Below are 115,343 nucleotides of genomic sequence, written 5' to 3' on the forward strand. Positions count from 1 at the left end.
TCCTGCATCGTTTGCGTCATCGGCGGCTCCTTTCGTACGTCATTTTCCTGGAGAGCCTTTGCGAGGGCCGACTGTGACGAAAAATCGAACCTCGGACATATCGTACCCGCACGGAGCCCGCGCTACAGTCCACGATGTGCACGCATCACCTTCGGAAGACATCGTCCACGACTGGAACGACACGGATCCCGAGCCGGCCCCCGCGCAGTCGATCGAGCTGAACGACGAAACCCTTCGCGACGGCATCCAGTCCCCGTCCGCGACCGATCCCTCGCTGGAGGACAAGATCGAGCTGCTCGAGCTGATGGAATCGCTCGGGATCCGGTCGGTCAATCTCGGCCTGCCCGCCTCCGGTCCGCGGGCCTTCGAGAACGTGGTGGCGCTCGCGCGCTGGATCCGCGATCGCGGTTCGAGGCTTTTGCCGAACGCGGCCGCGCGCACCGTGATCGCGGACGTTCGGCCCATCGTGGAGGCCGTGCAGAAGACGGGGCAGAACATCGAGGTGCACACGTTCATCGGCTCGTCGCCCGTGCGCCTCTGGGCGGAAAATTGGGAGCTCGAGTCGATGGTGGCCATGGCGACGCAATCGATCGACTTTGCCATCGCGGAGGGGCTCGAGGTGGCGTTCGTCACCGAGGATACGGTGCGCTCACCGCCGCGCAACCTGGAGCGCCTCTTTCGCGCGGCCATCGATCATGGCGCGACCCGCTTGGTCCTCTGCGACACCGTTGGACACGCCACACCGGCGGGGACGAGGGCGCTGGTGCGCTGGACCAAGCAGCTGGTCGCGCAGACGGGGCACGACGTGAAGTTGGATTGGCACGGCCACAACGATCGCGGGCTGGCCATCATGAACGCGTTCGCGGCCATGGAGGCGGGCGCGGACCGCATTCATGGCTGTGCGCTGGGCTTGGGCGAGCGCGTGGGCAATACGCCGATGGATTTGCTTTTGCTCAATTTGAAGCTAATGGGCTGGATTTCGCACGATCTATCGAAGCTGGTGGCGTACGTCCGCAAAGCTTCGGAGGCGTGCAAATTCCCGATCCCCGTCAATTATCCGCTCTCCGGCGAAGACGCATTTCGAACCACCACCGGCGTGCACGCCGCCGCGATCATCAAGGCCAAGAAGCGCGGCGGCGATTGGCTGGCGGAGCGCGTCTACTCCGGTGTTCCGGCGGGCGATTTCGGCAAGGAGCAGACGATTGAAATCGGCCCCATGAGCGGGATGAACAATGTCCGCTATTGGCTCGATCGGCGCGGCGTTCCCTACGATGATTCGCTCTGCGCGGCCATTCTTGCGCGCGCAAAGACGTTCGCGCGGACGCTCACCGACGAAGACGTCTTCGCCATCGTGCACGAGTCGCGGCAAGGCTCTTCGTGACCGCCGGTTCGCTCCTTGCCGGAGATTTCGTGATCGGAGTGGTTCATGACCTAGCTAGATCCTGGCGCCTTTGGTCGTCCAATCGTATCCCTCGAAATACTTTGCGGCGAAATCCAAGAAGGCGCGCACTTTGGGCGGCGCGTGCGTACGGTGCACCGTCACGGCGTAGATGCCAATGGCGGCGCGGCGTGTTCCCTCCAGCACCAGGCGCAGCTCGCCCGCGGCCACCTCGCGCGCGACCATGAAGAGCGGGAGCACCACGAGGCCTGCGCCGGCGAGCGCCGCTTCGCGCAGCACGGTGCCGTTGGTGGCCACGAAGCGGCCGCGGGTCGGGATGGCGAGGGGGCCTTGGGGACCGCGAAAGCGCCACTCATCGGCGCGGGCCACGAGGCCGTAGTGAAGGCACTCGTGGCTCGCCAGATCCTGCGGGGTGCTGGGCTCTCCGTGGGCGCGCAGGTAGGCCGGTGAGGCGCAGACGACCAGGCGATCGCTCGCCAGCTTGCGCGCGACGAGGGTGGAGTTGGCGAGGCGCCCGATGCGGATCACGATGTCGAAGCCGCCCTCCACCATGTCGACGATGCGGTCCTCCGTGGAGAGGTGCACCTCGAGCCCCGGGTGCTTGGCCAAAAACTCCGCCAAGGTGCGGGCCAGGTACATTTGCGCGAAGGTGACCGGGGCGTTCACGCGCAGGGTGCCGCGCACGTCGCCCTTGGCACCCCCGGCGACCTCCTCCGCGGCCGCCGCGGCGGCCACCAGCGCCGCGCATTGTTCGTATACGCGCAACCCCTCTTCGGTCACGGCGATGGCGCGCGTGGAGCGCTGGAGCAGGCGCACGCCCAAGAGCTCCTCGAGCTGGGCGATGCGGCGGCTGACGGCCGATTTGGCGATGCCCGCCTCGCGCGCGGCAGCCGAAAACGAGCGCAAATGCACGACGCGCGCGAACAAGGCGAGGGACGGATAGTCATGCAGGCCGATCACGATTGTTCTCCTGGGGAGAACAGCATGGTGCCAAGCCGGCGTCTCCCGCAAGCCGTAAAGCGGGTGCATGTTCCTGCTCACGAGGTTCTCGACCATGAACACGACATCGACTTCGAACGATCGCTCCTCTTCCCGTAGCTCCTTTGGCTCCACGCAATCCGTTGGCTCCGCGAACGCCGCCGGTCCGGCGATGACCGCCGGCTCGACGAGCGCCGCCGGCTCGATCGACACCGCCCGCCCCGCTCGCTCCGTTTTGCGTGCCGTGCTCGTAGGCGGCGCCGCGGCGGCCGTCCTCGATGCGGCGGACGCCATCGTTGCGTTCAAGGCCGTTCTCGGGTTCGACCCGGTCTCGATTTACCAATTCGTCGCCAGCGGCATGCTGGGGCCGAGCGCCTTCGAGGGCGGGATCGCCACCGCGCTGCTCGGGGTCTTCTTTCACACGTCGATCGCGTTCTCTGCCGCGCTCGTCTACGTCTTGGCCAGCACGCGCCTGACGTGGCTGGCGCGCGCGTACACGGTCTGGGGGCCCATTTTCGGCCTTGGGGTCTGGGCGGTCATGAACCTGATCGTGATCCCGCTCTCGAAGACGCCGCCCTCGGCCTTCTCGCTCCCGCTCTTCCTGAACGGCATCATCGGGCACGCGCTCTTCGTCGGATTGCCCATCGCCTACGCCGCGCACCGCTACCTCGCGGCGCCCGATTCGGCCGCCGCCCGCACCGCACGGAGCGCCTCGTGAACCGTACGCCGCAATCCGTCACGTCGCTCCAACCCGTCGCGCCGCCGCCCGAATCCGTCACGTCGCTCCAACCCGTCGCGCCGCCGCCCCAATCCGTCACGTCGCTCCAACCCGTCGCGCCGCCGCCCGAATCCGTCACGTCGCTCCAACCCGTCACGCCGCCGCCCCAATCCGTCGCGCAGCCGCTCCGCCCGATCGCGCATCGGCTCGTGCTGGTGAGCGAGCACCTATGCCCGTACGTGCAGCGCGTCGCCATCGTGCTCGCCGAGAAGGGCATCCCCTTCGAACGCGTCTTCGTCGACCTTTCCAACAAGCCGGCGTGGTTCACCGACATTTCTCCGCTCGGCAAAACACCGCTTCTTCGGGTGGACGATCACGTCATCTTCGAGTCGGCGGTCATCTGCGAATACGTCGAGGACATCTCCCCCGAGCACCCGCTTCACCCGCGCGATCCCCTGGCGCGAGCCAACCGCCGCGCATGGATGGCGTTCGGCTCCGAGGTGCTGAACGACATCGCAGGCCTGGAGACGACCACCGATCCGAGCGTGTTCGAGCGCAAACGAAGCGCCATTGCCACCAAGTTTCGGCGCATGGAGCGAGCGCTCGGCCCGGGGCCGTACTTCGCAGGGGACGACTTTTCGCTGGTCGACGCGGTCTTCGGCCCCGTATTTCGCTACTTCGATGTCTTCGATTCGATCGCGGACACGGGGGTGTTCCGCGAGGTGCCGCGGGTCAACGAGTGGCGCGCGGCGCTGAAGGAGCGGCCGAGCGTCCGCGCCGCGGTGGGCGCGGACTACCCGGAGCGCCTGCGGGCATTTCTGGCCCGAAAGAACGCGTACCTTCTCAGCTATTCTGCGGAAAGCCCAAGTTGACGCCGCGGAAGCGCGGATCGGGCCAGCGCGCGATGACGACCTTGTTGCGCGTGTAGAAGCGGACGCCGTCGCGGCCGTAGATGTGGAGATCGCCGAAGAGGGAGCTCTTCCAACCGCCGAACGAGTAATACGCCATGGGCACCGGGATGGGCACGTTGATACCGACCATCCCCACTTGGATATCGCTCTGGAACTTGCGCGCGACGCCGCCATCGTTGGTGAAGAGCGCCACGCCGTTGGCGAAGACGTGCTCGTGAATGAGCTTCACCGCGTCCGCATACGTGGGCACGCGCACCACGGAGAGCACCGGTCCGAAGATTTCCTCCTGGTAGATGGTCATCTCGGGGCGCACGTCATCGAAGAGGCTCGGGCCGAGGAAGAAGCCATTTTCGTGGCCTTTGACCTTCAAGGTCCGCCCGTCGTCCAAGAGCTTGGCCCCCTCGGCCACGCCTTTGGCCACATACGAGGCCACCTTCTCCATGTGCTGCTTGGTCACCAGCGGCCCCATCTCGCTCGAGGGGTCGAGGCCGGGCCCCACCTTCAAGGCGGCCATGCGCTCGCGCATCTTGGGCAAGAGCTTCTCCGCCGCATCGCCCACCGTCACCAGGACGCTGATGGCCATGCATCGCTCGCCCGCGGAGCCATACCCCGCGCTCACGGCCGCGTCGGCCGCGAGGTCCATGTCCGCGTCGGGGAGCACCACCATATGATTCTTGGCGCCGCCGAGCGCCTGCACCCTCTTGCCGTGCCGGGTGCCCGTCTCATAGATGTACTTTGCAATCGGCGTGGAGCCCACGAAGCTGATGGCGCCCACGTCGGGGTGCTCGAGCAAACGGTCCACCGCGACCTTGTCCCCATGCACGATGTTGAGGACGCCCTCGGGCAGCCCCGCCTCTTGGAGCAGGCGCGCGCAGAAGTTGGTGACCGAGGGATCCTTCTCGCTCGGCTTGAGGACGAAGGTGTTTCCGCACGCGATGGCGATGGGGTACATCCACATGGGGACCATGGCGGGGAAGTTGAACGGCGTAATGCCGGCGCACACGCCGACCGGCTGCCGCAGCGAATAGCTATCGACCTCCGTGGAGACGTTCTCGCTGAACTCCCCCTTGGAGAGCTCGGAGATACCACAGGCGAACTCGATGACCTCGAGGCCGCGCTGCACTTCACCGGCAGCATCGGAGAGCACCTTCCCGTGCTCCAACGTGAGCATGCGCGCGATCTCGTCCTTGTTGCGCTCGACCAGCTCACGATACGCAAAGAGAACGCGGGTGCGTTTGGCCAGCGAGGTCTTGCCCCACGACTCGAGCGCCTTCTTCGCCGACGCAACGGCGCGATCCACGTCCTCGCGGGTCGCATACACGACCTTCGCGGTTTTCTCCCCGGTGGCCGGATTGAAAACGTCCCCGTTGCGGTCGCCCCCGTCCACGGCCTTGTTGTCGATCCAGTGCTTGATGACGTCCATGGGCGAACGGTAGCACTTCGGGGCGATTCCACACGCCTTTCATCCCACCGCCGTTGCGGGGTGCGGAGGGCGAAGTTCGACCCAATGCGCGATCGCGCGCCGGCGGCGTTTCCATCGCGCCACGGCTGCCGGAGCCAACCGCGAGAGGTGCGCATTTCGTACGGGCTTGCCCCGGGTCGGGGGCGAGAGCCGACCCGAGGCCTGGGTGACGGCTACCGATGACAATGCGTATTCCTCGTTTGCTCCTTGGCGGCCGGCGCACCGCCTTCGCCGTCCGTATCGGACACGCGGTGATCGCGTTCATCCAAGTCGACGCTCAATCGTTCGATCCGATCCACGAGTCGGAGCGTTCGTTCATACGTGGTTTTCGAATCGTCGCGCGAGGAGAGGACGAGGAGCGCGCACGCCATCATGAACATTGGAAAAGGTACTCGGCGAGGCACGTTGCAGATTCCTTCTTGGCCACGGGCGAATGGCGTCGTTCATCGACGACCTTTTTCGTGACCTATTCCCATCGTGCCGAGACGGACGCGATCGATCACTCGACCCGAAGTTTGGCGTTCGTGGCGCGTCATGCGCAGGTCAGCCGCGCAACCAGCGCGTGCGCGCGACCTCGGCCAGGGAGGTCTTCTCGCCTTTACGGGCCATGCAAAGCTACGACCGGAAAGGCGGCTTCGAACGGAACGAGAGCCTCGTAGAAAGGATACGCTCGACAGGCCCGCTCCAGCAGCACGATCAGCTCCTGCTCGATGCGCTCCGGCGTATCCGCTCGTCGTCGATTTCGATGCGCTCCGGCGTATCCGCTCGTCGTCGATTTCGATGAGCGTTCGCATGGCATATATCGAGTGACCACCTATTTCGTAGATCGACGCATCGTCGAGCTCAGCCCGAAATCGATAGCTCGCTGATGGCCGCGGGACCATCGACGGGGAGCGCCAGTCGGAAGACCGCGCCCTGGCCGGGCGTGCCGATGTAGGAGAGCTCGCCATCGTGCTCGATGGCGATGCGTTGGGCGATGGCGAGGCCGAGGCCCGTGCCGTGGGGTTTCGTGGTGGCGTAGGGTTCGAAGAGGCGGGCGGCGATTTCGGGGGCGATGCCGGTGCCGTTGTCGGCCACGGTGAGCAGGACGCGGGCGCGGCTCACCGCGGCGCTCCCGGGCTCGGCGCTCGGGCGGCGCAGATCGCGCTGGGGCTCGAGGGTGACGGTGACCCGCGGGTCGGGGTTGTCCTTCACGGCGTCGAGTGCATTCTGCAACAAATTGGTTGCAACCTGCACGATTTGATCGCGGTCGGCCAGCACGCGCGGCGGGGTGCCGCGGACGTGGACGTCGATGGTGGCGGAGGGCGCGTTGGCCTTTTGCAAGGTGGCGACTTGCTTCACCAGCTCCACCAGATCGACCTCGGACGGCCGCGGCGGGGGGAGGCGCGCGAAGCGGGTGAACTCGGTCACGATGTTGGCGATGCGGTGGACCTCGTCGAGGACCGTGCGCGTCGCTTCGTCGAAGTATTCGTCGAAGGCCGGGTCGTCGCGCGCGCGCAGGCGGCGCAGGGTCTCGACGGCGGCGCGGATGGGGGCGAGCGGATTTTTCACCTCGTGGGCCACGCGGCGGGCGACCTCGCGCCAGGCGGCGACGCGGCTGGTGGCGGCGAGGCGCCTCCGCGTGGCTTCCAGATCTTCGAGCATGCGATCGAACGCCGCGGTGAGGTCGGCCATTTCACCGGTGCCGCGCACGGAGATGGGGCGCGCTTCGCCCGAGGCGACCTTCTGGGCCTGCGACGCGAGCTCCTCGATGGGGCGGCTCAAGCTGCGCGCGAGAAAGAACGCCAGGAGGAGCGCGCCGCTGGAGGCGAGGACCACGGCGATGGCCACCGTGTGATCGATCTGGCGTAGGTGCTCGAAGAGCTCTCCCTTGGGCTTGGCCACGGAGATCCACATGGGCGCGCCGCCGCCGCGGTCGTCCAAGGGGCACGAGGCCTCGGCCACGTCGGCAGCGTCGCCCGCGACGAGGGTGCGCGCGCGGCCCTCGCCCGACGTGGCCGTGACGTTGACGGTCTTGCCCAGGCGCTCGATCACGGGATCGATGCGGTGCATGCCGATGAGCGCCACCGTGGTCCCGCGGTGTTTTCCCTTTTTGCGGCAGCGCGACACGATGGGCGCGACGCTGGCCGAACCGTGCAGGTAGTGGGCGGGATCCCCCTTGGCCAAGGAGGTGACCTCGGCGCCCGGCATGCCGAGAAACGAGCGCGGATCGGCGCCAAGCACTTCGCCCTTGTCGGTGACGAGCAGCAGCGCGTCGAGATCGAAGGCGGCGCGCTGGCTCGGGACCAAGGTGGAGAGCGCGAGGCGATGATCGTCGAGGTTGCCGGCTTCCATGGCGGTGACGGCGCGATCCACCAGCGCGCCCTCGGCGCACTCGCCGTTGAGCAGCTTGCGCTCGTTCTCGGCCTGGCGGACCACCTCGTCGCGGATGCGGGTGCAGGCGGAGGCCACCTCGGCGTCGAAGCGCTGCGTCTCCTCGCTGCGGCGCTCCTCGCGCAGGGCCCAGCCGAGACCGACGGTCGACAAAGCCCCCACGAAGCCGAGCGCGATGCCCAGGCGCGGTGCGATCCTCATCGGCGGCTCCGTGTCGCCAGCCCCAGATCCCAGCCGGGGCCGCGCGTGGAAGATGCAAGCGCCAGATCGGCGACCCGCGATCCGAAGATGCGCACCTCGCCCAGAATGCCGACCCGCATGGTGCGCGTGAGCGTTCGCGGCGAGACATTGCCCAGCCGCGGCGGGTGGCGCACGATGTCGACGGCCGACGCCGGACGATCCGCCGCGGCCAGGCCGACGAGCGCGCCCAGGGCGCCGGGGGCCACAGGACGGGTGACGTCCACGGCCAAGGCGAACGAGCGCTGCGCGCGCCGGGTCGCGAGCTCCGCGGCGGAGATGGGGCGGACGGTGAGATCGTGCCCGGGACGCGAGAGGGTGGCGGAGACGGCGCGCGCCAGCTCCACCAGCCAGGGCGCGTCCTCGCGGACCAAAAGCTCGCTGGCCGGGCCGCCCCATCCCTCTTCACGCTCGGGAGACCATGCGGCGCCGAGGCCCAAGTACGAGAGGCGCGAGTGCGGAATGCCGTCGGCGATGCGCTGGGTGAGGCCGGGCGTGTCCCACGCGGCGCCCTCGCGCCCGGAGCGCAGGATCGCCCAGGCGACGGGGCCCAGATCGAACGACTTGGCGCCGGGCCTGGGCTCGTGGAGGCCCGAGCCGAGCCAGCCGATGTCGTCGGCGCCGCTCTCGAAGGCGCGCAAGGAGCCGGCCAGATCGGGCGCGGCGCGCACGATGATCTCGTCGAGCAGCGCGGGGCCGCGCGCGGCGCGGGGGTTGCGCAGAAGGGCGAGCGTGTCGCCGCGGCGCTCGGCGCGAAAGGGGCCGGTGCCATCGGGCCGCTCCGGGGTGAACGAGAGCGGCACGATGGCGACGAGGGGCGAGCTCAACGTCTGCGTGAGCTTGAGCGGATCTTTGGTGGCGAAGCGGACCGTCAGCTGGTCGATGCGCGTGGGGAACGGCGAGTCGGCCAGCCATCCGCCGCCGCTGTTCGAGCGGGCGCGCCGGAGCGAGTTGACCACCTCGCGCGCGTCGATGGGCTTCCCGTACGCGCTCACGATGCCGGCGCGCACGCGCACGCGCAGGCCGTCTTTGTCGGGCTCGGGATCGCCTTCGGCCAGCGATGGAACGATGTTGCCCGCTTCATCGCGGGCGTAGAGCGTGTCGAACAGCGCCTCGCCGAAGATGGCGGCGGCCACGTCGTCGACCCGGTGCGGATCCACGGTGGACACCGGCCAGGGGACGCGCAGCGCCAGCCGTCCGCCGGTGGGGAGCCTCCCGCGCGCAAAGAGCCGCCCCCCGCCCAGCATGGCCAAGGATGCGCCCGCGCCCGCCATCATCGTGCGTCGTCCGATGGCCTTCATCGGACAACCCACACCTCCGGACCGACCACCGCCACCAGCGCCGGAACGCCCCGCACCTCCGGCGGGCAGATGGCCAGCGCGCGCACGCCGCCCGGCGCGGGGATCTTTTTGCGCACGACGGGCTCACTGCCGTCGCCGGCCCAGCTGAGCACCTGCAGCGCATCGTCCGGGCCATCGCTCGAGGTGGCGATTTCGGCGCCGCCGTCCAGATCCAAGTCGCCCACCGCCAGCTGCGCGCCCACCGTCTCCACCGTTCGAATTTCGCCCGCATCGAGGCGAAGGCGCAACTTTCCACCGGGCTCGCGCGCCGCCACCATCACGTGCGGCACCCCATCGCGCGCCGTGATTTCGCCCGCGGCCACCGCATCGAAGCGCGCCGCCGGCGGCGTGGCGCGCACGGGGCGCTCTTTGCTCGAGGCGCCGCACCCGGTCACGTCGCCCTCGAAGGCGCTCGCCTCCGGGTTGATGGCGGCGCACGAGTCCAGCTCGCCCAGGGGGATGGGGATGCCCGCCAAGGTCGCGCGCACCCCCAGGCCCGCGTCGAGCGCCACCGCTTCGCGCTCGGAGGTGCCGACCAGGAGCTTCGCCGCGCTGGATCGCACGAACGCCGCACCCGCCAGGGGCTCGCGCAGCGGCACCGGGACGCGCCGCGCGAGCGCGGTCCACGGTACGGCCTTGCTCACGACGAAGCGCGCGCCGCGAAGGGTCCCCATGGCCACCCGCGCCCTCGAGACGAGCACCAGCTCCATACCACCGTCGCCATTGACGTCTCCGCACGCGGCGGCCAGCACGTCGCCCTCCTCGTGCCGCGCCTTGTGCACGCTCGCTTGCTCCAGCGCGATCGACGGCAAGAACGCCCGCACCTCGGCGTCGATCGGCACGCTGGCAAAGACGTGGGCGCGCGGCGGCGGCGCCGGAATGCGGATGCGGTCCCACCCATTGGACATCACCGGGTACAGATCCGCCGTCACCCGCAGCTCGCCGCGCGCGATCTCCACCGACAAATAAAGAAGCGCGCCGCCGCGCCCCGCCACCGCCCGCGCACCGGCCAACGCCGCCGCGCGATCGTGCGCGCGCGTCGTTCCACCGAGCTTTCCGGCGACGACCCCTGCGATGCGCACGCTGAGCTCGTCGGTGCGCGCAGGCACCGTCCCCGCCACGTCGGTCACGGGCGACGAGGCGATCACCACCGTCGCCGGGGGGATCGCCGTAAGCCCCTTGGAGAGCTCCGCCGCCACGCCTTGCAGCGCGCTCGCGGCCCGCGCCTCACCGGCGAAGAGGACGAGCGCCAGCACGAGGAGACGCATCGCGATCCCGTACACGCGCCTCAAGGCTCCCCCGCGTGCGACTCCGTTCCACCATCGCCGCCGACGACGACGGTCGCATCCCCCACCTCGGTCGGCTCCGTGCCGGCGAGAAACACTTCGTCCATCGTGTCCGTGTCGTTCTCGAAGGGGAGCTTGCCCGTTTTCTTGTTGATGCGCACACCCACCACCCCGGGGGGACGCGGGAACTCGCTCGGCGGCTTTCCCTCGTGCGCCACCTTCATGAAGGAGATCCACGCCGGGAGCGCCGTTTGCGCGCCGCTCTCGCCGCCGCCCAGCGGCTTTCCGTCGTCGTAGCCCACCCACACCACGGAGGCAATTTCGGTCGAATAGCCCGCGAACCACGTGTCCTTCGACTGGTTGCTGGTTCCGGTCTTGCCGGCGAGCGGCCTTCGCAGCTCCCGCGCGCGCGCCCCGGTGCCATGATCGATCACGCTCGTGAGCATGTTGGTCGTCACGTACGCCTCGGCGTCGTCGAGCACGCGGCGGGGCGGCGGCGGGGGCTTCAGCGCGATCTCGCGCCCGTCCGGCCCCACGATGCGCGTCACCAAGCGCGGCTCCTCGTACACGCCGCCGGCCGCGAAGGTCGCGTAGGCGCCGCAAAGCTCGATGGGCTCCACCTCGTAGCTCCCGAGCGCGAGCGACAGATCGGGCTTGAGGGTCGACTGGATCCCCAGCGCGTGCCCCCACTCGACCACGTTGGCCGGGCCCACCTGCTCGAGCACCCGCACCGCGCCCACGTTCACCGAGTTGGCGAGCACCTCGCGCAAGCGCAGCGGATCGGTCGCCGTCCACCCCTCGTAGTTCGACGGCTTGTAGGTGCCGAAGGTGCCGGGGTTCACGTCGATGAGCGTGGCCGGCGTGAAGATGCGCGAGTGGAGCGCGTACGAATAGACGATGGGCTTGAACGTCGAGCCCGGCTGCCTCCGCGCCTGCGTCGCGCGATCGAGCCCGCCGTTCGACGCCTCGTAGTTGCCCACCATGGCCAGCACGTTGCGCGTGCGCGCGTCGATGGCGACCAGCGCCCCTTCCGGGCCCGACTCGAGCCGCAGCGGCACCTTGGCCAGCGGGGTGGAGGTGGTCGTGGTCGTGATCGAGGTGCGCGCCTCCTCGGGAACGGGCGCGAGCAAGCTGACACGCAAGAGGCTCCCCGCGGGCGCGAACACGCTGGCCGCCAGCCCTTGCGGGTTGTAGCGCTCGTAGTCGGCGAGCTTCACCGAGCCGGTCACCGTCCCCACCTTGACGTCGATCGTGCCCTGCGCGTCGTCGGCGCCGGAGGCCACGCCGATGAGCACCTTGTGCTTGTCGAAGCTGGGGGTGCCCTCGAAGGGTACGTCCTTGGGCTGCGGCTTCGGCCCTTTGCCCTTCGAGGCCTGCGGCGGCACCGGCACCTTGAGCGCCCCCGTCAGCCCATGGCGCTTGTCGTACGCCAAGAGCGCATCGCGCAGCCCCTTGCGGGCCGCTACTTGCAGCTTGGGATCGATGGTCGTCTGGATGGTGTACCCACCGCGCCGCGCGCCCTCCGGATCGAGCTCGAGCAGCATGCGGCGCGCCTTCTCCACCACCTCCGGCGCGAGCTCGCTGTTGATCTCCACGCTGGCCGCCAGCTGCACCGACTCCGCGTTGGCCGCTTCGTACTGCGGATCGTTCAGAAAGCCCTTCTCGTGCATCTGGCTGAGCACGAAGGCGCGCCGGCTCAAGGACCGCTTCATGTCCTTGCGGGGTGAAAACGACTCGGGCCCCGCCACCAAGCCCGCCAGAAGCGCGCCCTCGGCGATGGTCAGATCCTTGGCGTTCTTCCCGAAGTTGTCGCGCGCAGCCTCCTGGATGCCGTAACGACCGTGGCCGAAGTAGATGTGATTCAGGTAGAGCTCGAGGATCTCGTCCTTCTCCAGCTCCTGCTCGAGCTTGCGCGCCAGAAGCGCCTCGCGGATCTTGCGCTTGTAGGACTTCTCCGAGTCGAGCAGCAGGTTCTTCACCACCTGCTGCGTGATGGTCGAGCCGCCTTGGCGCTTCTTGCCGGCCTTCAAGTTGACGGCGAACGCCCGCGCGATGCCGAAATAATTGAGCCCCTCGTGCTCGTAAAAGCCCGCGTCCTCGGCCGCCAGCACCGCCAGCTTCACGTGCGCCGGCAGTGACTTGATGGGCACCACCGTGCGCCGCTCCGTGAAAATCTCGGCCAGCAAGGTTCCGTCGCGCGCCAGCACCCGCGTCACCTGCGGCGGCCGGTAATTTCCCTTGAGATCCGCGATCGATGGAAGCTGCGCCTCGAAGTGCCGCACCACCAGGATGAGGCCTACCACCCCCGCCAAGGAGATCGCGGCCACCGCGATGCCGATCCGCTTGGCCCAACGCCCGATGCCATGCCACGCGGGTGACGCAAAAAGCCGGGCGAGACGCTCGTGCACATGACCGAACCCCTTCCCGTCCCCGCCGTCCCCGTTCCCGCCGTCACCATTTCCGCGGCCGTTTCCGCCCGAGCCTCCGGCGCCGCCCGTCCCTCCGGTTCCTCCTGCGCCACCTCGGCCCGCACCACCGCCGCCGCCCGCCGAACCAGGGCTCGATGGCCGCGACTTTCCTTCGAGGATCTCCGATGCCGTCAATCGCACGCTTCGAGGAGGAGGAACGCTGGGAACGGCCTTTGCGATTCCGCCTTCACGCGTTTCGGGCGTGCTCGGGCGCGCGGGGCGCTGAGAATTCTCGGGGGTGCCTTCGGGCGGCTTGGAGTTCGCCACGGTCAGGAGGTTATCATCGCGGCCATGAGGCCGCGTCAACGTGGAGAGGTAACTTCGTGAGCACGGGTGATCCCTTGGGGATGATCGGACAGGTCCTGCACGGGCAGTTCCGTGTCGATGACCTCGTCGAGGACGGGAAGCGGAGCTTTCTCTACCGCGGCGCGCACTTGATGCTCGAGGTCCCCATCGCGATCAAATGCATGAAGGCGCCCTCCAGCGGTTCGCATGAGCAGTTCATACGCCGGTTCCGCCATGAAAGCCGCCTTCACTACAAACTTTCGCAGGCCAGCCCCCACGTGGTCCGCGTGCTGGCGAGCGGAACGGCGGTCGCCCCCAACGGTTCGCAGCTCACGCCGTTCATGGTCCTCGAGTGGCTCGAAGGCCAAACGTTGGCCCGCGATCTCGAGCGCCGGCGCGCGGCGGGCCAACGCGGACGCACCCTGACCGAGGCCATTCGCTTGCTCGACCCTCCGGTTGAGGCGCTGGCCTTTGCCCATGCGCACGGCATCGTCCACCGGGAGGTCACCCCCGACAATCTTTTCCTGGCCAAGGTGGGCGGCGGGCAGCGCATCAAGCTGCTCGATTTGGGCGTCGCCAAAATTTTGGGCGAGCGCGCGCTCGATCTTCCGCCGCCATCGCAATCCATGGGGCTCGTCCCCATTGGCGCGCCGGCCTATGCCGCGCCGGAGCAATACAGCTCGGGGGTCGGCGCCGTGGGCCCTTGGACCGATGTGTATGCGATCGCGCTGGTGCTGCTCGAGATGCTCATGGACCGGCCGGTCATCGAAGAAGGCCCGGTGCCCATGGGCGTTCGGGTGCTGGATGTCGCGCGGCGGCCCACCCCGCGCGCCCTCGGCCTCGAGGTGAGCAACCGGGTCGAGGCCGTGCTGGCGCAAGCCGTGGCCGCGCGCCCCGAGGATCGCCCGCAGGACGCGGGAGAGCTCTGGGGCATGCTGAAAAACGCGCTCATGCGCGACCAAGATTCGCTCCAGCGCGTGTCGAAGCTCCCGGTCACCGCCGTGCCGGGCTTCGATTCGTCGGGCGCCCCCATCTCCGAGGTCACCGGCGCCGAGCTGCCCACGGCGGCACTTTTGCTGCAGCAAGAGCGCGAACGAGCCTCGCTCCCCGCCGAGCTCCGCGAGACCGTCGCCAGCCGCGATACGCTCACCACGCGAAGCGACTCCATCACCACGCCCCGCGCCGATGAAATGGCCGTTCACATGGCGCGCGCCGCGGCCGCCGCCGAGGGTCGCGATAGCCCCGAGACCTCGCGGGAGCCGCCCACCATGATGGTGGCGGCCGAGGACCTTTCGTACGACGAGCTGGGGACCAAGACCCTGGAGCGCATGTCCTTGCCGCGCGGCATGCTCGAGACCACGTTGAGCAGCGCGGTGCGGCCGCCCTTCACCGAGCCTGCGTCGCAGGGGACCCCGCCGCGCGAGCCCGAGTCGGCCGATGAAAACACGCGGATCATGGAGGCCGATGAACTGCGCGGTCTGAGCCTCTCGATGGACCCGCAGGAGCCCGTCTCGCGCCAAGCGGAGCTCTTTTTGCTCGCCGACACCAAGGTTTCGCCGCGCGGGCTGCTCGTAGACCCCGCGGCCGACGCAAAAAATCCAGACATCACGGTGCGAAACCCCGACACCACCACCAAGGCCCCCCTCTTGCCCCCGCCGCCGAAGCCCGCGGTGGTCCCCAACCTCGGGACCACATGGCCCGTGCCCAACGCGGCGACCCCCGCGGGCGCCGGATCGCACCCGCCCTTTCCCTTTCAAGCCCCGGGGCAGCCGCCCTTTCCCACGGGCGCGCCCGCGGGCCAAATGGTGCAGCAATATGTCGCACCCACCGGACCTTTCGTGCCGGCGGGTGCCGGAGCGCCGGGTCCCAACGGAACGTCCGTTCAACCGAAGAAAAAGGAGGGCGTCAGCGTGGCGCTGGTAGCGATCCTCCTCGTTTTGGGGCTACTTGTGGCGGTGGGCGCGGCGCTGTGGGTCGCGGCGCGCCTAGGGTGGATCTAAATGGGCGTTGGTCGCACGTCTCGCTTCGTTCGGTATCTCGTCGTCCTCTGCCAAGCCCTCGCCGTTCTCTGCTTCGTGGCATCCCCCGAGCAGGCCAGGGCCGCCGACCCCCCGCTCAAGGTTTACGTCAAGCCCATCGAGCCCTTCATGTTTCAAGAGGGCGGCAAATCGGTCGGCTTCAGCGTCGACCTCTGGGATCGCGTGGCCAAGGAGACGGGCATCACGTACGAGCTCCAGTGGGTGAGGAGCGTGGGCGATCAGATCGACGCGCTCAAGAACAAGCAAGCCGACGCGGCCATCGCGGCCATCAGCATCACGGCCGAGCGCGAGGCCGTCGTCGACTTCAGCCAGCCCTTCTACGAGTCGGGGCTCGGCATCCTGGTGGGGACCACGCACCAGAGCTCCGTGCGCTCCCTCGTCAAGAGCGTCTTCACCCTCGATTTTCTCAAGTTGATCGGGGCCTTGGTGGTCCTCTTGGTGGTCACCGCCCACCTTTTGTGGTTCTTCGAGCGCAATCGCAACCCCGACCAGTTCCCGCGGCCTTACCTCGCAGGCGTGTGGGAGTCGGCCTGGTGGGCCATCTCCACCATCCTCAGCGGCGGGTGCGATGCCAAGGGCCCCATCGTCATCGGCGGCCGCATCGTGGGCGCCTTTTGGATGCTCGCCAGCATCGTGCTGGTCTCGTACTTCACCGCCTCCATCACCACCGTGATGACCGTCAATCAGCTCACGAGCGACATCAACGGGCCCGGCGATCTGCCGGGCCAAATCGTGGGCACCGTCAAGGGCACCACGGGCGAGAAGTACCTCACCGCGCACCGCGTGTCCGTGCGGGCCTTCGACCGCATCGAGGAGGCCTACTTCGCGCTCGAGAAGAAGCAGATCAAGGCCGTGGTCTACGACGCGCCGGTGCTCCTCTACCACGTGAAGCAAAGCAAGAGCGACCAGCTCAAGGTCGTCGGAAGGCTCTTCGAGAAGCAAAACTACGGCATCGCGCTGCAGCAGGGCAGCAAGTACCGCAAGCCGATCAACGAGGCGCTCCTGAAGCTGCGCGAGTCGGGCTACATGGACGAGCTGAGCACCAAGTGGTTCGGCCCGTCCGAGTAGCTAGCGTGCCATCAAGAACCGCATCACCAGCACGGCCACCGCCGCGCCGACCACCAGACACCCCACGGCCACCGTTCCCAGGAGCAGGAGCGGATTGGGCCGCGGCTTCATGGCCCGGATCTGCGCCGCGTCGCTGTTGATCGAGACCACGCTGGGCGGCGAGGGCGCCGGCGGAGGTGGCGGTGGGAGCGCGCGAAGGTTGGCGCCGTTGGTGGACGCCGGCGCGGGGGTGCCATAGGCCGCCTGGGCGTGCGTGCGTCCCTCGAGCACGGCTTGCAGCGCGACGGCAAAATCGGCCGCGCTGGGGAATCGCTCCTCGGGGCGCTTGGCCAGGGCGCGATCCATCACGTGATCGAGCGCCTGCGGAAACACCCGGCCCTCGACCCGACGGCTCAGTGGGATCGGCCTGCCGCTGACGTGCAGCTGCAAGTAGTCCATGGCCCCCTTGGCCTCGAAGGGAAGCTTGCCGGTGAGCACCTCGTACAGGATCACCGCGAGCGAATAGATGTCGCTCCCCGCGGTGAGGGTTTTGCCTTGGGCCTGCTCCGGGCTCATGAACTCCGGGGTGCCGAAGACCATGCCCTCCTGGGTCAAGATGAGCGAACCGGGACGCATCTCGCGCTCGGTCACCTTGGCGAGCCCGAAGTCGAGCACCTTGGGGTAGTCCTTCATCCCGCCCTGCTGGCAGAGAAAAATGTTCTCTGGCTTCAGATCGCGATGGATGATGCCCGCCCGATGCGCCTCCTCCAGCGCGCCGCACACCTGGATGAGAATGGGCAGCGCGCGCGGCATGGCCATGGGCCCCTCGCCGCGCACGGTCTGATTCAAATTTTTGCCCTCGAGGAACTCCATCACGATGTAGAGCGAGCCATCCTCGAGCTCGCCGTAGAGGAACACCTTCACCGTGTTGGGGTGCGTGAGATGGCTCATCGCCCGCGCCTCGCGCCGGAACCGCGACGCCAGGTCCTTGCGGTTCGTGAGCTTCGGATGGAGGATCTTCACCCCAACCATCCGGTTCATCTCGGGCTGCAAGGCCTTGTAGACCGCGCCCATACCGCCCGTGCCGATCTTTTGCAGGATCTGAAACTGCCCGTTCAGGATGTCTCGGCCGATAAACGGATCCTGCGGACGCATGGGGCGGTTCACTCCGGCCTTCGGCCTACATAGGCGTTGGCTAAGGGTCTCTTTCTCGTCTCTCTCAAGGAAGCACGTTCCACTATAGAGCGCGTTTTCATCTCAATGGTAGCCTTCCGAAGCCGGACCTCATGACCATTTCCCTCGCCAGTCCGGCCCTCGCCGGTGCAGGCTTTTCGCACGGATTCTCCACACGCGAGGTGGACCTCCGATTCGATGCGCCCGAGTACTCCGCCAGTCTCATGAGATTTGGCAGAGCCGCAGGCATCGCTCCAGTTCGTATCGCGCAAGCGCGCCAAGTTCACGGCATCCAAGTGGTCGATGCAAAAACGACCTCCGCGCACTCCGATCCGAGCGATCCCGCGCCCTGGTCCGAGAGCTTGCCGGAGGCCGACGCCATCGTGGCCGAGCCCGGAACCGCAGCAGGTGTGCGGGTAGCCGACTGCGTCCCCATCCTGGTGGGCGACCCCGGGAGCGGCATCGCCGCCGCCATCCATGCCGGCTGGCGTGGAACGGTCGCCGGCGTGGTCCAAAGCGCGGTCGATCGCATGGCGAGCCTGGGCGCCGATCCCGCGCGCGCCGTGGCCGCCATCGGACCGTGCATCTGCGTCGGGTGCTTCGAGGTGGGCGACGAGGTAGCCGAGCGCATCGTGGAAACGTGCGGCGACCCTTCGGTGATCGTTCGGCGGCAGAAACCCCACGCCGATTTGCGCGCGGCCGTGCGGCTCCTGTTGGCCCGCGCCGGCATCGGCTTGGTCGAGGACGTCCCCGGCTGCACGCGGTGCGAAAAAGAGCGCTTCTTCTCGTACCGGAGGGGGCAAGAGGCCGGGCGCCAGCTCGCGGCCATCCTCGCCCCCGCCCCGCGTGTCCCGCGCGCCCCTGGTGTCCCTGATGTCTCGGGCGCCCGCTCGTGATAGGGAGCAGTACATGATGCACGGAGCGCTGGAGTCCATCACACAAGCCGTTGGCCACACCCCCATCGTCCGCCTCAATCGGGTCACGGCGGGCCTCAAGGCCGAGATTTACGTCAAGTGCGAGTTCCTCAACCCGGGCGGAAGCCACAAGGATCGCCTGGCGGCCAACCTGCTGCGCCGCGCCGAAGAGCAAGGCCTGCGCCCTGGCGGAACCATCGTGGAGGCCACCAGCGGCAACACCGGCGCCTCGCTCGCGCTTCTGGCCGCGGTGAAAGGTTACAAGTGCGTCTTCGTCATGCCGGACAAGATGAGCCAGGAGAAGATCCAGCACCTGCGGGCCTTCGGCGCGCGCGTGGTGGTGTGCCCCACGGCCGTCGACGCCGACGATCCGCGCAGCTATTACAAAGTATCGCGCCGCATCGCCGACGAAACTCCGAATAGCTTTTATGCCAATCAGTACCACAACCCGGCCAACCCCGAGGCGCACTACATCTCGAGCGCCCCGGAGATCTGGGAGCAGACGAACGGCGACTTCGACGCCTTCGTCGCGGGCATGGGCACGGGCGGCACCATCAGCGGGTGCGGCAAATATTTCAAAGAGCGCAACCCCAACGTTCAAATCGTGGGGGTCGACCCCGTGGGCTCGCTCTATTACGATTTCGTGAAGAGCGGCCGCATCACCAAGCCGTTCTCGTACAAGGTGGAGGGCATCGGGGAGGACTTCTTCCCCACCACCATGAACCTCGGCATCCTCGACGAGATCGTGCGCGTCGACGACAAAGAGTGCTTCCTCATGACCCGCGATCTCACGCGCCTCGAGGGCCTCTTCATCGGCGGCTCGGGCGGCGCGGCGGTGGCCGGCGCCATCAAGTACGCGCAAGCGCGCGACCGCGCCGAGAAGATCCTGGTCTTCCTCTGCGACGGCGGCAGCAAATACGTCTCGAAGATCTTCAACGACGACTGGATGCGCGAGAACGGCTTCTTGGCCGATCAGCCGGGCCTCGGCACCGTGCGCGACATCCTGAACCTGTCGCCCAAGCGCAAGATCGTGACCGCGTCCAAAAACTCCACCGTGCGCGAGGTCATCGGCTTGCTCAAGTCGCTCGACATCAGCCAGATCCCGGTGGTCGACGACGGCAAGCTCCGCGGCATCATCGCCGAGGTCGATCTCCTTCGCCACCTGGTCTCCGGCGCCAAGACGCTCGACTCCACCGTGGGCGAGCTGGTGGAGGGCGACTACGGCACCGTGACCCCGCAGACGAAGATCGAGCTCCTCCAAGGCGTGCTCGCCGACGCCAAGGTCGCCCTCGTGCTCGACGGCGACGACGTCACCGGCATCGTGACGAAGATCGACTTGATCGATTTTCTGGCGAAGGTCTCCGCGCCCGCAGCCGACTCGGCATCCAAGGGCGCGTAGGCGACCGCGCGCGCGCTCATCGAAAGACGTCCCCGAAGCCTCCCGGAGCGATGCTCCCGGAGGCTTCGTCGTTTCGGCGCTCCGTCGTTTTTGGACGGCGTGGCATTTCGGAGAACGGACGAACACAACGCGATGGCTACCGCCTGTCGCGATTCGCATTCTCGCGGGCGCCCCTCGCGTGCCGGAGATCGACCACCTACCAAGCACGAGCACGACCGCGCCCCAATCGGTCGGCGCTCATACGAAATTCATTTCCCAATTGCGACTTCGATTGCTGCGTTCACCGAAATTTCGATACGACGATTGCCCACGCGCGGGCATGGCACATGTCCCGTGGCGCAGAACGCTTCGATTTTGGCGCGATTCGACTGAGCAAATTTCAAATAGGATTTCAGCGTGGACGTGCTAGCCAAGCATCGATAAAGTGCCACACTATCGGCGACCGCGGTGAGTCGTGACGCGGTCCGAAACACACCTACTTGGAGAAACACCACGATGATCCGTCGAACGGCTAGTCAGCGACGTTGGTCGCTTCGATTCCCTTCCCAGGCGCTGGCCCTGGCCGCGCTCACGCAGGGTATCGTTCATTGTTCCATTCAGCGCGATTCCGCTCCTCCAGCGGAGGGCGACAGCGCGGCGGTGGATAGCGTCATCCAGGGGAAGGGAACGGTGGACGCCGCGTGGTTGCGCGCCCGCAAAAACGAGTATCTGCGATTTGCCACGCGCACCCCCGACGGCTTGGGCAACCCGGTGACGCTCCTCGCGCACGTCGCCCGCGCGCGGCTCGACCCGCCGTACCAGCTCCCGCCCATTCCGGCCTCTGTCGTGGACTCCGAGCTCGCCAAGATGGCGGCCCTGAACGACGGGCGCGACTTCATCGCCATTTATCTCCTGAACGTCTTGTACGGATACGGCGACCAAGCGTCCTTTCCGCCCGAGGTGCGCCTCAAAATCGAGAACGCCCTCGCCGATTTCAAATTTTGGTACACGGAGCCGACGCCCGACGGCAAAAAAGACGAAGCGTATTATTGGACGGAGAATCACCAGGCGATCTTCGCCACCATCGAATACCTCGTCGGGCAGAGGCTCCCGGAGCGCGCCCTCGGCACCGATCGGCGGCCGGGCAAGGAGCACGCGGCCGACGCGCGGGAGCGGCTCTTGCGATGGATCGATCAGCACTTCCGTTACGGCTTCGCCGAGTGGCACTCGAACGTCTATTATCAAAAAGACATCGTCCCATTGTTGACGCTCGTCGAATATGCAAACGACGCCGAGCTTCGCACGAAGGCGTCGATGGTGCTCGATCTCTTGTTCGTGGACCTCGGCCTCCACACCTTCCGCGACGCGTTCGGCGTCACGCACGGCCGCTCGTATAAAAAAGACAAGATGATGAGCACCGACGAGGACACGTGGGGGCTCACCAAGATCGTATTCAACCGATCCAAGTACGATTTCGACACCGGCGATCCGGGCGCCACCGTGTTCGCCGCCACCACCCGCTACCGGCTGCCGGAGATCGTGCGGAGGGTGGGGCTGGATCCCCGTCCGGTGGTCGATCGCGAGCACATCGGGCTCACCATCCCGGAGGCGCTCCCGGTGGAGCAAAATCCGCAAGCGCCCGGCGGCTTCTCGTTCACCAACCCGAAGGACTACACGGTGTGGACGGGCATGGGGGCGTACATCACATGGCCGGTGCTGCCCCTCACGGTCCAAATGGCGAATCAATACAACCTCTGGGACAAGCCGCCCTTCAACCAGTTCGAGCTCTTCCGATATCAGGATCCCGCCGTGTCGCAGCAGCTCACCGCGGGCTACACGGCGATCCTCAATTTCGGCCTGCTCCAGGGCGTCGATACCTACACGTATCGAACGGGCGATTCCATGCTCTCGAGCGCGGTCGATTACCGCAAGGGCACGTTCAATAACCAGATGCACTCCTGGCAGGCGACCTTCGACGCGCGGGCGCTGGTCTTTACGAACCACCCCTTCCGTCCCCTCGCCCAGTCCGGGGATTGGCTGGACGATCCCGAGGAGGGCGGCTACTGGAACGGCGAGGCCACCGCGCCGCGGTCCGCGCAACACAAGAACGTGGCCATTCACATCTACGCACCCCAATATCCGCAGCAGAACCCGCCGCCGCTCGAGTATTACCACTACGAGCCTTATACGCACGCCTACTTCCCGCAGGACTATTTCGACGAGGTCGTGCAAAAAGGGCAATGGACGTTCGGACGCTTCGGCAGCGGATACGTCGCGCTCTACTCCCACCGCCCCGCCGCCTACAAGATTTACAACGGCACCACCGAGGCCACCGGCGGCCGGGTCAAACCCTTCGATCTCATCGCCAATGGCGGCGCCGACAACGTGTGGCTGGTCGAGGTCGGGCGTCAGGCCGACTCGGGCTCCTTCGAGCAATTCCAGCAGCGCATCCTGGCGGCGAAGGTGGACATCACGAGCCGCGGTCCAGGGAAGCCGACCGGCGAGTCCGATGGCTTCGACGTGTCCTACGCGTCGCCGAGCCAGGGCCTCGTCACCTTCGGGTGGGAAGCCCCGCTCGTCGTCAATGGCCAAAACGTGGAGCTTCACCCCACCGATCGCTACGACAACCGCTACGGCCGCACCCCCGGCAACTCCAACACCGTCGACGTGCGCGACGGCGACTATTGGCTCCACCTCGACATCGCCAAAGGGGAGCGGATCCTCTGCGGCCCGAGCTTGGCCGCGGGCGAGGATCCGTAGCCTCTCGGCATCTCGACGGCAGCGGATCAGGGCTCGAGCGCGGTGAGCTCACCCTCCCGCAGCACGTGCAAGCGCGCGCTCGCGTCCTTGTCCTTGTCCTTGTCCTTGTCCTTGTCCTTGGACGCAGCGCGCTGCACGAGCGCGGCCACGGGCTCGCGGTAGTGGCCAAACGTGGTGTGGTGAATGGGGATGATCCGGCGCGCGCGCAGAAGCTCCGCCGCGCGCAGGGCCTCGTCGGCGTCCATGGATCGCCGGCCAAGCCGGCTGTCCACGCCGACGGCGCCCATATCAGGCAAGAAGAGATGCACGGGGCCGAACCGGGCGGGGATTTGATCCATCTCCTTGGAGAGGACGGAGTCGCCCGTCCAATACGCAACATACGGTGATGTCCCCGATTCCCAAGTAAAGACGTAGCCATTGCCCTTTCCAAGGTCGCCATCGAGGCCCGGATCGTGGGCATGATGGGCGGCGACCGCGCTGATGCGAAGACGGGAGGCGCCGTTTCGAAGCTGCGTCTCCTGCCCCCAGTCGAGCGCGCGCACATTCGTAAACCCCGCGGCGCGCACGCCGGCTTCGGCCGAGGGTGGGACGATGACCAGGGTGGTCTTTGGCAGGATCTCCTTCGCCCGCGCATCGAAATGGTCGGCGTGGCCGTGGCTGATGACGATGGCATCGAGCGCACCGAGGGGTACGTCCGGCGGATCGGTGTAGCGCGCGACGGGCGCGTTCGTCTCACCGGTGGACGGGTGCTTCGGGAGCACGAAGGCGTTCGGCCCGCGCGCCGAGAGCATGGGATCGGTCAAAATCCGAAGCCCGCCGCGCTCGATCCACACCGTCGGGCCGCCAAACCAGCGTAGCTGGCCTTTGGCCGTCGCCGCGACGGCGGACGTCTCCGTTGCGGCCCCCTCCTGCGCACCTGGAGCGCCCGAGGCGCTGGGCGACATGGCGCCCGCGGAGCTGGAGGCGCTGGGCGAGGTGGACGCGGCACACGCAACGAGCGAAATGGCCGCGAGCGAGGCGGCCGCCAATCGTGTTCGTACGAGAAACATGGCCGAGATGTGCGGTTGAGACGATCGCGCGGGTAGGCGCGGGCTCGATCAAGAAACCATTGCGCGGGATGAAAGAATCACGAAGCGCCGCACTCACGGCCACGCCATGCACACGGCGCCGGCCGCGACCGCCAGCGTACCGGCAATCTGCAAGGGGCGCGAGCGCTCGCCGCCGAGCCAGGCCAGCACTTGTGCAAAGAGCACCGAGGTGTTTCGAAGGGTCATGATGATGCCCGCGCCACCCCGCTCGAGCGCCCCGAGAAAGGCGACGAAGGACGCCGTCGTGAGCAGGCCCGCGATCACGATCGGCCATGGGTGCGCGCGCACATAGCGGGCCACCGTGGTCATCGTCGCCCTTCCATGCCAGGCGACGCTGACGGTGCTGGCCACGAGCATCGACACGGCGAGCACCACGGTGGGGGTGCCCTGCGCCTGCATGGCGCGCTTGTAGAGCAGGTGATACCCCGTGATGAAGACGGCGCACGCCATGGCCCAGCCGATCCCTGCGCGGAGCGAGGCTGGAGACATCGAAGAAGCCGGGGACGAAGCGGGGCGCGGCGCGCTTTTTCGTTCGTTGCTCCAGCCGACCAGGATAAGCCCGCACACCACGAGCGCCGTTCCGCAAACGGTGGTGGCGGTGACCTTCTCACCGAGCCAAAGGACCGAGATGGGCCAAATGAGGAGCAGCGCGCCGCCGCGCGCCACCGTGTACGCGACCCCCAGCGGTGCGCGCGCGAGCGCCTTGGCCAAGGTGACGAAGTAGCCGGCCTCGAACACGCCGGACGCCACGCTCAGGAGGATCGCGGCCATCGGCGGCGGTGACGATGCCGTCGTGAGAGCCAGCGCCACCGTGCTCGCGGCAGAGACGAACGTGATGCCCACCGCGGCCCACTCGGGCTTCTCTTGGCGCTTCAGAATGGCATTCCACAGCGCGTGCAGAAACGCCGAGCCTACGACCAAAAGAACGATGGAAAGGGAAACGCTATCGGACGCCAACGCGACCCACATACGTAGAGACGGCGGGTCCGCGCGCCAAGCGGCGCGGCGCAAAAAGCCGCATCCCGAACGGCGCGCGCCTTACGCCGGGCTCACGTAGCGCACGTCGATCCAATAGTGTTGCCCGTTGGGAAACAGGACCAAGCATTGCCCGGGGGCGACCTGCTCGATCGCGCCCTCGTAACGGTTGCCGTCGGGCCATTGCACGAGCACGCGGGCGCCCACGCCGAGGGCGGCGCGGTCTCCGGTCACGGTCGCCGGATCGATGGCTTGCTGTTCGAGCTCCGTGGGGAGCGAGGACTTGAGGCTCCCCCGCTTCGACTGCGATGTGCCGCACGACGAGCAAAATCGCGCTCCGGCCACATTGCTCCGGCCGCATCTCCAACAAGCACCCACGACATCAGCGTACGACCTGCAGCCACATTTTGCATCATCGATGCACGATGCGGCGCGAGGCTGGCTTTTGCTTCTGGAGCACCTCGAGCGTGGCCCAAAAGCCCCCCATGTCCACCTCGCGCGCGAGCTGCACGTCGAGCGGGAGCGCGCGGATCGCGCGGCGCGTTCGATCCGGAAAAGGGGTGAGCCATGTGAGCCTGCCGCCGGGCGCCAACACCTCGGCCGCGTGCTCGAGAAATTGCTCGAGCATCGTTCCGAGCTCCTTGGTGCGCGCGACCCTCAGACCCATGGGCGGGTTGGTCACGATGAGGGTGACCGGCTTGGGGGGCGCGAAGCGGGTGGCGTCGGCCAAGGACAGGGTGGCGGACACGCGCGCGCTGTCGAGGTTTGCGCGCGCGGCCTCCAGCGCCTTCGAGGCGAGATCGGTCCCGAACAGGGCCTCGCAGGGCCCGAGGCGGGCGCGCTCGATGAGCTCCATGCCCGAGCCGACGAACGGATCCCACACCACGTCGCCGTCGCGGATGCCCGCCACCCGCACCAACGCGGCGGCGATGGTGGGGTGCGACGCCGCGGGGACGTCGCGCACCCGGTACGAAAAGCGCGGATCGTCGAGCCCGCGCGGGCATAGCTCCAGGCGCAGCGAGCCTGCGCTGTCGCGCGCTTCGTACACGCGCACCTCCCAGAGGCTCGCGGTCGGATCGTTGATCAACTCGGGCCAGCGCTCCGAGACCTCCCGCGCGATCTGCCACACCTGCGCGCGCCGGTGCCCGCCCTCGGCGAAGGCCAGGCGGTAGCGGATCGGACCGCGGGTCCACGTCGTGAAGATGCTCCGCGCGTCCTCGGACGTGAGCAAGTCCGCCACCTTGCCGGACGGCTTTTCGATCCGCAGCGCGAACGAGAGCGCCGTGCGCGCCACGAAGGCGCGCTCCAGCGGGCCGCGCAAGGTGCCGCGCACCCAACCTTCGCCAGCGGTCAGCGGACCCCAGTCGCCGGCCGCCTCCAGCTCGTCTTGAAGCACGGGCTCCAGCCCGCGCCGCACGTGAAAAACGATGGGGATCGGCGACGGCGGGGCCAAGGTCGGGTCGAGGGAGCCGCCGGCCTCGCGCACGTGCGTTCGCTCGATCATCAAGCGCGCCCGCCCGGCGATGCGCGCGAGCTCCGGATCGGACTCGGCGCCCTTGGCCAGGGGCGCGAGCAGCTCGAGGGCGCTCTCGGCGCCCAAGGTGCCGAGCGCCGACGCGAAGGCGCGCTGCTCTTCGGGCGACAAATCGCCTTTTTTCCAAGCGGCGACCAGGGCGTGCTCCGCCTTGGGGGCAGCATCCCCGCGCACCTTGCCGAGGGCGCGTGCCGCGCTGCGGCGCACCTGCGATGAGGCGTCCTCCAGGGCGCGAAGAAAGAGCGCGACCGCCTCGTCGGTCTGGGTGATCCGGCCCACGGCGCGAACGAGGTGCACGCGCGCGGGCGTCGGGGCATTCTCCCACTGCGCGCAGGCGATGGGCACCAGGGCCTCGCCCAGGCGGGCCAGGGACTTTTCGACCGCCGAGCGGACGAGCACGTCCGGATCGGAGAGCAGAGCCAAAAGACCGACCGCATCGCGTAAGCTCGGGGTGAATCCTGGCGATTGGATGGCGGTTTTCAGCTCGGAAGGACTTTTCACGGGGCGCGCAGCGTAACCTTTTGTGCGGGCAGTCGTAACCTTCATCGAATGCCAAACCGACCTCCCCCCCACACCCCGAGCATGCTCGACCGCCGAACCTTCATGCGCGTGCTCGCGGCCGGTACCGGCATCTGCGCGCTCGGCGGCGCCACCTATGTGCTAGCCGACGAAAAGGCCCGTCGGGAGGCCGCGGCGCTCAAACGTCCGGACGGCCGCTCGCGCCTGCCGCCGAACCAATATTTGCTCCAGCGCCTTCGGGCCATGGGCGGAAGCGAGGGGGATCCGAGCGCCAAGGGCTTTTCGCTGAAGGTCCACGGCGAGGTGGAGCAGCCCTTTACGATCGACTTCGCGGGGCTGCTCGAGATGCCGCAGGTCGAACAAGTGTGCGACGTCCACTGCGTCACCAAGTGGACGGTGCTCGACAGCCACTGGACCGGCGTGCGCGTCGCCGATCTGGCGGCACGCGCCAAGGTCAAAAAGAGCGCACGGCACGTCATCTTCGAGGCCGCGCACGGCTACACGTCCAATGTCCTCTTGCGCGAAGCCCTCGCGCCCAACGTGCTGATCGCGCACCGCTACGAGGGCTCACCGCTGGCACGTCCGCATGGCGCGCCGGTTCGTGCGCTCGTCCCCGATCTGTATTTCTGGAAGAGCGCCAAGTGGATCACGGGCATCTATTTCAGCCCCGTCGACCGACCGGGCTATTGGGAGGTCCGCGGCTACAACAACCACGCCGATCCTTGGAAGGAAGAGCGCTATGGGTGAGCCGCAGAGGCCTGCCCCTCCGACCTTTTCGTTCGTACGCGCCTGGCTCCGGGCCATCCACCGCGATGTGGGCTATGTCGCCGTGGGGCTGACCTTCATCTACGCGTTGTCGGGGCTGGCCGTAAACCACATCGCCGATTGGAAGGACGGCGATGCGAACTTCAGCCGCTACCAAACGACCCACCATTTCGCGCCCTGGACATCATCGGGCGCGGAGGGCGACGACGAGGCCATCGCGCGCGACGTCGCCGCCAAGCTGTCCATCACCGAGCCGCCGCGCGAGGTGTACCGCGCCGCGCCCGACCAGCTCGATGTGCTGTGGGAGCGCCGCACGCTCCACGTCAACCCCGAGAAGGGCGAGGTGCTCGACGAGGGGGAGAAGCCGCGCTTTTTTCTGCGGCTCGCCAACTGGCTCCACTTGAACCGCGGCAAGAAAGCGTGGACCTATGTGGCCGATGCTTACGCCGGCGCGCTGCTCTTCTTGTCGATCTCGGGGCTGTTCATGATCAAGGGCAAGAAGGGGCTGCGCGGTCGGGGCGCCATCCTCGCCCTGGTGGGCATCGCCATCCCGGTTCTCTACGTGACGCTCGCCGGCGGACCTTGAGGGCGACGCGTCAAGGCACGGAATGCGCCCGACGTCGAGAGGCTTCGCGTGGAGCGCTGCAACATTACATCCATCCGTAAAATGACGGCGCAGCGGACAAATGGGGTCTTGCGACGGACAATTGACACTCGCACGTAGTCACAGCAACTTGTCGAAAAAGGCGACAGAACAGAGACGAAACGACAACGAAGGAACAACAGAACAATAAAACGAAGGGGGGCGTGTCGTGCTGCGGACCGTACATTCAATCGATTGTGTATGCCCATGATGGATCCCATGAAGATCCGCCTGCTTCTCGTTTCGAACGACGAAGCCGATGCCGTCCTGATAGCCAACCGGCTGAAAGAGATCCCGTCCACATCCCTCGAGTGGATTCGCTCGGTCGAGGGAGGAATCTTCGCGCTCGCACGCGGCGAACACGACCTCTGCCTGCTCGACTACGAGCTTGGCGCGCGGGGCGGCTTCAAGCTGTTGGAACGACACGGGGACACGATCCCCATCATCGTCCTCGCCCGCACCAACGGTGAGGCGGCGCCGCATCCGATCCCGGCGCGCGCGTTCGATGTGCTCGATCGAGCCAACATCGGGGGGCCGTTGTTCGAGCGCACCCTTCGCTATGCGCTCGAGCGCCGGAGCATGGTCTCGGCGGAGGCGAACCACGATCTCGAGGTGCAGGCGCGCCTCATGCTCGATGATCGGATCACGCGGGGCAGCGTGCTCGCGGCCTCGGTGGCGCACGAGATCAACAACCCGCTGGCGTACGTCACGTCGAACCTGATCTTCGCCATCGACGAGCTGGGACGGCTGGCCGAATCGGCCCCCCATGCGTCCGAGTACGGCACACGGCTCGGCCAAGTGCGCGAAGCGTTGGCCGACGCCCGGCAGGGAGCCGAGCGGGTGGAGGCCATCACACGCGACCTGAAGATCTTCTCCCAGGCGCGCGACGACCGAAAGGGCACGGTGGACGTGCACCGCATCCTCCAGGCGGCGCTCAACATGACCCGCGCCGAGATCCGCGCGCGGGCGCGCCTGGTCACGGAGCTCGGGCAGGTGCCCGACGTCATCGCCAACGATGGCCGTCTGGCGCACGTGTTCATCAACCTGCTGCTGAACGCGGTGCAAGCGATCCCGGAGGGCAGGGCGCGCGAGCACACGGTGCGGGTGGCCACGCGCTTGGAGCGGGAGGGCGTGATCGTCGAGGTGTCCGACACGGGCGTGGGCATGTCGAACCAGGTGCGCGAGCGCATCTTCGAGCCGTTCTTCACCACCAAGCCCACCTTGCGCACGGGCCTCGGTCTGTTCGTCTGTCACAACATCGTGCAGAGCCTGGGCGGGCGCATCCTGGTCGAGAGCGAGCTCGGACGCGGCAGCACTTTCCGGGTCGAGCTCCCGTCGAACACCTCGGCGGTCCTGCCGGTGGCGCGCGACCACTCCGGCCGGGCGCACATCCTCATCGTCGACGACGAGCCGCTCGTCTGCAGCTCGCTCCAACGAAGCCTCAAACGCGACTACGAGGTCACCGCGGTGCAATCCGCACGCACGGCGCTCGATCTCATCTCCTCCGGCGGGCCGTTCGATCTGGTGTTGTGCGATCTGATGATGCCCGAGATGAGCGGCATGGATCTCTACGAAGAGCTCCACCGCCGCTTCCCCGCCCAATGCGCCAAGTTGATCTTCTTCACCGGCGGCGCTTCGAGCACGGGCGCGCGTGAATTTCTGGAACGCGTCCCCAACCCGCGCCTCGAGAAGCCGGCCGACATCGGGCGCATCCGCGAGCTCCTGCGCGAGCGGATCGCGAGCTGATTCGCGTCACAGAAGCGCTTCGTCCAAGGTTCGGGTCAAGTCGATGAGGTCGACCAAATCTTCGACGTAGTCCAGCTTCGTGGTGTCGATCCGAACGATGGGCGACAGGTCGTAGGCATCGAACCATCGCTCGTAGAGTTTGTGCAGCCCACGCAGGTACGCCGTGGGAATCTCTTTCTCCATCGCCCGCCCGCGCCGCGCGATGCGCTTCTTCGTGGTCCCGAGCGAGCACGTGAGCGCAATGAGCACATCGGGCGGGCGAAGCGCCCGCAAAATGCCCCGATAGAGCCGCTGGTACACCTCCCAATCCCGCGGCTCGATGTTCCCCTGCGCATAGAGGCTCTGCGCAAAAATCTCCGCATCCTCGTAAATGGTGCGATCGATGACGGCCGGCGCCTCGCACCGTTCGAGCTCCTGGTGCAGCTCGAGCTTGTGCGCGAGAAAAAAAGCCTGCGAGTGAAACGCCCACCGCTTCATGTCGTGATAAAAATCCGACAAATACGGGTTGGCCTCGTTCGGCTCGTAAAAAGCTTTGAGCCCATAGCGCTTCACCAACCACGCCACCAGCGACGTCTTTCCCGCCCCGATGGTTCCTGCCACCGCAATGTACCGCTTCATGTCGAAGACCCCAGTGATGTGCTTCTTACACTGAGTTGACGGCTATGGGTGGGTCCGCTGTCGTGGCTGGCGCGTGCCGTGTCTTTGGGATACGGTTCTCCGTCATGGGTCCCGCGAGCACACGACTCCGAGCGCACGATCCCGTTCTTGCAGCCATGGAGAACGCCCGGCGCGATGAACGTGGCGTGACGGAGGACGAGCGCCTCGCGCTGCTCGAAGCGCGCGCCGATGGGCGCTTCGTCTCCCACGAGGAGATGGCGAAGGCGCTCGAAGACGGCACACAGCCCCACGAAAAATGAGCCGCACGCCCCGTTGGGGTTTCCTGGCGGTGCAGGATCTCAAACGCATGCCTTGGCGTGCAGCTGCAAAAGTCGATGCGGCCATCCAACGTTTTGCCGAGACAGGCGAAGGGGATCTGCGCTGGGTCAGCGTGAACGGCGTTCGCGAGTTTCGACTCTACGTTCCACCGTATTTCGCGTGGGTTTCGGTCGACGAGGACGAGCTTCTGGTCTGGCGCGTCCTGCGCTACACGCATTGAGCGTCGGTTACTGCGCGAGCGCCTCGGGGATGCGTTGGAGGGCGCCGCGGACGGCGGTGCGGAGGGCCAGGCGCTCTTGGGCAAAGGGGGCCGAGGTGTCGGACTGGGCCTTGGCGCGGCCCTCGAGCACGGCGAAGATGTTGCCGCCTTTTTTGGTGCGGAGGGCGGCGGAGATGACGCAGGTGGTGGCGGCGCCTTCGGCGGTCGACTCGGTCTCCATGCGAAGCAGCGAGACGGAGAGGATGACGGGCCGCCGGCGGGCGCGGCTCAAGTCGAGGGATGGGAGCTCCTCGGTCACGGCGGCGCGGAGGACGCCAGGGACGTCGACCCCGGGGCGAACGACGCTGGTCGAGACTTCGCCTACGGCCACGAGCGCAACGGGCGAAGGGTCCATGGCATCGACACGCGCCGGCATGAGCGAAGCGCCGGCGGCGAGCGCCAGGACCAGGATCGACCGGTATACGGCTTGGAACGTCGGCCGCGTACGGCGGACGTGTGCGTTGAAGGTCGGCCGCGTACGGCGGCAGGCCTCCGAACCTCTGAAGCGCATCGACTTCCTCCCTTGTTGTCCACATTGCACGACCCACACCTGGACGGCCTCTCGAAGGTCGTAGGTGAGGGTAGGCAGACGCGGCGTGCACCAACCCAAGGTGCACGCATGAAGTAAGAGCGCGTCCGACGAGCGAACGCGGGTGCAGCGACACCAGGGGCTAGCGGGTTTTTCGACCCTTGGCCAACTTCTCGTCCATCTTCAGGAGCGTCGCACGTGTGACGCCCTCGCTGTAGCGCCGGCCAATCGCGAGCACCACGTCCTCCACCCGACTCCGTTGCGCGCGGCGCGCGTCCGCGGGATCTTCGAAGAGCTTCCCTTGCGCCTGCGTATGCGCGCCCGCATGCGATGCGGAGTCCGAGCCGCCATCGATCTCGACCAACCCCGACAGCGCCACCCCCGTGAGGCGCACGGGGCCAGGGGCAAACTGCGCGAGCAGCCCGCGCGCCGCTTCGAAGATGCTCGACGTGTCATCGACGGGATCCGGCAGCGACGTGCGCCGTGTTCGAAGGGTGAAGTCGGCGTACTTCAATTTGACGACCACGGTGCGCCCCGCGAGCTTCGACTCGCGAAGGCGCTGCGCCACGCGCGCCGCGTGCGCCAGCAAGGTGCGCTCGATGGACTCCGCGCCCACCAAATCGTGCTCGTACGTCTCCTCGGCGCCCACGGACTTGGCGGCCCGATCGGGATCCACCTCGCGCGGATCGAACCCCCGCGCGAGATCGTGCACATGCCGGCCCCAGCTTCCGAGCACGTGATCGAGCACCCGCGGATCGGCCGTCGCCAGATCGCCCAACGTGTTGAAGCCGAGGGCGCGCAACCGCGGCGCGGTCTTGGGACCGACCCCCCACATCCGCTCGATCGGCAGCGGCGCGAGAAATGCGGCCACGCCATCCTCCGGCACCACCACCAGCGCGTCGGGCTTTCGAAGATCGCTGGCGACCTTGGCCACGAACTTCGACGGCGCCACCCCTGCGGAGGCGGTCAGCCCCAGCTCGCCCGCGATGTCCCGCTTGATCGCGGCCCCGATGGTCCCGCCATCGCCGAACAGCGAACGGCTCTCGGTCACGTCGAGGAACGCTTCGTCGACGCTGAGCCCTTCCACCAGCGGCGTGTACCGCTCGAAAATACCGAACACGGCGCGGCTCACCTCCGCGTACCGCTCGTGCCGCGGTGGCACCACCACGGCGTGCGGGCAAAGCCGGAGCGCCTCGGCCATGGACATCGCCGACCGCGGGCCGAAAACCCGCGCCTCGTACGATGCCGCGAGCACGACCCCGCGTCGCGCGGTTCCGCCCACGAGGAGCGGCTTGCCCAAAAGGCGTGGATCGTCACGGCGTTCGACGGAAGCATAAAAAGCATCCATGTCGACGTGCACAATCGAGCGGGGGCCGGCCATCTGTTACAAGCAAAGCATGGGCGACTCGCAACAGGTGGACAATCCTCGCATCGCACCGAGTCCTGGAGCGGCCAGCGCGCCGGCGGCCAGCGCGCCGGCGGCCAGCGCGCCGGCGGCGAGCGCACCGGCGGCGGCTAGCGCGCCAGGGGCGTTCCGCACGGTGCCACGAACCGGTGTCATCTACGTCACCACCGAGGCCTCCAAGCGCGGCTTCTCGTCGGCCAACCCCGAGTGGTGCAACCTCGGCCAAGGGCAACCCGAAACCGGCGATCTCCCGGGCGCCCCCCCGCGCGTGCAGTCGGTGGCCATCGACGTCGACGATCAAGAGTACGCCCCCATCGCCGGCATCCCCGAGCTGCGCGAGGCGATTGCTGCACTCTACAACCAATTGTACCGCCGCGGCCTCCCCTCCCAGTACACGGCGGAGAACGTCTGTGTGTCGGGCGGCGGCCGCGCCGCGCTCACCCGGGCGGCGGCCAGCCTCGGATCGATCAACCTCGGGCACTTCCTCCCCGACTACACCGCCTACGAAGAGCTGCTCGACATCTTCAAGGCCTTCACCTCCATCCCCATTTTGCTCGAGGGCGATCGCGGCTACGCCTTCTCGGCCGACGAGCTGCGGCGCGAGATCCTCGGCCGCGGCCTCAGCGCCATCCTCCTCTCCAACCCGTGCAACCCCACCGGCAAGCACGTGGAGGGCGAGGAGCTCTCGCGCTGGGTGGCGGTGGCGCGCGAGCTCGATTGCACCTTGATGCTCGACGAGTTCTACTCGCACTACGTGTACCGCACCCGCCGCGGCGCGCTGCCGGTGGAGAGCGCCGCGCGCTATGTGGTGGACGTCGACCGCGATCCGGTGCTGCTCTTCGATGGGCTCACCAAGAATTGGCGCTACCCGGGCTGGCGCGTCACCTGGGCCATCGGCCCCAAGCGGGTCATCGAGGCGCTGTCGAGCGCGGGCTCCTTCCTCGACGGCGGCGGCTCCAAGCCGCTGCAGCGCGCGGCCATCCCGCTCTTGGCCGAGGACCACGTGATCAAGGAGACGACGGCCATCCAGACCGCCTTCCGCGACAAGCGCGATCGCCTGCACTCGCGCCTGCAGCGCATCGGGGTCCGCTTCGACCGCGCCCCCGACGGCACCTTCTACCTCTGGGGCGACGTGAGCACCCTGCCCCCGCCGCTCAACGACGGCATGGGGCTCTTTCGTGCCGCGCTCGAGAAGAAGGTCATCGTCGTCCCCGGCGAGTTCTTCGACGTGAACCCCGGCAAGCGCCGCGGCGGCCGCCCCTCGCGATTCCGCCACTACGTGCGTTTCTCCTTCGGCCCCTCGGCGCAAGTCCTCGAAACGGCGCTCGACCGCCTCACGGCCCTCGTCGAGGGCGCCTGACTGCCCCGCTGAGGCGCCCGACCGAGGCATCTTGGAAACCAAGGCCCGCGCCGGGCTCGGTGACTGTTCCGACCGTGTGAACAATCGGCGTAGCCTGCCCCCATGGACAGGTTCCAGACCTTGCAGGTCTTCGCGCACGTGGCCCAGATGGGCAGCTTCACCAAGGCCGCCGTGGCCTTGGGCATCTCACGGGCCGCGGTCTCGGTCGCCGTCCAACGGCTCGAGACCCACCTGGGCGCCCGCCTGGTACACCGCACCACGCGCAGGGTGCACCTGACGGCGGAGGGCCTCGCTTTTCACGAGCGCTGCCTACGGATCCTCTCCGAGCTCGAAGAGGCCGAGCAGCTGTTCGCGGAGGTGCCCCGCCGCTTGCTGGGCAAGCTCGCCATCGACGCGCCCACGCGCATCGCACGGCGCATCCTCGTCCCCGCCCTCCCCGAGTGGCTCTCGCGCAACCCGGGGCTCGAGCTCCGCCTCGGCGCCTCCGATCGCTCGATCAACCTGGTGGAGAAGGGCATCGATGCGGTCGTGCACGTCGGGAGGCTCCCGGACTCCAGCCTGGTCGCGCGGCACCTCGGCGCGCTCCGCTTGGTGAACTGCGCGAGCCCGAGCTACCTCGCGCGCCATGGAAAGCCGAACGCGCTGGAAGATCTCGATCGCCATCGGATCGTGCACTACTCGACCACCTTCGCGGGCAGCGCGGAGTGGGAGTACGTGGAGGGTGGCGCGGTGCGATCGATGCGGATGCGAAGCGCGGTCGCGGTCGACAACGCGGAGACGTACATCGCGTGCGGCTTGGCCGGCCTCGGCCTCATCCAAGTTCCGGCTTACGACGTGCGGCACCACCTGGAGTCCGGGGCGCTCGTCGCGGTCCTCCCCGCGTACGCCGCGGCGCCGCTCGGCATCGCCATCGTCTATCCGCACCGCCGGCAGGTGCCGGCGCGGGTCCGCGCGTTCACCGATTGGGCCGCCGGCCTCTTCGAACGCCACGGGATCATTGTTTCGAATTCGTAACCACTCTGTCGAGGCCAGGGCGCCTTCTGCGGATGGCCGAGGAGATGCACAAAGAACACCGCACTCGGTTTGGAAACCACAGGAGACTTATCCATGGCGAATCATTCACTCGAAGGAAAAGCCGTTCTGATCGGCGGCGGCGCAAAGAACCTCGGCGGGCTTCTCGCGCGCACCTTCGCCGCCGACGGCGCGAGGCTGGCCATTCACTACAACAGCGCGTCGACGAAGAGCGCTGCGGATCAGACCGTCGCGACCATCGTGAAGGCGGGCGGCGAAGCGTTCGCATTGCAAGGTGACTTCACCAAGGCCGCCAATGTGGCCAAGGTCTTCGAGGAGGCCAAGAAGCGCCTCGGCGGCATCGACATTGCCGTGAACACGGTCGGCAAGGTGCTGAAGAAGCCCATCGTCGAGACCTCGGAAGAAGAGTACGACGAGATGAGCGCCATCAACGCCAAGGCCGCCTATTTCTTCATTCAACAAGCCGGAAAGCACCTCAACGAAAACGGCGCCATCTGCACCTTGGTGACCTCGCTCTTGGCCGCGTACACGGGTTTCTATTCGACGTACGCCGGGACCAAATCGCCCGTCGAGCACTTTACGCGCGCGGCCTCGAAGGAGTTCGCGTCGCGCGGCATCTCCGTCACGGCCATCGGCCCCGGGCCCATGGATACGCCGTTCTTCTACGGCCAGGAGTCGGCCGACGCGGTGGCGTACCACAAGTCCGCGGCCGCCCTCAGCCCGCGATCCAAGACCGGGCTCACCGATATCGAGGACATCGTCCCCGCGGTGAAGTTTTTGGTGACCGATGGCTGGTGGATCACCGGTCAAACCATCTTCGCCAATGGCGGTTACACCACGCGCTGACTGAATAGCGTGTATCTCATGGCGAGACGTATCTGGAGACGGACCGATCGCCGGCTCGTCGAAGTCGCTGCGTCCCTCCCCGCAGGAGGAGGGACGTTCGACGCGGCTCGACGTTCGACGCGGCCGGCGTTCGACGCGGCTCGAAGCTCGACGCGGCTCGAAGCTCGACGCGGCTCGAAGCTCGAACGAGGCGTCTACAGCACCAACGCGTGCGGGTTGGGCCCGAAGGGCTCGGTCGGGCACTTGAGGGCCTTTGCAACGTAGGCCCACATGCCTTTGGTGCCCGGGGTGCTCGGGGGGAGCGCCACATTGGCGTCGGTGTTCCCGGTGCTCCCGACCTGCACGTATTTGCCGATGACGGTGGCGGTCAGGTTCGGCTGGTGATCGGAGCCTGGCAGGCTTCGTGAGAAGTCGCCGTGAATCATGACCACCACGTTCATGGCCTTGAGGTCGGGGTCCGACTGGAGGCGCGCGAGGAAGGTCTTGAGCGACGGCATGATGCTCTGGTTCATGCGGTTGCGCACGTTGTTGCCGGAGGTGTCGCCGTGCGAGTCCCACGAGAAATCGTCGGTGACGGTCACCAGGTTGGCGCCTGCGCGGATCATGAGCTCGGCGCCGACCATCTTCGAGGCGAAGCTCTTGACGGCGGTGTCCGTGGTCGATTGGCCGTACGCTTGCGCGAGGGTCGGGAAGCTGAAAGGCTGCACCGGCTTCTTCAAGGTCTCGACCGCCGTCGAGTAACCATCGCGAAAGCTCACGAGCGCGTTCGGGTTCTTGCCCATGGAGCCCGAGCTCATGGTCCCGGCGCGCGCGATGGCCTCCGAGGCCACGTTGCGCGCGGGGGTCTTCGGATCGGGATCGCCGCCGCCGAGGGTCTTGATGGTGGAGCCCATATCGTTGATCTGCTGGTACGACACGCCGGACTCCGCGGCCTTCGGACCGGGCGGCAAGCGCCCCATCGACGCCGCTTTGATGGCCGCGGTCCCGCCCATGGCGGCGGCGAGCTGCAGCGCGTACGAACGATTGGCCTCGCCGAAGTTGAGCGACTGCGCGTTACCGTGATCGCTCGAGCCGTGCCGGTTGCCAATCGACGCCATGTGCCCGAGGGAAAACGCGTCGAGGGAGCCGAGCGACGCGGCATCGACGTACACGTTGTTCCCGAGGGACTTGATGTTGCCGTCGGTCACCCCGAACGACTTGCCCTTGAACGCAAACGGCGCGGGGAAGATGGCGTTGTAGCCGCCGGAGAGGAAGATGCTCACCAGCGCCGACTTTTCGCCGTCGGCCGCGAAGGCCGGTCCCAGCCAACCCGGCCCACCGAGGCGCGTCCCCGCGGCAGCGCCGGCCGCGACCCCGAGGCCCTTCAGAAATCCACGACGCGAGAGATGTCGATAGTTACTCATGAAAATGTCTCCATGTCCCTACGGTCGTGCCGTCAGTAGGCCAAAAACCCAGTTGCTGAGAGGACGGTGGCGCATGCATAAGCCCAACGTCGTTTGGGTGGGGTCGGGGTGGTGCCCTCTTGCGCAGAAGCCGTCACCGCGATGTCCACGCACCCTTGCACTTCATCGGGCGACGCCGCGCGGCTCCAGAACTTGCGCGTCCACGCTTCGCACTCGGCCTTGGCCGAAGCCGCATCGGGCGCCGTGTTGTACTTGGCATCGCCCTGCGGCGCGCCGCTCCCGTTGGCCACGGCGCCCGTGAGCTGCAAGCACCCATCGAAGCCCACGCGGTAGGCCGTGTACAAGCTGACCGCGCTCGCCGCCGGCTCCTGCGACCATCGCGCCTCGGGCTCGCCGAAGGTCGACTTGCTCGAGTCGAGCGACGCCTTGGGGTTGTTCGTCGCGCCGAGCACGCGCGCGTACTCGGTGGAGAGCGCGCTGAACGGCTTCATGCGACCGCGGTCGACGCCGGCGGCCACATTGGCGAGCTGCTTGCTCAAGTCCACGTTGCCGAGCCCCATATGGGCGACGCCGGTGGCCGCGCCGCAGGTGGGAACTTGGTTCGGGTTGTTGGGGTTTCCCGGGTTGTTCGGATCGTTCGGATCGCTGGGATCCCCGGGCCCGCCGGAGCAATTTTCGTCCAAGCACTCGCCGGACGACTTGCTGCTGCAACCGGTCACCGCCGAGGCCACGGTGACGAACGAGATGAGGCTCGCGACCGCGAGGCCGGAGAGCGGGAGGATCGTAGCGTTGTTGCGTGCTTTTGCGACCATGGCTTTCATCGCTGGTTCGTCCTCGCTGTTACTGGCAAAAGCCGGGGTCTTTGGCGATCACGGAGATGGCGGACTGGATCGTCTTCTGCGCCTTGAAGGTCTCCATGCACTTGTCGAGGACGGCGCCTTCGCACGCGTTCCCCGGGCGGCCGTAGAGGTACTTGAACGAGAGGCTGCACGCGTTGAACGAGAAGTTCTCCGAGTCGACCAGCGCTTGCACCAGACCTTTGTCGTCCGAGACGGACTTGTCGCCCAGGACGGTCTTGGCCCCTCCGGCGTACGGCTCGAAGGTGACGTTGCCCTTGGCGTCCGTCTTCCGCTTGGAGAGGACGCTCGCCGTCTTGTCGAGCGCGTACCAATTGTTGTAGTGGCAGCCCGCGCACGAACCGGCTTGCCGGCCGTTGGCGCTGATGTCGGCGTCGGGCGCGTTGGTGGTGGCCATCAACTGCAGACCGACCACGTTGTTCAAGATGCGGTACGCGGTCGCGATCTTGATGCCCGCGAGCTCATTTCCCGCGTAGCGAACGAGCCACGTGTTGCTGCGGAAGTAACCGAGGCCATTGGGATCGGCGGTGACGGTGGCCGCTCCATTGGGCTGGGCCGAATCCACTTTGTATTGGCCGACGAACATATCCGACCAAGGTTTGTTGTTCTGAACGACGTATTTCGCGAGATGGTACGAAGCATCCTCCGCCGAGTTTTTCCCCGGATCGCGATTGAACTCCGCGTTGATGAAGCGCGCGAAGCGCTCCTGGAATGCGGGGGTGCCGATCATCGCATCGACCTCCCCTTGCGGATCGGCCGCCGAGAGAGCTTGCGCGCTGGCGCTCGTCCCGACGATGGCAACGGAAAGGCGCGTGGCGCACCGCTCTTTGAATGCCGCCTGATCTTCTCCCGCGTCAGCCGCCCCTGCGGTACGGCCCCCTGCGGCCAAGCCAACTGCCGCTGCGAGCAGTGGCGCGGCCATCATCAGCCAACGTTTGCGAGAACCGACTTTCATGCCCCGAGCTCCTTCGTTTCGACCAGATTGCGCGGCAAATCCCGATGGATTCGCCCTCGTTTTCCGAGTGAGAGCCCACGCCTAGAGCAACGCGCATGCCGCCGCATTCCGAGCCGAAATCGAATCGGAGAACGGCGCGCATCGCGCGTCCGCACCGCGTTTTCCCGAGATGTCACAACATGTTACAGACGCTGTACACGGCGCTGTCGCACGCGATGGAGCCACCGGTGGTGGATCGCTCGTACTCCTGCTCGAGAAAAAAAGTGGATCGGCGAAGGCCGTGCGTTTTCACATCTTCCGGCCGCATAATCGGGGGTTCGAGCGATGTTTCGAATTCGTCATTTGACGAGAGAGACGGAATTTTGCGATGCTACGCGGTTATCCACACCTATGGGAAAACTCGGGTCTCTCCGTACGGGTCGAATCGCGGTCTTGGCTTTGATGACGGCACCCTTCGCGATCGTCGTCGCGTGCAGTCTCGATGAAGGAGGTTTCGCGGGGGGCGGGGGCGCCTTCGATGCGAGCTTGCCGGATACGTGGAGGCCGGGGCCGGGGCCGGATAGTGGGCCGAAGGACGCGGGCGTCGACGTAACGACCCCGATTTGCAGCGGCGGTAGTGCGAATGCGTGCGACGGCCTTCCCTCGGGTTGGGAGCCGGTCGGATATCTGCCCGGCGCCGCCAACTGTGGAACGGGCTACGACGCAGGCCCCCCGATGGTGACCGATCCCACCGGCGGAAGCTGCGGGTGCGATTGCCGCGGCAAGAGCCCCCAAGAGAACCAGTGCCCGGGAAATATCCGCATGTCGCGATGGGACGGCGACCCCTACACGGCGGTGTGCGGGAGCGATTTCACGGGCAACGACGAGTTCTCACAGGGATGCTCGGATCTTCAGCCTCGGACGATTCACCATTTCAAGGCGATACCGCAGCCCGCGAACCCCGTGTTCGGATGCTCGAACGGATCATGCTCGGGCACCAAGGACACCAGCAGCTTGGCCACGACGTCGGTTCGAACCTGCACCTCCACCGTCTCGGAGTGCAGGCTCGCGCTCTGTGCACAGCCACACGCTTGCATCGCGCGCGACGGCGACAGGTCCTGTCCGAGCGGGTACACCGAAAAGCACCTCCTCGGCACCGGCGCAGACATCACCTGCGGGAGCTGCACGGGGTGCTCGTACTCGGCGACATGCTCGACCAGCGTCAAGCTCTACACCGGTAACAACTGCACCGGTACGAACGATTCGGTCGATGTCGACGGCGGGTGCAATCCCGTCATTGGGCAGGATGCATCGTCCCCGAAAACCTATCAGGCTTTGTATTACGAGAATAAGTTCCAAACCGGCGGGTATGACGCGTCGGCGGCGACCCCGGTACGGTCGGTGACAGGTACGCTCCGCACCGTCTGCTGCAAGCCTTAGCGCCCTCGCGCCTCGAGAGAGCGGCGCCGGCATCCAGCGCCTGCGCCGTTCGTCCGCCTCTCCCGCACGCACATACACGCGCCAGGATCGAGCGCGCACGCCACAGCCCCGGACCGCCGCGCGTCCCCCGCCCGGCGGCGCCAGCCCGGCACAACCACCCCCGCCGGGCCCGCTGAAATTTCCTGCCCTCCCCGGACGAACGAAGAGGAGTCTATGCTCTCGCTCCTCATGTCCCCGCGCGCCGACTCATCCGTGCCGCCGCGCGTCGCCGAGCTGCACGGCGTGGCAGCGGAGCTCCATCCGGTGGTCCGCGCGGTGGTAGCGGCGGTTCTACGGCAAGGACAGGGTCACCCCGATGTGGAAGATTGCGCCAACGAAGCCCTTCGCCGCGCCCTCGAAGGAACGGCGCGTCTGCGCGACGGCGAACCGCTCCGACCTTGGGTCATTGGCATTGCGCGTCATGTGGCGCTCGACGTCTTGCGTGCGCGGAAACGGTCCCGAACGGTACAAGATGCCCGTGACCTTTCCGATGGGTCGGATGATTTGCCGCCATTGGTGGAACGGGTCCCCGATTCCAAACCCGATCCCCTCGAACGGATGGAGAGCGCCCGCCGTCAGGCCATGGTGCGCAAGGCCATCGAGGGCCTCAACGAAAATACTCGAACGGCCCTCGCCAAGTTTCACCTCGAGGGGAAGAGTTACCAGCAGATTGCAGCGGAGATGCAGGTGCCGCTCGGCACCGTGGCAACATGGGTTACACGCGGACGCAAAGCGATGGCCGAACTCTTGGACGAGCAAGCGAGGCAATCATGATCGATGACGAAAAACTTCCGCTCGAACTCGTCTGGGAGCCCGCGGAGCAAGCGGGCGTAGGCGCCGAACCGGGAAGCGATCATGATGCGCATGATGGTGCGCCATCTGGTGCGCTATCTGGTGCGCCATCTGGTGCGCAATGCGGGACCGGCGGGACCGGCGGGACGGGTGGAGGCGGCCGCCATCTCTCCGAGATCGTGCTCACGGCCATCGCCGATGGACAGCTGAGCATCATCCCCAACGTCGCCCTCGTGCACCTTCAATCGTGCGAGACGTGCGTGTGCGCCATCGGCAACGCCGCCATGCTCTCGGCGCGTATCAGCGCGCACTTGAATGAGCTCGCGCCTTCTGCGTCCAACCAAGCAGCGGCCCATGCTCCCGCGAACGGCACCCAGGCGGCGGCGCAAGCCGCGCAACTCGAACAACCCGCGGAGCCCATTCGGCTTCCATGGGCCGCCATCGCGGCGGCGCTCCTCGTCGCGGGGCTGGCCGCGCTCCCATCGATCACGAGCGCGCCCGTTTGGTTCGAGGAGAGCTCGCGTGTGATGCTCCGCGCCATTCCGCAATTGCTCCACGGCGTCATCACCGTGGTGCGCAGTGGTACGGCGGTGCCCGTCGCCATCAGTTATGCGAGCGCGGCCCTGTTGATGTTGATCGGTGTCACGATTGCGATGCGTCAGAACCCGGCAAGCCCGGATGGGAGCACGGGCAGGTGATGGGCGCGACTCGAGGGAAACAGGAGACGATCATGAGGTACGGTTTGGCAGTCGTGGGGGTCATGTCGCTCGGGGCGATCGCGCTCCCCAGCACGGCGCTCGCCTCGGTGAAGCGCGAAGGCGCTTGGCCCAGCGAGGAGAAGAAGATCTCCCTCGATGTCACCGGCGCCTCGAAAGCCGAAGCCGTACGCCGCATCGCGAGCGCCGCCGGCTGGAACGTGGTGGTCCACGCCCCGCCGGGCGATCCCATCGACATTCACGTCAAGGATCTCCCGGCCACCAAGGTGCTCGACCTCGTCTTGAACGACGCCGAGTACACCGCCCACCGCGAAGGGAACGTCGTCGAGATCTCCCGCGCCCAAGCGGCGCGCGATCCCCAAACCGCGAACGCAGCAGCGCCCTCCCCCGCTCCGAATGCGGCGCCGGGCAACTTGGGCGCGCCCCCGTCCCCGCCGTCTTTGTCGCCGGCATCACCGCCGTCGCCCCCATCACCCCCATCGCCCCCCGCCCCGCCGGAGCCTCCCTCGTTCGACATGGACTCCGATCCCGACGATGCTCCGCCTCCGGCGGCGCATGGGCATAAGCACGGCAAGCACGCCGAGGATCGGGTCATCAGCGGCGGCTCGGCGCGGATCGAGAAGGGCGAAGTGGTCGACGACATCAGCGTCTTCGGGGGCTCGGTCGACGTCTACGGCGAAGCGCAAGGCGATCTCGTGGTCATGGGAGGCTCGGCGCACATTCACGAAGGCGCGCGCGTGCACGGCGACGTGAGCGCCCTCGGCGGCAAGGTGCAGATCAGCAACGGCGCGATCGTCGACGGCGAGGTGGGCGTGGTCGGCGGCTCCGTCATCCGCGAGCCCGGCGCCAAGATCGGCGGCCATGAATGGAACGGGCGCGGCGATCGAGGCGGCTCGCACGACGACGAAGACGATGGATCGAAGAGCAGCGCCAGGCCTCGGAGGGATCGCGGGGCGTCGTGGAGCGAGGAGCGCCCTTGGTACAAGCGCCTCGCCGAGCACGCCTCGAACGCGGTGGAGCACACCGCGCTGCTCTTCGTCTTCGGCGCGGTCCTCTTGTCGCTCGCCACCCGCCGCATGGATATGCTGCGGACCGAGATCGCGACGCGCCCGATGCGCAGCTTTGCGCTCGGAGTTCTCGCGATGTTCGCGACAGCCATCGGGCTGGTCGCGCTGTGCGTGACCTTGGTCGGCATTCCCCTCGCCATCATCGGCTTGCTCGTGGGGACCTTCGGCATCTATGCCGGAATCTGCGCGGTGCTGGCCACCCTCGGTAAGGGGCTGGTGGCGCACAAGACGGAGAACCAACACGTGCACCTGGCGGTCGGTTGCGTGCTCTTCATGCTGCTGTCGGCCATCCCGTACGTGGGTTTGATCGTGCCCGTGATCGTCGGGCTCATCGGGTTCGGCGCGCTGGTGGCCACCCGTCTCGCTGGGTTCGCCGCCAAGGTCCCAGGTGGGCAGCCCAACACGGTTCCGAGCGAAGGGCCCTACCGCACCTCGACATGACGAGTAATCTCTCCGGAGCATCCCCGGAGAGCGATTGTCTTCTTCCCCGCCCGAGATCCCCCGGAACGAGCCGGACAAGCGTTGGCGGCGCTTCCTCCGCGCATCGGCCTCGCCCCAGCTCGATTTGCAGCTCTTGGGACGCACGCTTCTGCACGCGGCGCTGGTGGGCGCCGCCGCGGGGCTAGCGGGTACGCTCTTCTTTGCCGCGCTCGAGTTCGTCGCGACCTTGGTGCTCGACGAGCTCGCCGGTTACATCCCGCTGCGCGCGCACGGTGAGGAGCTCATTGGCAGCCAGGCGCATGCGGCGCCCTTTCGACCTTGGCTCCTCTGGGCGGTTCCGGCCCTGGGCGCGCTCGCCGCGGGTCTCATCTCGGCCCGCTTTGCGCCCGAGACGTTGGGCGGCGGCTCCGACGCGATCATCCACGCCTTCCACCATCAAGGCGGAAAGGTGCGACGGCGGGTCCCCTTCATCAAAGGCATCGTCTCCGTTCTCACCTTGGGCACGGGCGGTTCGGGCGGACGCGAAGGGCCGACCATGCTCATCGGCGGAGGCATCGGCTCCGTCATTGGCCGCTACCTTCGGGTGAGCGAACGCGAGCAACGCATCCTCCTCGTCGCAGGGACCGCGGCCGGCATGGCGGCTGTGTTCCGCACGCCCCTCGGCGCCGCGCTCCTCGCCGTCGAAGTGCTCCACCGCGACGACTTCGAGTCCGACGCGGTGGTGCCCGCGGTCCTCTCCAGCGTGGTCTCCTACTCGGTGTTCATCTCGTTCTTCGGCGAGTCCACCTTGTTCGCGCACGCCGTGCGCTACCCCTTCGTCCCCGCCCACCTACCGCTCTACGCGCTGATGGCCATCATCGTGTCGGTGGTGGCGGCGGGGTTCTCGGGCGCGCTGCATGGGGTGCAGCGCTATGCCAAATCCCTCTCGCTTCCGGCGTGGAGCAAGCCGGCGCTGGGCGGGCTCTTGCTTGGCGTGTTCGCCACGCCGGTGCTCATGCTCGTGGGCCCGAGCGTGGGAGCGGCGGGACAGGGGCTCGGCATCCTCGGCGGAGGTTATGGGGTGGCGCAGGTCGCCATCACCGGTGCGCCCTGGTTTCCCGAGGGGTGGCGCGGCGTCGAGCTTCTGCTGGTCCTCGGCCTGGTGAAAATCCTCGCCACCTCGCTCACCGTCGGATCGGGCGGAAGCGCCGGGGACTTCGGCCCCTCGCTGGTCATCGGGGGCATCTTCGGCGGCGCCTTCGGCCGCACCGCCGGCCTCTTGCTGCACGATCCGCGCATCGACCCCGGCGCTTTTGCGCTCGTGGGCATGGCGACGTTCTACGGGGGCCTCGCCCACGTGCCCATCGCCTCGCTGGTCATGACGTGCGAGCTCGCCGGCAGCTACGATCTCCTGGTGCCGCTGATGCTGGCCGAGGGCATCGCCTTCGTCGCGCTTCGAAAGCGCTCGCTTTACCACGCGCAAGTGCCGACCAAGCGCGAATCCCCCGCGCACCGCGACGATCTCATTTACGATGTGCTCAAAGAAATCCGTGTCGGAGATGTCATGGGCAAGGGCCGGCCGTACATCACCTTCTCGCGCCAGACGCCCGCGCAGGAAGTCATCCGGCAAATCGCAAGCTCCGCCTGGCAAGATGCGTTTCCAGTTCTCGATGAACATGGGAAGCTCGCAGGCATCGTGAACGCGGAGGTCATGCGAACCATGGCGGCCGACCCTGACCTGAGCGGTCTCGCGCTGGCCGACGACATGATGGCGGCTCCGGTGTCCGTCCACGAAGACGATGATTTGCACGTGGCCCTCGAGGTCCTCTTGTCGAACGATGCCCGAGAACTCATCGTGTTGAATGATGGGGGACACATCGTCGGCTTCCTCGACGAGGCCGAGATCACGAAGACGTATCATGGCCGCTGTACCACGCCGGCGCGGCCTAGGTAGCTCCAGCATAGCGCGCGAGGAGAAATACCCGAGGTACCGGAGGTGAATCGAATGACCGTGGAGTCTGGGGGTACGGCATCGCCGTCGAACGTACTTTTAGTCGACGACGATCCGGCCAATCTGCTCGCGCTCGAGGCCGTGCTCGAACCTTTGGAGCAGCGAATCATGAAGGCCCGCTCGGGCGAGGGAGCGCTGCGCCTCTTGCTCGAGCACGACTTCGCCGTGATCCTGCTCGACCTGCGCATGCCCGGCATGGACGGCCTGGAGACGGCCGCCGCCATCAAGCAGCGCGAGAAGTCGCGCCACACGCCCATCATCTTCTTGACGGCGGAGACGAGCCTGCGCATCAAGAGTTACGAGTACGGCGCCGTCGATTACGTGGTGAAACCGTACGAGCCGGCCATCGTGCGCTCCAAGGTCTCGGTGTTCGTGGAGCTCTACGAGCGCGGGCAACGCATCCTTCAACAAGAAGCGCGCCTGCGCCAAAAGGAGTACGAGGCGCTGCAGCTCCGCACGCGTGAAGCGATGCGCGCAGCCGAAGAGCAGCAGCGGCGCTGGCTCGAGACCGTGCTCGATCGCATCCCTACCCCGCTGCTCTTCGTGGAGCCCGACACCGGCCACGTGCAGTTCGCGAACCGCGCCTCCCGCGAGCTCGCGGGCGACAAGCTGCCCGACGCGCCCGACATCCCCTACGACGGCGCAGCCCACGAGCTCACGTGGCCCACGGCCGCCGGTCCGCGCCCGCGCACCTTCGTCGCCACCGGCACGGAGATCCCGCAGGGCCACGGGCACGAGGCCATGCGCGTGGTGTCCCTGGTGGACGTGACCCGCCTCAAGGAGGTGGAGGGCGAGCTGCAAACGGCGGTCCGCATCCGCGACGATTTTCTCTCGATCGCCTCGCACGAGCTCCATACCCCGCTCACGCCGCTCAAGCTGCAGATCGAGCGGCTCCAGCGGCGCGAGCAAAATGCAACTCAATTACAAGAAAAGTTGGCCGTGGTGGCGCGGCAGGTCGATCGCCTGACCAACTTGGCGCGGCAGCTGCTCGACGTCTCGCGCATCACGGGCGGGCGCCTCAAGCTGACCCCGGAAGAGGTCGACCTGACGGCGGTCGTGCGCGACGCGGCCGACGCGCTGGAGGCCGAATCCAGGCAGAGCGGGAGCGTCATCGCCATCGATGCCGAGCCGAAGGTCGTCGGCTATTGGGATCCCACGCGGATCGAACAGATTACGAGCAACCTCTTATCGAACGCCATCAAGTACGGCCAGGGAAAGCCCATTTTGGTGCAGGTGACGCACGACAATGGGCACGCCCGCCTGAGCGTCCACGATAATGGGATCGGCATTCCGCCTGAGCAACAGCAGCGGATCTTCGATCGCTTCGAGCGGGCCGTCTCCGTGCGTCACTACGGCGGTTTTGGCCTTGGGCTCTGGATCGTACGGCAGATCGTGGAGGCTTCCGGGGGTCACGTGACCGTCGAAAGCCAGGTGGGGCAGGGTTCGACGTTTACCGTGGAGCTCCCGCGCTGAGGGGGATACCCTCGTAGTCCCGCCGTCCCTTCTCCCCCGCCAAAGCTCTTTCCCTACCTTGGCTTCCCGTGATGGGGAGTGTGAGGATTCTGGGAAATCGCAACCCTCATGCCGCCCGAATCGCCTCGCCAGCGTGGTTCCATTCCTCCTCCCGCCATCGCCTCGCTCGATTCGAAGCTCGAAAGCGAGAACGAGGTGCTCGAAGCCTTGGTCTTCGGGCTCGCGAAGAACGCGCTGCAGCCCGACTTGTGGGCCAAGCTGCACGACGCCGCGCAGCGAGACAACCGCATGTCGGAGCTGGCGTTCGCGTACGAGTCGTTCGTTCAGGACCGTCGGGTCAAGAGCCTCCCGCCCGCGGCCAACGCCGAATTCATGTATAATGCATCCAACTTCTTCACCGCGTTCGGTGACGAGTTGGGCGCGATGGCTTATTTGCAGCGGGCGCTGACGGCGTACCCCGCGCACCTCGGCGCCTTCGAGCGGCTGGAGTCGAAGCTCATTGCGCGGCGCGATTACAAAGGGCTGGCGGAGCTCTACATCAACACGGCGCAGCACCGCGGGAGGGTCGACCAGGCGCAGCTTCTCCGGCGCGCGGTGCACATGCTGGAGCAGTCGAAGGGCCCTTCGGACCGCATCATCGAACTTTTGCAGCAGGTACTGCGCCTCGACGCGCCCGACGAGACGTCGCGCCTGAAGCTGGTCGAATACTTCGCGGCGCTCGGGCGCTCGCGCGAAGAGGTGCGGCTGCTCGAGCAGGGTCTGAACCTCGAGCCGGAGCCCACCCCCGAGGGCGCGCGCCGCATGCGCACGCGGCTCATCGAGCTCTTTGCGTACGAGCTGCAAGAGGTCGAAAAATCCACGCCGCACGTGGAGGCGCTCCTGGCCCTCGATCCGGAGAGCGAGACGGCGCGCAACGTGGCGGAGCGCTTGCTCGAGATCCGCGGGGTGGCGGCGCGCGCGGCCTCGGCCCTGGCCGACGCGCACGAAGCGTCGGGCAAGCCGCAGGACGTGGCGCGCTACCTGAGCATCGAGCTCGAGCACACGCGCGGCACGCGGCGGATGGCCGTGCTGCGGCGGCTGGGGATCCTGCTGCAAGACCGGATCGGAAATAAAATTGGCGCCTTCGACGCGATCGAGCAGGCGCTGACCCTCGATCCCGCAGGCGACACCTTGCGCGAGCGCTATGTCGCGCTGGCGGTGGCGCTCGGGCGGCAGCTCGACGCGGCGAAGACCTTGGCCAAGGTGGCGGTGACGGCAAAAGATGCGCCGGTGAGGGCGCGCATCACGGCCGATATCGGGCAGCTCTTCGCGGCGGGCGGCGATCGCAAACGTGCGCGCGCGGTGTACGCCAGCGTGCTGGCCACCCCCGGCGTGCCGGACGACGCAGCGCTCCGCGCGGCGCGGGCGCTCACGGACATCTACGAGGCCGACGGGGATCTGCGCGAGCTCGGGGCGGTGCTCGAGCGGCGGGCGGAGCTGGAGACCGACGAAGGGCTGCTCCGCGCCTCGCTCGAGAAGTGGGCGGAGCTGGCCATGGGGCCGCTCGAAGATCCGGCGCGCGCCATCGTGGCGTGGCGCAAGCTCCTGGGGCTCGAGCAAGCGGCGGGCGCATCGCGCGAGCGCGCCCTGGAGTCTTTGGAGCGCCTCTATTTGGACGCGGGCGAGGTGACGGAGCTCGCGTGGGTGATGGGTGAGCGCGCGGTCACGGCGCCGCCGCGCGAGGCGCGCTCCTTGATGATCCGCGCCGCGGAGGCGCTCACGGCGGTGGCGTCGTCGCTCTCCGGCCCGGGCCAGGCGGCGACGGAGGCACAAGGGCGCGCCATCGCCGCGTGGCGGAGGCTCATCGAGCGGTTCGGCCCATCGCGCGACGTGTACGCCTCGTTCATCCCGCTGCTGGAGGAGATCGGCGACTGGCCGGAGCTGGCGCAGGCGCTGGAGGCCGACGCGGCCCTGGTGCCGGAGAGCGATCGCGGCGCGACCTTGGCGAAGGCCGGCCTCGTGCGGCTCCAACGCTTGCGCGACGTGCCGGGCGCCATCGATTCGTTCCGGCGCGCGCTGGCGTCGGACGCGGGCGAGAAGACGGCGCGGGAAGCGCTCGAGAAGCTCTTGGCCGCAGGGGATTATCGGGTGGCGGCGGCGCAGGCGTTGGAGCCCCTGTACCGCGCGGAGGAGTCGATCGCCGGGCTCTTGCGGGTGCTCGAGGTGAGGGCCACCTTGGGGGCGCACCCCGAAGATCGTCTGAGCGCGCTCGACGAGGCGGCGCAGGCCGCGGAGCTCTCCACCACGCACCGCGCGCAAGCCATCGAGTACGCGGGGCGCGGCCTGCTCGAGGCGGTGCAGAGCGGCCACCCGCTGGAGGCGTGGGTGGAGCGCGTGCAGACCTTGGCGGGCGACGGCGAGGCCAAACGCCGGGCGACCATCTTTGGAAGGGCGTTGGGCGACCGGATCGTCGACTCGCAGTCGATGCTCTTGCTCGCGCGCCACGCGGGCGATGCGCTGGCCGAGATCGGCGATGTGCAAGGCGCGCTGGGGCTCCTGCGCCGCGCGCTGGAGTACGATCCCTCGGCGACGGAGATCGTGCGGCGGGTGGACGGGCTCTTGCGCGATCAGGGCAACCCGCACGAGCGCCTGGTGCTCTACCGCGCCGCCTTGGAGCGCGAGCGCGACGCCTCGCAGCAGCGCCGCCTCCTGCACGGCATCGGCGCCATCGCGCGGCACGAGCTGAAGGATCCGGACGGGGCGATTCGAGCTTACAAGAGCGCGCTCGATCTCGAGGCCGAAGATCGCGACGCCTACGCGGCGCTGTGCGAGCTCTACGAAGAGGTCGGCGAGTGGGCGGCGCTCATCGATCTGCTCGAGATGCGCCTGGGCCAACTCGACGGAGGCCCCGACTCGATGCGCGTGCGCGCGCAGCTGGCGGAGACGGCGGCCGTTCACGAGCAGCCGGAGCGCGCGACCCTTCATGCGCGCGCGCTCTTGGGCGAGCCGGCCCTCACGGCCACCGAGCTCGACTCGGTGGAGCGGGTGGCGGAGGTGCTCGGCGACGCGAACCTCTCGTCCGAAGCGTTCGAGCGCCGCGCGTCCTCGGCGGGCGACCCGCGCGACGCGATCGCCGCGCTGGGGAGGCTGGGTGCGGCGCGCAAGGGCCAGGGCAACGTCCCCGCGGCCGTCGATGCGTGGAAGCGCGCGGCCCGCGTGGCCAAAGGGTCGAACGAGCCCGAGTCCGCGCAGCGCTTCTACGAGCTCGCGCGCAAGGCGGCGCCGCTCGACGCGGAGGCGAACGCGGAGCTGGCGCTCCTGCTCGAGGCCGAGGAGCGATGGAGCGCGCTGCCCGAGCTCTACGCCGTCCTGGTGGACGCGGCGAAGTCGACGGACGCGCGGTGCGCCGTGCTCCTCCGGCTCGCGCGGGTGCTGGCGGATCGGCTGGGCGATCCCTCGGGCGCGGCCGACGCGGTGGCGCGCGCGTTCGCGCTCGATCCGAGCCACGCGGAGACCTTGGCCCTGTTCGAGCGGCTCTCGGTGCAGTCCGGCGAAATCGCCGGGTTCGTGCGCGCCGTGGACTCGGCGATGCAGGAGGCCAAGGGCGCATCCGCCAAGGCCCTGCGCGCGGAGCTCTTGCTCTCCAAGGCGCGCGTGCTCTCGAAGGATCCGCAGCGCCAGGACGACGCGGCGGAGACGTACCGCGCGCTGCTCGCGGACGACGCGGATGGGGACACCGCGCGGCGCACGGCGGCCGTGGGCGCCTTCGCCAAGTGGCTCGAGGCCGGCGACGCCAGCCCCGCGCGCAACCTCGATCGCCGCTGGCTGCTCGCCTGGCGGGCGGACCACGCGGAGCGCGATGAAAAGATCGGGCACCTGGTCACGTGGGCGCGGGCGGAGGAGACGCTCTTCTCCGACGTGGAGGCGGCGCTGGAGGTGCACCGCCGGGTGCTGGCGCTCGATCCGGAGAACACCGAGGCGTCGGCGGCGGTGGCGCGATTGACCTTGGCGACGGGGGACGTGGGCGGCGCCATCACCGCCTTGTTCGCCCAGCGCGAACGGAGCGATGGCGCGGCGCGCCGGGCCATCGACATCGAAATTGCGACGATCTTGATCGAGCGCGGGACGCAGCTCGACGAAGCATTGCGGTGCGTGGCGGCGCTCTTGGAAGAGGCGCCGGACGATGCGGAGGCGCTGGGGCTCGCGGGGAGGCTCCTCCGTCTACCGAAGGTGGGACAGGAAGCAGCTGCACTCTTGGAGAAGGCTAGTCATCGCGTGGAAGACTCCGACGTTCGTGCCAACATCGTGAACACATTGCTCGAAGGACCCCCCGAGGTCGCAGGGACGACCACGCGCCGCGCGTGGTTCGAGCGCCTCATCGCGTCGCACGACGCGCAAGGACGCAAAGACGCGGCGTTCCTGACGACCCTGCGGGCGGCGGAAGAATTTCCGCTGGAGGCGTCGTTCTGGGATCGCGCCGAGGATCTCGCGCGCGAGATGCAGAACCCCGGCAGCTTGGCCGATCTCTACTACCGCGTGCTCGGCGGCGTCCTCTCGCCGGACGGCGCGCTCGAGATCGGGCAGCGGGCGGTCGCGTTCCACGAGGAGTGGTTCGACGATCCCTCGCGCGTGATCGCGCTGCTCGAGCGGGTGCTCACCATCGATCCGACGGCCGCCTGGGCCTTCGACCGGCTCAAGCTGCTCTTCGACTCGCGCGAGCAGTGGGACGATCTGTTCGCGCTCTACGACCGCGCCATCGAAACGGCGGCGCGCGATCGCCAGGTCGAGCTCCTGGAGGACGCCGCCCAGATCGCGAAAGACTTCGCCAACCACTCGGATCGGGCGATCCTCTACTTGGAGAAGCTCCTGGCGCTGAAGCCGCAGAACGCGCGCATCACCGCGTCGTTGGAGCGGCTCTACGAGCGGTATGGGAAGCACCGCGAGCTCATCGGCCTCTTGAACGGGCAGCTCTCCGCCATGAACCCTGCCGAGGCGCGCGCCACCCGCATCCGCATCGCGGGGATGCAGCTCGATCACCTCGATGACGTGGCCGGCGCCCTCACGGTGGTGGAGGGGATCCTCGGGGCCGAGGCGAACGGATCGGCATCGCTCCCGGAGGCCGGGGACGCGCGCGCGGCCGAGCGGCTCAAGTTGGTGGAGCTGCTCGAGCGCATTTTGCAGGCCGCGTCGGGGTTGCAGGTCGGAGCCGGGCCCGGCGAGTCGGGCACCTCCGCGGGCACCACCGCCAAGGCGCGCCAGCACGCGGCCTCGCTGCTCAAGGAGCACTATGTCGAGGCCGGGCGCGACGCCGATCTTGCGCGGGTGCTCGAGGTCGAGCTCGAGGCGGTGGAGGACCCCAAGGAGCTCGTCGCCGGCCACAAAGAGATCGCCGCCATCTACGGCAAGCTGGGGCGCGACGCGAACGCGCTGGAGCACTATGTGGCCTTGGTGCTGCTCGAGCCGGAGGTGGCCGAGCACCGCGATCGCTTGACGGCGCTGGCGGAGCGGGTCGATCAGTTCGATCGCGCGGCCGAGGTGCTGGCCAAGGCCGCCGAGCAGACCAAGGACGAAGCGCTGCGCGTCGAGCTCTTGATGCGCGCGGCGACCATGCACGAGGACAAGCTGGGCGACGGCGAGCGCGCCATCGCGCTGTACTTGCAAGTGCTGGCCCTGCCGGGCGCGGGCAACGAAACGCAGCTCGCGGCCACGCGCCGGCTCGATCCGCTGCTCTTGATCGCGTCGCGCCCGAGCGACCGGCTCACGGTGCTAGAGCGCATGAGCGCGCTGGAGACGGATCCGCGCGCGCGGCGCATCGCGCTGGGCACGGCCGCGGAGCTGGCGGCGGAGCTCGGCGAGGACGAGCGGGCCATCTCCGCGTACGGCGCGCGCCTCGCGCACGACGACACGGACGCCGGGGCGCTCGATGGGCTCATCGTGCTGCTGGAGCGCGGCAAGCGCTGGCGGCCGCTCATCGACGCGCTCACGCGGCGCGCGGCGATCACGCCCGCCAAGGAACAAAAGCGCGCCGATCGCGTGGCGCTGGCGCGCATCCACCGCCAGGAGCTCGAGGAGCCCGATGAGGCCATCGCCATCTGGCGCGCCATCGAGGAGGACTTCGGGCCGTCCGAAGAAGGGACGCGCGCGCTCGCGGGTCTGCTCCACGGCGTGGCGCGGTGGACCGATCTGGCGCAGCTGCTCGAGTCGTCGGCCAAGCGGGCGCAGGATCCCGAGGTGCGCGCCACGTTCTTGCGCCAGCTGGGCGACGTGCTCCGCGAGCGCCTCGACGATCACCCGCGCGCCATCGCCAACTACCGCGCGGCGCTCGAGGCTTCGCCGCGCGAGCCGGGCGCGCTCGACGGCCTGTACGAGCTCGTCGACTCGGGCAAGACGGCCGAGAGCCGCGCCGAGGCCGTGCGCGTCCTCTACGGCGCGCACACCACCGCCGGCGAGTGGCAGTCGGCGCTGGACTTGACCGAGCATCGCTTGACGGCGGCCGAGACGAACGAGGAGCGCGGGCGCATCCTCAAAGAAGCCGCGTGGCTGGGGGAGCACCGCATCGCCGATCGCGTGATCGCGTATGGCTTCGTGGGGCGCGCGTTCTTGCTCGCGCCGCACGATCTCGAGCTGAAGACGGATCTCTTCCGGCTGGCGGAGGCCACCAGCGGCTGGAAGGCGTTCGTCGAGACCCACCGGCGCGTGCTCGAAGCCGCGGAGGCGGCGACCGTTCGCGACGCGGAGCTCCTCGGGCGGCTGCATCAGCACCTGGGCGAAGCGCTCGAGCGAAGGCTCGACGACGCCGAGGGCGCGCTCGCCGCCTACGCCAAGGCGGTGGAGATCACGCCGCACGACACCGACGCGGTGCGCGCCGTTCTTCGCGTGGCCGGGCCGAACATGCGCTGGGACGCGGCCGCGCGGGCGGCGGTGCTGCACGCCATCGCCACGCATTCGCTCGACGAGTCGCTCTGGACGACCTTGGAGTCGGTGGCCACCACGCCAGCCGCGTGGGACGCGGCGACCGTCTCGCTCACCCGAAACATCGCAGGCAGCCCCAACTTGGTCGCGCACCTGGCGCGCGATCTCGAGGCGCGCGTGGCCACCTGGCACCGCGATCGGCGCGGCGATCCCGAGGCGGCGGAGGCGGCGCTCGCGCGCGCGCTGGTGCACGATCCGCTGAACCCGGCGCTCCTCGCGTCGCTGGCCAACCTGCAGCGCCGCGCCAAGGGACGGCCGCTGGTCGAGAGCCTCCTTCGCCTGTCGGAGGCGACGGGCGGCGACCTCGAGCTCTTGCGCGAGGCCGCGGAGATCGCCAACGACTCGATCGCCGATCGGGCGCTCGGCAAATCGATCCTCGAGCGGCTGATGAAGCTCGCCACCGAGCGCTGGTTCGGCCGCGAGCCGCCGCGCGACGTGACCTCGGGCACGCCCGCCGATCCGGAGCAGTTCGTGCGCTGGACCATCGCGGCGCTCTCCCGCATCTACGACGAGGAGGGCGACGCCGCCAAGACCGTGGACCTCTTGGTGCTGGCCTCGGAGCTGCCCTTCGACAGCGACAACCGCCGCACCATGCGCCACCAAGCGGCGAAGATCGCGGTGGACAAGCTGGGCGATCGGGAGCGGGCCATCGCGCTCTTCCAGGCGCTCTTCGCGGAGGATCCTTCGGATCATGCGGCGGCGGCCTCCTTGGCGGAGCTCTTTCAGCAGCAAGGCCGGCACGCCGACCTGCTCGAGCTGCGCGAGAAGCAGCTCGCGGCGGCGCCCCACCCTGCCCTGCGCCTCGAGGTCGCGCGGCTCAAGGTGCTGCTCGGCCGCCCGGAGGACGCGGTGGCCACCTTGCAGGCGAACCTCAAAGACGAGCCGCGGCACGACGAGACGGTGCGCGTGCTAGTCGACGTGTACCAGCGCGCCAGCCGCCACGCAGACCTGACGGCGCTCTTGGCCGACCAGGCGGCCCTGGCCGAGGCGGGCGGCGACAACGAGGCGGCCTCGCTCTTCTGGGCGCGCGCGGCCGCCGTGGCCGAGGAGAAGCTCGACGACGCCAACGCCGCCATCAACTACCACGCCCGCGTGGTCGCCATCGAGCCGCGCGCGGCCTCGTACGACGCGCTGGCGCGGCTGTCGATGCGGCGGCAAGACTGGACCGAGGCGGCGCAGTACTTGGTGCTCCTCCGCGACCACGTCGATCCCGACGAGCGCGCGCAGGTCACCTTGCGCCTCGCGGACGCGCTGGTGTCGGCCGGGCGCGAAGACTTGGCGCGCGAGCGGCTCGAGAGCGCGGTCGCCGAAGAGCCCCGCGAGGAGAAGCTCCGCGCGCACCTCGGCGCCATCTACCAGCGGACCCGCGAGTACGCGCCGCTGGCCGCGCTGCTCGCCACCGGCGCCGCGTACGCCGACAGCAACGAGGTGAAGCTCCTGCGGCTCCGCGAGGCCGCGGATCTCTACTGGCACAAGTGCAACATGCCCGCCGAGGCGGTGCCGCTCTTGGAGCAAGCCGCGGAGCTCGATCCGGAGAACCGCGCGATCCGGCTGCTCTTGGCCGACACCTTGGGCGCCGCCGGGCGCATTCAGGAGGGCCGCGCGCTGCTCCGGGCGGCCATCGAAGCGTTCGGAGGGCGGAGGCCCAAGGAGCGCGCGCCGATCCACTACCACCTGGCGCGCCTCGATCTCTTGGCGGGCGATCGCGCCCCCGCGCTGGCCGAGCTCGAGGCGGCCACGCGCATCGATCCGGCGAACGCCGAGATCCTGCGCACCTTGGCCGAGCTCGCGCGCGACGACGGCGAGCTCGATCGCGCCGAGCGCTCGTACCGCGCGCTCTTGGCGGTGGTGCGAAGGCAGGATCAACCCGAGGAGTCGACCCCCATCGTTCGAACCGAGGTGCTGCTCGAGCTGAGCGAGATCGCGCGGCGCCAAGGGCAGACGGATCGGGCCGACGAGATCCTGGAGTCGGCCCTGGAGGCCGCGACCTTGCACCCGGTGGAGGCCTCGCGCCTCGAGCGGGCGCTGCGCGCGCGGGAATCGTGGAAGGCCTTGGCCAAGGCGCTCGAGATGAAGCTCGAACGGGCCGACCGCGACGCGCGCGAAGGCCGCGATACCCGCGAAGGCGGCGATGCCCGCGAAGGCGAGCCGCGTGAAGACACGGGCGCCGAGCGCAAGGCCGCGATCCTCTTCGAGCTGGCCGACGTGCTGGGCAACAAGCTCGGGCGCGAGGACGAAGCGTTCGGCATCGGGCTGCGCGCCATCGAAGCGGCGCCCGACTCGCCGAGCGCGCACGACGCGATGCTGGAGCTCGCGAAGCGAACGCACGCCGTCCCCCGCTATGTCGACACCCTGGCGCGGCTGGCCAAGGCGGCGGCGGCGAAGGACAAAAAGCTGGCCGGCGCGCTCTACCTGCGGCTGGGCGGCATCGCCTCCAGCGAGCTCGAAGACGACGCGCGCGCGCTCTTCATGTACGAAGAGGCGGAGCAGCTCGAGAGCGACTCGCGCGACGTCCTGCGCGCGCTCGAGAGCCTGTACGGCCGCGCGGGCAAACGCGAGGGGCAAGAGCGCGTGCTCGCGCGGCTGGTGGAGCTGGAGGCCGCGGCCCAGCCCCCGAACCCCGCGCAGCACGGGGGCGCGCTCTCGCGGCTGGCGGCGCTGCGCCTCTCGACCCCCGGCGGGGTGGAGGCGGCGACCGATCTCCTGGCCAGCGCGCTGGCGCTCGACTCCGAGAACGTGCACGCGCTCTCGGTGCTGGAGAAGGCCATCGACGCGCACCCCGATCGCCTCAAGCTCCTCGACCTCTACGAGCAGACGGGCCGGCGCCCCGGGCAAGAGCGGCTCTTGCTCGACGCGCTCCAGCGCCGGAGCCGGCGTCCAGACACGCCCACGTCGGTGCTCCGCGAGGCCGTCTCCCTCGCGCAGAGCCTGGGCGAAAAAGCGCTGGTGGAGGAGCTGCTCGGGCGCTACGTGTCGCTCGCGCGCGCCAACGAGGAGGAGCGGGAGCACGCGGCCTGGGCGCTCACCTTGCTCGCGGAGTGCGCCGAGGCGCGCAACGAGCTGCGCGACGGGCTCACCTTGCGGCTGGAGGCGGCCGACTACGCCGATCCGGAGGAGGCGCGCAAGGTGCGGATGTTCGTCGCGCGCACCGCGGCGGATCGGCTGGGCGATCCCTACTTCGCGGCCAAGGTGTACGAGCGGCTGTTCGAGCAGCGGCCGGACGATCGCACCGTGTGGGAGCCCCTCGGCGCGCTTTACCGCAAGGTGGGCGACAGCGAGCGGCTGGCGCGGCTCTTGGGCCAAGTGACCGACACCATCGACGAGATCGAGCCGCGCAACGAGATGCGCCTCGAGCGCGCGCGCATCCTCCTCACCGGGGGCGACGCGGCCAAGGCCGACGCGGTGTTCGAGCTGCGGCGCATCCTCGAAGAGCAGCCCGGGCACGAAGAGGCGGGCGCGATGCTGCTCGGCATCCTGGAGACCAACGGGCGCGAAGACGAGCTCACCGAGCTGCTCAACCAGCAGATCGACGCCGCCAAGGATCGCGGCGACTCGCGGCGGGTGGCCACCCTCTCGGCGCGGCTGGGGGTCCTCGTCGAGCGTCAGGATCCGCAGGCGGCCATCGGCATTTACTACTCGGCGCTCGACTGGGATCCGAAGAGCGAGCCGGTGCTGCGCGCCATCTCGCGTCTGCTCGCCCAGAGCGGCGAGCCGGCGGATCGGGCGGAGCTGCTCGAGCGGCTCATTCCGCTGACCTCGGGGCCCGAGGCGGAGAAGCTCACCCTGGAGCTGGTGAGCCTGCGCGAAGAGCTCTGGGACACCGAGGGCGGCGAGCGCGCCATCGCCGTCGGCTTCAAGGCGTGCCCGGAGAGCACCACCTTGCGCGATCGGCTGCTGCACATCTACCGCGAGCGGGGCGACACCCAAAAGCTCGCCGAGGTGCAGGTGCTCGACGCCATGGCGCAGAGCGAGCCTGCCGAACGCGCCGCGCGCCTGCGCAAGACGGCGACGCTCTACCGCACGGAGCTCCGCGACGCCGCGCGCGCCGCGGAGCTGCTCCAGGAGGCCCGCACGTCGCTGCCCGACGATCGCGAGCTCTTCGACGAGCACATCGCCACCTTGACCGACGCGGGCCTCTACCAAGCCGCCGCCACCGAGCTCACGAGCGCGGCCTCGGCGCTGCCGGATCAAGACGCGCGGCGCGCCCCGCTGCTGGCCGCCCGCGCCTCGCTTCGCGCGCGGCTCGGCGATCAAGGCGGCGCCCTCTACGATCTCGAGCGAGCCTTCGCGCTCGATCCGGCCAACTACGTGGAGCCTCTGACCATGCAGCTGGCGCGGCTGCGCGAGGAGGCGATCCGCGCGGACGACACGGCCAAAGAGGCGGCCATCCTCCTTCGGCTGGTCAACCTGCTGGCCAAGTCCGGCCACACCGACGCGGCGCGGATGCACCTGGGTGAGCTGCTCACCCGCGATCCAAACCACCGCGAAGCGCTCCGCACCCTGGGCGAGCTGGAAGAGACCCTCGGGCACTGGGACGTCGCCAGCGCCACCTACCGCCGGCTGGCCATGATCGACGACTCGGAGCTCTCCGAGCTGGCGCTGAAGCTGGCGCACACCAGCGAGCGGGCGGGCGAGCTGGGCTTCGCGCGCCCCGTCCTCGAGCGCGCCCTGCGGAGCGATCCGACCAACACCGAGGTGCGGGAGCGGCTCCGCGAGCTGTACGCGCGCACGGGGGCGCACCGGGAGCTGGCCGAGATGAGCCTCGCGGAGGCGCGCACCACCCTCGACGACGATCTGCGCTTCACGCACCTGGTGCGCGGCGCCGCCGTGCTCCTGGAGAGCGGCATCGAAGAGCAGGCCGCGCTCGCCGCCTTGGAGGAGGCGCGGACCATCCGGCCCAACGACATCGAGTGCGCCGCCTTCTTGGCCGACGCGCTGCTCGCGCTCGGACGCCCCGACGAGGCCAACGCGCTGATGCACACCACGCTGGCCGCGCAAAAGGGCCGTCGCTCGCGGGATCTGGCGCTCTTGCACCAGCGCCTCGCGCGGGTCGCGCGCACCGTGGGCGATCGCCAGGGCGAGCTCTCGTGGCTCTCGAGCGCGCTCGACATGGACGGCCAGAACGGGCTCGTGGCCTCCGAGCTCGCGCGCTCCGCCCTGGAGCTCCGTCAGTACGACGTGGCCACCAAGGCGCTGCGCACCATCACCATGCTACGCGGCAGCGCGCCCATCCCGCGCGCCGTGGCGTACCAGCGGCTGGGCGAAATCGCCCACGTTCAAGGCGATACGAAGAAGGCGCTGCTCCTCCTGAAGCGCGCCGTCGACGACGATCCGACCTTGGAAGATGCGCGCGCGCTCCTGCATGCGCTCTCGCGCTGACGACAGACCGCCGCGCACACGATCGGTCGAGCGTCGATTTCTTGGACAAGCTGGACACTCGAAGCGTCCGTTTTTTGGACGCTTTGAGTGCATTTTTCACGAAACATTTTCTGATACGTGGCTTCGCGGCAAATCGACGGACACCCTACGCGGGTGTCGTATGACCTTTTTGGGTGGCGTTCATCTTGCTCTAGAGCGTCATGAATCGCCGCAACGCGGTGATTCCCAAGTACGACGATAAAACCACCCGAGAGGTCAACTGCAATGAAGCGCGAAGAGTCTTCGAAGAAGGCGGATGAAGGGGTCTCCAAGTCCGAAGTGAAAGAGCTGGTGCCGCAGGAATCGGAGAAGCACGAAGCGGAGGATGGTAGCCGCATCGAAGATCCCGGCCCCAACAGCCGCACCAGCAAGGGCGGCACCGAGACCGAGATCGAGGATCCCGACCCCAACACCTGAGCGACGCGCGCAATCCCACGGGGGGGACCCAATTCGTTGCGGCCTCACGGGGCCGGGCAGCGCAACGAGGAGCGATGCGCGCGCGCCATTTTTGCCGATACGCTGCGGCGCTCCTCGCCCCATCGCGCCAGGACGACGCCGTACGCGGCGCATGCGCCTGCCACGTCACCTCGCTGCTCGAGCGCGAGCCCCAAGTGCAAATGCGCGCGGGTATGCTCGAAAGGTGCTTGGACCGCCTCGCACGAGCGCGTGGCCCGCTGGAGGTAAGGCAACGCCTTCTCGACGTCTCCCGCGAGCAGGTAGGTCGTGCCAATACCGTCGTCCATCTCGACGTCGCGGGTGAGCGAATCGACGAGCGGAAGATAACTCGGCAGCACCGACAGGGCCTCGCGGGCATCGTCGGGGGTGCCCACGGCGAGCGCGTAGGCCACGATCCACCGCAGCGCGGTCGAGTTGAGGAGCTGGGAGCGTTTGGCCTCGCGCGCCAGCCAGGATTGCCTGCGCGTCTCGAAGGCCTCGTGCGGCAACGAACCGGTGAGGTAGAGCGTCCGCAGCGCCAGGATCTCCCAATCGAAATAGGTGGACGGGAGCCACGCATCGCGCTTGGCGAGGTACTCGGTGGCCAGTCGACCGGCGAGCGAGGGATCTCCGAGCTCGATGGCCATTTGAAATTGCATCTGCGAGAAACGCGCATGCTCGGACTCGGACGCCTCGTTCGCGACGGCCCTGCCCCACGCATCCAGCGCGCGCCGCGCCGGCTCGAACTGCCCGGCGAGCACGAGGAACTGAGCCTCGTAGCGCTGACGGACGATCTCGCGCTTCGATTCGGGCGCGAGCGGCCAGGCGCGATCGAGCACGTCGTGGACGCTGCTCATCGTTCCGCCCCGGCCGTGGATGGCGCTCGCGAGCCGGATGGCCATCAAATTGCTCGGCGACGGAAGCGCCATCAGCCGGCGCGCGTGCCGCTCCGTGTCCTCGCATCGCCCTTCGTGCGCATCGAGCTTGGCGATGGTCTCGAGGCACCTCACGCCGTAGCTCGAGACGTGGAGGCACTCTTCCAACGAGCGGCGCGCGCTCGCGACGTCGTCGAGCAATCCGTACGCGAACCCCTTGCCCGCCCAAGCCATGGCCACCGTCGGATCGCGCCCGGAGAGATCGTTCAGCACGTCGATCGCGTTCTGCAGCTCGCCGCGCTTGATCTGAATATCCGCCAGCGCAAAGCTCACGAGCCAGTCGGAACGAAACGCCTCGTGCGCCGCGAGGAGGCGCTGGCGTGCGGTGTCCAGATCGGGCGGCATGGCCACCACGGGCGCGTACGCATCGAGCAGGGCGAGATCGCGCGGCCCGAGCCGGGCACGTTGGGCGGACGCCGCGTGGTGGTGCTCGCGCGCCCCGTCGTCCGTCCACATGGGCATCATGGCCAAATAGAGGTGGGCCGCCGCCAGGCTGGGATCGAGCTCCAGCGCACGCGTAAAGCTCTTTTCGGCGGCACCCGGCACGGCGTCGCGCCAATCTTGAACGCCCGCGTTGAAGTGGGCGCGCGCCGCCTCCGTGTTGCTCGACGCCGTGGGCGCGGCGGATGCTCCCGCATCGTCGACCCCCGCGGGCGGCAGCCGCGCCTTAAGGCGGTGTCCGATCCCGGGCTCGTACACCCCCAGCACCATGGCCACCACGAAGGCCAGCGCCACCACCCCCGGCAACGCCATCCCGGCGACCACGGCCCCCCAGAGCCGCCGGCGTCGTTTGAGCCGGAGCACGCGGCGCGAGGGTTCGGAGCGGGCCGGGTTGGGCTCGTTCTTTCGGTCGCTGCTCACCGCCTCTCCATCCCGAAGCGTCTTGGGGAGGGACGTGGTGAGGGTGCGGACGCTGCCCTGCGTGCGCGTCGATTTCCACCGGCCCGATGCGCTGAGGCGCGTCTCGATGGCGCCGTTCGACGGTGCGCTCGCCATCATGCGCCCGGTGCTGGGCAGAAAACCTCCGCTGGGCGGCGAAACGCGACCGACGCGATCCGTACGATCGGCGCGATCGATCGGCTGCGTCTCCGTCTCGTGCAGATCGCTGCTGTCGGGTGAAAGCTCCGCGACGAAGCCTTCGCGAACCTGCACCGCCACCGAGGCGAGCGACCGGCCCAACGCCGCCTCGTACGCCAAGTGGAGCGCCTCGCGCATCTCGCGCGCCGACGGCCATCGCTCCGCCGGCTCGAACGCCAGCGACGTGCGAACGAATTGCACGATGGGCGCCGGGAGCTCGGGCAGCACGTCGGAGAGGGCGCGCGCGCGCTGGGTGGCGGCGGCTACGATCAGGGCGCTCGAGTTGTCCGAGATGTGAACGAGCTCGCCGGACAAGAGCGTAAAAATCGTGGCCCCCATGGCCCAGCAATCGCTGTGCGGTCCCACGGCGTTGGCGTTGCCGAGGGCCTGCTCGGGCGACATGAAGGCGGGGGTGCCCACCAGCCGGCCTGGAAAGATGGCGCTGCTCTCCCCGTTGATGCGGCGGGCGATGCCGAAGTCGAGCACGCGCACATTGCCCGAGCCGGTGATGAAGAGGTTGTCCGGTTTGATGTCGCGATGGATGATGCCTTTGGCGTGGGCGCTCACGAGCACGTCGAGCGCATCCGAGACCACCACCATCACTTCATCGAGCGGCAGACGGTTCCTTGCGCGCTCCCAGCGCTCGCGGAGGGTCATCCCCTCGAGCAGCGGCATGATCAGAAAGGGGCACCCCTCGTGATCCATGTCGTTGTCGAGCACGGGGACGCTGCCCGGGTGGCGCACCTGATTGGCCACATACGCTTCGCGGCTGAAGAGCTGGCCGATCTCCGGATCGTTCCAGAATGTTTCGTGCAGGAACTTGATGGCCACGCGGTGGCCATTGCGATGCGTCGCCGCATAGACGGCCGCCGTCCCGCCAACCCCGATCAGCCGGTCAATTCGATATTTCTGTTGTATCACCGAGCCTAGACGCGCCAACGCGCGTTCTGAAGCCGATGAGCGCGAGAAGGACGTCGGCATTGAACTCGCGGAACGGATGATGGCGTTGCACTCGTCCGTGCGTCAAGACACCGCGCCAGCTGGAGCGTGCTACCAAACAACGGCTGTGTTACTGCGCGCTTCGGCTCGGGGCTACGGCTCTCGTTACATTTCGCGCGAGTGCATATGTTAAAGGGTTACGGCGCTCCTCACCAAGGGGAGGTATCTCCGCGAGGCGTGCGATGCAACGGACCAGGTATCTCATTGTCGCACAGGGATTGAATGCGGGAGCGCGCATGGTCGTCGACCATCGCGTGCGGATGGTCGGTCGCGCGCGCGACGCCGACTTGATCTTGCCCGATCGCTCCGTTTCCCGTCACCACTTCCAGATCGTGGAGACCGAGCACGGAACGCGCGTCCACGTGTGCCCCACCGCCGCCCCGCTCGTGCACGCCGGGTGCGAAACGCTCGACGTGCTGGTGAAGGTCGGGGACTCGCTCGTAGTAGGCAACACCGTGCTCTTGGTGGCCGAAGCCGACACCGACGGCTCGCAACCGCCCGCGTCCTACGGCTCCACGATGGTACACGCGCTGCTGAACGGCCCAGCCGCCGACGCGCGCGGCTTCGCAGCCGTGTTTGCGCTCAACGAAGCGCTGGCCACGACGGAAGACATGGGCTCGCTCGAATCAGCGCTCGCCAACTGGGCGCGCGCGCACGCCGACTGCGAATCCATCGAAATCACGGACGCGCCCTCCAACGTGCTCTCGGGCGCGAACGATACCGTGACCAATGGCGCGAGCAACGGCGATGCCATGGCGGTTCTGGAGACGGTCACCCCCGCGGGCCGTGTAAAGCTCGTGGTGCCCGCGCATGGAGCATCGCCGCGATGGATTGCGTTCGCGACCACGTTGTCCCCCGATCGGGTGACGGATCTCCTTCGCCGGCTGCTGGTGGTGGCCGTTCAAATCTGCGCCTCGCGCATCGCGCAAATCTCGGCCCTGCGCACGGTCAAAGCGGAGCTGGAGACATTTCGGCAGCAAGCCGTCGGGAGCGCGCACGCCTTCTTGGGAACATCGGTGGCGGCCGATCGGCTGGTGCGCATCATCCCGAAGCTCGCCGTGTCGGACACCGTGGTGCTCCTCACCGGCGAGACAGGGGTGGGCAAAACCTTCGTGGCGCGCTTGATCCACGAAACCGGTTCACGCAAAGACGAGCCGCTCAAGGTCATCAATTGTGCGGCCATTCCAGACAACCTCATTGAGAGTGAGTTGTTCGGGCACGAGCGCGGCGCGTTCACCGGTGCCGTGGCCGCGCGACCCGGTGCGCTCGAGAGCGCAGGCCGGGGCACCGTGCTGCTCGACGAAATTGGCGAGCTGCCGCTCGCGAGCCAAGCGAAGCTCCTACGCGTCCTCGAGGAGAAGTGCTTCGAGCGGGTCGGCTCGAACCGCTCCGTGACCTTGCAGGCCCGCGTCATCGCCGCCACCAACCGCGATCTCCAGGCCATGGTGACCGCGGGCACCTTTCGAAGCGATCTGTTCTTTCGCATCTCGGTCGTCAGCGCCTCCGTGCCACCGCTGCGCGAACGCGGTGACGACTTGTTGTTGCTCGCGCAACAAATCTTGCTCGATTTCGCCCCCAGCACCGGCCGGCGCATCGATGGCTTTTCGCCCGAGGCGCTGGCCGCCATTCGCCGCTACCCTTGGCCTGGGAATGTGCGGGAGCTGCGCAATGCCATCGAGCACGCGGTGGTCCTGGGCGATGGCCCGTGGATTGCGCCCTCGGATCTTCCCGTGGCCGTGAACGGTGTTCACGAACCTTCCGTGAACGGGGCGTCGGCGCAAGCGGCGGGCGAAGATCCGTTCATCGTGCGCCTGCCGGCGAGCCTCGAGTGGGTGGAGCGGCGGGCCATCGATGCGGCGCTGTTGCAAACGAACGGCAATCGAACGAAGGCGGCGGCGTTGCTCGGGATCAATCGGCAAACCTTGTACAACAAGCTGCGGGAAGTCCCGCGCAGCTGATCGGCGCGCGCTTTCGGATCGCGGCGCGCTTTCGGATCGCGGCGCGCTTTTGGGTCGCGGGGCGCTTTCGGGTCGCGGCGCGCTTTTGGGTCGAGCCTCTGGGATCGCCCGTGTCCGAAGACGAATGAAACCAGGCGAAAACGCGGTTTGTCGACTTTTTGGACAGTGAACATGTTGCAGCTGTCCAAAATTGCGACTTCGTCGCGGGGCCCGTGCAACGCGTTTCGAAGCACCATCGGGAACTGGCTCCCATCTTGCTCTTGGCTCTTCTGCGCACACCGCACGAACACGCCTTGATCGGCGCGAGGCGGTGATGGATCAAAAATCAAACTTCGCCCATTGGACCCACCACGATGATGAAGGCACTCGTCGTTCTCGAAGGTTCCCTCGGAGACACCGTTGCACACACACTCGAAGGTGCCGAGCTCCGTTTTCGCACCGAACGCTTAACGTCGGGCGACGCGGCACCGGCCACATCGCGCCCCGCCGATCTCATCGTGGTCGACGAGGCCATGGATGACAACGAACGCACACGGCTCACCAGCCGTCATGGCGCGCCGATCATCGTCATCGGGCGCGATGTCGGAAAGCCGTTGGGCGAGCAAGCCCTGCGAAACGCCGTCGTGCGTGCCACACGGTGCGCGCGCTCGGACACGGGCGGCCTCGTCGCCGTCGATCCGCCGCTGCAGCAGGCGCTTCATACGGTGGATCAAGTGGCCAAACGCGGTGGAAGCGTGTTGATCACGGGGCCGACGGGCTCGGGAAAAGAGCTGCTCGCGCGGCATGTGCACCTGCGCTCCGGGCGGCAGGGGGCTTTCGTCGCCGTCAACTGCGCGGCGTTCAGCGATGGGCTGGCGGAGAGCGCGCTCTTCGGGCACGTGCGCGGCGCGTTCACGGGGGCGGTGTCCAACGCGGGCGGCGCCTTCGTCGAGGCGCATCGGGGCACCCTGTTCCTCGACGAAATCGGGGAGCTGGACCCGGGGGTGCAAGCGAAGCTCCTGCGTGCCCTCGAGGAGGGCTCGATTCGCGCCGTCGGCGCCTCCAAGCCCACCGCCATCGACGTTCGCGTGGTGGCGGCCACCAACCGCGATCTGCGCAAAGAAATCGCCATGTCGCGCTTCCGCTCGGATCTGTACTTCCGCATCGCGACCTTCGTCGTGGAGGTGCCCCCGCTGCGTGACCGACCCGGCGATCGCGACGCCTTGATCACACGATTCCACGCGCAGCACGACCGCGGTTCGCGCATTTCGTTCTCGCGCGAAGCGCGCCACGCGCTGGATCGCTACCCCTGGCCGGGCAATGTGCGGGAGCTGCGCAATGTGATGGAGCGGGTGCTGTCGCTGGCCGCCCCGGGCGAGCTGACGGAGGCTGCGCTGCTCGACCTCGCGCCGGAGCTCGCCACGGCCCACGCCGTGCCCGCCGAAGCACCGCGCCGTAAGGATGCGATCCTGACGAGCGTGCGGCCGACTGCCGGGAAAACGTCGGCGCGCGAGGCCGCCGCCTTGATCGAGCAGCAGCTCATTCGCGAACGGCTCGCGCGGGGCGGTACCCAACTGCAAAAGCTGGCGGACGAGCTCGGGATCCATCGAACCACGCTCTGGCGAAAGCTGAAACGGCTGCAATTGACGCCCGGCAACCATGAGGCACCTCAAGAAGGCCAACGGTCGGAGTAGTCGCTCGGCACACGCCGACTCGCCGCACGCAGCAGACCGCGATCCGGCACGGCACACGCCGACTCGCCGCGCGCTGCGTTCGGCGATCCGGCACAGCACACGCCGACTCTGCGTACGCTGCGTTCGGCGATCCGGCGCACGGTGCGTTCGGCGATCCGGCGCAGCACACGGAGAGCCGAATCCCCCCCGCGGACCGGTTAGGTCTGCGACTCGGGTCCCAGTGTGTACTTCATGACGGCGCAGAGCCCCGCAGAAACGGGCTCGCGGCTGTGCGCCGCGCGTTGCTCGAGCACGGCCCACTCGGCGGCCGACAGGTGCTGCCACGACCAAAGCGAGTGAGCCGGCGCCAGCGCATAGTGATCGAGGAACTCGTCGAGCTCGTGCAACGGTGCGTGGTCGGTCCCGTGGTAGTCGACCATGCACCCAATGGGGCAGCGCGGAGGGCCTCCGGCGAGCGCCGACCAAGCCGCGTCCGCGCGCGCGGCAAACTGCGCAAACGGTTGGCGCGCCAGGCGCCAATAGCATTGATCCATACGCGCATCGAGGACGGCGCCAAACTCGTTCCAAGGCCAGATGGGGTGCGCCTTGACGATGGACCATGGAGCGTCGGCCAAGTACACGTCCGGCCCCACCGCGTCGCGCAAGCGCGCCGCGAAGGTGCGCGCCTCCGTGCGCCAATCGTGGGAGACGAGCTTGTCGTGCGCGTCGTGCGAGGTCTCCCACTCGAATTCGGCGTCGCAGATCAGGTGCCGAACGCCCTGCTCGTGGACCAGATCACGCGCGAGCGCGATCTGCGCGCTCACGGTGGTGGGGACGGAGTACCACCACGCGGCGCACTCGATCCCGGCGGCGCGCAAGACCTCCACCCGCTCGCGCGTGACTTGGCCGTTGCTGCGCGACTCGCCGGCCTTGATGGCCACCCACGAGACGCCGCATCGCTTTGCTTTCTCGGCGATGGCGTCGATTCGCCCGCGCTCGCACGCCGCGAGCTGCCATATCCAGATACCGAGCCCGGAGAGCATGTTCATCCCTCGCCCTTTCGTTGCTCGGCCTCGCGCCGCTCGAGCTCGTACTGCAGCGCGCGGCTCTGCGACAGCTCGGGCAGGATGGTCTTGACCCGAACCGAGAGCGGATCGGCCCGCCCCTCGATGAGATCGTGCAGCCAATCGAGGAGCGGCGGCGCGAGCTTCACGGCGGCTCGGAGCAACTGCAGCGCCGTCTCCAGATCCCCCGCCACCCCCGGAATTCCATTACCCGCCATGGCACACCTCCTCGAGACCTCGTGAAAGCGAGAGCGCGTCGGACAGCACCGGGGGCAAGCTCACCCCGACCCGCGCGAGCGCGTCCCCCAGGTTGCGGAGCGCGACCGCCGCGTCCGTGGTCGCGCAGGCCACGCGCTGGCGTTGGCCGTTCTCCCATGCGTCCACCCCCGACTCGGCCGCGAGCAGCGCGGGGCGGGCGGCGTCGTACGCGTCCGCGCACATCTTGGCGAGCTTGGCGTCGCTGCGCTCGCGCGCGGCGGCCGTGCATACGCCGTCGGCCACCGACACCGCCTTGGCGACGGTGAGGATCGCGCCGCGCGCCGTATCCCGAGCCGGCGAGCTCGCGCCGCGCGCGGGGCCGCAACCGAGGGCGTGCACCAGCGGTAGAATGGCCGCGGCCATGACGCATACACCGGCGCGCTCGGGCCACATCGCGCCGGGGATCGCGCCATGCGCCGGCTTCGAAAGGCGATTCACGGCGCGCCTCCTTTCACCAGCCCCGGGTCCTGGGGGCGCGCATCGTCCACCCGGCCTTCGCCGAGCTCCCGGCCTTTGCGCAAGGATCCAATCAGAAGATCGTGCCCCGCCATCGCGGTGAAGGCGGCGGTCAAGCCGCTGACGATGGCCTCCTTCCACGTCACGTTGCGCTCGACCACCGTCTGCGCGATGCCCGAAATGGCGCCCAGGACGAGCGCGAGCCACGGCCGCCATGCGGGCGGTAAGGTCGGGAGCGAGGTGTCCGACTTGAAGGCCCGAACGATCGCCCCGATGACGATCGCAGAAACGAGAGTCCACTTTCCGTCGAGCGCGAGCGCGAGGATCGTGTCGATACCAGTGTCCGTCATATTGCCCTTTCGCCAGCGCGCGTGCTCCGCGCTGCGAGAGGGCTCTCATCAAATTTCACGCCGCCAGCGGCGCGCGGAAATCCTTACTTATTTCGGAGGAAGCAACGGTTGCACGTTGCGCCGTGCAACGCACCATCCCGGGATCGCGCAACCTAACCCGCGATGCGCGTGGATACGGCGGCGGACAGGTACCGATCGACACCGCGGGCCACGCGACGTCCATCGGCGATGGCCCACACCACCAGCGACTGACCGCGGCTCATGTCGCCGCAGGCAAACACGCCCGGGGCGTTGGTCCGCCCCTCGGAGTCGGTGGCCACATTGCCGCGCGCATCGAGCGCAAGACCGAGCGCGGTGGGGATCGTGCGCACGGGCCCCGTAAAGCCCATGGCCAACAGCGCCAAGTCGCACGGCACGGTGAACTCGGTGCCTTCCACCGCGCGCACCGAGCGATCCGGGAGGATCTCCGCACGCACCGCCTCGAGGGCCGTCACGTTGCCATTTGCGTCGCCGATGAAGCGCCGGGTGAGCACCGACCAATCGCGGGAGCCGCCCTCTTGGTGCGACGACGACGTGCGCAGCACCAAAGGCCAGGCCGGCCACGGGTTCTCGCGCGGGCGCGCATCCGGCGGGCGCGGCAAAATCTCGAGCTGCAGCACGCTGGCCGCCTTGTGCCGGTGCGACGTTCCCACGCAGTCGGAGCCCGTATCGCCCCCGCCGATGACCACCACGTGCTTGCCGGTGGCGACCAGGCCGCCTTCCACGTCGTCGCCCGCCACCCGGCGGTTTTGCAGGGTCAGAAAGTCCATCGCGAAGTGGATGCCGCGAAGCTCCCGCCCGGGGACCGGAAGATCGCGCGGGATCTGCGCGCCGCACGCGAGCACCACCGCGTCGTGCTCGGAGCGCAAATCCTGAACCGACACCGCGCCGCCGATATCGGCGTTGGTGACGAAGCGAACGCCCTCGGCCGCGAGCTGCTCGAGGCGCCGATCGAGCCCGCCCTTCTCCAACTTGAAGTCGGGGATGCCATAGCGAAGGAGCCCGCCGACGCGATCGTCCTTCTCGAACAAGGTCACCTCGTGGCCCTCGCGCGCGAGCTGCTGCGCGGCCGCGAGACCGGCGGGGCCGGAGCCCACGATGGCCACGCGCTTGCCGGTGCGAACGGCGGAGACGCGCGGGACCAGGCTGCGCTCGAACGTCTCGTCGGCGATGGTCTTCTCGATGGCCTTGATGCGCACCGCGTCGCCGTCGAGCGCCAAGACGCACGACCCTTCGCACGGCGCGGGGCAGATGCGGCCCGTCACCTCGGGGAAGTTGTTCGTCTCGAACAGGCGCGACATCGCGCGCTCGACCTCACCGCGGTACATCAAGTCGTTCCACTCGGGGATCAAATTGCCGAGCGGACAGCTGCCGTGGCAGAACGGCACGCCGCAATCCATACAGCGCGCCGCCTCCTCGCGCACCTCGCCGTCGGGGAGCGGCAGCACGAACTCGCGATAGTCCTCCACGCGCTCTTCCACCGGACGCTCTTTCGACGGCCGCCGTCCCAGTTTGAGAAACCCGGTGGGATCACCCATGGCTCACCTCGCGCAAACGCTCTTTTTCTTTTTCCAATGCCCGCCGGTACTCGACCGGAATCACCTTGACGAATCGTTCGCTGGCGGAGGACCACGTCGCGAGGAGCGCCGCCGCCTTTCGACTCTGCGTCCGCGCCGCATGCTCGAGCACCAGAGCGTGCACCTCGTCGAGATCCTCGGGCGGAACGGGCCTCTGAATCTCCACCATGGCGCCGTTCACCCGGCCTTCGAATTGACCGTCTTCATCCAGCACGTACGCGATGCCGCCGCTCATGCCGGCCGCGAAATTGCGCCCCGTCGTCCCCAGAACGACCACGCGCCCGCCCGTCATGTACTCGCAGCCGTGATCGCCCACGCCCTCGACCACCGCCTGCGCCCCGCTGTTTCGCACGGCGAAGCGCTCGCCGCCTCGGCCCGCGAAGAACGCCAGGCCGTCGATGGCGCCGTAGAGCACCGTGTTGCCGACGATGACGTTTTGATCGGCGACGAACTTGGCGCCCGCCTTGGGCCGCACCACCAAGGTCCCGCCCGAGAGCCCCTTGCCCACGTAGTCGTTGGCGTCGCCCTCGAGCACCAGCGACAGACCGCGCGCCGCGAAGGCGCCGAAGCTCTGGCCCGCCGTCCCTTCCACGTTCACGGTCAGGGTATCGGGCGGCAAGCCCTGCTCACCGTGCTTGCGCGCGATCTCGCCGGAGACCATCGCCCCCAGCGCGCGGTCCGAGTTGCGCACGGGGAGCGAGATCGCCATCTTGTCGCCGCACGCCACGCTCGCAGCCGCCTTCTCCAGGATGGTGCGATCGAGCACCTGCTCGATCTCGTGGTGCTGCGGCTCCGTACAGCGCAGCGGACCATCGCCCGCCGGGATGGTGAGCAGGCGCGAACAATCGAGGCCCCGGGCCTTGCGCGGAAGGCGCTCGGCCGGGCGCATCGCCAGGCAATCCACGCGGCCCACCATCTCGTCGATGGTGCGGAAGCCCAGGCTGGCCATGATGGCGCGCAGCTCCTCGGCCACGAAGAAGAAGTAGTTGATGACGTGCTCCGGCTCGCCCTTGAAGCGCGCGCGCAGCACCGGATCTTGGGTGGCGATGCCCACCGGGCATGTATTCAAATGGCACTTTCGCATCATGATGCAGCCCGATGCGACCAGCGGCGCGGTGGCGAAGCCAAACTCCTCCGCGCCCAGGAGCGCGGCGATGGCCACGTCCCGGCCCGTCTTGAGCTGCCCGTCGACCTGCAGGCGCACGCGCGAGCGAAGCCCATTCTCCACCAGCACCCGCTGCGTCTCGGCGATGCCGATCTCCCACGCGATGCCCGCGTGCTGAATCGACGAGAGCGGTGAGGCTCCCGTGCCGCCATCGTGGCCGCTGATGAGGATGAGGTCCGCCTTGGCCTTGGCGACGCCCGCGGCCACCGTACCGACCCCCGACTCGGCCACCAGCTTGACGCTGACCCGCGCCCGCGAGTTGACGTTCTTGAGGTCGAAGATGAGCTCCGCCAGATCCTCGATCGAATAGATATCGTGGTGCGGCGGCGGCGAAATCAAGGTGACGCCCGGGGTGGCGTGCCGCACGCGCGCGATCACCTCGTCGACCTTATGGCCCGGGAGCTGACCGCCCTCGCCCGGCTTGGCGCCTTGCGCGATCTTGATCTGCATCTCCTCGGCGGAGACCAGGTAGTGCGCGCTGGCCCCAAAGCGCGCCGACGCCACTTGTTTGATGGCGCTGCGCCGCAGATCCCCGCGCTCGTCCGGCAGATAGCGCACGGAGTCTTCGCCGCCCTCGCCGCTGTTGCTCTTGCCGCCGATGCGGTTCATCGCGATGGCGAGGTTCTCGTGCGCCTCTTTGCTGATGCTCCCGAAGGACATGGCGCCCGTGGCGAACCGGCGCACGATGAGCTGCGCCGGCTCCACCTCCTCGAGCGGCACGGGCGAGCTCCCCTTCGCGGGCGCGATGTCCCAGAGCGCGCGCAAGGTGACGGGCCCCGAGGCTTGCTCGTTGATGCGCTTGGCATAGTCGGCGTACGACTTGTCGTCGTTCAAGCGCACGGCCTTTTGCAGACTGGCGACCGTCTCCGGGTTCCACAGGTGCGGCAAGCTCCCCGCGCGCCACGCGTACGCGCCGCCCACGTCGAGATCGCCGCTCGCGTGCGGCCCGAAGCCCTCTTGGTGCCGGGCCAGGGCGTCGTCGGCGAGCACGTCGAGGCCGATGCCGCTGATGGATGACTCGGTCCCGGGGAAATACGTGGCCACCAGCTCCCGCGAGAGCCCGAGCGCCTCGAAGATCTGCGCGCCGTGGTAGCTCGAGAGCGTGCTGATCCCCATCTTGGAGAGCACCTTGAGCAGCCCCTTCTTGAGCGCCGTGACGTACGCCTTGGTGGCCGCGGCCGCGTCGCCGCTCGAATCGGCGACGACCTCCAGCGCGAGGTACGGATTGACCGCGCCGGCGCCGTAGCCCACGAGCAGCGCGATGTCCGCCACCTCGCGCGGCTCGCCCGACTCCACCACGATGCCGACCTTGGTGCGCTTGCCCGCGCGGAGGAGCCGGTGATGCACGGCCGACGTCGCGAGCAAGCTGGGAATGGGCGCGTGCTCCGCGTCGATGTCCCGATCGCTCAAGATGAGCACACTGACCCCGTCGTCCACCGCCCGCTCGGCCGCATCCGCCAGCGCGTCGAGCGCCGTGCGCAGCCGCTCCTCGCTCGGGAGGGTCGTGCCGGGCCGGGCCGAGAACCGCATCGAGAGGACGCGCGGCCGGAAGAACGGATAGGGGTTCGTCTTCAGCTTCGCCAGATCGCGGCTGGTCAGGATCGGGTGCGGGAGCTCCAGCAACCGACACTGCTCGGGCGTCTCGTCGAGGAGCGTTCCCTCCCCGCCGACACAGGTCACCAGCGACATGACCAGCTCCTCGCGGATCGGATCGATCGGCGGGTTGGTCACTTGGGCGAACTGCTGTTTGAAGTACCGGAACAGCGACACCGGACGATCGACCAAGACCGCGAGCGGCCCGTCGTTGCCCATGCTCCCCACCGGCTCCTCACCGCGGGCGGCCATGGGCCCCAGCACGATCTGCAGATCTTCGCGCGTGTACCCGAACGTTTGCAGGAGGCGTTCGCGCTCGGCGCGTTCCAGCGTGTAAATCTGGGGAACGTCGGGGAGGCGCGATAGATCGATCTTGTTGTCGGCCAGCCACGCGCCGTACGGCTGCCGCGCGGCCACCGTGCGTTTGACCTCCGCGTCCTCTACGATGCGCCCGGGCTCGTAGCGGGTGCCACAGTCGAGCAGGAGCATCTTGCCGGGCATCACCCGGCCCTTGTGGAGGATCTCCTCCTCGGGCACGTCGAGCACGCCGAACTCGCTGGCGGCGAGGACGCGGCCGCCCGCCTGAACGATGTACTTCAGCGGACGCAGCCCGTTGCGATCGAGGGTCGCGCCCACGTAGCGCCCGTCGGTAAAGAGGAGGGCCGCCGGGCCATCCCACGGTTCGACGAGGGACGCGTGGTACTCGTAAAAGGCGCGGAGCTCCTCGGGCATGTGCGACTGGGTCGACCATGCTTCGGGGACCAGCATCATCATGACGTGCGGAATCGACCGACCGCCCGCGAGCAAAAAGTCCACGACGTTATCGAGCGACGCAGAATCGCTACCATCTGGACGAATGATTGCCTTGATGTCGCTGATAGCATCTCCGAAGAGATGTGCCGTCAGGACCTGCTCGCGCGCCGACATCCAGGCGCGATTTCCCCGCAAGGTATTGATTTCACCGTTGTGGGCGATGCGGCGGAAGGGGTGCGCGCGGTCCCACGTGGGGAGCGTGTTGGTGCTGAAACGCGAGTGGACGATGGCGAATTGGCTCTTGGTCAGCGGATCGGAGAGATCGGGATAAAACGCTCCGAGCGCTTCGGGGAGCATGAGCCCCTTGTAGACGATGGTCGTCGACGAAAAGCTGGCGACATAAAAGTCATCGCCCTCGCCCGCGGCGCTGTTCGCTCGGCCGGCGCGCTTGCGCACCAAAAAGAGCATGCGCTCGAAATCCGCCATCGCGCTCGGAGCATCTTCGTTCTCGACGAGGATGGCGTGGGAAGACCTGATGACTTCGGCCTGCGCCGACGCACGACCGACGAAGAGCTGCCGAATCACCGGCTGGCACGAACGCCCCAGCGGGCCCAGGGCCGCGTCGTCGATGGGAACGTCGCGCCACCCGAGCACTTGGAGCCCGTAGTGCCGGACCGCGATCGCGAGCCGCTCCTCCTGGCGCGCACGCCGCGCGTCGTTCCTCGAGAGGAACAACATCGCCACGGCATACTTGCCTGGATCGGGCAATTCGAACGCGCATTTGGCGCGAAAGAACGCGTGCGGGAGTTGCAGCAACATCCCGGCACCATCGCCCGTTTTTGGATCTCGCCCCGTGGCGCCTCGATGCGTGAGACGTCGGACGATCTCGATGCCATCTTCAACGACGCCGTGTTGGGCGCCGCGCTCCAGCTCTACGACGAACCCTAGACCGCACATTTTTCTTCTTGAAGCGTACCGTGGGGTAACGCGACGCGCCACCTGTTTCCACTGCGTTGCATCCACATAAATCAGCCAATTTTTTGCGCATCTCAGCCGCGAAAGTAAGATAATAACGCACCGCAGCACGCACGGATAATTTGGGACGGCATCCCGGGCGCTGGTCTATGTATCTTTGCGCGCCTTTTGCCGGGGGCGGGTGGCTTGCCGCGCCCAACTTGTAACCCGAGGAAACCCGTGTACTTTCAGGAACTCATCCTAGGACTTCAGGACTTTTGGACCAAGCGGGGCTGCGTACTTGTTCAGCCCTACAACTCCGAGGTCGGCGCCGGAACGTTCAATCCGTCCACCTTCCTTCGGGCCCTGGGTCCGGAGCCTTGGAATGTCGCTTTCGTCGAACCGTCCAGAAGGCCGGGCGATGGCCGCTATGGCGACAATCCCAATCGGCTGCAGCAGTTCCACCAATTCCAAGTGATCCTCAAGCCGTCGCCCATCGACATTCAGGATCGATACCTCGCCTCTCTGCGCGCGCTCGGAACGAAGCCCGAGGAGCACGACGTGCGCTTCTTGGAAGATGATTGGGAGTCGCCCACCCTCGGCGCGTGGGGTCTCGGCTGGCAAGTGTGGCTCGATGGACAAGAGATCAGCCAATTCACGTACTTCCAGCAAATCGGCGGCATCGATTGCCATCCGGTGTCGGGGGAGCTCACCTACGGCATCGAGCGCATCATCATGTACCTACAAGATGTGGACAACATCTACGACGCGGCCTGGGCCCCCGGTATCAGCTACGGCGAGATGGCCAAGCGCGCGGAGTGGGAGTGGAGCACCTACAACTTCGAGCAGGCCGATACGAAAGCCCACTTCGCGACCTTCGATCACGCCGAGGGGGAGTGCAAACGGCTGCTCGCGCTGTCCGAAGATCCGTTGAAGAAGCTGGTGCTCCCCGCCTACGACTTCGTCTGCAAGGCGGCGCATCAATTCAACGTGCTCGATGCGCGCGGGGCCATCGGGGTCACCGAGCGCGCGCGCTACATCGGGCGGGTGCGCGGGATCGCCAAGGCGGTGGCGGAGGCCTATCTGGCGCAGCGGGAGGCGCTCGGGTTTCCGCTGCTGACGACCACGAAGCCGCCGCCGGCCGAGGCGAAGGTCGAGGAGCAGGCCGGGGCCGCGCGATGAATCGGGCGCGCGTGCTCGCCTTCGCAGGCGCTTGGATCGCGAGTGTCACGCTCGCAAGTGCCGCGCTGGCGGGTGCGGGCCTGGGGTGCGGGGGCTCGCACGGCGCGCAAACGTCGCAGTTTCCACCGCGCGAAGAGGGGTGTGCGGTGGAGTTGCTCCAGGATGCGCCGGCGCGCCCCACCGTGAACATCGGGCGGGTGAGCGCCAGCTGCGACGAGACGGTCGCCGAGGCGGATTGCTTGCGCACCTTGAAGGATCAAGCGTGCAAGCTGGGGGGCGATATCGTGTGGGAGGTGCCCACCGAGCCGATTCGCAAGAATGGGCGCCAGCTGTGGAGCGGGCGCGCGGTGCATACGAAGTAGTGGGGCCCGGCGCGGAGATGCCATCGTCCACCCGGGGCGGGTGCGTTCGTCAGCGGAGAACTCGGAGAACGCGAAGAGCCGGCGCGATGCGGTGCACCTCCGCTTCGAAGGCGTCTTCGGACGTGCCCCAGATGGTGCGCGGGGCTTTCGAGACCTCGGGAACGGCGGCGAGGCGCGGGAGCACGAGGACGTCGCGTGGATCCAGGCGAAGTGGAAAGTGATCCGAACGGGGCTCGTCTTCGGCGCCGCCGTTCTGGGCGATGCGTTTCAGGGTCTCGTGCCGCACGAACCGCTCGCGCAGCTCGGCGAAGGGGGGCTCCTTCGTGCGTTCGCCATCGCCCAGGTGCACGACCAGCCCGATGCGCTTGCTCGATGCACCCGCGCGGCGAAGGGCTTCGGCGGCCTTCGACGCGGCGGCCTCGGTCTCCGCGCGAAACCATCGTGCGTACCCAAAGGGCCACGCCAGAAAGCGTGCGCGCTCGCGATCGGCGTTCGTTGCAAAGCGCGTGAAGCCGGGCGGGCAGGGCGCCGAGGGCATCACCGGCTCGACGCAGAGGCCATCGGTCGCGCAGAAGCGGCCCGCCGAGGCGGTGAACGCCGTCAGCACGGAGGCGGGGGCCTCGGAGAGCCAATGTTCGAGCGCGTCATCGGGTTCTCCCTCGTCGAAGTCTTCGAAGAGAGGATTGGCGCGCCGTTCCCAGCGCGCGTTCGCTTCCTCCACCAGGCCTTCGAGCCGCGTACGCTGGTCCTCGGAGAGCGACAGCGCCACGGCGGCGAACAGGGTCTCGTCGAACGATAGGTCCGCGCTCGGCCGCGCGCCCCAACCTCCGCACAGCGCGACCTGGCGCTCCTCCGGCGGCGCCGCGAGCCCCCATGGGATCCCGCGCGAGGACGTTGCCATCACGCCCATCGCGGCGATGGCGACCACGGCGCCCGAGCCGAGCACGAATCGTTTCCCGAGACGTTTCACCTCATCGACGTCGGCGAGCCACCAACGTCAAGGCATCGTCGCTGGACGAGATCGTCAAATCATCGCCTGCGAGCACGATTTGCACCGAGTCCTCCCCGCGGCGCTTGGAGTTCGGTTTGGAGGTGGCGGTCGCGTTCACGCCGTTCACCTTCGCCGTCCACTCTTCGCCCTCGCCCGACACCTTCCACTCGCCGTCCCAGTTGGGCGCTGTGAGCGCGCGCACGCCCGTGAACGTCTTCGTCACGGCCTTCGCGGGCGGCGAGCTGCCGCAGCCGCTGCCCGAGAGCTCGGTGATGTTCGTGCGCGAGCCGGTCACACCATTTCCGCTCACCGTGCCCGAGAACTCGGTGCGGTATTTGGTTGCCGTGCAGTTGGCGAGCCCCTCGTACGGACCGCCCTCGCGCCGGTCGGCCATGAAGCCGGTGAGCACGCCGCCCGAGATGGTCATCTGGGCCGGCCCGCCGCGCACGTTGCTCGTAATGTCCCACACACCGTCGAGCGCGCCCGGGCTCCCCGGCGAGGGGTTCGAATCCGAAGAGCTGCACCCGATGTCTCCGACAAGGAGGAGAGGGAGACAGAGAAGAGCAAGGAGCGCGCGAGAAGAAAAAGGAGCAATGGAAGAACCCAAAGAAAGAAACTGTCGTCGCATTCTCATGACCTCGGTCCCAGGTTTATTTTCAGTGCCGCGAGCTTCTATCGTTGCGTACGCTCGCGCACGCGGGGCAATTGCGGCCTCGTACGGCCTCTTGGGTACGATATCTCGGCTCGATGAATTCCCCCATGCTCATCGCTTCGCGCGACATCGTCGGGTAAATGGAGGAGTGACGCCATGACCATGTCGTTTCCACGCCAGCGGATCCCCGAGCGGGTGCTGTCGCGCATCGATACACTCGTTCAGCAGAAATACCGGATCACACGGCTGCTCGGCATCGGGGGCACGGCCGCCGTCTACGCGGCCACGCACCGCAATGGGCACCAGGTTGCCATCAAGTTTCTCCTGGAGCACCTGCTCCACGATCCCGATATGTACCAACTCTTTCGGCGCGAAGCCTATGTGGCCAATCGTGTGGGGCATCCGGGTGCGGTCCCCGTGCTCGACGACGACGTCGACGAATCCGGCAGCGCATTCTTGATCATGCCGCTGCTCGAGGGCGAGAACTTGCGCGCGCGCTGGGAGCGCGCCAACAAGCGCATGGCCTGGAGTGAAGCGGGGGTTCTCGTCGCGGACGCGCTCGATGTTCTTGCCAGCGCGCACGCCAAAGGCATCGTGCACCGTGACATCAAACCCGAGAACCTCTTCGTCACACGCTCGGGCGATGTGCGCGTCATGGACTTCGGCATCGCCCGCCGGGGTGATGGGAACGCAACGTTCACACTGACGGGGCGCATCGTCGGTACACCCGCGTTCATGCCGCCGGAGCAGGCGCTCGGCGACAAGACGAACCTCGGTCCGCACAGCGATTGCTGGGCGATGGGCGCCACGCTCTTTACGCTGCTATCGGGCGAGCACGTTCATCGTGCGACCAGCTCCGGGGCGCAGCTCGTTGCCCACGCAACGAAGCCCGCGCGCCCGCTCGGCGCCCTCGTCCCCGATGTACCTGCGGGCTTGGCCCGCGTGGTGGATCGGTCGCTCGCGTTCGACCCCGCCGCGCGATGGCGCTCGGCGCACGAGATGCGCGACGCGCTGCTCGCGGCGCTGGAAGAGGCGTGGGGTGAGAACGCGACGACCGCCGCGACCCGCGTGCGCGAGGCGATCGCCGCCGAGCTCTCACGCAGTGCGGCGGATGAATTGCACGAGAGCGCGACGCAAGCGCCAAGGCTGGCGCGGTCCGCGGAGCCGATGGATAGCGAGCTTCGCGCCCAAGGCCAGATTTTCCATTGCGGGAACGGCTTCGCCGCCGCCCGGCTCGGCGGGTTGCACATCTCGCTTTGGCAGCACGGCCTCTGGGACCCCGACGTGCATCCCCACATCGGCCTTTCGGAGATGGTCCTCCACAATCCAAACGAGGTCGCGCATATCTGCATCCTTGGCGCCGAGATCCGGCCAACGGACATTCCGCTGCGACGTGTCACCGCCTCGTTCGAGCAGCACGGGGAGCGCTTGAAGTGCTCGGCGGTCGTCTTCGAAGGCGACGAAAAGGAGTCCACCGTCACCCGAGGCTTTCTCGCCGGCATGTCGCTCGTGCTCTCCCACAAGCTCCCCATCGAGGGCTTTTCGAGCGTGCCCGCCGGGCTCGAATGGATGTCGGGCCATCTGCCCATCGACTCGCTCGCAACCGTGGAGCGCTTCATCGAAAATCTTCGAAAGAAGCTGCTGCCCTAAGCGCCAAGAGCACACGTCACACGGCGCGCCTCGACGGCATGTAAACAGTCGCACACTTCCCGACCGATTGCCGCCTATCGGCCTTCAGCGAGCACCGTCCACAGCACCCGGCGCACCTCGAACCTCTACGGCAGGCGCACACAAACGCCACGAGGCACTTCTCGAACAACCGCGCCGAGTCGGCATTTCACCGACCGCCGTCCACACGGCACACGGCGCACCTCGAACCTCTACGGCAGGCGCACACAAACGCTACGCGGCACTTGCTACGAGGCACTTCTCGAACGACTGCGCCGAATCGGCATTTCACCGACCGCCGTTCACTAACAGCACCCGGCGCGCCTCGAACCTCTACAGCAGGCGCACACAAACGCTACGCGGCACTTCTCGAACGACTGCGCCGAATCGGCATTCAGCGACCGCCGTCCACACGGCACACGGCACACGGCGCACCTCGAACCTCTACGGCAGGCGCACGCGCGCGCTCTCTACTCCAAGCACTTCTCGAGCGACTGCGGCGAGTCGGCCTTCATCGCACAATTGAATTCCTTCTCCGTCACCTCCGACACGCAGCTTCGGAAGTTTTCGTCGCCGCGGGCTTCGTCGCGTTCGCGCTGTTGTTCGCTCTTGAGTTGCTCGACGGAGGCGTCGGCGTAGCGCTCGCGAACGACCAAAGTGGCGTAGCGGTCGATCAGCTGGTTGCACTGGTCGGCGTCGACCTTCTTTTTGCACCCTGCGACCGAAACCGAGAACCCCAGTGGGAGAAGGACCAGAACCCCGCGAATCAGCGCACGCACTGGTTGATCTCGTCCGTCGTCTTGGCTGTGCGAACGCAGTCCATCATCTTTTGGGTGACCCGCCGCCCAAGGCACTCTCCGCGCAGCTCGTCTTTCATTTCGCGACGGACTTCTTCCTGTTTCTTCTGAATGGCCGCCGGATCGGGGTTGTTCATGGCCTTCATCTGCAACTCGACGTTGCGGTCGATGATGAGCTGGCAATCGGCCTCCGTCGCCTCACGCGTGCACGATGCAAGAAACGCAAGCGAGATGAGCGACAGCACCACCACCCATGCGGGGCCAAAGGCGCGGCGCGCTTCACGAAGTGCCGGTAGGAAAGGGGTGCGCATCGTAAGCTGTTCCTTCCATACCTTCCTTCCGCCGTCTTTTGGCCGAAAGAAAGCTTGAATGCTACAAATAGATCGTGTCCCAAGACAGCGTGCCCCCGGCTGAGGGTGCCACCACCCCCGAGGATTTTCTTCGAAGGGCGATGACTGCACGCTCGCCCGCCGGACGTGCCCGCTATGCAAAGCGCGGATTGGCCACCGCCGCGCCGCTCGATCGCACCACCCACGCGATGCTCTTGCGGCAGCTCTATCTCTCGCACTTCGAGACCCGACGCTTTCGCAAGGCCCACGAGATCGCGCTTCAGGCCATCGAGCTCAATGTCCTCAGCGATGTGCTGTACCAAGACGCGGCCCGCGCCTCCCTCGCCATCGGCGATCTGGAGCGCGCCATCATGCACCTTCGCGCCGCCACCCGCCGCGGCCCTCCCTCGCGTCGCCCGTTCCATCTCTGGACCCTCGGCAGCATTCTCTTCCTGGCGCAACGTTACGATGAGGCTATCGCCGCGCTCACCCGCGCCACCCGATGGGGCACTCGGGAGAAGCCGCTCTACCGCGCCCACCTTGCGCTGGCCCGCATCGCCAACGGTGAGCACGTGGTCGACGTGGTCGATACCATGGTCGAGCTCGCCCGTGCGCCGTGCGGTCAAGGCTACGGTCGCTTCGTTCTTGGTCACCTGGCCTATGCGGCCGGGGAGTGGGTCACCGCGCGCCGGTACCTCGAGGCCTTCGTCAAGCGCACGGAGACCGGGGGCGTTGCGCGCTGCATCGCGCTCGAACCGGAAATCCGTATGGCCCGCGCCACCATCGGGAAGATGAGCGCGAATTAGCGATCCCCTTGCCGTGTTGCACGAAGGTCCCACCGCTCGCGGCGGCCGACTTGGTTAGAATGACGGTGGGATGCAGAGGATCCGGCCATCGTTGACTCAGGGTGGTGCTTCGTTTCCGTTTTTCTCCAGCCGAGCGCAACACTGTTTATGAATCATTTCCAATAGTTGCCAAAGCGGACCCAGCACTGAGCCCCAAGATCCTGCGAAACTTCATTCGGGTGCGCGCGTTGCTAAGTATGGATTGCAAGGGAACTGCAAAATGAATCAAGCCACCTTGGTCACGCCGCGCACGACGAACAAGCGGCTCTGGATGCTGTTGGGGGTTGGTTTCGCCGGGGCGCTGCTTCTGGCGCTGGTTGGTCGGTCCTTATGGCCGCTTCTGCAGGAGCTCTCGCACGACTCGAACGCGTACGGAAAGTTGGCGCAGCAGAACCCCGCGCTGGCCGTGGCGGTGTCGTTTGGCGTGGGGCTGGTGAGCAGCTTGACGCCGTGCGTGTTTCCGATGGTGCCCATCACGGTGTCCATCTTCGGCGCCACCGATACGCAATCGCGATGGCGCGGCGCCGCGCTCTCGGCGACGTTCGTGCTGGGCATCGCCACCTTGTTCGTGCCGCTGGGCATCGCGGCGGCCCTCACCGGATCGCTCATGGGTGCCGCGCTCGCGAACCCGTGGGTCGTGTCGGGCATCGCCATCCTCTTCGTGGCGCTCGCCGCATCCATGTTCGGCGCGTTCGAAATCGCGCTGCCGTCGAGCCTCACCAACCGCCTCTCGAGCGTGGGCGGCGTGGGCTTCAAGGGCGCCTTCATCGTCGGCTTGGCGATGGGGCTCATCGCGGCGCCGTGCACGGGTCCCTTCGTGACCGGCATGCTCGTCTCGATCGCGCAGACCAAGGACATCCTCGTCGGCGGCTTCTCGATGTTCTCCTTCGCCCTGGGGCTGGGGATGCTCTTCTTCATCGCGGGCACCTTCGCGGTGAACCTCCCCAAGGCCGGCGCGTGGATGCTCGGCATCAAGTGGGGAAGCGGCGTGGTCTTGGCCTACATGGCCTTCGCCTACCTGCGTGACTCGTTCGGCACCGTTCGCGGCTTGGTTCGTCCGGACACGCTCTATGGCATCGTGGGCGCCGTGGTCCTGCTCATCGGCCTGGTGCTCGGCTCCATCCACATCGCCGCCGAGCGCCGCAAGTCGCCCATCGCGCACCTGTCCAAGCCGATGAAGCTCGCCTCCATCGTGCCGTCGGTGGTGGGCGCGTTCATGTTCATCAGCTGGATGCAGGTCTTCCAAAATGGCCTGGAGCGCGAGGCCGCCGCCCGCGAGGCCATCGCCGCGAACAAAGACCTGGCCTCGGCGCCCCCCATCTCGTGGCAGAGCGGCGAAGAGGCCGCGCGCGCCCAGGCGACCACCGCCAACAAGCCCGTCATCGTCGACTTCGGCGCCACCTGGTGCAAAGCCTGCTCGGAGCTCGACGAATCCACCTGGCCCGATCCGCGCGTCCGCGCCGCCGCCGCAAGCTTCGTCGCCATCCGCGTCGACGCCACCGACGACGACGATCCGGAGGTGCAGCGCCTTCGGAAGAAGTACGGGGTCATCGGGCTGCCCACGGTCGTCGTCATCAACGGCCACGGCGAAGAGATGAAGCGCTTCAACGAGTACGTCACGCCGGAGAAGATGGCGGAGGCGATCAAGAGCGTGAACTAAGGGCCGGCGAGGTGGGGTGCGGTGACGGCCCCATCGCCCGCACCCGCGCTTTCGCCCGCGCCAACGAGGAGCGTCGTGATCCGCACGACGTCGTCCACGCCGGAGAAGACCCAAACATCGTCGCCGCCGCCCTCCGGGGATCGGGCGGCGACGTCCTTTTGTAACTGCGCATAGGCATGCTCGGCCAGCTCGGGGCGTGACTCCTGCTCCGCGATGCCCCAGACGATGAGGGGGCGCGGATCCATGCGCTTGATGGTGGCGCGGTAGACGCGAAGCTGGGCGATGGAGTCTTTGACGTCTTGCTTGCCGCTCTTGGCCTCGAGCACGACGCCGCCAAAGCCGCGCCGCGGTTGGTCGAAGACGAGCCAACCATCGATGCGCTCCGGGCACCCCACGTCGTGACGCGCCATGGCCTCGCGCAGTCCGCCGTCGAAGGGCTCCGAGGCCAACACCGCGTCACGCCGCAGCCGATGCTCGTGACGGAAACGGCACCCCGGGACGTAAACGGTGTTCCCCTCGAGCTTGCGGTCGACCCAGCGAATATGCTCGGGCTGCGGGCAAACGGTGCGCAACATGCGGGTCATGCACGCGAGCTGAAAGAGGGCGGCGTGGCCGGGCGGCAGCGGGAGCCGATCCAGCTCTTCGCGCTCGATGAAGCAGCGGATCGTCTCCGCGACGACGCTCTGAAAGAGCGACCACCGCGATCGCCGCGCGATCTGCGCGAGCCGGCGTAGTGAGGCCGCGTTCTCCGTGGTGCGCTTCGTGACCTCCCACGGGAGCGTCTCGTGCGCACCTTCCGGAACGCCCACGCTCCGGACGTACGCCCGCCACTTCCAGGCAATCCAAGTCATCCAGCGCTCGAGGCACGCGCGCTCGTCGGCGGACAACCCGGTTTGCGTGCTGCGAACGCGGTAAACGGGCGCGGGCGCGGTCATGCTGAGCGCCACGGAGGTGATCCAGTCGACCTCACCCTCCGGTGTGTGGGTCACCCGCCACGCGGAGTGGAAGGTGCCGAGGAGGCGGGTCGCCTCGCGATGGACGAGCGGCCAATGACGTGCGAGCGGCCCTTCGAGGTGGGGGTAGCGCTTCCCCTCGAACATCCACCACGACGCAATCCGTTGCGGCGTCTCGCTCGGAGCGAGGTGCGGGGCGATGTCTCCCGCGGTGTGTCGTTTGCCGACGCGACCGAGGAGGTACGCGCGAATCTCGGCCTCGTACTCGCGGGTGCGCGAAAGCTCCATCAGACCAAATCTTCGGACTCGCGCAGCTCGGTGAGCACCGCCTCGAAGCCTTTGAGCCGCGCGCCGGAGCGAAGGCACGTGATGAGCACGACGCGGGCCTGTTCGGCGAGCTCGCGCTCTCGAAACTCGACGGACAGCACGAGCCGCCCGTGCATCCACTCGCGAAGAGGCCGGAAATAGCCGCAGCCGAAGGGCAGTCGGTCCCCGCGCCCTCGCTCGGAGTCCACGAGCTTCCCGTGCTTCCCGCACTTCTCGAAGAAGCGCTCGATCGCCTCCACCACGATGGCCCGCCGCTCGACGGACTCCGGGGTCGCGCCCATGTCCAAGTACGCACGCAGCTCGTCGGCGGTGGCGCCGGGGAGCTCGAAGCGAAGGAACCTCCGCGCGAGCCCCTCGCTGATGGGGAAGACGACGTCGTCGAGGGTGGCGTCGTTCACGGTGGCGATGACGCGAAAGCGCGGATGACGCTGGATGGTGCGCATGCGCGGAATGCCCGCGGGGTGCACGACGGCCACGCTGCCGCTGAGCAGCGGGTAGAGCTCCCCGATGCAGCGATCGAGATCGGCGCGGTTCATTTCGTCGAGCACGATGCAGCCGCGGCGCAGCGACCATGCCTCGCCCGGCCCTGGCTCGGGCTCGAGAAAGATCCCGGAGTGCGTTTTGAACTGGCTCGCGCCGTCGGGGAGGATGCCGCCGATCGTATGAAAGGGCGACCACGACGAGTTGCCCACGGTGGTGACCGGCGCCTCCGACATCGGGATCTCGGAAGGCACCGTCTCCAGATCGCGATCCCACGCGTGGCCCACGAACTGCGCCAAGGTCGTCTTTCCGGTCCCCGGCGGGCCCGCGAGCAAGACGTGAAAGTCGGCGCGCAAGTAGCCCAAAGCATCCGTCGCGATGGCTTGCAGGGACGCCGGAAGCGAGAGCCGTGGCTCCTCGGCCCGCGGTGGCTCCGCGGGCACCTCGACGATGGAGACCGACGCAATGACCGTAGCCGGACGATTCGTTTCGTCACTTGCGCGCGCGCGCGCACGCGCCGAGGTCGCGTCGAGCCGCTCTTGGTGCGCGTCGTGGTAGATCTTTGCGTCGTCCATCAAGAGCGTGAAAATGATGGCCGCGTCGATGGGCGCCATGGCGGCGACGTCCTCGCGAAGGCTCTCGAGCATGTGCTGCTCGATGCGCGCGTCCACGCTCGACCCGTCGACGGGGGCGCCACGACGCCCGGAGGCCTCCATCCGCAGCGGTGATTCGTCGTCCTCGATGGGAACCAGCTTCGTCAACTCGAGGGCGAAGCGCTCCACCAGCTCGGGGTGCCACTTCAAGAACGCGCGCGCCGACTCGCTGCGATGGCTCTCCGCGTCGCGCGGCAAGGAGAGGAAGTATGCCGTCTCTCGTACCGTGGTGTGATGCGAGCAGTCGCGGGTCTCGTTGCCATTTCGGCCGAGGACGACGAACCCCGTGTCGCCGGGGGTCTCGCCGGAGGCCCATCGTTTCGCGTACGCGAGCAGCTTTTCGAAGGGGTTGTTCTGGAGGATGGGCGCAAAGCTCTGGCTGCCCGCGCCTTGGTAGGCGTTCGTCGACGCGAACGTGGCGTAATAGCCGTAGACGAACTGCTGGCGCGCGGGCAACGCGTCGATGCTCGCGAGCCCGAAGTACGGAAACCAGACGATGCGCTTCGAGAACGCCGGCTCGTTGCTCGACGGGTCCTTCGCCCACGACATGCGCTCGATGAAATCGGAGAGATCCTCCACATCGCTCGCCCGCTCGAGCAACCGCTCGCCCCCTTGGCCTCCCCATCGGGTGCGCAGCTCTCGGTACGAGTCGAGGAGCGGGAGCGAGCGTGAGACGGTGAGCATCCGCTCGCACAACGAGCGCCATTGCTCGGCTTGCTGCTCGGTGCGCATGGGCTCCCCGAAGTCCCCGCGACCGCGCGCCACATCGAAATGGCGAAACGTCTCGAACGCGAGCTCGCGCAACGCCATCGCAGGTGCAAACGCGTTGTGGAAATACCGTGAAAAGTACGACGTGAGCAGCCGGCGTTCGGGCAACCGCCAGTAATCGCGGCGAGGGTCGAAGTCGTAGGCGTTCGCCAGAGCCATCTTCAGACCGGCGCGAATCCTCCGAAAGACGAGGAAGTTATGGCGCAAGCGCGCGCGAATCGGTTCGTTGGCTTCATAGAGCTCGAGGAGCTCCGGAGGCGAAAGGCGAAGCCCGACGGAGGCGGTTTCCATGGCGGCTGCACCTCAGTATGCGCCCGCACGTGCGCCATCGCGACCTATCGCTTCGATGTCATTTCGCCATAGCTTTCACCGCGCCAGCGTCGTCACCGCGCCAGCGTCGTCACCGCGCCAGCGTCGTCACCGCGCCAGCGTCGTCACCGCGCCAGCGTCGTCACCGCGCCCCTGCCACGGCATCGAGCAGCGCCTCGATCGTGGCGCCGTAATACGTCTCGTAGGTCGTCTTTTCCGCATAGCCGAGGTGCGGTGTGCAGAGCGCGTTGCGCATCATGAGCAAAGGGTGGTTGCGCCCGAGCACCGGTTCGTCTTCGTAGACGTCGACGGCGGCGAAGCCCGGGCGGCCTTGCTCGAGCGCGCGAACCAGCGCGCCGGTTTCGACCAGGCGTGCGCGGCTGGTGTTGACGAAGAGGGCGGTCTTTTTCATGCGACCGAGATCGGCGGCGGTGACGATGCCGCGGGTGGAGTCGTTGAGGGGCAGGTGGATGGTCACGACGTCGGCGCCCTCGAAGAAGGCTTCGCGCGACGGCGCCACGTCGTAGCCGGCTTCGCGCGCCGCGGTGAGGGACTTTTCGCGGCCCCAGGCGAGCACCTTCATGCCGAACGCCTTGCCGACTTGGGCCACCGCGCCGCCGATGCGACCGAGCGCGTAGACGCCGAGGGTGGCCCCGCGAAGACCGGTGCCGACGGTGCTGTGCCAGACGCCTTGTTTCAGGTTCTGAACCTCCTCCGGGATGTGGCGCAGGCTCGCCAGGATCAGCCCCCATGTGAGCTCCACGGTCGCGTACGACGCCCCCGGAAGGGCGGTCACCACCGTGATGCCCTTCTCCGCGCATGCCCCGAGGTCGATGTGGTTCGTGTTGCGGCCCGTCTGCGCGATCCATCGCACGGTGGTGAGCTTTTCGATCACCGCCCGTGAAAAGGAGGAGCGCTGCTGCGTGAGGAGCACGGCGTCGGCGCCGTCGAGGCGCGCGGCGAGCGAGCTGGGGTTCTTCTCCGTGTCGTGGAAGACGACGACCTCGTGAGAACCTTGCACGCGCAAGAACGCTCGGGTCGTGCGGAATACGTCTGCGTAGTCGTCGAGAACCGCGATTTTCATGGTCGTCCTTCTCGCGCCGTGCGCGTGGTTTCAAGCTACGACGGGCGGATGGCTCCGTGCGAACGCATAGAAGCGCGCCTCCGTTCCTTGTAGGCCCCCGGCTGGAACCGCCCAGAGAAAGGTGCGCCGCACCAGAAAGTCGAGCCCGGGTACGATCTGCACGCTTCCTGCGCTCAGGTGCGCTTGAATCGACCAGCGCGAGACGAAGGCAACCCCGAGACCCGCCGCCACCGCGCCCAGGATCGCTTCGGTGCTCGCGAGCTCGAGATCGGTGGGGAGCGGCCTTTTTCGGATGCCCGCCGCGCGAAGCGCCCGGTCGAGGATGGCCCGGGTCCCCGATCCCGGCTCCCGCCAGAGGATCGGCACGTCGGCCAAGTCGCGAAGGCGGCGCACCCGGAACAGAGCCGCGCGGCCGATCACCGGGACCAGCGCGTCGTCCACGTAAGGCTCGAGGTGCACACCGGCCGCACGCGAATGCCCCTCGACGAGCCCCAGCGGGATTCGTCCGCTCTTCACCGCCACGAGCACCTCCTCCGTGTTGCCCACCTCGATTCGAAGCGGGGTGGACGGATACGTCGCGCGAAACTTGGCGAGCACGGGAGGGAGCACGTGCGCGGCAATGGTCGTGCTCGCAGTGAGGGTCAAGGTGCCCAGCGGCTCCTCCCCCTCGCGGATGGAGGCCGACGCTTCCTCCAAGGTTCGCTGCACCCGGCGCGCATAGGTCACCAGGCGCTCTCCGGCGGGGGTGGGCACCACACCGCGCGCCGAGCGTACGAACAGCGGGGTCCCCAGCGTCTCTTCCAGCTTGCGGATCTGCGCGGTCACCGCCGGTTGCGACAGGTGCACGACCTTCGCAGCGGCGGAGATCCGGCCCGCGTCGCACACGGCGAGGAAGGTCGGCAGGAGCGCGGGATCGAGGGGGCTCATCGCGCCATCTTACGATGCGAGCGGCCGAGGTATCAGCGTAGCGGATAGGACATCGCCACAAACGATTGGTCCAGTCGATGGCCCGAGGCGCACCTTTCGCGTATGAGCTACTTACATTCGGCTACCGCGAAGGGCGCGGAGAGACCGGGCCCCGCTCATGCCCTGGTCCCTCTCGGCGTGATCTTCGCCATCTCACCCTGGGCATCCCCAGGGATTTCGCTCGCCCTGGGCGCGGCCATCGGCCTCGCCTGGGGCAATCCGTTCGCCGCCACCACGCGCAAGCTGGCCCATACGCTGCTGCTCGCAGCGGTGGTGGGTCTGGGCGCGTCGATGGACCTTCGCACCGTCGCGCGCGCGGGCCTGCACGGCCTGGGCTACACGGCGGCGGGCATTACCGTAGCGATCGTCGCGGGCATGTTGCTCGCGCGCGCGCTGCAGGTCGATTCGCGCTGCGGTCTCTTGATCTCCGTCGGCACGGCCATCTGCGGGGGGAGCGCCATCGCCGCCGTCGCCCCTGCCCTTCGCGCAAAAGAGCATGAGATCACCGTCTCGCTCGCCACCGTGTTTCTGCTGAACGCGGCGGCCCTCTTCCTTTTTCCCCCCATCGGCCATGCGATGCACCTCGACCAGGACCAGTTCGGCCTGTGGTCGGCCCTGGCCATCCATGACACGAGCTCCGTGGTCGGGGCCTCGATGGCCTACGGTCCCGAGGCGCTGGCCGTGGCCACCACCATCAAGCTGACCCGCGCGCTCTGGATCGTGCCCATCGCGCTGCTCGTCGCCCATGTCGTCGCGCGCCGCAGCGCGCTCTCACGGCAAAACACCGGTGCGAGCGCCGTCACGGCGCCCAAGCCTTGGTTCATCGCCGGGTTCCTCGGGCTCTCGGCCCTCGTCACCTTCGTCCCCGCCATCGCGCCGCTCGGTGCCCCCATCGGCCGCGCGGCCAAGCACATCATGCCGGCCATCCTGTTTCTGATCGGTACGGGCCTCTCCCGCCCCGCGCTGCGCGCCATGGGCGTGCGTGCCCTCGTGCAAGGTGTCCTCCTCTGGTTCTTGGTCGCGACGTCGTCCCTCGTCGCCATCACCTCGGGCTGTATTCGATGAATCCGCGCGCTCCCCCCCGGGTTTGAATGCGCTCGCGCTCGCCGGACGATGGAGGCCCCACGTTCGACGAGCTCGACGCGATCGCCACGATGATCCCTCGGGGCGACGGATTGGATACTCCGATACGTCGCCCCGCGGACCGCGAGCCAACGACGATTCATTCGACTCGCAAATGAATCGTAACTACAAAATGGCGACGACCATCCTTTCGAATGGAAACCATTGCGAACGAATGTCTTTTTCAATGAACGCCGATTCGAGCGAACAACGCTGAAGACAAACCGTTTCGAATGAATGCCCCTCTGTTCTTGGCGGGGTCTCAATCGATTGGGGCCCCATTCGTCTTTATCGCACCACCTACGAAGGTCGACTCGCACTCGAGAAATGCCTCGAGTCCGGCCGAGATTCAGGACGGCAATGGCAACTACCAATCTCGCAAGGGAACCCGCACAATCCAGCACCGACATCGCACCGCCGCGGACCCACTCAACCGAGACAGCTTTTGCCCTTCGTACCACGCGGGCGTTCCTGCGCAACAGAAATGTGACGATTGCGTGACGAAACGTTCGTACACGCTAAAAAGAGCCGAAAGGAGGCGCGGGGAAGCGTTCACAAAACAAAAAAGGCCGACTGGCGCGCCGGGCTCGCACGGCACGCATCTTCCGACCTTGATCGTTCCCCCGAGGTTTCGGCTTATTGGCCGCGAACGATCTCGAAATCGTCGATGATCTGCTTATCGACGTTCTTGAACTGGCCGCGGGCCTTGTTCGGATCACCGCCTACGTTGAATGTGATGAAAAGAACGCCGTATTTGGCCTTCTGATTCGAGGCATAGATCGACGCCCACTCTTTCTTGCAGCCGTAAGGAGGCGTGGCAGGGAGGCACCGCTCTTGATCGCGGACGCCGATACCGCCCAACCCCGAGACGAACGCAAACGTACGCCCTGGTGAAACGCACACCTTCTTGGGATCGGAACATGCCGAGTCGACCGTTTGATTGGTCATGCTCGTGAGCGTCTTCGTTCGCTCGTAGGAGTGCTCGTGGCCGGTGGTCACGATCGCGCCTTTTTTGCGGCAGTTCTCGTAGACACCCCAGCCCATCTCGTCGCTCTTGCCACCAATTTGCATGGCCTTTTGATTTTTATGCCAGCCGCAAATTTTCCAAGCGGTCTCCGTGGTGGTGAATTGGTCATCGATGAAGTCGGCGAACTCGCTGTTCTTTCCATTTTCGCCGACGAAGACGAAATGAAGGCCCTTCCAGGTGACGGCGTACTTCTGGTCGTCGAGGTTGTCGTTGTCGAGGACCGCGCCCGCCGCCTTGATATGGGATTTGAAGTAGGGGGTGTATTCGCTCCAGCTCGATGCATCGTGATTACCTACCGAACCAAAGTAAGGAAACGACGCACCGAGCTCCTTGTCTACGATCTGAAAGAATGCATCGGGGTCGCGAGCATAGTCGAAGTCGCCGTTGTGGATGACGGCATCGACCTTCTCGGCCTTGATGAGACTTAGCACGGACTTGAAGGCCGTGCCCTTCCCGCTGTCACCGATGAACGCAACTTTTATCGGAGTGACACCGGTGTCACCGACCGGTCCGTCCCTCCCTCCCAGGAGCGAGTCGCCCTCCTCGAAGGACTCGCCGTCGGCCGCCGGATCCTCCGACGCGCAGGCTGCGACGGCGGTGGCAATGGCACAAAATATCGCAAACAACCATCCGATACGAATCATGTTTGCTCCCTCCAATGCGTCCACGTGATAGTTTCGGGCCGTGGCGCGGGGCGAGTATCACTCACTGGTCTGGTCGTCGCAACGTTCTATTTCGCGACTTTGCGCGTCATGGCTTTAAACCGTGCATTTACACGAATTAAATTTTAATTTCCGACTTAGCCGAGACACCACGCTTTGTCGTCCATGGGTAAGTGCTTTACTGTCTACTCCTCTACGGAGCATTCGCATGTATCAAGCCGGGATTGTGGGCGAGCTCTTGCGCCTTCGGAAATCACGGTCCCCAGGAGGGGATCCGCGCGCGGGCTCGCAGGACGAGCAGGTGGCGCGTCTGCCGTTCTTCGTCGCGCGCAACGTGCTCTTTTTGGGTCTGACGAGCCTCGTCACGGACATCTCGTCCGAAATGGTGAGCACCGTGCTCCCGCTCTACTTGGTTTACAGCCTCGAGCTGTCGCCCTTGGCGTTCGGCGTCGTCGATGGTCTGTATCAAGGTGGTGCGGCCATCGCGCGCATCATCGCCGGCGCCTTCGCCGATCGATGGCGGCGCCACAAGGAGCTGGCGGGGATCGGGTATGCGCTCTCCGCCGTGTGCAAGCTGGGGTTCTTCGCGGCCGGCGCCTCCGCCCCCGCGTTGACCGCGGTGGTCGTGGCCGATCGCACCGGCAAAGGGATCCGCGGGGCCCCGCGCGATGCGCTCCTCTCCTTGAGCGTGCCCCCGTCGGCCCTCGCCACCGCCTTCGGGGTGCACCGCGCGCTGGACACGGCGGGGGCCACCCTCGGCCCGCTCGCCGCCTTTGGCTTGCTCGCGCTCACGCCAGGCCGCTTCGATGTCATCTTCGCATTGAGCTTTTGCGTCGCGACGGTGGGTGTCGCCCTGTTTGCGCTGTTCGTGGATGCCGCGCCCGATCCGGTGCCCGGTCCTGCTTTGGAGCCGGCCCCGCCGGCGCCATCCGAGCCGCACACCGCGCCGTTAGGCGATCCGGACCGGCCGCGCGCGAACCTATGGCAGTGGCGCAGCCCGCAGTTTTGGATGCTGGTGGGATTCAGCGCGATCTTGGGCGCGACCACGTTGAGCGACGGCATCGTCTACCTGGTGCTTCAGCGACGGATGGTCCTCGAAGCGCGCTATCTGCCGCTCCTCTTCGTGGCGGGCTCGCTGGTGTACGCGCTCTTGGCGATCCCTTTTGGGCGCCTGGCGGATCGGGTGGGGCGGTGGCCGGTCTTCCTCGGCGGGCACGTGGCGTCGATCGGGCTCTATGCGCTCTTGTGGGCGGCGCCGCCCGGTCGCGCCGCCATGGTGGGGTGCATCGTTTTGTTCGGGGCCTCGTACGCGGCGACCGATGGGGTGCTCATGGCGGTCGCGAGCCCCATGCTCCCGCGCGCGGTTCGCACGACGGGCCTGGCGGCCATCACCACGGGATCGAGCACGGGCCGCCTGCTCGCATCGATCTCATTCGGCGCGCTCTGGACGAGGTGGGGGCTCGAAGGGGCGCTGGCTTCGTTCGCCGGCGCGCTCCTGGTCGCCGTCACCCTCATCGCCTTTTCATGGTCGCTCGGGGCGCGTTCCGCCCGCAACACGAGAACCCCATCTCCCAAGGAGCTCGCATGAACCGCAGAGTCGCCTTTTTCTCGGTCGTCCTCGCCGCCAGCGTGACGACGGCCGCCGTTTATGTCGTCCGAGCCGCCCGCGCGCGGGGAGCTCCATCGCCGGCCATCGCCATGACCATCGCGGCCAACCACGAGCCGCTCGTCCTCTTTCGAGACCTGGAGGGCAACGAGGGGCACTTCGGCAAAGTTGCCATGGCAACCATCGGCTCGGAGCGCGCCCCGCACCCCGGCGCACGGGCCTCCTCGGAGCTCTCCTGCGTGCGCATCCACTTTGCCGCCGGACGCGGGCTCTGTCTCGAGGCCGACGACGCCGTGCCCGAGACGTCGCACCTTCATATCGTGGGGCCCGATCTGCAACCGCGCGCGTCCTTGTCGTTGAACGGTATCCCGAGCCGCGCGCGCGTGGCACGCGATGGGCGGTATGGCGCGGTGACCCTCTTCGTGGCGGGGCACTCCTACGACGACGCGAACATGTCGACGAAGACGCTGCTGCTCGATATGGCGGCGGGTCGGGTGCTGAGCGACCTCGAGCAGTTCGCGGTCTATCGCGAGGGGCAGCGGTTCGAGTCGCGCGACTTCAACTTTTGGGGCGTGACCTTCACCCGCGACTCCAATCGCTTCTTTGCCACCCTGTCCTCCGGGGGGAAGACGTGGCTGGTGCGCGGCGACGTCGCCGAAAAGCGGGTCGAGACGGTGCGGGAGAACGTGGAGTGTCCGTCGCTTTCGCCGGACGAGAAGCGCATCGTCTTCAAGAAGCGCGTGGGCAGCGGCGGAACGCACCGGCTGCACGCGCTCGAGATCGAGACGTTGCGCGAGCGCGAGCTGGGTGAGGAGCAGCCCATCGACGATCAGGTGGAGTGGCTCGACGACGCGCACATCCTCTACAAGAACGGTCCCCAAATTTTCGCCCTCGACGTGGACGGGACGTCCAAGGCGCAGGTCTTTCTCCCGCGCGCGTCCTCGCCGGCCGTGGTGCGGCCTTCGCGCTAGAGGCGACCTTGAACGGCGTGGCGATACCTGCTTTGGAGCGAGGGGATGCGCGGGCCTCGGGGCGATGGGGCTCGCGGGCGCTGGTGGCTGCGACGGCGGCGTTGGCGCACGCGAGCGCCCTCGGCGGTGGCTGGATTTGGCTCGATCATGCGCACATCGGCGAGCGCTATGCGATCGCGGAGCCAACGGGGTGGCTCGGTCTCTTCACGCGGGGGTTCGCGGGCACCGGCTATTACCGGCCGCTGATGGCGCTCGCGCTCTCGATCGATGCGCTGGTGGGGCGCGCCTGGTTTTACCACGCGGTGAATGTGGCGTGGCACGCGGTGGCCTCCGTGTTGGTCGCCGCGGTGGCCGAGGGCCTGGTGAAGAGCGCGCACGCGCGGCGTGCGGCGTGGCTCGGGGGCAGCTTGTTCGCGGTGCACCCGCTGGCTTCGTTGGTCGCGTCGGGCATCGCGTTTCGTTCGGAGGCGATGATGGCGGTCGCGTTGCTCGGGCTGTGCCTTGCGCATCGCGAGGGCAAGGCCGTGCTCGCGGGGGGTTTGCTCTTCGCGGGGGCGCTGATCAAGGAGACGGCGCTCGTCTTGGGACCATTGTACGTGCTGGCGTTCGAGCTTACGGCGCCGCGGCGGGGGGCGCGCGGTGAGAGCGCGGCGCGGCGTAGGTTGCTCGCGTGGGAGGCGGGGGCCTTGGCGTGTGCCGTCGGGCTGCGATTGGCGTATGCGCCACCTTGGCGGGCGTTGCATGCGGAGATGCCTTTGGGTGCGGCCCTCGGCACCCGCTTTGGGCTGGTGGGAAAGAGCGTCTTGGCGCTGGTGTTTCCGCTCAATCGGAGCATCTGCGATGCGTTCCCCGTTCTTTCTTTGTCGAGCGCGCGTTCGCTGGCGGGGGTGGTTTTGGTCGCCGGGATCGGGGTGCTCGCCTTCTACCGGCGGGGTCCTGCGCTGCTCTTTGCGCTGTCCTTGTTGCCGTCGCTGAACCTGGCGCCGCTCAGTCGATGGTGGTCACCGCACTACCTGTATCTTCCGCTCGCGTTCGCGGCGATGCTCGCGGCGGAGGGCGTGTTCCGCGTTTGGCCGCGCGCCACGGCACGTTCGCTGGCCGCGGTGGCGCCTACGGGGACAGTGGCCGTGGTGGCATGTCTGGGGCTGCTCACGGCGCGCGACGATCGTCGGTTCGCGAGCGACGAGACCTTGTGGTCCCGCGAGGTCGCCGCGTGCGACGCGTGCCTCGAAGGGCACTTCTACCTGGGCGAGGTCCGCCGGGCCGCGGGGCGCTGGGAGCAAGCTGCAAAACACTACGAAGCGGCGCTTCGGCCGCGGCCCGGCTGGCTCGCCTACGTCGATCGCGGCGCGGCGCTTCAGAACCTGGGAACCGTGCGCCTGGAGCTCGGCCATCTCGATGCGTCCGCCGCCGCCTTCCGCGAGGCGCTCACCGAAGCGCGCGACGAGCGCACCCAGCGCACCCTCCGTCACGATCTCGCCACCGTGGCCATGCGCAGCGGCGACGCGGCAGAAGCCGTCCGCCTCCTCGAGCCCGAGCTGGCCCGCGCCGATGCCTTTCCCGAATCCGTCTTTCTTTGCGCCAAAGCGCTCCACACGCTGGGCCGGGACGATGCGTCGCGGGTGCTCTTGGCGCGCCTTCGAAACGTAGCGCGGGCCGATGCGCCCACCAATACGACGCAAGCCACTGTGCCTACGGATTGAACACTTCGCTCGGCGGCGGTGGCTTTGGCTTCGGCTTTTCGGCGGGGCGTGCGGGCTTGGGGGGGGAGCCGGAGGCGGCGGTGCGTTTGGGTTCGGATTTGGCGGTGGGCTTCGATTCGCCTTTGGGGTCGGATTTGGGCTCGGCGCGGTCGGATTTGTCGGGGCGGGGTTTGGTGCCTTTGGCGGTGCGCTCGTTGGCCGGCTCGGGGGGGCCGCCGTCGGTGGTGATGGCGCGTTGGAGATCGGCGACGAAGTCTTCGGCGCCGCGGGCGCCGTTGCGGGCTTCGCGGGAGATGCCGTCGAGCGCGGAGTAGGAGGCGAGCATTTCTTGTTGCACGTCCATGCCGACCCGGCCGCCGCGACGGCCGAAGTCTTCGCGGATGTGGGGCTCGAGCTCGCGGCCTGCCTTGTTCAAGCCGTCGACCTTGGGCGGGATGACCCGTAGGTTTTTTGCCCGCTGGGACTCGGCGTGGGCGCAAATTTCGATGGCTCGGAAGAGCTCGCGCGTGGTGTCGTCGACGCTCTCGGCGTTGCCGGCGGTGAGGTGGGCGTCGTCGCTGGTGACCTCGAGGCGGATGGGGCCCACGTCGCGCGCCACCAGGTTGACCCGCTCGTGGGTGGCTTGAACGATGGAGACGTCGGCGGCGTCGGGGTTGAGCTTGAGCGCGTCGACCAGGCCGCGGCAGGCGGCTTTTCGGTCGTCGTTCCAGCCGGTGGCGGCCACTTGAAGATCGTGCACCTCTTTGAAGTAGGCGTCGTAGCGCGCCTCCCCCGTCTCCACGAGCTCGCCCGCCTTCACCTTCGACGGACCGCCGAGGAGGTTGCAGCCGGCCATGCCGGCCGATCCCGTGAGGAAGCAGGCGAACAATCCGGCGCGAACGAGGGGTCGAACGCGCATTTTCCAAGGCAGACGAGGCATGTTTCTTCTCTCGAGCTCTACGGGCGCGGGCACGAAATGGAGCTCGCCATGAGCTCGAACCCTTTGCCCTCGGCAACCAAATACGCGACCGCACCGCGTCCGTCGGGCAGCACCGCCGCTTGTCCTTGCCCGGCGTTTGCGGATTCGCTCGATACCACGAAGGCCGCGCCTTGCGGGCGGCCGTCGGCGTCGAGGGTGAGGGCGCGAACTTGATGGCTCGAGACGGGTCCTTCGGTCCACACCACCAGGAATCGTCCGCCGCCGAGCGCGGTCACGCTCGGAGACATGTAAGGTGCACCCAATCCACCGGGCGGCACCTCGAACGTCTTGGCCGGCTCCGGCGCTTGGCCGATGCGCGATCGCTGGAAGCGAAGGGCCCATGGCTCGTCGGCCGTCGCGCGGTCGGCCCATAGAACGAAGACGGCGTCGCCGCTGGCCGCGATGGATGGTGAGCCGACTTGCGCGCCGAGGCCCTTGGTCTCCGAGAGCTCGCCCGAGGTCTTGAAGCCGGTGGCCGCCGTGCCTGCGATCGTTCCGGTCCAGATGGCGCCGGAGCGGCGGAAGGTGATGGCGTAGCCGCGTCCCTCGCCGTCGAGGGGAACGGCGCGCAGCGCTTCGACCGGAGCATCGCCCGGGAGCGACCAGAGCGCGCTCGATTTGTCCGAGCTGCGCGCGGCCCACACGAGATGGCCCGATGCGGTGCCAAAGTCGATGGGCGAAGGGCCGGCGCTGGTGCGGCGACCTTCGAGAGGGTCGCCTTTGCGATCGACGGCGACCACGTACGAGGGCGCTTTTGCGTCGGCCGCGCCGGCCGGAGCAGCGGGGATGGGCGTTACGCGGCGGACCAGATCGGGCGCCTTGCTGGTGTGCTCGGACACCACCGCCAAGGTGTTCGGATCGAGCACCATGGAGATCGCTTCTTTTGGCCCGCTCGCAAAGCCCAGCGCGATGCCTTGCGCGGCCGTCGCCACCTCGACGCCGCTCGCAACGACCACCTGCGGCGCGATCGATTTGGAGCGCCCCACCGCTCCGCACGGGGGCGGGGGCGTTACCACCGCCGCGCCGGCCGCGCCCGTCGTCTTTGGATCGGCGGCCGCGGCTGCGGAGCTTTGCGCAGCTTCGGGCGCGGTGCTTCCCTTGTCCTTTACGTCCTTCGCCTCTTTTGCGTCTTTCGCGGCCGTGGGCGCGGCGGGCGCGGTCAGCGCTTTGACGCCTGCGCCCGCGCCGATGGCCAGGACGAGCACGCCCAAGCCAAAGAGCAGCGGGAAGAACAGGCGCGGCTTTCCCTCCTGCGCCCGATAGAGCGCGGGAAAGCGATCGAAGACGGGCTTCAGCCAAGGAAACGGTGCCTCGCGCGCGGCGTCGAGCGAGACATCGCCACCGCGGTAGCCGGAGAGATCCGGCTCCGCCGCCGGGCGCGCGCTCGTGCGCGGGGAGTACATGGGCATGGGCGCCGTGCGGCCCGATTGCGACGCGGAAATGCGGCGCTCGGAGCCCGCGGCGGCCGGCGCCGAGCCGGCGAGCCCTCCGCTGGTTCGCTTGGGCGGGTGGCTCGCGGCGCGCTCGCCGGCCGCGGGTCCGCCACTCGCGACGGACGACCGATACTCCGCCGGAGCTCCGCCGCCCGCGGCGGAGGAGCGATACTCCGGAGGGCGCGAGGGCGAAAGGGCCCGCACCATCGGCCCATCGTCGGTTTGCTCCACGAGCATGGAGCCACTGAGCTCCTCGACGCCGTCCTCGCGGATCCGCGGGAGCGGGGGGCTCTTGGGGATGGCAGGGCCGATTTCGACGGCGCCCTCGCCCCAGGGCGGCGGGCGCGTGACGGCATTTTTCCCGGCTTGCGCGCCCGGCGCAGGCACCACGATGGGCGGCGCGCTCGCGCGGTCGCGCTCGCGATCGGAGGCGCGGCGCGCGGCATCTTCGCCGTCCGAAGGGGCGCCGCCGAACTGAATCAGCGTTTGCCGTTTGGGCTTCGAGCTGCCCTTCGACGAAGGCGGCTTGGCCTCCTTGGCGGCCTTCTCCGCCGCGGCTTTCTCCGCCGCGGCCTTGGCCTTGGCCGCCCGCGGATCCTGAATCACCGGGACGCCGACCACCGTGCGCACGCCATCGTTCGGCGGCGGAATGGGCTCGGCGCGCGCCATCTTCTCGCTGGGCCGCGGATCGGCGGCCGGGGCCACGGCTTGCAGCGTGACCGACGTGTTGGCCTCCGGCTCGATGACCATCGGCTCCGGGCGCCCGGTCCCCGAATCGCTCCCGCTACCGGTGGAGCGCGGCCCCCGCTCGCGCGCCGCCGGGCTCGATTTCGTGGCCGCTTCCACCGCGCGCTTCAATTGCTCGGAGCCCGATGGCGGCGGCGCGCTGGTGCCCGCCGGGCGCGTTCGGGATGCGGGGCTCGGAAATGTATCGCGCGACGAAAGCGTATCGCGAACCGCCGCACCCGACCCCGACTTGGAAGCCTGCGGCCCCGCCGCACCCGCGGCACCCGACGTGACCGGCGCGCCCGACGTGACCGATGCCCCCGCCGTGACCGGCGCCATGCCAAGCACGGTCCTCTTCGGCCCTTGCGCTTCGGAGCCGGAGACGACGGTCGGCCAGGGTGTGCCCGAGCGCCCGGATGGAGCCGACGGCCGACCCTTGGGGGCCTGCGCGTTCACTCGATCGCTGGTGCGCTCGGGGTAAGGCAACGGGGTGGTCTTCGTTCCCATGGTGTTCGTCGGGCTCTTGGAGGGAGAAGGAGCGTGGGCGGGCGAAACGGACGAGGCGGAGGACGCGGACGAGGCAGACGGGCTGGACGCGTTGGGCGAAGCGACGGCCGGGCCCGAGGGTGGAAGCTTGGTCGTGGCGGGGGTGTACCGAGGGGGAGGCGGGGGTTCGACCGGGGTTCCACCCGCATCCGGTGCGCGGGTTTCTGCGTGGAACGCTGGGCGTGGTGAGGAGCGTCCCTCCCCGCGACCTTCGAAATCGCTCTGGGCAGCGACCACGAACAACGGCGGGGGTGGGATGTTCGGCACGATACCATTGACCGCCGCCAGCGCACTTGTCTGCAATTCCGGGACGTCGTAGGCAGGCCTCCACTCTTTCCACCCCTGTCGCCACACGGGGGCATTGGGTGCGATGATCCCGTTCGCGAGGGCGGCGCGCAGTTCGTCGGTGCGGACCAGTCGCTGCTGCCCGCGCGGATCCGCCCACCGCCACTCGATGTCACCGCTCACACGACGTCTCCCCTGCACGCACTCCGCTCAATCGTTCAATTATAGCGCGAGCTGCTCCCCGACGTGAGTTTGTCTCACGCGCGGGCGAGAACGACGGCGTGCACGCTGTAGGCTCCGGCCTCACGCGCAGCAAAGGTTGCGGCCGCAAGAGTTGCGCCTGTCGTCGTGACATCGTCCACGAGGAGAACCCTCGCGCCCTCGAGCGCGCGCGACGTGTGTGGCCCGTGCCCTCCACGCGATCCGCGTGGAACGAAGGCCCCCCGAACATTGCGCGCGCGCGGGTCCTTGCGCAGCGATGCTTGCACCTCTGTCTCCACCACGCGCTCCAGCGCGCACGGTAAAAATGCGGCAGAAAGATGCCGCGCGAGCGGACGCGCAAGGAGCGCCGCTTGATTGAACCCGCGCGTGACGAGCCGCGCACGATGAAGTGGAACGGGGACCACCGCGTCGATTTGCAACGGACGAAGCGCGGGCAGCGCGCGCAGAAGCAAGTGCGCCAGAGGACGTGCCAGATCGGCGCGGCCCTCATACTTGAAACGACGGAGCGCCTCCGCGATGGCACCCCCGTAACGAAATGGGGCGTATGTGAACGAAGAAGAAACACTGGCAGCCGAATCTTCTAGGACGGTACACGCACACGCTCGGCAAAATACCGTTCGGAACGAAACGCGCGCATCGCACGCGGCGCATCGGTCGGGGGACGCGAGCACACCGAGAACATCGAGGGCATCGAGCGCGAGCAACGGAATCGGCATCATGCTTTCCATCGGCCGGCCCGGCGCCCCGATTGCGCCATTTCACGGAGCTTCGTCGGCGCCGTCGGAGCGTTCTTCGCGCGTGAGGGCGAAGAGGACGTGGTCCTCCCAGTTGCCGGCGATTTTCAAGTAGCGCACGGCGTAGCCTTCGCGGCGGAAGCCGCATTTTTCGAGCACCCGCATGCTGCCCGGGTTTCGCGGCATGACGGCCGCTTGCACGCGGTGCAGGCCGAGCGGCCCAAATGCGAAATCGACGACGGCGTCCACGGCTTCGCTCATCAGCCCGCGACCTTGCAGCCCGCGATCCATCCAGTAGCCCAGGTACGCGTTCTGAAAGACACGGCGAGCGATGTTCGACAGCGCGATGCGGCCGATGATCCGCGGCGTCTCTTCCTGCGCCGGGAAGACGAAGAAGGCGCAGTTGGTCCCCAGCTTCCACAAAGTTCGATCGCGCGCGATCTCGTTGGCGGCGCTGGTGAGCGTGGGGTGCGTCTGCCCGGCTGGAGGCGCGGGGCTCCAGGGGCGCAAATAATCCTGGTTGCGGCGGGAGGCGCGCAGGAGCGCGGAGACGTCGGAGTCGCGGCCGACGCGCAACACGAGGCGCGACGTCCGAAGGATCGTCCCGATGGGCGGGGGCGGTACACGGTCGGGGTGGGAGCGCATCGCGTGCTCCTTTCTCATAGAAGCTGCACCGGGTCGATGTCGATCGCCGTGCGGACCCCTCGGGCGACCTGCCCCCGCGCGCGCTCCACCGCCAGCAAGGTGCGCCGGAGCATGGCGCGATCGCTCGAGCGCAGCATGATGCGAAAGCGGAAGCGCTGTCGCAGCCGCGCCAGCGGGGCCGCCGCCGGTCCCAAGACCTGCACGCGCGCGTCCGCCTCGCCCCCCGCAGCCTCGGCCGCCTGGCGCGCGACCTCGGCGAGCAAGGTGCACGCGTCGCGCGCGACCGACTCCTCCGGGTGATCGACGCGGACGAGCGCCACCCGCGAATACGGCGGGTAGCCGACCTCGCGGCGGTCGGCGAGCTCGCGCTCGATGAACGCGTTCACGTCGTGCCGGAGCGCGTGCACGATGGCGGGATGATCCGGCGTGTACGTCTGGATCAAGACGCGGCCGGGGGCGTCGCCGCGGCCCGCGCGCCCGGCGACCTGCACCAAGAGATGGAACGCGCGCTCGGCCGCGCGAAAATCGGGGAGCGAGAGCGCGGCGTCGGCGTTGATGACGCCCACCAAGGTCACGTGCGGCAGGTCGTGCCCCTTGGTGACCATTTGCGTGCCGACCAGGATGTCGATCTCCCGCGCGCGCATGCGACCGAGCACGGTGTCGACGGTGCGGCCGGTGGCCACGTCGCGATCCAAGCGCGCGACCCTGGCCTCCGGAAAGGCGGCCGACAACGTCTCCTCCAGCTTTTCGGTGCCGAGGCCCTCCAGCGCCAGCGACGGGCTCTGGCACTTTGCGCAGCGCTCCGGGAACGGCGTTTCGTAATCGCAATAGTGGCAGCGCAGTCGCTCGCCGTGCCGCTTGTGAAAGGTGAGGGCCACCGAGCACGAGGGACAGGCGCAGAGCTCTCCGCACGCTTCGCAGCGCACGGCGGGGGAAAATCCGCGGCGGTTGAGGAAGAGGATCGCCTGCGCGCGCGCGGCGAGCGTGGCCTCGAGCGCGCGGTGGAGCGGGAGGCTGATGCGCTTGTCGCCGGTGGGGCCCGGGCCCATGCGCCGCAGATCGACGATCTCGACGGCCGGCATGGCTTGAGCGCGGGCGCGATCGGGGAGCACCAGCTTCTTCGCCTTGCCCGTGCGGCATAGGTGCTCCGTCTCGAGCGAGGGGGTCGCGCTCCCCAAGATGCACACCGCGGAGGCGCGGTGGGCGCGCAGAATGGCCATGTCGCGCGCGTGGTAGCGGATGCCCTCCTCCTGCTTGAACGAAGGGTCGTGCTCCTCGTCCACCACGATGAGCCCCAGATCGCGAACGGGCGCGAAGAGGGCGCTGCGCGCGCCGATGGCCACATCGAGCTCGCCCGCGCGAAGGCGCTTCCACATGGCCAGGCGCTCGCGCGGCAAGAGCCCCGAGTGCAGCACCGCCACGTCGTCGCCGAAGCGCGCGCGAAACCGCGCTACGAGCTGCGGCGTGAGCGCGATCTCCGGCACCAGCACGATGGACCCGCGTCGCTGGGCGCGCGCGGCCACGATGGCGCGCAGATACACCTCCGTCTTTCCGGAGCCCGTCACGCCGTGGAGCGAAAACGTGGTCGCCGCTTTGGCCGCGAGCGACGCGGCGATGGCCTCGGTGGCCGCCGCTTGCGGCGCCGTGAGCTCGGGCGGAACGTCGCGCGGCGCGGGCGAGGCGAAGAACGAGTCGGCCGCCACCTCGCGCGTGCTCGTGGTCACCAGCCCGAGCGAGGCGAGCTTCTTCACGGCGGCGCGCGCGCTCTTCCACCGCTCCTCGAGGCGCGTCAGAGGGGTCTCGCCGATGGCGCGCACGTGCGCGAGGATCGCCGCCGCCTGGCCGCCGAGCGCCTTGGCCTCCACCGAGTCCGTCGCGATCACCGTCTGCACCTTGCGCGCGGAGATGCCCTTCTTCGTCTCGAAGAGCGAGTCCTCCAGCGCGCGCGCCACCGCCCGCTCGATGGGCGGCAGCGCCAGGCGCATCACCTCACCGATGGGCGCGAGGTAGTACGCCGATAGATCGCGCAAGAACGCGAGCAGCTCCTCGGGGAGGGCGGGGCTCAGCGAAGGCTCGTCGTCCAGAAGGTCGAGCAGCGGCTTGACCTTGGGCGGCGGGTCCCCCTCGCCTTTTGCCACCACCACCCCCACCAGCCGGCGCGATCCCAAGGAGCAGAGCACCCGCGATCCCAAGGCGACGCGCGCGGCCAGCCGCGCCGGAATGGCGTAGCTGTAAGGGTGCGGCATGGGCACCGGCAGCGCGACGTGGGCCAGGAGCATGCTCTACGAAAAATCGAGCAGCAAACCGCCGCGAACGAGGGCGAGGACGAGCCCGAGCACCACGAGCACGAACACCACGACGATGATGCGCAGCTTCGACGAGGTGCCCGACGCGGCGGCGGCGGGCGGCGCGCCCACCAACGATGCCACCTGCGATCCCGCCGCGGGCGGCGGCGCCGGGACCCATGCCTCGGGCGGCGATGCCGTGAGAGGCTCCACGGGGACGAACGGTGCCGAGTCCTCCGCCACGGCCGCGGGCAAACGCGGCGCAAGCGGCGAACGCGACGGCGACGGCGGCGGCGGCGGCAGGGGTGCGCTCTCGGGAAAGAGCGGGATCGGAACGAACGGCCGCGGGACCGTCTCGATCTCGATTTCCGGGATGTGCGGCATGTTCTCGAGGCCCAAAGGCGCGAGATCGACCCGCGTCTCCATCGGGGAGCTCTCGGGCTCGTCCTCCGAGAGGATCGGGGCGGACCGCAAGGCCGGCAGCGGGATGGTCCCACCGGCCGGCAGCGGCACGGACGGCGGCGGCACCGCGGAGGGCACGTCGAAGACGGGCGCGGGCGGCGGCTGCGTCATGGCCACCGGGAAGAACGATACGGGCGGCCCCGACGGCGAGTGCGGATGCGGAAGGGGCGTGGGGATCGACTCGCGCACCACCCGCGACGCCGCGTGGGGGATGGGCGTGGGCATCGAGTCGCGGGACTCGCGCTTGCTCAAGGCGGCCGCGGCGCGCTCGCGCATCCTTCGCTGGGCGATCACCTCGTTGCCGAAGTGGGTCGAGAGCCATACGCCGAGCTTGAGAGGGTTGGGCATCCGCCCCGTCTCGATGGCGTAGGCCTCCAGATCGCGCAGCATCGCCCCGGCGGAGGGGTATCGGTCGTTCTTCTCGGCCGCGAGCGCCTTGGAGACGATGGCGTGCAGCTCCTCTTCGCGCGGGAGCGAGCGCTTCGGCAAGGGCGGGACCTCCGCCTTTCGCGCTTGCTCGAGGAGCGAGGCGCGGGTCGGCGCCTCGCCCGCGTGCCGATAGAGACGGCGCCCGGCGAGCAGCTCCCAGAGCACGATGCCGGCGGCAAAGACGTCCGCCCGCGCGTCGAGGATCGCGCCGCGCGCGTGCTCCGGGCTCATGTAGCCGGCCTTGCCCTTGATGGCCTCGTCGGCCGTCGACGCCTCGCTGGCGAGCGACGCGACGATGTCGTTTGCGTGGGCGATGCCGAAGTCGCAGACCTTGACCTCGCCATCGAACGAGATGAGCAAATTCGAGGGCGACACGTCGCGGTGCACGATGCCGAGGGGCTTGCCCGCTTCGTCGGTGCGGCGGTGGGCGTAGTCGAGCCCGCGAAGCACGCACGTGACGATGTAGAGCGCGAACTCCATGGGCAGCGGCACTTTTTGCCGCGAGCAGCGGCGGAGCAGCGCGTTCAGATCGAAGCCCTCGACGTACTCCATGGCGATGAACAGCCGGCCCTCGATGCGCCCCAGATCGAACACCTGCACGATGTTCGTGTGCCCCAGCTGGGCGGCGAGCTTGGCCTCGTACGTCAGCATGTCAGCGAACTGCGCGAGCCCCGCGTACTCGGGCAAAATGAGCTTGAGCACGCAAAGGCGCGCGGCCCCCAGATCGCTGTTGGTGCGCGCGAGATAAATCTGCGCCATGCCGCCGCGTCCGATGAAATCGAACAGCATGTACGGCCCGAACGCGTGCGGCAGCCGCAGCCCGACTTCGCCCGCCGAACCGCTCCTACTTGCCGCCATCGGTGCCACCGAACCCCGGAATTTTGGGGAAGCCACTCGGCATCGGGGGCAAGCTCGCCGCGTCGAACGCGGGGATCTTCAAGGCTGCCGCGTCGAAGCCGGGGAAGCTCGGAAAAGTGGGGAATTGAAAGCCCGGCGGAAGCTCGATCTTGCCGTCGGGTCCCACGGAGGCGTCGACCGTCATCCGGCCACCATCGGGCAATCGGACGACCACGGGGCGAGCGCTCCCCGCGTGGGGGGGTGTGGAGCTACCCCCGCCGGCGCTTCCACTTGCCAGAGGAGCCACCTGCCCCGATGCGCCGGGGGCAGCGGGAGCCGGGGTGGACGCCGTCGCGTTCGCCTGATTGGCGCCGGGTGAGGAAGGTGCAGATGGCGCGGCATCGGGTAGGTCTTCGCCCTTCGAGAGCCATTTGCATGCCGCCAGTGGGAGGGCGAGTGCGATGCCTACGAAGAGAACCGTACGGCGCGCTCGAACTTTGCCGCCTTTAACGCGCCATCCATAGCGTGCCATGCTGCCCGCTACCTTACACCTGACAGCCGACACTAGTCATCGTAACGCGTTACCAGCATAATGCGCTTCATGGCAGCTTCGCGAGACCGGCCGGATACTTTGCCGATCCCGCTCGAAAAAGAACCGGAAGCGTCGCCCGCGCCCTCCTCACCCGAGAGGCGACCGGATGCGCCGCCTACCTCCCGGCTCGGGCGATTGGCGCGACTTGGCGCTTTGGCGCCGCGCGCCCTTCCGATGGCAGCCGAGGCGATGAAACGCGCCGTCGGCATCAAGCGCACCGAGGACGAAGAGGCGCACGCGCGCGCCAAGGTGGTCGCATCGGCCAAGAAGACGGCCGAGGCCATGCTCAAGACCTTGGGCGAGATGAAGGGGCTCCCGCTCAAGCTCGGGCAAATGGCCTCGTACATCGATGGCCTGGCGCCCCCCGGCTACGAAGAAAAATTCCAGCAGGTGCTGAAGCGCCTGCAAGCCAAGGCGCCCCCGCTCTCGCGCGAGGCCGCCATCAAGGTGGTCACCGAGGAGCTCGGCGATCACCCCTCGAAGATCTACGAGCACTGGGAGGCGGATCCCTTCGCGGCGGCCAGCATCGGCCAGGTGCATCGCGCCTTCAGCCGCGGGGGCGATGCGGTGGCCGTCAAGGTGCAGTACCCGGGCATCGACAAGGCGATCGAGAACGACTTGAAGAGCCTCTCGCTGCTCGAGAACATGATCGCGCCCGTGGGCCGCCGGTATCACAGCAAGGAGACGCTCGACGAGATCAAGGCCGTCTTCTTGGCGGAGCTCGATTACACGCGCGAGGCCGAGACGGCCGATCTCTTTCGCCGCTTCCACGCCGACGATCCGGAGATCGTCATCCCCAAGGTGCACCATAGCCTCACCACCCGGCGCGTGCTCACCTGCGAGATGATCGACGGCGCCGACTACGCCACCTTCTGCGAAAAGGCCACCCAAGAGGAGCGCAGCGCCGCGGGCCGCACCATCTGGCGCTTCATGTTTCGCTCGCTCTACGAGCGCGGCGTGCTGTACGCCGATCCGCACCCGGGCAACTACCGCTTCCTCGGCGGCGGCAAGGTGGCGTTCCTGGACTTCGGCTGCGTGAAGTTCCTGCCGGCCAACCTGGTCGACGGCATGAAGCGCTACGTGATCGCCGCGCAAGACGGCGACTGGGACGAGTTCGATCGCGCGTGCGTCGAGGTGCTCGGCTACGACCCGACCGATCCCGATGGCTGGCCGCTCTACACGAGCTACACGAAGTTGGTCCTCAAGCCGCTCATCGAGGACACCGAGTTCACCTACACGCATGCCTTCGCGCGCGAAGCGGTCGCCTACTTGGTCCGGCACGGAAAGAAGATCGTGCTCCGGCCCGACGAGAAGCTCCCCTCGCTCCCCAAGCCGATTCACATGCCGGTCGATCACACCTTCGTGAACCGCCTTCAGTGGGGCCTCTCCAGCGTCTTGGCCGGCCTCAACGCCCAGGCGAACTGGCGTCGCATCACGGAGCCGTGGCTCCGAAATGGCGTTCAGACCTAGCGCCGCGGCGCGGCCGGCCGCCGAGCTTAGAGGTTGTGCCAGCGCGCATGGCACAGTAGTTCTGGCCGGGTGAAGCTCCGAAGGGTGCGAGCCTACGGCGAAGAGAGCCCGAACATGCTGATCCGCGGCGACAACCTCGACGCGCTCGATCGGCTCGGTCGCGCGGGCTTCGCGGGGAGGTTCCGCTGCATCTACCTGGACCCGCCCTTCAACTCGGGCCGCGTCTTTCGCGAGTACCACGACGCGTGGGACCCCGAGGCGTGGAAGGCCATGATGGCCCCGCGGCTGCGAGCGCTTCACCCGCTGCTCACGGAAGACGGAGCCATTTTTGCCGAGATCGACGATACGCAGCTAGGGTGTCTGTTGCTGCTCATGGACGACGTCTTCGGCCCCCAGAACCGCATCGCCATCGTGACCGTCGTCCGGAGCGCGACCACCGGGCACAAAGCCATCAACCGCGGCCCCATGAATGTGACGGACTACCTCCTCCTCTACGCCAAAGAGCGCCGCCGCTTTCGCCCCGCGCCGCTGGTGCGAAGGCGGCAAGGCCGCGATCCCGCGTACAACTTGTATCTCGCGAACGCCGAGCAGGACCCGAGCGCGTGGCAATTTTTGCCGCTCAAGACCGTGGTCGCCAAGCGCCTCGACTACACCAGCCGCGCCGAGGCCGTGCGGGCCTTGGGTGCCGAGGGGTTCGAGCGCGCCATCGAGCGCTTTTCCCTGGAGAACGCGGCGCGGGTCGTGCGCTTCGCGCAGCCGCGCTACGAGGCCGTGAGCTTGGCCGCGCGGGCGCTCATCGATCGCTCGCGGGCGGCGCCGGACCGCGTTTTTTGGCTCGATCGCGGCCAGCGGCACAAGCCGATGATCTTGCGCGGCGGCAACCGTTTGCTCTTTCTGGCGGACAAAGTTCGCGAGGACGAAGCCGGCGAGCGCTACCTCGCCGAGCCGCTCACCAACGTGTGGAACGACATTCCGTTCCAGGGGATCGCCCGCGAGGGCGGCGTGGTGTTCGCGCGCAACAAAAAGCCGGAGCGCCTGCTCGAGCGGGTGCTGGCGTCGAGCACGGAGCCCGGCGACTGGGTGCTCGATCCGTTCCTCGGCAGCGGCACCACGGCGGCCGTCGCCCACAAAATGGGCCGGAACTACGTAGGCATCGAACGGTCGGAGACGCTCGATCAGCTCTGCATCCCGCGCCTCGAGCGGGTGGTCGACGGCACGGACACCACCGGCATCACACGCGTGCAGAGCTGGCGCGGCGGCGGGGGCTTCGGGATCTATGACTAGGCGCGCGCGCGTGGCGATGCTTCTCGCGCTGGGATTCGCCGCCGGATGCGCGCGGCACGAGAAGCCAAAGGGCGGTCCGCTGGCCATGGTGCCGGCCGACGCGGCCGCGCTCACCGTATCGCCGCGCACCGCGGACGGAGGCGCGTCGCCGCCGCGGGAGGTCCCGCACTGGGCGGAGTCGGTGCGCATCGGCGCGTGGGACGCGGCGGCGCGCGAGCTCGACGGCTTGCCCGAGGCGGAGCAGCGCGATCCGGCGATCCGCTATGTGCGGGCGCGGGTGGCGCTGGCGCGCGGCGCCGAGGGCGATGCGGCGAAGGCGCTCGGGTGGCTCGACGATCTGAAGAGCGCGCTGCCGCTCCTCGCCGACGACATCGAGCGAAGGCGGGCCGAGGCCAAGCTCCATGTGGGCCCCTTCCGCGACGCCGCCGATTACTTCGTGGCGCGCGGCACGGCGTCGGCGCTGCTGAAGGCGTCCGAAGCTTACGAGAAGGCGCAGATGCTGGTGCCCGCGCGCTCCGTGTGCGATCGCGTGGTGGCGCTGGACAAGCACACGCGCGCGCAAGAAGCCGAGGCGCGCGCCCGGAGGATTCGTCTGGGCATGCGCACCCCCTCGGAGGACGGGGCCGACGCGCGCTGGATCGTGGTCGAGGCGCCCGATCTGACCTGGGCGAAGGACGCGGAGGCCACGCTCGCCAAGCTCGATCCGGGGCACCCGCTCACCAGCGAGGAGCTGATGAAGCGCGCCCGCGCCCTCGGCGAAGCGTCGATGACCGACGAGGCGCTGGAGGCGCTCAAGCGCATGGCGACCGCGCCCGGAAAGGCCGTGGCGCCCATCGAGCGGATCCGCGCCCGGGCCGAGATCCTGCTTCACGCGCGCACCCGCGCCCTCGAAGCGTCGAAGGCCTTCGACGAGTGCGCCGCCCTCGGCGGGCCGCGCGCGGCGGACGATGCCTTTCACGCGGCGCGTGCCCTCTCGCGCGCCGATCACGACGACGAGGCCATCGAGCGCTACGCGGCCGTGGCGCGCCGCTGGCCAAAGACGAGCTGGGCCGAAAAGGCCACTTTTTACGGCGCGCGCCTTCACTTGCTCCACGGGCGCTACCCGCAAGCCGCGGCGGGCTTCGACGACTACGCGACGCATTTTCCGCGCGGCGAGGAGAAGAAAGAGGCGCTCCGAGGGCGGGCGCTCGCGCACCTGATGGCCAAGAACAACAAGGTCGCGAAAAAGCTCTTCGAGGAGCTCGCGGGCGACGAGTCCGACGCCATCACCCAGGCGCGCGCCACCAACCTCTCCGCGCTGGCGTCGCTGCAAGACGGCGATCGGACGCAGGCGGTCCTGCACTGGACCCAGGTCGCCAAGAGCCGCCCGCTCTCGTGGCCCGCCTTGGTCGCGCGCGCGCGCCTCGCGGAGCTGAAGGCACCTCTGCCGCCGGCCATCGATGCGCCGGATCCCAAGGGCACCTGGCAGCCTTTGACCATCACCGTCCCGCCGCCCGTCGATCTCCTCTTTCGCGTGGGCCTCGACACCGACGCCGAATCGGCGCTGCGCGAGCGCGAGTCGATCATCACGGCCGCGGCCACCGGGCGCGGCGTGGAGGCGCTCTGCGAAACCTACGGCTACCTGGGACGCGCCAAGCGCCGCTACCAGATCGCGCAGCAGGTGCCGGGCGCGCTGCTCAACAGCGCCCCCAGCCCGGCCTCGGAGTGGGCGTGGGAGTGCGCGTTCCCCAGGCCGTACGATACGTTCGTGCGGGCCGAGGAGACGGCGCACCATCTTCCGAGCGGGTTGCTTCATGCGGTGATGCGGGTCGAGAGCGCCTTCGATCCGGACGTGACCTCACCGGCGCGGGCGGTGGGGCTCTTGCAGCTCCTGCCGGAGACGGCGCGCACGGTGGCCAAGTCCATCGGCCAACCGCACGCCGAATCGCTCCTGACGAGCCCCGCGCAAAACATCAAGCTGGGGGCGCGCTACCTGAAGGAGCTCATCGACAAGTTCCATGGCCAGATCCCGCTCGCGCTCGCCGGCTACAACGGCGGTCCCGAGGCCGTCGCCCGCTGGATGTCGCGGCTCAAGGAGACCCCGCTCGACGTGTTCGTGGAGCAGATCCCCTTCGTCGAGACGCGCGCCTACGTCGTGCGCGTCATGGGAAATTTTGCACGCTATGCATTTCTCCAGGGCGGGGAGGCGGCGGTGCCCACGGTCACGCTGACCTACGAGAAGGACTAAACTGTAGTACGGTGCCAACTCGGAAATCGTGCCGTGATCGGGCTCCTTCTCGTTGCGCTCTTCATCTTCCTGAACGGCTTCTTCGTCGCGGCCGAGTTTGCGTTCGTCAAGATGCACGCCACGCAGCTTCATCCGCGCGTGAAGCGGGGTGAAAAGCGCGCGATTTTTGCGCAGCGGATCATCGAGCGGCTCGATCGTTACCTTTCGGTGACGCAGTTTGGGGTCACCCTGGCGAGCTTGGGCCTGGGCTGGATCGGCGAGCCGGCCATCGAGCGGCTGGTCGTGTCCTGGACCGGGAACCTGTTCGAGGGTGAGCTGGCCAAGGCGCTGCACGTGGTGGCCGTCATCATCGCCTTCGGCATGCTCACATTTAGCCACGTGCTGCTCGGCGAGCTGGTGCCGAAGCTGATCGCCATCCAGCGCTCGGAGGCCACCGCGCTGTTCTCGGCCACGCCGCTGCACGTGATGTACCTCACGTTCCGCCCGCTCTTGTGGATCCTGGAGCACGCGTCCGCGCTGATCCTGCGCTTCATGGGCCTCTCGGCCGATGCCGCCAGCGAGGGGACATTGTCGGAGGAGCAGATCCTGGGAATCTTGGCGGCCAACACGGCGCGCAGCCCCATGGGCAAGAAGAAGGGCGAGCTGCTGGAGCGCGTGATCCGCTTTTCGCAGCGCACGGCGCGCCACGCGATGGTGCCGCGGGTGGACGTGGCCTCCTTGCCCATCGACACGCCGCGCGAGGAGGCGCTGAAGTTCATTCGCGCGCAGCAGTACTCGCGCCTCATTTTGACCAAGGACCGCTCGCTGGACAACGTGGTCGGCTACCTCTACGTGAAGGACTTCCTCTTCGAGGACGGCGCCGCCGCCGGCGATCTCCGCAACTTGCGGCGCGACGCGATCTTCGTCCCCGAGACACAGGGGCTGCACGACGTGATGCAGCGGCTGCAAGAGGCGCAGATCCCCATCGCGGTGGTGGTCGACGAATACGGCGGCACCAGCGGCATCGTCACCATGGAAGATCTGCTCGAGGAGATCGTGGGCGAGATCCGCGACGAGCTCGACGAAGAGCCCGCGGCGCTCGTGAAGGTGCCGGGCGACGAGCAAGCCTGGGAGGTCGACGCGCGCCTGAAGATGGACGATCTGCGCGCCATTGGGGTGCAGGTCGAGAGCGAGGACGCGGCGGAGCCCATCGGCGCGGTGCTCTTGGAGAAGCTCGGCCACCTTCCACGAAAAGGCGATAGCGCCGCCATCGCGGGCAACGCGGTGGGCATCGTGAGCGCGCTCAGCCGGCGCCGCATCACGCGCGTGCGCATCCGCATCGCGCCGCAGCCGGCCGCCGCGTGATTGGCGTGACGAGCGTGATTCGCGGGGTGCGATGGCTGCTCGGGCAGGTGTGTTCGCGGCGCGGCTTTCGGCTGGCGATGCTGGTCGCCACCCTGGCGAGCCTATGGCTCTCCACGTTCAAGCTGCGTCTGTCGTCCGATCTGACGGATCTCTTTCCGAACCGCGACGAGACGACCATGTTGATGCGCTTTCTGCGCGGCTTCGGCGGCGGCGATCTGGGCGTCATCCTGGTGCGCGGGGAGGATCCGGCCGCGGTGGAGGCCGCGGCGACGGCGCTCATCGCGGCGCTGCGCGACAAGCCGATGGTGGCGCGGGTGCTCGACTCGGCGCCGCCGCCCAAGGAGTTCGATCCGACCTTGGCGTGGGCCTACTCCGGCCCGACGGCGCGCGATCGTTTGAAGCAGGCGCTCTCGCCCGAGGGGATGCGCGAGCGGCTCGACGGAACGCGGGAGCTTTTGCTCGCACCGGGGGCGTCGGAGGTCGCCGAGCGGGCGGCGCGCGATCCGCTGCGGCTCGCGATGATCCCGTGGGAGCTGCGCATGGAGGTGGCGGCCGGGGTCAACGTAGGGACCGGCGCCGATGGCGCCTTCGTGGGCGATGGCGGGCGCGCGCGGTTGGTCATTCTGGAGCCGCGTGGGAGTGCATTTCAGGGGCGGGATGCGGCGCGATTCGTGAGTGAGGTGCGGGAGGCGATGGAGGCGGCCCAGCGTCACGAGCTCCCCGCACACGCTCCGGCCGTCACCATGGATCTGACGGGCGGCCACGCCATCGCCGATGCGACGGCTTCGCTCTTACGCCGCGACATGATCGTGAGCGCGACCCTGTCGACGGTGCTCGCGTCGCTGGTGTTTCTGCTCACCTTCCGGCGCATGCGCGCCCTGTTCGCCGTGCTGCCACCGCTGGGGCTCGGCACCCTCTGGACCACGGGCATCGCCGCGTTTTTCCCCACGGGACTGAGCGCCATCGCCACGGCCTTCGCGGCCGTCGTGGTGGGCGTGGGCGTCGATACGGGCGTCCACGTTTACGCCAAGCTGCTCGAAGGGCGTCGCCAAGGCCTCACCCCCGCCGCAGCCGCGCGCTTTGCACGCGAAACCACGTGGCGGCCCACGCTGTTGGCCGCGCTGGCCGCCGGCTTCGCCTTCGCGGCGCTCCTGGTCAGCGATCTGCCGGCCGTACGCCAGCTCGGCGTTCTGTGCGGCGCAGGCGAAGTGCTCACCGCCATCGGGATCCTCCTGGTCACGCCCGAAATCGGCGCCTGGCTCGAGCGCGGCGCGCCGCCCGCGCCCAAGGTTCACCCTTGGACCGCGTTCGCCTCGGCCCTCACGCGAACGCGCCGGCGCGCCATCGCCGCCATCGCGGTCACGCTCACGCCGTTCGCGTTTCTCGCCGCCTTCGGCTGGCCCTCGGCCCACGACACCTTGGTCGCCATCCGCCCGCAAGCGCTCGCGCCGCTGGCCACGCAGCGCGAAATTTACCGCATCTTCGGCAGCAAGGAAGGCCAGTGGCTCGCCGTCACCGCCGACGCATCCCCCGAGCGCGCCGCCGAGCGCGCCGATCGCGTAGCCGAGCGGCTCGATCGACTGGCCACGGCGGGCGTCATCGACGGCTTCGACGCGCTCACCAACTTTGCCCCCGCCCCGCCCACACAAGAGAAACGCCTCGCCGAGCGCGATGCGCTCGCACTGCCCGAAAAGCGCCGCGCCCTGGAAGCCGCCCTGCTCGAACGCGGCTTCGACGCCTCGGCCTTCTCCGCAGCCTTCGCGAGCTTCGAGCACCCCTCGCACGCCATCTCCCGCATGGACCCCAAGGGCCCGCTCGCCTGGATCGTCTCGCGGCACATGGCCCGCGAGGGCGGCGAAACCCTCGTCGTCAGCTATGTGCGGCCCACGGGCGATCCCGCCAAAGATGCGCAGGCGCTGGCCGCCATTCGCGAGGCCGATCCCGCGACGGTGGTCACCGGCTACCACCACCTGGAGACGGCGCTCCGACATGCTCTGGGGCGCGATCTGCCCATCGTCGCCATCTTGGCGCTCGTGCTCGTGGTCGTCACCTTGCGTGCGGCGCTACGGCGCGGCTTCGACGTGTTCTTGACGTTGGGTACCATCGCCGTCGAGGTGGGGGCGGTGGCCGCGCTCATGCGCATCTTCCACGTGCGCCTACATGTATACGATGCGCTGGTGCTGCCGGTTCTCATCGGCATCACCATGGATGAATCGATGTTCCTGCTTCACGCGGCGCGCGCCGCCCGCGCTGCGGGATCGTCCATTGGGGACGCCATCGACGGAGCCCTGCGGAGCGAGGGGCCGCTGGTCGCATCGACGGCGCTGACCACTGCCGCCGGGTTCGCCGCACTTCTTGCGTGCCGGTTCGAAGGTTTGTTCGATCTGGGCGCCGTGGGCGCATTGGGTTCGGCGCTTGGCCTGCTCGCGGCGCTCATCGTGATCCCAGCCGGATTACGACTTGCGCGCGGGCACGCCAGCGAATAGCTCATGGGCGTGCAGAACCACGATGAAGCGGACCGATCCGCGATCGTACCGGACCATGCCACGGAAGCAC

General features: G+C 68.0%; 82 protein-coding genes (2 of these 82 cut by a window edge). 41 read left to right on the forward strand and 41 right to left on the reverse strand.

Translation table 11 applies throughout. From position 1 onward, the window contains the following. Positions 1–20, reverse strand: partial view of an alcohol dehydrogenase catalytic domain-containing protein gene (locus LZC94_40310; protein WXB14061.1) — the beginning only. The gene continues 1,015 nt to the left of window position 1, outside the view; 20 of the gene's 1,035 nt are visible here — the first part of the coding sequence; the start codon lies at positions 18–20; its stop codon lies off the left edge, out of view. A gap of 116 nt (positions 21–136) precedes the next feature. Here LZC94_40310 and LZC94_40315 point away from each other — a divergent pair, with 116 nt between their 5' ends. Further along, complete coding sequence (locus LZC94_40315) at positions 137–1,381, forward strand: LeuA family protein (protein ID WXB14062.1); 1,245 nt, start codon at positions 137–139, stop codon at positions 1,379–1,381. A gap of 54 nt (positions 1,382–1,435) precedes the next feature. Here the strand turns inward: LZC94_40315 and LZC94_40320 are convergent, their stop codons facing one another. Next, complete coding sequence (locus tag LZC94_40320) at positions 1,436–2,359, reverse strand: LysR family transcriptional regulator (GenBank protein WXB14063.1); 924 nt, start codon at positions 2,357–2,359, stop codon at positions 1,436–1,438. Positions 2,360–2,453: 94 nt separating this feature from the next. Here LZC94_40320 and LZC94_40325 point away from each other — a divergent pair, with 94 nt between their 5' ends. Both LZC94_40325 and LZC94_40330 read left to right on the forward strand, forming a co-directional pair. Next, a complete protein-coding gene (locus tag LZC94_40325) occupies positions 2,454–3,095 on the forward strand; it encodes a DUF1440 domain-containing protein (protein ID WXB14064.1) in 642 nt (213 codons plus the stop codon). Further along, positions 3,092–3,967, forward strand: coding sequence for a glutathione S-transferase N-terminal domain-containing protein (locus tag LZC94_40330; protein WXB14065.1), 876 nt, complete (start codon positions 3,092–3,094; stop codon positions 3,965–3,967). The genes LZC94_40325 and LZC94_40330 overlap by 4 nt, the downstream gene beginning before the upstream one ends. Here the strand turns inward: LZC94_40330 and LZC94_40335 are convergent. The 5 genes from LZC94_40335 to LZC94_40355 all read right to left on the reverse strand — a co-directional run bounded on the left by LZC94_40335 (position 3,939) and on the right by LZC94_40355 (position 13,439). Continuing rightward, complete coding sequence (locus LZC94_40335) at positions 3,939–5,429, reverse strand: CoA-acylating methylmalonate-semialdehyde dehydrogenase (protein ID WXB14066.1); 1,491 nt, start codon at positions 5,427–5,429, stop codon at positions 3,939–3,941. The two genes, LZC94_40330 and LZC94_40335, sit on opposite strands and share 29 nt — an antisense overlap. Before the next feature lie 882 nt (positions 5,430–6,311). Then, a complete protein-coding gene (locus tag LZC94_40340; GenBank protein WXB14067.1) occupies positions 6,312–8,042 on the reverse strand; it encodes an ATP-binding protein in 1,731 nt (576 codons plus the stop codon). Further along, a complete protein-coding gene (locus tag LZC94_40345; protein WXB14068.1) occupies positions 8,039–9,379 on the reverse strand; it encodes an ABC transporter substrate-binding protein in 1,341 nt (446 codons plus the stop codon). The genes LZC94_40340 and LZC94_40345 overlap by 4 nt, the downstream gene beginning before the upstream one ends. Next, positions 9,376–10,686 carry a hypothetical protein gene (locus tag LZC94_40350; protein ID WXB14069.1) on the reverse strand — a complete coding sequence of 437 codons (1,311 nt, stop codon included), beginning with the start codon at positions 10,684–10,686 and terminating at the stop codon, positions 9,376–9,378. Before LZC94_40350 ends, LZC94_40345 begins: the two co-directional genes overlap by 4 nt. Before the next feature lie 20 nt (positions 10,687–10,706). Then, positions 10,707–13,439: a PBP1A family penicillin-binding protein gene (locus tag LZC94_40355; GenBank protein ID WXB14070.1), complete on the reverse strand. Its 2,733-nt coding sequence runs from the start codon at positions 13,437–13,439 to the stop codon at positions 10,707–10,709. Positions 13,440–13,495: 56 nt separating this feature from the next. On the opposite strand from LZC94_40355, the gene LZC94_40360 reads away from it, so the two are divergent. Next, the gene (locus LZC94_40360) at positions 13,496–15,457 is read left to right on the forward strand and encodes a serine/threonine protein kinase (GenBank protein WXB14071.1); all 1,962 of its coding nucleotides are present in this window, start codon (positions 13,496–13,498) and stop codon (positions 15,455–15,457) included. Beyond that, positions 15,458–16,564 (forward strand): transporter substrate-binding domain-containing protein, encoded by a 1,107-nt coding sequence (locus LZC94_40365; GenBank protein ID WXB14072.1) that lies wholly within the window; start codon positions 15,458–15,460, stop codon positions 16,562–16,564. Here LZC94_40365 and LZC94_40370 read toward each other — a convergent pair whose 3' ends face one another. Continuing rightward, on the reverse strand, positions 16,565–17,710 hold the full coding sequence (locus LZC94_40370; GenBank protein WXB14073.1) for a serine/threonine protein kinase: 1,146 nt from the start codon (positions 17,708–17,710) through the stop codon (positions 16,565–16,567). It lies immediately after the preceding gene. Between the two features lie 230 nt (positions 17,711–17,940). Between LZC94_40370 and LZC94_40375 the strand changes: the two genes are divergently transcribed. The 3 genes from LZC94_40375 to LZC94_40385 all read left to right on the forward strand — a co-directional run bounded on the left by LZC94_40375 (position 17,941) and on the right by LZC94_40385 (position 22,768). Beyond that, positions 17,941–18,612: a polyphenol oxidase family protein gene (locus LZC94_40375; protein ID WXB14074.1), complete on the forward strand. Its 672-nt coding sequence runs from the start codon at positions 17,941–17,943 to the stop codon at positions 18,610–18,612. Positions 18,613–18,625: 13 nt separating this feature from the next. After that, entirely contained in the window at positions 18,626–20,029 is a 1,404-nt protein-coding gene (locus LZC94_40380; GenBank protein WXB14075.1) for a pyridoxal-phosphate dependent enzyme, read from the forward strand. 495 nt (positions 20,030–20,524) lie between these two features. Next, entirely contained in the window at positions 20,525–22,768 is a 2,244-nt protein-coding gene (locus LZC94_40385; GenBank protein ID WXB14076.1) for a hypothetical protein, read from the forward strand. A gap of 26 nt (positions 22,769–22,794) precedes the next feature. On the opposite strand, the gene LZC94_40390 is transcribed toward LZC94_40385, so the two are convergent. The 4 genes from LZC94_40390 to LZC94_40405 all read right to left on the reverse strand — a co-directional run bounded on the left by LZC94_40390 (position 22,795) and on the right by LZC94_40405 (position 26,866). After that, positions 22,795–23,817, reverse strand: coding sequence for an MBL fold metallo-hydrolase (locus LZC94_40390; protein ID WXB14077.1), 1,023 nt, complete (start codon positions 23,815–23,817; stop codon positions 22,795–22,797). A 93-nt stretch (positions 23,818–23,910) separates the two neighbouring features. Further along, positions 23,911–24,813 (reverse strand): DMT family transporter, encoded by a 903-nt coding sequence (locus tag LZC94_40395; protein WXB14078.1) that lies wholly within the window; start codon positions 24,811–24,813, stop codon positions 23,911–23,913. Positions 24,814–24,894: 81 nt separating this feature from the next. Beyond that, positions 24,895–25,176, reverse strand: coding sequence for a hypothetical protein (locus LZC94_40400; protein ID WXB14079.1), 282 nt, complete (start codon positions 25,174–25,176; stop codon positions 24,895–24,897). A gap of 67 nt (positions 25,177–25,243) precedes the next feature. Beyond that, a complete protein-coding gene (locus LZC94_40405; protein ID WXB14080.1) occupies positions 25,244–26,866 on the reverse strand; it encodes a HEAT repeat domain-containing protein in 1,623 nt (540 codons plus the stop codon). A gap of 81 nt (positions 26,867–26,947) precedes the next feature. Here LZC94_40405 and LZC94_40410 point away from each other — a divergent pair, with 81 nt between their 5' ends. The 3 genes from LZC94_40410 to LZC94_40420 all read left to right on the forward strand — a co-directional run bounded on the left by LZC94_40410 (position 26,948) and on the right by LZC94_40420 (position 30,038). Next, positions 26,948–27,631, forward strand: coding sequence for a molybdopterin-dependent oxidoreductase (locus tag LZC94_40410; GenBank protein ID WXB14081.1), 684 nt, complete (start codon positions 26,948–26,950; stop codon positions 27,629–27,631). Further along, positions 27,624–28,235, forward strand: a complete 612-nt coding sequence (locus LZC94_40415; protein ID WXB14082.1) for a PepSY-associated TM helix domain-containing protein — start codon at positions 27,624–27,626, stop codon at positions 28,233–28,235. The genes LZC94_40410 and LZC94_40415 overlap by 8 nt, the downstream gene beginning before the upstream one ends. A 264-nt stretch (positions 28,236–28,499) precedes the next feature. Continuing rightward, on the forward strand, positions 28,500–30,038 hold the full coding sequence (locus tag LZC94_40420) for a response regulator (GenBank protein WXB14083.1): 1,539 nt from the start codon (positions 28,500–28,502) through the stop codon (positions 30,036–30,038). Positions 30,039–30,044: 6 nt separating this feature from the next. On the opposite strand, the gene LZC94_40425 is transcribed toward LZC94_40420, so the two are convergent. Continuing rightward, the gene (locus LZC94_40425) at positions 30,045–30,656 is read right to left on the reverse strand and encodes a deoxynucleoside kinase (protein WXB14084.1); all 612 of its coding nucleotides are present in this window, start codon (positions 30,654–30,656) and stop codon (positions 30,045–30,047) included. Positions 30,657–30,760: 104 nt separating this feature from the next. Here LZC94_40425 and LZC94_40430 point away from each other — a divergent pair, with 104 nt between their 5' ends. After that, on the forward strand, positions 30,761–30,955 hold the full coding sequence (locus LZC94_40430) for a hypothetical protein (GenBank protein ID WXB14085.1): 195 nt from the start codon (positions 30,761–30,763) through the stop codon (positions 30,953–30,955). Continuing rightward, positions 30,952–31,194 carry a hypothetical protein gene (locus tag LZC94_40435; GenBank protein ID WXB14086.1) on the forward strand — a complete coding sequence of 81 codons (243 nt, stop codon included), beginning with the start codon at positions 30,952–30,954 and terminating at the stop codon, positions 31,192–31,194. The genes LZC94_40430 and LZC94_40435 overlap by 4 nt, the downstream gene beginning before the upstream one ends. 7 nt (positions 31,195–31,201) lie before the next feature. Here LZC94_40435 and LZC94_40440 read toward each other — a convergent pair whose 3' ends face one another. Both LZC94_40440 and dinB read right to left on the reverse strand, forming a co-directional pair. Continuing rightward, a complete protein-coding gene (locus LZC94_40440; protein ID WXB14087.1) occupies positions 31,202–31,744 on the reverse strand; it encodes a hypothetical protein in 543 nt (180 codons plus the stop codon). 160 nt (positions 31,745–31,904) lie between these two features. Continuing rightward, positions 31,905–33,110 carry a DNA polymerase IV gene (gene dinB / locus LZC94_40445; GenBank protein ID WXB14088.1) on the reverse strand — a complete coding sequence of 402 codons (1,206 nt, stop codon included), beginning with the start codon at positions 33,108–33,110 and terminating at the stop codon, positions 31,905–31,907. Here dinB and LZC94_40450 point away from each other — a divergent pair. The 3 genes from LZC94_40450 (at position 33,109) to LZC94_40460 (ending at position 36,405) form a co-directional block, all read left to right on the forward strand. Continuing rightward, positions 33,109–34,527 (forward strand): pyridoxal phosphate-dependent aminotransferase, encoded by a 1,419-nt coding sequence (locus tag LZC94_40450; GenBank protein WXB14089.1) that lies wholly within the window; start codon positions 33,109–33,111, stop codon positions 34,525–34,527. The genes dinB and LZC94_40450 overlap by 2 nt on opposite strands. Before the next feature lie 102 nt (positions 34,528–34,629). Next, positions 34,630–35,541 (forward strand): LysR family transcriptional regulator, encoded by a 912-nt coding sequence (locus tag LZC94_40455; GenBank protein ID WXB14090.1) that lies wholly within the window; start codon positions 34,630–34,632, stop codon positions 35,539–35,541. A 93-nt stretch (positions 35,542–35,634) separates the two neighbouring features. Further along, positions 35,635–36,405: an SDR family oxidoreductase gene (locus LZC94_40460; protein WXB14091.1), complete on the forward strand. Its 771-nt coding sequence runs from the start codon at positions 35,635–35,637 to the stop codon at positions 36,403–36,405. Between the two features lie 194 nt (positions 36,406–36,599). On the opposite strand, the gene LZC94_40465 is transcribed toward LZC94_40460, so the two are convergent. Genes LZC94_40465 through LZC94_40475 form a run of 3 tightly spaced genes read right to left on the reverse strand, consistent with a single transcriptional unit; the run spans position 36,600 to position 39,620 of the window. Beyond that, complete coding sequence (locus LZC94_40465) at positions 36,600–37,808, reverse strand: twin-arginine translocation signal domain-containing protein (GenBank protein WXB14092.1); 1,209 nt, start codon at positions 37,806–37,808, stop codon at positions 36,600–36,602. A 32-nt stretch (positions 37,809–37,840) separates the two neighbouring features. Continuing rightward, positions 37,841–38,629 carry a hypothetical protein gene (locus tag LZC94_40470; GenBank protein ID WXB14093.1) on the reverse strand — a complete coding sequence of 263 codons (789 nt, stop codon included), beginning with the start codon at positions 38,627–38,629 and terminating at the stop codon, positions 37,841–37,843. Positions 38,630–38,648: 19 nt separating this feature from the next. Continuing rightward, entirely contained in the window at positions 38,649–39,620 is a 972-nt protein-coding gene (locus tag LZC94_40475; protein WXB14094.1) for a hypothetical protein, read from the reverse strand. A gap of 441 nt (positions 39,621–40,061) precedes the next feature. Here LZC94_40475 and LZC94_40480 point away from each other — a divergent pair, with 441 nt between their 5' ends. The 8 genes from LZC94_40480 to LZC94_40515 all read left to right on the forward strand — a co-directional run bounded on the left by LZC94_40480 (position 40,062) and on the right by LZC94_40515 (position 60,343). Further along, positions 40,062–41,039 carry a hypothetical protein gene (locus LZC94_40480; protein ID WXB14095.1) on the forward strand — a complete coding sequence of 326 codons (978 nt, stop codon included), beginning with the start codon at positions 40,062–40,064 and terminating at the stop codon, positions 41,037–41,039. Positions 41,040–41,252: 213 nt separating this feature from the next. Next, positions 41,253–41,852 carry a sigma-70 family RNA polymerase sigma factor gene (locus tag LZC94_40485; GenBank protein WXB14096.1) on the forward strand — a complete coding sequence of 200 codons (600 nt, stop codon included), beginning with the start codon at positions 41,253–41,255 and terminating at the stop codon, positions 41,850–41,852. Next, positions 41,849–42,568: a hypothetical protein gene (locus LZC94_40490; protein WXB14097.1), complete on the forward strand. Its 720-nt coding sequence runs from the start codon at positions 41,849–41,851 to the stop codon at positions 42,566–42,568. The genes LZC94_40485 and LZC94_40490 overlap by 4 nt, the downstream gene beginning before the upstream one ends. 32 nt (positions 42,569–42,600) lie before the next feature. After that, positions 42,601–44,094 carry a polymer-forming cytoskeletal protein gene (locus LZC94_40495; GenBank protein WXB14098.1) on the forward strand — a complete coding sequence of 498 codons (1,494 nt, stop codon included), beginning with the start codon at positions 42,601–42,603 and terminating at the stop codon, positions 44,092–44,094. 34 nt (positions 44,095–44,128) lie between these two features. Next, positions 44,129–46,027: a chloride channel protein gene (locus LZC94_40500; GenBank protein WXB14099.1), complete on the forward strand. Its 1,899-nt coding sequence runs from the start codon at positions 44,129–44,131 to the stop codon at positions 46,025–46,027. A 51-nt stretch (positions 46,028–46,078) separates the two neighbouring features. Then, on the forward strand, positions 46,079–47,557 hold the full coding sequence (locus LZC94_40505; GenBank protein ID WXB14100.1) for a hybrid sensor histidine kinase/response regulator: 1,479 nt from the start codon (positions 46,079–46,081) through the stop codon (positions 47,555–47,557). A 108-nt stretch (positions 47,558–47,665) separates the two neighbouring features. Continuing rightward, entirely contained in the window at positions 47,666–59,887 is a 12,222-nt protein-coding gene (locus LZC94_40510) for a tetratricopeptide repeat protein (protein ID WXB14101.1), read from the forward strand. Positions 59,888–60,151: 264 nt separating this feature from the next. Further along, positions 60,152–60,343: a hypothetical protein gene (locus LZC94_40515; protein ID WXB14102.1), complete on the forward strand. Its 192-nt coding sequence runs from the start codon at positions 60,152–60,154 to the stop codon at positions 60,341–60,343. Between the two features lie 44 nt (positions 60,344–60,387). On the opposite strand, the gene LZC94_40520 is transcribed toward LZC94_40515, so the two are convergent. Then, entirely contained in the window at positions 60,388–63,294 is a 2,907-nt protein-coding gene (locus LZC94_40520) for a protein kinase (protein ID WXB14103.1), read from the reverse strand. Positions 63,295–63,608: 314 nt separating this feature from the next. Here LZC94_40520 and LZC94_40525 point away from each other — a divergent pair, with 314 nt between their 5' ends. Both LZC94_40525 and LZC94_40530 read left to right on the forward strand, forming a co-directional pair. After that, complete coding sequence (locus LZC94_40525) at positions 63,609–65,330, forward strand: sigma 54-interacting transcriptional regulator (GenBank protein WXB14104.1); 1,722 nt, start codon at positions 63,609–63,611, stop codon at positions 65,328–65,330. Positions 65,331–65,683: 353 nt separating this feature from the next. Further along, positions 65,684–67,003, forward strand: coding sequence for a sigma 54-interacting transcriptional regulator (locus LZC94_40530; protein ID WXB14105.1), 1,320 nt, complete (start codon positions 65,684–65,686; stop codon positions 67,001–67,003). A gap of 197 nt (positions 67,004–67,200) precedes the next feature. Here the strand turns inward: LZC94_40530 and LZC94_40535 are convergent, their stop codons facing one another. The 6 genes from LZC94_40535 to gltB all read right to left on the reverse strand — a co-directional run bounded on the left by LZC94_40535 (position 67,201) and on the right by gltB (position 75,194). Continuing rightward, positions 67,201–68,031 carry a hypothetical protein gene (locus LZC94_40535; protein ID WXB14106.1) on the reverse strand — a complete coding sequence of 277 codons (831 nt, stop codon included), beginning with the start codon at positions 68,029–68,031 and terminating at the stop codon, positions 67,201–67,203. Then, the gene (locus LZC94_40540) at positions 68,028–68,264 is read right to left on the reverse strand and encodes a hypothetical protein (GenBank protein WXB14107.1); all 237 of its coding nucleotides are present in this window, start codon (positions 68,262–68,264) and stop codon (positions 68,028–68,030) included. Before LZC94_40540 ends, LZC94_40535 begins: the two co-directional genes overlap by 4 nt. Continuing rightward, positions 68,254–68,742: a hypothetical protein gene (locus tag LZC94_40545; protein ID WXB14108.1), complete on the reverse strand. Its 489-nt coding sequence runs from the start codon at positions 68,740–68,742 to the stop codon at positions 68,254–68,256. Before LZC94_40545 ends, LZC94_40540 begins: the two co-directional genes overlap by 11 nt. Beyond that, positions 68,739–69,110 carry a hypothetical protein gene (locus tag LZC94_40550; GenBank protein WXB14109.1) on the reverse strand — a complete coding sequence of 124 codons (372 nt, stop codon included), beginning with the start codon at positions 69,108–69,110 and terminating at the stop codon, positions 68,739–68,741. The genes LZC94_40545 and LZC94_40550 overlap by 4 nt, the downstream gene beginning before the upstream one ends. A gap of 152 nt (positions 69,111–69,262) precedes the next feature. After that, positions 69,263–70,687: a glutamate synthase subunit beta gene (locus tag LZC94_40555; GenBank protein WXB14110.1), complete on the reverse strand. Its 1,425-nt coding sequence runs from the start codon at positions 70,685–70,687 to the stop codon at positions 69,263–69,265. Next, positions 70,680–75,194 (reverse strand): glutamate synthase large subunit, encoded by a 4,515-nt coding sequence (gene gltB / locus LZC94_40560; protein WXB14111.1) that lies wholly within the window; start codon positions 75,192–75,194, stop codon positions 70,680–70,682. The genes LZC94_40555 and gltB overlap by 8 nt, the downstream gene beginning before the upstream one ends. Positions 75,195–75,431: 237 nt before the next feature. On the opposite strand from gltB, the gene glyQ reads away from it, so the two are divergent. Both glyQ and LZC94_40570 read left to right on the forward strand, forming a co-directional pair. Continuing rightward, on the forward strand, positions 75,432–76,373 hold the full coding sequence (glyQ, locus tag LZC94_40565) for a glycine--tRNA ligase subunit alpha (protein ID WXB14112.1): 942 nt from the start codon (positions 75,432–75,434) through the stop codon (positions 76,371–76,373). Then, positions 76,370–76,735, forward strand: coding sequence for a hypothetical protein (locus LZC94_40570; protein ID WXB14113.1), 366 nt, complete (start codon positions 76,370–76,372; stop codon positions 76,733–76,735). The genes glyQ and LZC94_40570 overlap by 4 nt, the downstream gene beginning before the upstream one ends. A gap of 49 nt (positions 76,736–76,784) precedes the next feature. On the opposite strand, the gene LZC94_40575 is transcribed toward LZC94_40570, so the two are convergent. After that, entirely contained in the window at positions 76,785–77,705 is a 921-nt protein-coding gene (locus LZC94_40575; GenBank protein WXB14114.1) for a hypothetical protein, read from the reverse strand. A 1-nt stretch (position 77,706) separates the two neighbouring features. Continuing rightward, on the reverse strand, positions 77,707–78,360 hold the full coding sequence (locus LZC94_40580) for a hypothetical protein (protein WXB14115.1): 654 nt from the start codon (positions 78,358–78,360) through the stop codon (positions 77,707–77,709). Positions 78,361–78,534: 174 nt separating this feature from the next. Between LZC94_40580 and LZC94_40585 the strand changes: the two genes are divergently transcribed. Then, the gene (locus tag LZC94_40585; GenBank protein ID WXB14116.1) at positions 78,535–80,028 is read left to right on the forward strand and encodes a protein kinase; all 1,494 of its coding nucleotides are present in this window, start codon (positions 78,535–78,537) and stop codon (positions 80,026–80,028) included. A gap of 488 nt (positions 80,029–80,516) precedes the next feature. Here the strand turns inward: LZC94_40585 and LZC94_40590 are convergent, their stop codons facing one another. Both LZC94_40590 and LZC94_40595 read right to left on the reverse strand, forming a co-directional pair. Next, a complete protein-coding gene (locus LZC94_40590) occupies positions 80,517–80,825 on the reverse strand; it encodes a hypothetical protein (GenBank protein ID WXB14117.1) in 309 nt (102 codons plus the stop codon). Beyond that, the gene (locus LZC94_40595) at positions 80,813–81,154 is read right to left on the reverse strand and encodes a hypothetical protein (GenBank protein ID WXB14118.1); all 342 of its coding nucleotides are present in this window, start codon (positions 81,152–81,154) and stop codon (positions 80,813–80,815) included. Before LZC94_40595 ends, LZC94_40590 begins: the two co-directional genes overlap by 13 nt. Positions 81,155–81,294: 140 nt before the next feature. Between LZC94_40595 and LZC94_40600 the strand changes: the two genes are divergently transcribed. After that, entirely contained in the window at positions 81,295–81,978 is a 684-nt protein-coding gene (locus LZC94_40600; GenBank protein WXB14119.1) for a tetratricopeptide repeat protein, read from the forward strand. 259 nt (positions 81,979–82,237) lie between these two features. After that, entirely contained in the window at positions 82,238–83,677 is a 1,440-nt protein-coding gene (locus LZC94_40605) for a thioredoxin family protein (GenBank protein ID WXB14120.1), read from the forward strand. Here LZC94_40605 and LZC94_40610 read toward each other — a convergent pair. The 4 genes from LZC94_40610 to LZC94_40625 all read right to left on the reverse strand — a co-directional run bounded on the left by LZC94_40610 (position 83,674) and on the right by LZC94_40625 (position 89,178). Further along, positions 83,674–84,918, reverse strand: a complete 1,245-nt coding sequence (locus tag LZC94_40610; GenBank protein WXB14121.1) for a hypothetical protein — start codon at positions 84,916–84,918, stop codon at positions 83,674–83,676. The genes LZC94_40605 and LZC94_40610 overlap by 4 nt on opposite strands. Continuing rightward, on the reverse strand, positions 84,918–87,149 hold the full coding sequence (locus LZC94_40615) for an AAA family ATPase (protein ID WXB14122.1): 2,232 nt from the start codon (positions 87,147–87,149) through the stop codon (positions 84,918–84,920). The genes LZC94_40610 and LZC94_40615 overlap by 1 nt, the downstream gene beginning before the upstream one ends. A gap of 160 nt (positions 87,150–87,309) precedes the next feature. Beyond that, positions 87,310–88,251 (reverse strand): D-2-hydroxyacid dehydrogenase family protein, encoded by a 942-nt coding sequence (locus LZC94_40620; protein ID WXB14123.1) that lies wholly within the window; start codon positions 88,249–88,251, stop codon positions 87,310–87,312. Between the two features lie 30 nt (positions 88,252–88,281). Next, complete coding sequence (locus LZC94_40625) at positions 88,282–89,178, reverse strand: LysR substrate-binding domain-containing protein (GenBank protein ID WXB14124.1); 897 nt, start codon at positions 89,176–89,178, stop codon at positions 88,282–88,284. A 102-nt stretch (positions 89,179–89,280) separates the two neighbouring features. Here LZC94_40625 and LZC94_40630 point away from each other — a divergent pair, with 102 nt between their 5' ends. Next, positions 89,281–90,282 carry a putative sulfate exporter family transporter gene (locus tag LZC94_40630; GenBank protein ID WXB14125.1) on the forward strand — a complete coding sequence of 334 codons (1,002 nt, stop codon included), beginning with the start codon at positions 89,281–89,283 and terminating at the stop codon, positions 90,280–90,282. Between the two features lie 693 nt (positions 90,283–90,975). On the opposite strand, the gene LZC94_40635 is transcribed toward LZC94_40630, so the two are convergent. Beyond that, on the reverse strand, positions 90,976–92,010 hold the full coding sequence (locus LZC94_40635; GenBank protein WXB14126.1) for a metallophosphoesterase: 1,035 nt from the start codon (positions 92,008–92,010) through the stop codon (positions 90,976–90,978). A gap of 226 nt (positions 92,011–92,236) precedes the next feature. On the opposite strand from LZC94_40635, the gene LZC94_40640 reads away from it, so the two are divergent. From LZC94_40640 to LZC94_40650, 3 genes are read left to right on the forward strand one after another with little or no spacing between them, the layout of a single operon-like run. Then, positions 92,237–93,616 carry an MFS transporter gene (locus LZC94_40640; GenBank protein WXB14127.1) on the forward strand — a complete coding sequence of 460 codons (1,380 nt, stop codon included), beginning with the start codon at positions 92,237–92,239 and terminating at the stop codon, positions 93,614–93,616. Beyond that, positions 93,613–94,605: a hypothetical protein gene (locus tag LZC94_40645; protein WXB14128.1), complete on the forward strand. Its 993-nt coding sequence runs from the start codon at positions 93,613–93,615 to the stop codon at positions 94,603–94,605. Before LZC94_40640 ends, LZC94_40645 begins: the two co-directional genes overlap by 4 nt. 17 nt (positions 94,606–94,622) lie before the next feature. Continuing rightward, entirely contained in the window at positions 94,623–96,308 is a 1,686-nt protein-coding gene (locus LZC94_40650) for a hypothetical protein (GenBank protein ID WXB14129.1), read from the forward strand. On the opposite strand, the gene LZC94_40655 is transcribed toward LZC94_40650, so the two are convergent. From LZC94_40655 to LZC94_40685, 7 genes are all read right to left on the reverse strand, one after another. Next, a complete protein-coding gene (locus tag LZC94_40655) occupies positions 96,298–97,206 on the reverse strand; it encodes a hypothetical protein (GenBank protein WXB14130.1) in 909 nt (302 codons plus the stop codon). The genes LZC94_40650 and LZC94_40655 overlap by 11 nt on opposite strands. 38 nt (positions 97,207–97,244) lie before the next feature. Beyond that, the gene (locus LZC94_40660) at positions 97,245–99,932 is read right to left on the reverse strand and encodes a hypothetical protein (protein ID WXB14131.1); all 2,688 of its coding nucleotides are present in this window, start codon (positions 99,930–99,932) and stop codon (positions 97,245–97,247) included. Between the two features lie 581 nt (positions 99,933–100,513). Then, positions 100,514–101,197 carry a ComF family protein gene (locus LZC94_40665; GenBank protein ID WXB14132.1) on the reverse strand — a complete coding sequence of 228 codons (684 nt, stop codon included), beginning with the start codon at positions 101,195–101,197 and terminating at the stop codon, positions 100,514–100,516. A gap of 39 nt (positions 101,198–101,236) precedes the next feature. Beyond that, complete coding sequence (locus LZC94_40670) at positions 101,237–101,857, reverse strand: GNAT family N-acetyltransferase (GenBank protein ID WXB14133.1); 621 nt, start codon at positions 101,855–101,857, stop codon at positions 101,237–101,239. 14 nt (positions 101,858–101,871) lie between these two features. Next, on the reverse strand, positions 101,872–104,136 hold the full coding sequence (priA, locus tag LZC94_40675; protein WXB14134.1) for a primosomal protein N': 2,265 nt from the start codon (positions 104,134–104,136) through the stop codon (positions 101,872–101,874). A gap of 3 nt (positions 104,137–104,139) precedes the next feature. After that, positions 104,140–105,891 carry a serine/threonine protein kinase gene (locus LZC94_40680; GenBank protein WXB14135.1) on the reverse strand — a complete coding sequence of 584 codons (1,752 nt, stop codon included), beginning with the start codon at positions 105,889–105,891 and terminating at the stop codon, positions 104,140–104,142. Continuing rightward, positions 105,878–106,402: a hypothetical protein gene (locus tag LZC94_40685; protein WXB14136.1), complete on the reverse strand. Its 525-nt coding sequence runs from the start codon at positions 106,400–106,402 to the stop codon at positions 105,878–105,880. Before LZC94_40685 ends, LZC94_40680 begins: the two co-directional genes overlap by 14 nt. A 249-nt stretch (positions 106,403–106,651) precedes the next feature. On the opposite strand from LZC94_40685, the gene LZC94_40690 reads away from it, so the two are divergent. The 6 genes from LZC94_40690 to mfd all read left to right on the forward strand — a co-directional run. Continuing rightward, positions 106,652–107,932, forward strand: a complete 1,281-nt coding sequence (locus LZC94_40690; protein WXB14137.1) for an AarF/ABC1/UbiB kinase family protein — start codon at positions 106,652–106,654, stop codon at positions 107,930–107,932. A 69-nt stretch (positions 107,933–108,001) separates the two neighbouring features. Beyond that, positions 108,002–109,216 carry a site-specific DNA-methyltransferase gene (locus LZC94_40695; GenBank protein WXB14138.1) on the forward strand — a complete coding sequence of 405 codons (1,215 nt, stop codon included), beginning with the start codon at positions 108,002–108,004 and terminating at the stop codon, positions 109,214–109,216. A 16-nt stretch (positions 109,217–109,232) separates the two neighbouring features. Continuing rightward, on the forward strand, positions 109,233–111,443 hold the full coding sequence (locus LZC94_40700) for a transglycosylase SLT domain-containing protein (protein WXB20310.1): 2,211 nt from the start codon (positions 109,233–109,235) through the stop codon (positions 111,441–111,443). 33 nt (positions 111,444–111,476) lie between these two features. Next, entirely contained in the window at positions 111,477–112,787 is a 1,311-nt protein-coding gene (locus tag LZC94_40705; protein ID WXB14139.1) for a hemolysin family protein, read from the forward strand. A gap of 5 nt (positions 112,788–112,792) precedes the next feature. Beyond that, positions 112,793–115,273, forward strand: coding sequence for an MMPL family transporter (locus LZC94_40710; GenBank protein WXB14140.1), 2,481 nt, complete (start codon positions 112,793–112,795; stop codon positions 115,271–115,273). 3 nt (positions 115,274–115,276) lie between these two features. Then, positions 115,277–115,343, forward strand: the 5' end (the start) of a protein-coding gene (gene mfd / locus LZC94_40715) for a transcription-repair coupling factor (protein ID WXB14141.1). It continues 3,635 nt past the right edge of the window; 67 of the gene's 3,702 nt are visible here — the first part of the coding sequence; the start codon lies at positions 115,277–115,279; its stop codon lies off the right edge, out of view.

This window comes from Sorangiineae bacterium MSr11954 (genome assembly GCA_037157815.1).
GTDB classification, from domain to species: domain Bacteria; phylum Myxococcota_A; class Polyangia; order Polyangiales; family Polyangiaceae; genus Pendulispora; species Pendulispora albinea.

Bases quoted from the DNA above. Each gene is read 5' to 3' on its own strand.
- LZC94_40325 (WXB14064.1), top strand. From the start codon at position 2,454: ATGAACACGACATCGACTTCGAACGATCGCTCCTCTTCCCGTAGCTCC.
- LZC94_40335 (WXB14066.1), bottom strand. From the start codon at position 5,429: ATGGACGTCATCAAGCACTGGATCGACAACAAGGCCGTGGACGGGGGC.
- LZC94_40340 (WXB14067.1), bottom strand. From the start codon at position 8,042: ATGAGGATCGCACCGCGCCTGGGCATCGCGCTCGGCTTCGTGGGGGCT.
- LZC94_40345 (WXB14068.1), bottom strand. From the start codon at position 9,379: ATGAAGGCCATCGGACGACGCACGATGATGGCGGGCGCGGGCGCATCC.
- LZC94_40350 (WXB14069.1), bottom strand. From the start codon at position 10,686: ATGCGTCTCCTCGTGCTGGCGCTCGTCCTCTTCGCCGGTGAGGCGCGG.
- LZC94_40365 (WXB14072.1), top strand. From the start codon at position 15,458: ATGGGCGTTGGTCGCACGTCTCGCTTCGTTCGGTATCTCGTCGTCCTC.
- LZC94_40375 (WXB14074.1), top strand. From the start codon at position 17,941: ATGAGATTTGGCAGAGCCGCAGGCATCGCTCCAGTTCGTATCGCGCAA.
- LZC94_40380 (WXB14075.1), top strand. From the start codon at position 18,626: ATGATGCACGGAGCGCTGGAGTCCATCACACAAGCCGTTGGCCACACC.
- LZC94_40385 (WXB14076.1), top strand. From the start codon at position 20,525: ATGATCCGTCGAACGGCTAGTCAGCGACGTTGGTCGCTTCGATTCCCT.
- LZC94_40390 (WXB14077.1), bottom strand. From the start codon at position 23,817: ATGTTTCTCGTACGAACACGATTGGCGGCCGCCTCGCTCGCGGCCATT.
- LZC94_40410 (WXB14081.1), top strand. From the start codon at position 26,948: ATGCTCGACCGCCGAACCTTCATGCGCGTGCTCGCGGCCGGTACCGGC.
- LZC94_40415 (WXB14082.1), top strand. From the start codon at position 27,624: ATGGGTGAGCCGCAGAGGCCTGCCCCTCCGACCTTTTCGTTCGTACGC.
- LZC94_40420 (WXB14083.1), top strand. From the start codon at position 28,500: ATGATGGATCCCATGAAGATCCGCCTGCTTCTCGTTTCGAACGACGAA.
- LZC94_40425 (WXB14084.1), bottom strand. From the start codon at position 30,656: ATGAAGCGGTACATTGCGGTGGCAGGAACCATCGGGGCGGGAAAGACG.
- LZC94_40430 (WXB14085.1), top strand. From the start codon at position 30,761: ATGGGTCCCGCGAGCACACGACTCCGAGCGCACGATCCCGTTCTTGCA.
- LZC94_40435 (WXB14086.1), top strand. From the start codon at position 30,952: ATGAGCCGCACGCCCCGTTGGGGTTTCCTGGCGGTGCAGGATCTCAAA.
- LZC94_40440 (WXB14087.1), bottom strand. From the start codon at position 31,744: ATGCGCTTCAGAGGTTCGGAGGCCTGCCGCCGTACGCGGCCGACCTTC.
- LZC94_40450 (WXB14089.1), top strand. From the start codon at position 33,109: ATGTCGACGTGCACAATCGAGCGGGGGCCGGCCATCTGTTACAAGCAA.
- dinB (WXB14088.1), bottom strand. From the start codon at position 33,110: ATGGATGCTTTTTATGCTTCCGTCGAACGCCGTGACGATCCACGCCTT.
- LZC94_40455 (WXB14090.1), top strand. From the start codon at position 34,630: ATGGACAGGTTCCAGACCTTGCAGGTCTTCGCGCACGTGGCCCAGATG.
- LZC94_40460 (WXB14091.1), top strand. From the start codon at position 35,635: ATGGCGAATCATTCACTCGAAGGAAAAGCCGTTCTGATCGGCGGCGGC.
- LZC94_40465 (WXB14092.1), bottom strand. From the start codon at position 37,808: ATGAGTAACTATCGACATCTCTCGCGTCGTGGATTTCTGAAGGGCCTC.
- LZC94_40470 (WXB14093.1), bottom strand. From the start codon at position 38,629: ATGAAAGCCATGGTCGCAAAAGCACGCAACAACGCTACGATCCTCCCG.
- LZC94_40475 (WXB14094.1), bottom strand. From the start codon at position 39,620: ATGAAAGTCGGTTCTCGCAAACGTTGGCTGATGATGGCCGCGCCACTG.
- LZC94_40480 (WXB14095.1), top strand. From the start codon at position 40,062: ATGACGGCACCCTTCGCGATCGTCGTCGCGTGCAGTCTCGATGAAGGA.
- LZC94_40485 (WXB14096.1), top strand. From the start codon at position 41,253: ATGCTCTCGCTCCTCATGTCCCCGCGCGCCGACTCATCCGTGCCGCCG.
- LZC94_40490 (WXB14097.1), top strand. From the start codon at position 41,849: ATGATCGATGACGAAAAACTTCCGCTCGAACTCGTCTGGGAGCCCGCG.
- LZC94_40495 (WXB14098.1), top strand. From the start codon at position 42,601: ATGAGGTACGGTTTGGCAGTCGTGGGGGTCATGTCGCTCGGGGCGATC.
- LZC94_40505 (WXB14100.1), top strand. From the start codon at position 46,079: ATGACCGTGGAGTCTGGGGGTACGGCATCGCCGTCGAACGTACTTTTA.
- LZC94_40510 (WXB14101.1), top strand. From the start codon at position 47,666: ATGCCGCCCGAATCGCCTCGCCAGCGTGGTTCCATTCCTCCTCCCGCC.
- LZC94_40515 (WXB14102.1), top strand. From the start codon at position 60,152: ATGAAGCGCGAAGAGTCTTCGAAGAAGGCGGATGAAGGGGTCTCCAAG.
- LZC94_40525 (WXB14104.1), top strand. From the start codon at position 63,609: ATGGTCGTCGACCATCGCGTGCGGATGGTCGGTCGCGCGCGCGACGCC.
- LZC94_40530 (WXB14105.1), top strand. From the start codon at position 65,684: ATGATGAAGGCACTCGTCGTTCTCGAAGGTTCCCTCGGAGACACCGTT.
- LZC94_40535 (WXB14106.1), bottom strand. From the start codon at position 68,031: ATGAACATGCTCTCCGGGCTCGGTATCTGGATATGGCAGCTCGCGGCG.
- LZC94_40540 (WXB14107.1), bottom strand. From the start codon at position 68,264: ATGGCGGGTAATGGAATTCCGGGGGTGGCGGGGGATCTGGAGACGGCG.
- LZC94_40550 (WXB14109.1), bottom strand. From the start codon at position 69,110: ATGACGGACACTGGTATCGACACGATCCTCGCGCTCGCGCTCGACGGA.
- LZC94_40555 (WXB14110.1), bottom strand. From the start codon at position 70,687: ATGGGTGATCCCACCGGGTTTCTCAAACTGGGACGGCGGCCGTCGAAA.
- gltB (WXB14111.1), bottom strand. From the start codon at position 75,194: ATGTGCGGTCTAGGGTTCGTCGTAGAGCTGGAGCGCGGCGCCCAACAC.
- LZC94_40570 (WXB14113.1), top strand. From the start codon at position 76,370: ATGAATCGGGCGCGCGTGCTCGCCTTCGCAGGCGCTTGGATCGCGAGT.
- LZC94_40580 (WXB14115.1), bottom strand. From the start codon at position 78,360: ATGAGAATGCGACGACAGTTTCTTTCTTTGGGTTCTTCCATTGCTCCT.
- LZC94_40585 (WXB14116.1), top strand. From the start codon at position 78,535: ATGACCATGTCGTTTCCACGCCAGCGGATCCCCGAGCGGGTGCTGTCG.
- LZC94_40595 (WXB14118.1), bottom strand. From the start codon at position 81,154: ATGCGCACCCCTTTCCTACCGGCACTTCGTGAAGCGCGCCGCGCCTTT.
- LZC94_40600 (WXB14119.1), top strand. From the start codon at position 81,295: ATGACTGCACGCTCGCCCGCCGGACGTGCCCGCTATGCAAAGCGCGGA.
- LZC94_40605 (WXB14120.1), top strand. From the start codon at position 82,238: ATGAATCAAGCCACCTTGGTCACGCCGCGCACGACGAACAAGCGGCTC.
- LZC94_40610 (WXB14121.1), bottom strand. From the start codon at position 84,918: ATGGAGCTTTCGCGCACCCGCGAGTACGAGGCCGAGATTCGCGCGTAC.
- LZC94_40615 (WXB14122.1), bottom strand. From the start codon at position 87,149: ATGGAAACCGCCTCCGTCGGGCTTCGCCTTTCGCCTCCGGAGCTCCTC.
- LZC94_40620 (WXB14123.1), bottom strand. From the start codon at position 88,251: ATGAAAATCGCGGTTCTCGACGACTACGCAGACGTATTCCGCACGACC.
- LZC94_40625 (WXB14124.1), bottom strand. From the start codon at position 89,178: ATGAGCCCCCTCGATCCCGCGCTCCTGCCGACCTTCCTCGCCGTGTGC.
- LZC94_40630 (WXB14125.1), top strand. From the start codon at position 89,281: ATGAGCTACTTACATTCGGCTACCGCGAAGGGCGCGGAGAGACCGGGC.
- LZC94_40635 (WXB14126.1), bottom strand. From the start codon at position 92,010: ATGATTCGTATCGGATGGTTGTTTGCGATATTTTGTGCCATTGCCACC.
- LZC94_40640 (WXB14127.1), top strand. From the start codon at position 92,237: ATGTATCAAGCCGGGATTGTGGGCGAGCTCTTGCGCCTTCGGAAATCA.
- LZC94_40645 (WXB14128.1), top strand. From the start codon at position 93,613: ATGAACCGCAGAGTCGCCTTTTTCTCGGTCGTCCTCGCCGCCAGCGTG.
- LZC94_40655 (WXB14130.1), bottom strand. From the start codon at position 97,206: ATGCGCGTTCGACCCCTCGTTCGCGCCGGATTGTTCGCCTGCTTCCTC.
- LZC94_40660 (WXB14131.1), bottom strand. From the start codon at position 99,932: ATGGGAACGAAGACCACCCCGTTGCCTTACCCCGAGCGCACCAGCGAT.
- LZC94_40665 (WXB14132.1), bottom strand. From the start codon at position 101,197: ATGATGCCGATTCCGTTGCTCGCGCTCGATGCCCTCGATGTTCTCGGT.
- LZC94_40670 (WXB14133.1), bottom strand. From the start codon at position 101,857: ATGCGCTCCCACCCCGACCGTGTACCGCCCCCGCCCATCGGGACGATC.
- priA (WXB14134.1), bottom strand. From the start codon at position 104,136: ATGCTCCTGGCCCACGTCGCGCTGCCGGTGCCCATGCCGCACCCTTAC.
- LZC94_40680 (WXB14135.1), bottom strand. From the start codon at position 105,891: ATGGCGGCAAGTAGGAGCGGTTCGGCGGGCGAAGTCGGGCTGCGGCTG.
- LZC94_40685 (WXB14136.1), bottom strand. From the start codon at position 106,402: ATGGCACGCTATGGATGGCGCGTTAAAGGCGGCAAAGTTCGAGCGCGC.
- LZC94_40690 (WXB14137.1), top strand. From the start codon at position 106,652: ATGAAACGCGCCGTCGGCATCAAGCGCACCGAGGACGAAGAGGCGCAC.
- LZC94_40700 (WXB20310.1), top strand. From the start codon at position 109,233: ATGCTTCTCGCGCTGGGATTCGCCGCCGGATGCGCGCGGCACGAGAAG.